The organism is Mycobacterium nebraskense (assembly GCF_002102255.1).
Lineage (GTDB): Bacteria > Actinomycetota > Actinomycetes > Mycobacteriales > Mycobacteriaceae > Mycobacterium > Mycobacterium nebraskense.
The window spans coordinates 1-88,378 of sequence record NZ_LQPH01000174.1 but is presented as its reverse complement, the minus strand read 5'-3'; the positions used below and the strand labels follow the sequence as shown (position 1 = coordinate 88,378).

92 protein-coding genes, 2 pseudogenes and 1 riboswitch are annotated in these 88,378 nt (G+C 68.4%); of the genes and pseudogenes, 61 read left to right on the top strand and 33 right to left on the bottom strand.

The features are described 5' to 3' along the window. Positions 1-158 precede the first annotated feature (158 nt). From dapB to AWC17_RS29060, 3 genes are read left to right on the top strand one after another with little or no spacing between them, the layout of a single operon-like run. The gene (gene dapB, locus AWC17_RS29070) at positions 159-896 is read left to right on the top strand and encodes a 4-hydroxy-tetrahydrodipicolinate reductase (protein WP_046186151.1); all 738 of its coding nucleotides are present in this window, start codon (positions 159-161) and stop codon (positions 894-896) included. Next, positions 893-1,348 (top strand): hypothetical protein, encoded by a 456-nt coding sequence (locus tag AWC17_RS29065; RefSeq protein WP_046186149.1) that lies wholly within the window; start codon positions 893-895, stop codon positions 1,346-1,348. Before dapB ends, AWC17_RS29065 begins: the two co-directional genes overlap by 4 nt. After that, positions 1,345-1,800 carry a flavodoxin family protein gene (locus AWC17_RS29060; protein ID WP_046186148.1) on the top strand — a complete coding sequence of 152 codons (456 nt, stop codon included), beginning with the start codon at positions 1,345-1,347 and terminating at the stop codon, positions 1,798-1,800. The genes AWC17_RS29065 and AWC17_RS29060 overlap by 4 nt, the downstream gene beginning before the upstream one ends. A 113-nt stretch (positions 1,801-1,913) precedes the next feature. Here AWC17_RS29060 and AWC17_RS29055 read toward each other — a convergent pair whose 3' ends face one another. After that, positions 1,914-2,747: a thioesterase family protein gene (locus tag AWC17_RS29055; protein WP_197083490.1), complete on the bottom strand. Its 834-nt coding sequence runs from the start codon at positions 2,745-2,747 to the stop codon at positions 1,914-1,916. A 38-nt stretch (positions 2,748-2,785) separates the two neighbouring features. Between AWC17_RS29055 and AWC17_RS29050 the strand changes: the two genes are divergently transcribed. Together AWC17_RS29050 and AWC17_RS29045 are read left to right on the top strand one after the other, a co-directional pair. Next, on the top strand, positions 2,786-4,321 hold the full coding sequence (locus AWC17_RS29050) for a class I adenylate-forming enzyme family protein (RefSeq protein WP_197083489.1): 1,536 nt from the start codon (positions 2,786-2,788) through the stop codon (positions 4,319-4,321). After that, positions 4,318-7,557, top strand: a complete 3,240-nt coding sequence (locus AWC17_RS29045) for an acetyl-CoA carboxylase family protein (RefSeq protein ID WP_085165598.1) — start codon at positions 4,318-4,320, stop codon at positions 7,555-7,557. Before AWC17_RS29050 ends, AWC17_RS29045 begins: the two co-directional genes overlap by 4 nt. A gap of 9 nt (positions 7,558-7,566) precedes the next feature. Here AWC17_RS29045 and AWC17_RS29040 read toward each other — a convergent pair whose 3' ends face one another. Further along, positions 7,567-7,914 (bottom strand): PE-PGRS family protein, encoded by a 348-nt coding sequence (locus AWC17_RS29040; RefSeq protein ID WP_085165596.1) that lies wholly within the window; start codon positions 7,912-7,914, stop codon positions 7,567-7,569. Between the two features lie 90 nt (positions 7,915-8,004). Between AWC17_RS29040 and AWC17_RS29035 the strand changes: the two genes are divergently transcribed. From AWC17_RS29035 to AWC17_RS29020, 4 genes are all read left to right on the top strand, one after another. Next, entirely contained in the window at positions 8,005-8,781 is a 777-nt protein-coding gene (locus AWC17_RS29035) for an SDR family oxidoreductase (RefSeq protein ID WP_046186843.1), read from the top strand. Positions 8,782-8,783: 2 nt separating this feature from the next. Beyond that, positions 8,784-9,977, top strand: a complete 1,194-nt coding sequence (locus tag AWC17_RS29030) for an acyl-CoA dehydrogenase family protein (RefSeq protein ID WP_046186842.1) — start codon at positions 8,784-8,786, stop codon at positions 9,975-9,977. Beyond that, positions 9,974-11,065 carry an acyl-CoA dehydrogenase family protein gene (locus AWC17_RS29025; RefSeq protein ID WP_046186841.1) on the top strand — a complete coding sequence of 364 codons (1,092 nt, stop codon included), beginning with the start codon at positions 9,974-9,976 and terminating at the stop codon, positions 11,063-11,065. The genes AWC17_RS29030 and AWC17_RS29025 overlap by 4 nt, the downstream gene beginning before the upstream one ends. 193 nt (positions 11,066-11,258) lie before the next feature. Further along, a complete protein-coding gene (locus AWC17_RS29020; RefSeq protein ID WP_085165594.1) occupies positions 11,259-12,473 on the top strand; it encodes a glycosyltransferase in 1,215 nt (404 codons plus the stop codon). Here the strand turns inward: AWC17_RS29020 and AWC17_RS29015 are convergent. Next, positions 12,462-13,202, bottom strand: coding sequence for a dienelactone hydrolase family protein (locus tag AWC17_RS29015; RefSeq protein ID WP_046183720.1), 741 nt, complete (start codon positions 13,200-13,202; stop codon positions 12,462-12,464). The two genes, AWC17_RS29020 and AWC17_RS29015, sit on opposite strands and share 12 nt — an antisense overlap. Before the next feature lie 160 nt (positions 13,203-13,362). On the opposite strand from AWC17_RS29015, the gene AWC17_RS29010 reads away from it, so the two are divergent. From AWC17_RS29010 to AWC17_RS28970, 9 genes are all read left to right on the top strand, one after another. Beyond that, positions 13,363-14,169 (top strand): thymidylate synthase, encoded by an 807-nt coding sequence (locus tag AWC17_RS29010; protein WP_197083399.1) that lies wholly within the window; start codon positions 13,363-13,365, stop codon positions 14,167-14,169. After that, positions 14,166-14,663 (top strand): dihydrofolate reductase, encoded by a 498-nt coding sequence (locus AWC17_RS29005; RefSeq protein WP_046183722.1) that lies wholly within the window; start codon positions 14,166-14,168, stop codon positions 14,661-14,663. Before AWC17_RS29010 ends, AWC17_RS29005 begins: the two co-directional genes overlap by 4 nt. A gap of 86 nt (positions 14,664-14,749) precedes the next feature. After that, the gene (locus AWC17_RS29000) at positions 14,750-15,451 is read left to right on the top strand and encodes a cell division protein DivIVA (protein WP_046183723.1); all 702 of its coding nucleotides are present in this window, start codon (positions 14,750-14,752) and stop codon (positions 15,449-15,451) included. A gap of 26 nt (positions 15,452-15,477) precedes the next feature. Next, positions 15,478-16,722 carry a winged helix-turn-helix domain-containing protein gene (locus AWC17_RS28995; protein WP_197083400.1) on the top strand — a complete coding sequence of 415 codons (1,245 nt, stop codon included), beginning with the start codon at positions 15,478-15,480 and terminating at the stop codon, positions 16,720-16,722. Beyond that, positions 16,722-18,095: a class I SAM-dependent DNA methyltransferase gene (locus AWC17_RS28990; RefSeq protein WP_046183724.1), complete on the top strand. Its 1,374-nt coding sequence runs from the start codon at positions 16,722-16,724 to the stop codon at positions 18,093-18,095. Before AWC17_RS28995 ends, AWC17_RS28990 begins: the two co-directional genes overlap by 1 nt. After that, on the top strand, positions 18,092-19,153 hold the full coding sequence (locus AWC17_RS28985; protein ID WP_046183725.1) for a restriction endonuclease subunit S: 1,062 nt from the start codon (positions 18,092-18,094) through the stop codon (positions 19,151-19,153). The genes AWC17_RS28990 and AWC17_RS28985 overlap by 4 nt, the downstream gene beginning before the upstream one ends. Before the next feature lie 10 nt (positions 19,154-19,163). Beyond that, the gene (gene thyX / locus AWC17_RS28980) at positions 19,164-19,916 is read left to right on the top strand and encodes an FAD-dependent thymidylate synthase (protein WP_046183736.1); all 753 of its coding nucleotides are present in this window, start codon (positions 19,164-19,166) and stop codon (positions 19,914-19,916) included. A gap of 273 nt (positions 19,917-20,189) precedes the next feature. Next, entirely contained in the window at positions 20,190-21,092 is a 903-nt protein-coding gene (gene dapA, locus AWC17_RS28975) for a 4-hydroxy-tetrahydrodipicolinate synthase (RefSeq protein WP_046183726.1), read from the top strand. A gap of 19 nt (positions 21,093-21,111) precedes the next feature. Beyond that, positions 21,112-22,788 carry a ribonuclease J gene (locus AWC17_RS28970; RefSeq protein WP_046183727.1) on the top strand — a complete coding sequence of 559 codons (1,677 nt, stop codon included), beginning with the start codon at positions 21,112-21,114 and terminating at the stop codon, positions 22,786-22,788. A gap of 7 nt (positions 22,789-22,795) precedes the next feature. Here the strand turns inward: AWC17_RS28970 and AWC17_RS28965 are convergent, their stop codons facing one another. The 3 genes from AWC17_RS28965 to AWC17_RS28955 are packed head-to-tail and all read right to left on the bottom strand — an operon-like array spanning position 22,796 to position 24,807. Continuing rightward, positions 22,796-23,668 (bottom strand): SAM-dependent methyltransferase, encoded by an 873-nt coding sequence (locus tag AWC17_RS28965; RefSeq protein ID WP_046183728.1) that lies wholly within the window; start codon positions 23,666-23,668, stop codon positions 22,796-22,798. Between the two features lie 6 nt (positions 23,669-23,674). Beyond that, complete coding sequence (locus tag AWC17_RS28960) at positions 23,675-24,496, bottom strand: mycofactocin-coupled SDR family oxidoreductase (RefSeq protein ID WP_141224849.1); 822 nt, start codon at positions 24,494-24,496, stop codon at positions 23,675-23,677. After that, entirely contained in the window at positions 24,493-24,807 is a 315-nt protein-coding gene (locus tag AWC17_RS28955; protein ID WP_046183729.1) for a putative quinol monooxygenase, read from the bottom strand. The genes AWC17_RS28960 and AWC17_RS28955 overlap by 4 nt, the downstream gene beginning before the upstream one ends. Between AWC17_RS28955 and AWC17_RS28950 the strand changes: the two are divergent. Continuing rightward, positions 24,806-27,485: pseudogene (locus AWC17_RS28950) on the top strand (FtsK/SpoIIIE family DNA translocase). The gene AWC17_RS28955 and the pseudogene AWC17_RS28950 overlap by 2 nt on opposite strands. Positions 27,486-27,491: 6 nt before the next feature. On the opposite strand, the gene AWC17_RS28945 reads toward AWC17_RS28950, so the two are convergent. Next, entirely contained in the window at positions 27,492-28,007 is a 516-nt protein-coding gene (locus AWC17_RS28945) for an amino-acid N-acetyltransferase (RefSeq protein WP_197089825.1), read from the bottom strand. An 83-nt stretch (positions 28,008-28,090) separates the two neighbouring features. Between AWC17_RS28945 and pgsA the strand changes: the two genes are divergently transcribed. The 4 genes from pgsA (at position 28,091) to pspM (ending at position 30,887) form a co-directional block, all read left to right on the top strand. Next, positions 28,091-28,654 (top strand): CDP-diacylglycerol--glycerol-3-phosphate 3-phosphatidyltransferase, encoded by a 564-nt coding sequence (pgsA, locus tag AWC17_RS28940; protein ID WP_046183731.1) that lies wholly within the window; start codon positions 28,091-28,093, stop codon positions 28,652-28,654. Between the two features lie 117 nt (positions 28,655-28,771). Then, positions 28,772-29,110: a transcriptional regulator ClgR gene (gene clgR, locus AWC17_RS28935; protein WP_085165590.1), complete on the top strand. Its 339-nt coding sequence runs from the start codon at positions 28,772-28,774 to the stop codon at positions 29,108-29,110. A gap of 127 nt (positions 29,111-29,237) precedes the next feature. After that, the gene (pspA, locus tag AWC17_RS28930) at positions 29,238-30,068 is read left to right on the top strand and encodes a phage shock protein PspA (protein WP_046183733.1); all 831 of its coding nucleotides are present in this window, start codon (positions 29,238-29,240) and stop codon (positions 30,066-30,068) included. 9 nt (positions 30,069-30,077) lie between these two features. Then, a complete protein-coding gene (gene pspM / locus AWC17_RS28925) occupies positions 30,078-30,887 on the top strand; it encodes a phage shock envelope stress response protein PspM (RefSeq protein ID WP_047323988.1) in 810 nt (269 codons plus the stop codon). 10 nt (positions 30,888-30,897) lie between these two features. Here the strand turns inward: pspM and AWC17_RS28920 are convergent, their stop codons facing one another. After that, positions 30,898-31,329 (bottom strand): limonene-1,2-epoxide hydrolase family protein, encoded by a 432-nt coding sequence (locus AWC17_RS28920; protein WP_085165588.1) that lies wholly within the window; start codon positions 31,327-31,329, stop codon positions 30,898-30,900. A gap of 53 nt (positions 31,330-31,382) precedes the next feature. On the opposite strand from AWC17_RS28920, the gene AWC17_RS28915 reads away from it, so the two are divergent. Genes AWC17_RS28915 through AWC17_RS28905 form a run of 3 tightly spaced genes read left to right on the top strand, consistent with a single transcriptional unit; the run spans position 31,383 to position 33,083 of the window. Then, positions 31,383-32,549: a glycosyltransferase gene (locus tag AWC17_RS28915; RefSeq protein WP_085165587.1), complete on the top strand. Its 1,167-nt coding sequence runs from the start codon at positions 31,383-31,385 to the stop codon at positions 32,547-32,549. 32 nt (positions 32,550-32,581) lie between these two features. After that, positions 32,582-32,845, top strand: coding sequence for a hypothetical protein (locus AWC17_RS28910; protein ID WP_085165585.1), 264 nt, complete (start codon positions 32,582-32,584; stop codon positions 32,843-32,845). A gap of 43 nt (positions 32,846-32,888) precedes the next feature. Then, positions 32,889-33,083: a DUF3046 domain-containing protein gene (locus tag AWC17_RS28905; protein WP_046187382.1), complete on the top strand. Its 195-nt coding sequence runs from the start codon at positions 32,889-32,891 to the stop codon at positions 33,081-33,083. 23 nt (positions 33,084-33,106) lie between these two features. On the opposite strand, the gene AWC17_RS28900 is transcribed toward AWC17_RS28905, so the two are convergent. After that, positions 33,107-33,775: a (2Fe-2S)-binding protein gene (locus AWC17_RS28900; protein ID WP_085165583.1), complete on the bottom strand. Its 669-nt coding sequence runs from the start codon at positions 33,773-33,775 to the stop codon at positions 33,107-33,109. A gap of 43 nt (positions 33,776-33,818) precedes the next feature. Beyond that, positions 33,819-33,950, bottom strand: a riboswitch (cobalamin riboswitch). A gap of 172 nt (positions 33,951-34,122) precedes the next feature. Here AWC17_RS28900 and recA point away from each other — a divergent pair. From recA to AWC17_RS28880, 4 genes are all read left to right on the top strand, one after another. Continuing rightward, entirely contained in the window at positions 34,123-35,175 is a 1,053-nt protein-coding gene (gene recA, locus AWC17_RS28895) for a recombinase RecA (RefSeq protein WP_085165581.1), read from the top strand. Beyond that, on the top strand, positions 35,141-35,653 hold the full coding sequence (gene recX, locus AWC17_RS28890; protein WP_085165579.1) for a recombination regulator RecX: 513 nt from the start codon (positions 35,141-35,143) through the stop codon (positions 35,651-35,653). Before recA ends, recX begins: the two co-directional genes overlap by 35 nt. Before the next feature lie 61 nt (positions 35,654-35,714). Next, positions 35,715-37,223 carry a tRNA (N6-isopentenyl adenosine(37)-C2)-methylthiotransferase MiaB gene (miaB, locus tag AWC17_RS28885; protein WP_197089790.1) on the top strand — a complete coding sequence of 503 codons (1,509 nt, stop codon included), beginning with the start codon at positions 35,715-35,717 and terminating at the stop codon, positions 37,221-37,223. Beyond that, positions 37,211-37,828 carry an Rv2732c family membrane protein gene (locus tag AWC17_RS28880; RefSeq protein WP_167385659.1) on the top strand — a complete coding sequence of 206 codons (618 nt, stop codon included), beginning with the start codon at positions 37,211-37,213 and terminating at the stop codon, positions 37,826-37,828. Before miaB ends, AWC17_RS28880 begins: the two co-directional genes overlap by 13 nt. On the opposite strand, the gene AWC17_RS28875 is transcribed toward AWC17_RS28880, so the two are convergent. After that, entirely contained in the window at positions 37,825-39,186 is a 1,362-nt protein-coding gene (locus AWC17_RS28875) for a DUF349 domain-containing protein (RefSeq protein ID WP_085165577.1), read from the bottom strand. The two genes, AWC17_RS28880 and AWC17_RS28875, sit on opposite strands and share 4 nt — an antisense overlap. A gap of 430 nt (positions 39,187-39,616) precedes the next feature. Here AWC17_RS28875 and AWC17_RS28870 point away from each other — a divergent pair, with 430 nt between their 5' ends. From AWC17_RS28870 to AWC17_RS28845, 6 genes are all read left to right on the top strand, one after another. Beyond that, positions 39,617-40,585 (top strand): DMT family transporter, encoded by a 969-nt coding sequence (locus tag AWC17_RS28870; RefSeq protein WP_046186957.1) that lies wholly within the window; start codon positions 39,617-39,619, stop codon positions 40,583-40,585. 36 nt (positions 40,586-40,621) lie between these two features. Beyond that, positions 40,622-41,311, top strand: a complete 690-nt coding sequence (locus tag AWC17_RS28865) for a class III extradiol ring-cleavage dioxygenase family protein (protein ID WP_085165575.1) — start codon at positions 40,622-40,624, stop codon at positions 41,309-41,311. Positions 41,312-41,318: 7 nt separating this feature from the next. Continuing rightward, positions 41,319-42,242, top strand: coding sequence for a tRNA (adenosine(37)-N6)-dimethylallyltransferase MiaA (gene miaA / locus AWC17_RS28860; protein ID WP_047323310.1), 924 nt, complete (start codon positions 41,319-41,321; stop codon positions 42,240-42,242). A 4-nt stretch (positions 42,243-42,246) separates the two neighbouring features. Further along, a complete protein-coding gene (gene dapF, locus AWC17_RS28855; protein ID WP_085165573.1) occupies positions 42,247-43,131 on the top strand; it encodes a diaminopimelate epimerase in 885 nt (294 codons plus the stop codon). A 46-nt stretch (positions 43,132-43,177) separates the two neighbouring features. Beyond that, positions 43,178-44,599 carry a GTPase HflX gene (gene hflX, locus AWC17_RS28850; RefSeq protein ID WP_085165572.1) on the top strand — a complete coding sequence of 474 codons (1,422 nt, stop codon included), beginning with the start codon at positions 43,178-43,180 and terminating at the stop codon, positions 44,597-44,599. A gap of 94 nt (positions 44,600-44,693) precedes the next feature. Next, positions 44,694-45,854: an acyl-CoA dehydrogenase family protein gene (locus AWC17_RS28845; RefSeq protein WP_046184816.1), complete on the top strand. Its 1,161-nt coding sequence runs from the start codon at positions 44,694-44,696 to the stop codon at positions 45,852-45,854. 41 nt (positions 45,855-45,895) lie between these two features. Here AWC17_RS28845 and AWC17_RS32360 read toward each other — a convergent pair whose 3' ends face one another. After that, on the bottom strand, positions 45,896-46,087 hold the full coding sequence (locus tag AWC17_RS32360) for a hypothetical protein (RefSeq protein WP_141224848.1): 192 nt from the start codon (positions 46,085-46,087) through the stop codon (positions 45,896-45,898). 362 nt (positions 46,088-46,449) lie between these two features. Here AWC17_RS32360 and AWC17_RS28835 point away from each other — a divergent pair, with 362 nt between their 5' ends. After that, positions 46,450-48,612: an LGFP repeat-containing protein gene (locus AWC17_RS28835; RefSeq protein WP_085165568.1), complete on the top strand. Its 2,163-nt coding sequence runs from the start codon at positions 46,450-46,452 to the stop codon at positions 48,610-48,612. A gap of 10 nt (positions 48,613-48,622) precedes the next feature. Here AWC17_RS28835 and lexA read toward each other — a convergent pair whose 3' ends face one another. Continuing rightward, on the bottom strand, positions 48,623-49,321 hold the full coding sequence (gene lexA / locus AWC17_RS28830; RefSeq protein WP_085165566.1) for a transcriptional repressor LexA: 699 nt from the start codon (positions 49,319-49,321) through the stop codon (positions 48,623-48,625). Positions 49,322-49,610: 289 nt separating this feature from the next. Here lexA and AWC17_RS28825 point away from each other — a divergent pair, with 289 nt between their 5' ends. The 3 genes from AWC17_RS28825 to AWC17_RS28815 all read left to right on the top strand — a co-directional run bounded on the left by AWC17_RS28825 (position 49,611) and on the right by AWC17_RS28815 (position 51,242). Further along, the gene (locus tag AWC17_RS28825; RefSeq protein ID WP_047323286.1) at positions 49,611-50,105 is read left to right on the top strand and encodes a LysM peptidoglycan-binding domain-containing protein; all 495 of its coding nucleotides are present in this window, start codon (positions 49,611-49,613) and stop codon (positions 50,103-50,105) included. A gap of 151 nt (positions 50,106-50,256) precedes the next feature. Then, positions 50,257-50,721 carry a transcriptional regulator NrdR gene (nrdR, locus tag AWC17_RS28820; RefSeq protein ID WP_046184812.1) on the top strand — a complete coding sequence of 155 codons (465 nt, stop codon included), beginning with the start codon at positions 50,257-50,259 and terminating at the stop codon, positions 50,719-50,721. Between the two features lie 38 nt (positions 50,722-50,759). Continuing rightward, the gene (locus tag AWC17_RS28815; protein WP_047323287.1) at positions 50,760-51,242 is read left to right on the top strand and encodes a peroxynitrite isomerase; all 483 of its coding nucleotides are present in this window, start codon (positions 50,760-50,762) and stop codon (positions 51,240-51,242) included. 27 nt (positions 51,243-51,269) lie between these two features. On the opposite strand, the gene AWC17_RS28810 is transcribed toward AWC17_RS28815, so the two are convergent. Genes AWC17_RS28810 through AWC17_RS28800 form a run of 3 tightly spaced genes read right to left on the bottom strand, consistent with a single transcriptional unit; the run spans position 51,270 to position 54,054 of the window. Continuing rightward, positions 51,270-51,956, bottom strand: coding sequence for a PhzF family phenazine biosynthesis protein (locus AWC17_RS28810; RefSeq protein WP_085165564.1), 687 nt, complete (start codon positions 51,954-51,956; stop codon positions 51,270-51,272). 46 nt (positions 51,957-52,002) lie between these two features. After that, positions 52,003-53,034 carry an alpha/beta fold hydrolase gene (locus AWC17_RS28805; RefSeq protein ID WP_046184809.1) on the bottom strand — a complete coding sequence of 344 codons (1,032 nt, stop codon included), beginning with the start codon at positions 53,032-53,034 and terminating at the stop codon, positions 52,003-52,005. A gap of 45 nt (positions 53,035-53,079) precedes the next feature. Then, entirely contained in the window at positions 53,080-54,054 is a 975-nt protein-coding gene (locus AWC17_RS28800; RefSeq protein WP_046184808.1) for a proteasome assembly chaperone family protein, read from the bottom strand. Between the two features lie 198 nt (positions 54,055-54,252). Between AWC17_RS28800 and AWC17_RS28795 the strand changes: the two genes are divergently transcribed. Then, positions 54,253-55,092, top strand: coding sequence for a trypsin-like serine peptidase (locus tag AWC17_RS28795; RefSeq protein WP_047323288.1), 840 nt, complete (start codon positions 54,253-54,255; stop codon positions 55,090-55,092). Here the strand turns inward: AWC17_RS28795 and sthA are convergent. Next, complete coding sequence (gene sthA, locus AWC17_RS28790) at positions 55,089-56,504, bottom strand: Si-specific NAD(P)(+) transhydrogenase (RefSeq protein WP_046185824.1); 1,416 nt, start codon at positions 56,502-56,504, stop codon at positions 55,089-55,091. The genes AWC17_RS28795 and sthA overlap by 4 nt on opposite strands. Before the next feature lie 111 nt (positions 56,505-56,615). Here sthA and AWC17_RS28785 point away from each other — a divergent pair, with 111 nt between their 5' ends. Beyond that, a complete protein-coding gene (locus tag AWC17_RS28785; RefSeq protein ID WP_085165600.1) occupies positions 56,616-57,674 on the top strand; it encodes a DUF4192 domain-containing protein in 1,059 nt (352 codons plus the stop codon). A 28-nt stretch (positions 57,675-57,702) separates the two neighbouring features. Here the strand turns inward: AWC17_RS28785 and AWC17_RS28780 are convergent, their stop codons facing one another. The 3 genes from AWC17_RS28780 to AWC17_RS28770 form a co-directional block, all read right to left on the bottom strand. Continuing rightward, a complete protein-coding gene (locus AWC17_RS28780) occupies positions 57,703-58,392 on the bottom strand; it encodes an iron-dependent transcriptional repressor DtxR (protein ID WP_046185826.1) in 690 nt (229 codons plus the stop codon). A 125-nt stretch (positions 58,393-58,517) separates the two neighbouring features. Continuing rightward, entirely contained in the window at positions 58,518-59,507 is a 990-nt protein-coding gene (gene sigB / locus AWC17_RS28775) for a sigma-70 family RNA polymerase sigma factor SigB (RefSeq protein WP_082123142.1), read from the bottom strand. Between the two features lie 114 nt (positions 59,508-59,621). Continuing rightward, on the bottom strand, positions 59,622-60,029 hold the full coding sequence (locus tag AWC17_RS28770; RefSeq protein WP_372517428.1) for a DUF3099 domain-containing protein: 408 nt from the start codon (positions 60,027-60,029) through the stop codon (positions 59,622-59,624). 44 nt (positions 60,030-60,073) lie between these two features. Here AWC17_RS28770 and AWC17_RS28765 point away from each other — a divergent pair, with 44 nt between their 5' ends. Next, complete coding sequence (locus AWC17_RS28765) at positions 60,074-60,313, top strand: DUF3039 domain-containing protein (protein WP_046185829.1); 240 nt, start codon at positions 60,074-60,076, stop codon at positions 60,311-60,313. A 22-nt stretch (positions 60,314-60,335) separates the two neighbouring features. On the opposite strand, the gene AWC17_RS28760 is transcribed toward AWC17_RS28765, so the two are convergent. Then, on the bottom strand, positions 60,336-61,304 hold the full coding sequence (locus AWC17_RS28760; protein WP_046185830.1) for a YihY/virulence factor BrkB family protein: 969 nt from the start codon (positions 61,302-61,304) through the stop codon (positions 60,336-60,338). A 65-nt stretch (positions 61,305-61,369) separates the two neighbouring features. Then, positions 61,370-61,555, bottom strand: a complete 186-nt coding sequence (locus AWC17_RS28755; RefSeq protein WP_046185832.1) for a DUF7455 domain-containing protein — start codon at positions 61,553-61,555, stop codon at positions 61,370-61,372. A 136-nt stretch (positions 61,556-61,691) separates the two neighbouring features. Here AWC17_RS28755 and AWC17_RS28750 point away from each other — a divergent pair, with 136 nt between their 5' ends. After that, the gene (locus AWC17_RS28750; RefSeq protein WP_046185831.1) at positions 61,692-62,057 is read left to right on the top strand and encodes a DUF952 domain-containing protein; all 366 of its coding nucleotides are present in this window, start codon (positions 61,692-61,694) and stop codon (positions 62,055-62,057) included. Here AWC17_RS28750 and AWC17_RS28745 read toward each other — a convergent pair. The 3 genes from AWC17_RS28745 to ppgK all read right to left on the bottom strand — a co-directional run bounded on the left by AWC17_RS28745 (position 62,006) and on the right by ppgK (position 65,017). Beyond that, the gene (locus AWC17_RS28745; protein WP_047323289.1) at positions 62,006-62,419 is read right to left on the bottom strand and encodes a RidA family protein; all 414 of its coding nucleotides are present in this window, start codon (positions 62,417-62,419) and stop codon (positions 62,006-62,008) included. The genes AWC17_RS28750 and AWC17_RS28745 overlap by 52 nt on opposite strands. A 104-nt stretch (positions 62,420-62,523) precedes the next feature. After that, positions 62,524-64,032 (bottom strand): RNA polymerase sigma factor, encoded by a 1,509-nt coding sequence (locus AWC17_RS28740; protein ID WP_141224846.1) that lies wholly within the window; start codon positions 64,030-64,032, stop codon positions 62,524-62,526. Between the two features lie 175 nt (positions 64,033-64,207). Next, complete coding sequence (gene ppgK, locus AWC17_RS28735; RefSeq protein ID WP_046186538.1) at positions 64,208-65,017, bottom strand: polyphosphate--glucose phosphotransferase; 810 nt, start codon at positions 65,015-65,017, stop codon at positions 64,208-64,210. Between the two features lie 103 nt (positions 65,018-65,120). On the opposite strand from ppgK, the gene AWC17_RS28730 reads away from it, so the two are divergent. Then, positions 65,121-65,999, top strand: coding sequence for an inositol monophosphatase family protein (locus AWC17_RS28730; RefSeq protein WP_046186537.1), 879 nt, complete (start codon positions 65,121-65,123; stop codon positions 65,997-65,999). Positions 66,000-66,006: 7 nt separating this feature from the next. On the opposite strand, the gene cei is transcribed toward AWC17_RS28730, so the two are convergent. After that, complete coding sequence (cei, locus tag AWC17_RS28725) at positions 66,007-66,657, bottom strand: envelope integrity protein Cei (protein WP_046186536.1); 651 nt, start codon at positions 66,655-66,657, stop codon at positions 66,007-66,009. A gap of 194 nt (positions 66,658-66,851) precedes the next feature. Between cei and AWC17_RS28720 the strand changes: the two genes are divergently transcribed. Beyond that, entirely contained in the window at positions 66,852-67,154 is a 303-nt protein-coding gene (locus AWC17_RS28720; protein ID WP_007171590.1) for a DUF4193 domain-containing protein, read from the top strand. 12 nt (positions 67,155-67,166) lie between these two features. On the opposite strand, the gene AWC17_RS28715 is transcribed toward AWC17_RS28720, so the two are convergent. Beyond that, positions 67,167-67,652: a DUF3093 domain-containing protein gene (locus AWC17_RS28715; protein ID WP_046186535.1), complete on the bottom strand. Its 486-nt coding sequence runs from the start codon at positions 67,650-67,652 to the stop codon at positions 67,167-67,169. Positions 67,653-67,677: 25 nt separating this feature from the next. Between AWC17_RS28715 and dut the strand changes: the two genes are divergently transcribed. Both dut and AWC17_RS28705 read left to right on the top strand, forming a co-directional pair. After that, entirely contained in the window at positions 67,678-68,142 is a 465-nt protein-coding gene (dut, locus tag AWC17_RS28710; protein ID WP_046186534.1) for a dUTP diphosphatase, read from the top strand. 2 nt (positions 68,143-68,144) lie between these two features. Then, positions 68,145-68,927 carry a DUF3710 domain-containing protein gene (locus tag AWC17_RS28705; RefSeq protein WP_372517429.1) on the top strand — a complete coding sequence of 261 codons (783 nt, stop codon included), beginning with the start codon at positions 68,145-68,147 and terminating at the stop codon, positions 68,925-68,927. A gap of 10 nt (positions 68,928-68,937) precedes the next feature. Here AWC17_RS28705 and AWC17_RS28700 read toward each other — a convergent pair whose 3' ends face one another. Then, the gene (locus tag AWC17_RS28700; protein WP_085165560.1) at positions 68,938-69,639 is read right to left on the bottom strand and encodes an alpha/beta fold hydrolase; all 702 of its coding nucleotides are present in this window, start codon (positions 69,637-69,639) and stop codon (positions 68,938-68,940) included. Positions 69,640-69,777: 138 nt separating this feature from the next. Between AWC17_RS28700 and AWC17_RS28695 the strand changes: the two genes are divergently transcribed. The 4 genes from AWC17_RS28695 to AWC17_RS28680 all read left to right on the top strand — a co-directional run bounded on the left by AWC17_RS28695 (position 69,778) and on the right by AWC17_RS28680 (position 71,806). Further along, positions 69,778-70,146: an OB-fold nucleic acid binding domain-containing protein gene (locus AWC17_RS28695; protein WP_085165559.1), complete on the top strand. Its 369-nt coding sequence runs from the start codon at positions 69,778-69,780 to the stop codon at positions 70,144-70,146. A 74-nt stretch (positions 70,147-70,220) separates the two neighbouring features. Further along, positions 70,221-70,862 (top strand): DUF3159 domain-containing protein, encoded by a 642-nt coding sequence (locus tag AWC17_RS28690; protein WP_244193540.1) that lies wholly within the window; start codon positions 70,221-70,223, stop codon positions 70,860-70,862. Positions 70,863-70,908: 46 nt separating this feature from the next. Then, complete coding sequence (locus AWC17_RS34255) at positions 70,909-71,304, top strand: IS5 family transposase (protein WP_046184983.1); 396 nt, start codon at positions 70,909-70,911, stop codon at positions 71,302-71,304. Then, positions 71,222-71,806, top strand: coding sequence for an IS5 family transposase (locus tag AWC17_RS28680; protein WP_276806229.1), 585 nt, complete (start codon positions 71,222-71,224; stop codon positions 71,804-71,806). Before AWC17_RS34255 ends, AWC17_RS28680 begins: the two co-directional genes overlap by 83 nt. Here the strand turns inward: AWC17_RS28680 and AWC17_RS28675 are convergent. Both AWC17_RS28675 and AWC17_RS28670 read right to left on the bottom strand, forming a co-directional pair. Beyond that, a complete protein-coding gene (locus AWC17_RS28675; RefSeq protein ID WP_085165553.1) occupies positions 71,803-72,480 on the bottom strand; it encodes a potassium channel family protein in 678 nt (225 codons plus the stop codon). The genes AWC17_RS28680 and AWC17_RS28675 overlap by 4 nt on opposite strands. 90 nt (positions 72,481-72,570) lie before the next feature. Then, positions 72,571-73,236, bottom strand: coding sequence for a potassium channel family protein (locus AWC17_RS28670; RefSeq protein WP_141224844.1), 666 nt, complete (start codon positions 73,234-73,236; stop codon positions 72,571-72,573). Positions 73,237-73,365: 129 nt separating this feature from the next. Between AWC17_RS28670 and AWC17_RS28665 the strand changes: the two genes are divergently transcribed. From AWC17_RS28665 to dxs, 4 genes are all read left to right on the top strand, one after another. Then, positions 73,366-75,360, top strand: coding sequence for an APC family permease (locus AWC17_RS28665; protein WP_085165551.1), 1,995 nt, complete (start codon positions 73,366-73,368; stop codon positions 75,358-75,360). A 29-nt stretch (positions 75,361-75,389) separates the two neighbouring features. Then, on the top strand, positions 75,390-76,580 hold the full coding sequence (locus AWC17_RS28660; RefSeq protein ID WP_047323293.1) for a class I SAM-dependent RNA methyltransferase: 1,191 nt from the start codon (positions 75,390-75,392) through the stop codon (positions 76,578-76,580). 308 nt (positions 76,581-76,888) lie between these two features. After that, positions 76,889-78,352 (top strand): cation:proton antiporter domain-containing protein, encoded by a 1,464-nt coding sequence (locus tag AWC17_RS28655; RefSeq protein WP_244193539.1) that lies wholly within the window; start codon positions 76,889-76,891, stop codon positions 78,350-78,352. A 58-nt stretch (positions 78,353-78,410) separates the two neighbouring features. After that, positions 78,411-80,336, top strand: coding sequence for a 1-deoxy-D-xylulose-5-phosphate synthase (gene dxs / locus AWC17_RS28650; protein ID WP_085165547.1), 1,926 nt, complete (start codon positions 78,411-78,413; stop codon positions 80,334-80,336). Here dxs and AWC17_RS28645 read toward each other — a convergent pair. From AWC17_RS28645 to AWC17_RS28635, 3 genes are all read right to left on the bottom strand, one after another. Continuing rightward, positions 80,333-81,649 carry an HRDC domain-containing protein gene (locus AWC17_RS28645; RefSeq protein ID WP_085165545.1) on the bottom strand — a complete coding sequence of 439 codons (1,317 nt, stop codon included), beginning with the start codon at positions 81,647-81,649 and terminating at the stop codon, positions 80,333-80,335. The two genes, dxs and AWC17_RS28645, sit on opposite strands and share 4 nt — an antisense overlap. Before the next feature lies 1 nt (position 81,650). Further along, entirely contained in the window at positions 81,651-82,268 is a 618-nt protein-coding gene (locus tag AWC17_RS28640) for a DUF3000 domain-containing protein (protein WP_082123233.1), read from the bottom strand. A 115-nt stretch (positions 82,269-82,383) separates the two neighbouring features. Then, positions 82,384-83,205: an enoyl-CoA hydratase/isomerase family protein gene (locus AWC17_RS28635; RefSeq protein ID WP_046186980.1), complete on the bottom strand. Its 822-nt coding sequence runs from the start codon at positions 83,203-83,205 to the stop codon at positions 82,384-82,386. A gap of 59 nt (positions 83,206-83,264) precedes the next feature. On the opposite strand from AWC17_RS28635, the gene hemE reads away from it, so the two are divergent. From hemE to AWC17_RS28615, 4 genes are read left to right on the top strand one after another with little or no spacing between them, the layout of a single operon-like run. Further along, positions 83,265-84,314 (top strand): uroporphyrinogen decarboxylase, encoded by a 1,050-nt coding sequence (hemE, locus tag AWC17_RS28630; protein WP_085165543.1) that lies wholly within the window; start codon positions 83,265-83,267, stop codon positions 84,312-84,314. Next, positions 84,311-85,687: a protoporphyrinogen oxidase gene (locus AWC17_RS28625; protein WP_085165541.1), complete on the top strand. Its 1,377-nt coding sequence runs from the start codon at positions 84,311-84,313 to the stop codon at positions 85,685-85,687. The genes hemE and AWC17_RS28625 overlap by 4 nt, the downstream gene beginning before the upstream one ends. Before the next feature lie 5 nt (positions 85,688-85,692). Continuing rightward, on the top strand, positions 85,693-86,388 hold the full coding sequence (gene hemQ, locus AWC17_RS28620; protein WP_046187011.1) for a hydrogen peroxide-dependent heme synthase: 696 nt from the start codon (positions 85,693-85,695) through the stop codon (positions 86,386-86,388). Beyond that, on the top strand, positions 86,385-87,134 hold the full coding sequence (locus AWC17_RS28615; protein WP_046187010.1) for a class I SAM-dependent methyltransferase: 750 nt from the start codon (positions 86,385-86,387) through the stop codon (positions 87,132-87,134). Before hemQ ends, AWC17_RS28615 begins: the two co-directional genes overlap by 4 nt. 104 nt (positions 87,135-87,238) lie before the next feature. Here the strand turns inward: AWC17_RS28615 and AWC17_RS28610 are convergent. Next, positions 87,239-87,694: pseudogene (locus AWC17_RS28610) on the bottom strand (IS30 family transposase); the annotation flags it as partial. A 199-nt stretch (positions 87,695-87,893) separates the two neighbouring features. Here AWC17_RS28610 and AWC17_RS28605 point away from each other — a divergent pair. Beyond that, a complete protein-coding gene (locus tag AWC17_RS28605; protein WP_046187431.1) occupies positions 87,894-88,331 on the top strand; it encodes an IS110 family transposase in 438 nt (145 codons plus the stop codon). The last annotated feature ends 47 nt before the right edge of the window (positions 88,332-88,378 follow it).

Genomic DNA, 88,378 nt, shown 5'->3' with positions numbered 1-88,378 from the left:
CACCAACAAACAAGCGCGCACGTTTACGTGAGGCAACGAATCCGCCTTCGCGCGCATCTTGAAATGAGGCAACAGGCCCGGCCCCAGCCATCGAGATAACGACGGTTGTGGATAAACACGCAACTGTGGATGAATCGGCCCGGTCTAGGGTGAAGCTCATGCGGGTAGGCGTCTTGGGAGCTAAGGGCAAAGTCGGTTCGGCGATGGTGGCGGGCGTGCAAGCCGCCGACGATTTGACACTGTCCGCGGAGGTGGACGCCGGCGATTCGCTCAGCCTGTTCACCGACTCCAACACCGAACTGGTCATCGATTTCACCCACCCCGACGTGGTGATGGGCAATCTAGAGTTCCTCATCGGCAACGGAATTCACGCCGTCGTCGGCACCACCGGCTTCACCGCCGAACGCCTGGAGCAGGTCGAGGCGTGGCTGGCGAAAAGCCCCGACACGTCGGTGCTGATCGCGCCCAACTTCGCGATCGGGGCGGTGCTGTCGATGCATTTCGCCAAGCAGGCGGCGCGCTTCTTCGATTCGGTCGAGGTGATCGAGCTGCACCACCCGCACAAGGCCGATGCCCCGTCGGGTACCGCCGCGCGCACCGCCAAGCTGATCGCCGAAGCGCGAAAAGGCCTGCCGCCCAACCCCGATGCCACCACCACCAGCCTGCCCGGTGCCCGTGGCGCGGACGTCGACGGCATCCCCGTGCACTCGGTGCGGCTGGCCGGGCTGGTCGCCCACCAGGAGATCCTGTTCGGCACCGAGGGGGAGACGCTCACCATCCGCCACGACAGCTTGGACCGCACCTCGTTCGTGCCGGGCGTGTTACTGGCGGTGCGGCGCGTCAAGGAACGCCCCGGCCTCACCGTGGGGCTCGAGCCCCTGCTCGACCTGCAATGAACGCCGCCCTGCGCACACAGTTGCTCATCGCGTTCCTGTGCGTGGCGATGCTGGTGTACTTCGTGCTGCTGGGGCGGATGGCCGTCGCGATGATCGCCTCGGGCCGGGCGGCCGCCCTGGGGCTGGGCCTGGCGGTGTTGATCATGCCCCTGATCGGGTTGTGGGCCATGGTGGCGACCCTGCGGTTCGGGTTCGCCCACCAGAAGCTGGCCAATCTGATCGCGGCAGACGGAATGGAGCTCGACACCAGCGCGCTGCCGCGACGGGCGTCGGGCCGCATCGAGCGCGACGCCGCCGACGCGCTGTTCGCCTCGGTGCGCACCGAAGTGGAAGACCATCCCGACGACTGGCGGCGCTGGTACCGGCTGGCCCGCGCCTACGACTACGCGGGGGACCGCCGGCGAGCGCGGGAAGCCATGAAGACGGCGCTCGAATTGCAGGGCCACCAATGAGCAAGACGCTGTTGATCGTCCACCACACGCCGTCGCCGCATTGCCAGGAGATGTTCGAGGCGGTCGTCGCCGGTGCCACCGACCCCGAGATCGAGGGCGTGGAGGTCATTCGACGCCCGGCGCTGACCGTGTCGCCGGCCGAGATGCTGGAAGCCGACGGCTACCTGTTGGGCAGCCCCGCCAACCTGGGCTACATGAGCGGGGCGCTCAAGCACGCGTTCGACTGCGCCTACTACCAGCTGCTCGACACCACAAAGGGCCGGCCGTTCGGCGTTTACCTCCATGGCAATGAAGGCACCGAGGGAGCCGAACGGGCCATCGACGGCATCACTGCCGGGCTGGGCTGGGTGAGGGCTGCGGAGACGGTCGTGGTGATGGGCAAGCCCACCAAGGCCGACGTCGAGATGTGTTGGAACCTCGGGGCCACGGTCGCCGCTCATTTGATGGACTGAATCGCGATGGTTGGACATTAGGGGACGCGGCCCGAATAGTGCATGGCCAGAAGACGCTCGGCCTGCTGGGAATTCGGCGCGACGGTTGCGGCCCAGTTGATGGAATGAGCCCCCTAGGTATAGGTCGGCTTGAACGCCTCGGCCGGTTGGGCCAGGGCGAGCGCCGAGCTCGTGCCGATCGGCCCGTGCCGGTCGAACAGCGTGGCGGCCCCGGTGGCCACTCCGGCCGTACTGTAATGGCTTTGCGCGGCCAGCCCCAGGTACTCGCCGTCGGGCAAGCGGCTCGCGGTGACGGTGTAGTCGGCGTTGATGTAGCGCAATCCGCCGGTGCCCCAATGGGTCAGCGAACTCGTGACGTCACCGACGAAGGCCAGCCGGGTGAACGGGGTCAGCGGGTGGCCCTGCACCATCGGGCGAAAGATCCTTGTCCAGGCGAACTTCTGGGAATGGGACTGTTCCCACTCGCCGGCCGCGATGCCCGGACTGCCCGCGGCGGTGGCACCGTATCCCCAGATCAGAAACGGCATGTCGGCCGGGAAGCCCTCGGAGTCAGCCGGAAGGGGCGGCATGGCCAGAGGGGCGGACCACACCGCCCCGTCGGGATGCTCCCCTCGGCGCAGGAACAGCGCGCTGGCCCGCGCGACGGTGTTTCCGTTCTGCACCAGCGCGCCGTCGACGAGCTTGATCCGCCGGCCTTCCCGCTGCACCGAGGTCCGAATCTGCACTGGTTCGAGCAACGCCGGACGCAGCAGGTCGACCGTGAGGCGGGCCGGCTGGAAGTCCGGCTCGACGCCGGATCGCTCTATGCCCCAACCCAACAGCCCGCCGACGATCTGGCCGCCCATCGCGGCGCCCCACGGCCCCCGGGTCATCGGGCCCGGCAGGTAGGAGTCGCCGTCGACAGTAAAGAACGCCTCGGGCATGATGGCGGAATCATCGATCGTCACCGCCATCACGATAGGACACCGGATAGTAAGGACCGGGCATGGCTCCAGTGATCGAAATCCCGCGCGAACACAACCCGTTCCCGACGACAGGCGTGACCCGCGACGCCGACGGCGTCCCACACTACGACGATCTGCCCGCCACGCTGCTGGACATGCTCGCCGAACAGGTCGAGCAGCGCCCGGACGGCGAGGCGCTGGTCGAACTCAGTGCCGGCCGATTGACCTACCGCGAGCTGTGGGACCGCGCGGCGCGCGTCGCCGGTGGGCTGCGCGCGGGCGGGCTGCGACCCGGTGACCGCGTCGCGGTGCGGTACCCCGCGGGCATCGACTGGGCGCTGGCGTTCTGGGGCACCGTGATGGCTGGTGGCGTTGCGGTGGCGGTCAATACGCGTTCGGCGCAGCCGGAAGTCGAGTTCGTCCTCTCCGACTCCGGTGCGACGCTGGACCTGGCGGCGGACACCCCGCTGCCCGACGGCCGGCCGTACGTGACCGAGCGACTCGGCCGCGCCGACGTGGCCGCGCTGTTCTACACGTCGGGCACCACCGGCCACCCCAAGGGGGTACCGACCACGCACGAGGCCTTCCTGACCAACACCGAGAACGCGATCCGCTGCCTAGACCAGCCGCGCGACCTGGGCGAAGGAATGCGCACGCTCATCTCGGTGCCGCTGTTCCACGTGACCGGTTGCAACACACAGCTTCTGGCCGCCGCTCGGCTGGGCGGGGCATCGGTGATCATGCCCGCCCTCAACCTGGACGGGTTGATCGCCGCGCTGACCGCCGAGCGCGTCTCCGTCATGGTCACCGTTCCGGCGATCTACGCATTGATGTTGCGGCGCAACGCCTTTGCCGACGCCGACGTTTCCGGCGTCCGCTGGGTGGGATACGGGGGCGCCCCGATCGCCCCGTCGTTGGTGCGGGCGGTGCAGAACGCCTTCCCCCAGGCGGCGGTGTTCAACGGCTATGGCATGACCGAGACGGCATCGCTGATGACCGTGCTGCCGAGCCGGGACGCCGTCGAGCACGCCGACTCGGTCGGGTACGCGGTCCCGTCCGTCGACCTCGGCCTGATTCCGTTCGGCGGCGACGAGCAAGGCGTCGGCGAACTGGTGGTGCGCGGCGCCAACGTGACCGCCGGGTACTGGAATCGGCCGGAAGCGACCGCGGCGACCGTCGTGGACGGCTGGCTGCACACCGGCGACGTGGTGCGGGTGGACGAGGCGGGCCGGGTGCACATCGTCGACCGGCTCAAGGACATCATCAACCGCGGCGGTGAGAACGTATCCAGCGTCGAGGTGGAAGCCGTGCTGCTGGCGGCGCCCCATGTCGCGGACGCGTGCGTGCTGGCGGTTCCCGACGAGGTCATGGGCGAGAAGGTGGGCGCGGTGTTGTTCGGCGGGGCCGACGAGATCAACGTCCCGGCGGTGCTCGACCACTGCCGCGCGCAACTCGCCGACTTCAAGGTGCCGCAGTACGTCAGCGTGGTCGACAGCGCGCTGCCGCGCAACGCCGGCGGCAAGCTGCTCAAGGGCAAACTTCGTGAACAGGTGCAGTGGGGGGAGCCGCTGCGATGAGCGCGACCGTGCTGGTCGCCAACCGCGGCGAGATCGCGCTCCGAATCATCCGCACGGCAGTCGAATTGGGCCTGCGAACGGTCGCGGTCTACGCCGAGGACGATGCCGAGAGCCCGCATGTGCACGCCGCCGACGAAGCGATCGGCCTGCCCGGCGCCGGGCCGCGAGCCTACCTGGACCAGTCCGCCATTTTGGCCGCGGCCAAAAGCTCGGGCGCGGAGCTGATTCACCCGGGTTACGGGTTTCTCAGCGAGAACGCCGATTTCGCCCGCGCCTGCGCCGGCGCCGGGTACACGTTCGTCGGACCGGACGCCGACGCGCTCGAGCTGGTGGGCAACAAGTCCGCCGCCCGCGGCGCCGCCATAGCCGCCGGGGTGCCGGTGTTGCCCGCGACCGAAGGGCCGAGCAGCCTCGGTGACATCGAGGCATTCTTCGAAGCCCGGGGCGGCGCCATCATGATCAAGGCGCTCGCCGGCGGCGGTGGCCGGGGAATGCGCGCGGTGCGCAGCGCCGATCAGATCGGCGACGCCTACCAACAGTGCGCCGCGGAGGCGCAACTGGGCTTCGGCGATCCGGCGCTATTCGCCGAAGCGCTGCTCGACGGCGCGCGGCACATCGAGGTCCAGGTCGTCGCCGCGCCGGCGGGGCACCAAACCCGCGCGCTCGCGCTCGGCGACCGTGATTGCAGCATCCAGCGGCGTTACCAGAAGCTCGTCGAAGTGGCCCCCGCCCAAGGGCTTTCCGACGGATTGCGGCACGACCTACACCGGGCCGCGGCCCGGTTGTGCGCGCGGGTCGGGCTGCGCGGGCTGGGCACGGTCGAATTCCTGGTCAGCGGTGAGGAATTCGTGTTCCTCGAAGTCAATCCGAGAATTCAGGTGGAGCACACGGTCACCGAGGAGACGACCGGGTTCGACCTGGTGGCCGTGCAGCTGGCCATCGCCAGGGGCGCCTCTTTCTATCAGCTCGGGCTGCCGGCCGGGATCGCCTCAGACGGCAACGAGGTCATCGGCGAGCCCGCCGCGCATCGCGGCATCGCCATCCAGGCGCGGGTCAACGCGGAGACTTTCGCACCCGACCTCTCCGTTGTGCCAGCGGCCGGCACGCTCACCGCGTTCTCGCCGCCGAGCGGGCCGGGGATCCGCGTCGACACCTACGGCCGGGCCGGGCTACTCGTCAACCCGCACTACGACTCACTGCTGGCGAAGGTCATCGCCCACGTGCACGGGTCGTCGCTGCAGGCGGCGCTGCGCAAGGCCCGCACCGCCCTCGCCGAGTTCGGCATCGAGGGCGTCCGCACCAACATCGACTTCCTGCGCGAGCTGCTGAGTGACCCTGCGGTGGAATCCGGTTGGGTAGGCACGGGTTTCGTCGACGAGAAGCTGCCCGAGCTGGCGGCAGCGGCGTCGACGCACCAGCACGAGGTCCGCGTCACGCCGGTCGAGCTCTGTCCCGGCGAGGACGTGCTGCGCGCGCAATTGGCCGGCACGGTCATCGAGGTGGTGCCCGAGGGCGCCGACTTCGGCGCGGGCAGCCAGCTCGTCGTCCTCGAAGCGATGAAGATGCAGCATGTGCTCGTCGCGCCCGACGCGCTGCGGACGGTGCGCACCCTGGTGACCCCCGGGCAGGTGGTCGGAACCGGCGACCCGTTGCTGATCTTCACCCGCACGGGCACCGGCGACACAGGTGACCCAGCCACGGCCACAATGGATCTCGACCGGCCGCGCGCCGATCTTGACGAGGTGCGCAGGCGGCATCTGTTCACCCTCGACGAGGGCCGCGAGGCCGCGGTGGCCAAGCGGCACAAGCATGGTCGTCGTACCGCGCGGGAGAACATCGCCGATCTGATCGACCCCGGCAGCTTCGTCGAATACGGCGCGCTGGCGATCGCGGCCCAGCGCAGCCGGCGCTCGGAAGAAGATCTGATCGCCAACACGCCGGCCGACGGCCTGGTGGCCGGCCTGGCCACGATCGGCGCGGACCGTTTCGGGCGGGCGGCGGCCGAGGCCGTCGTCGTGTCCTACGACTACACCGTGCTGGCCGGCACGCAAGGCATGCGCAACCATGCCAAGACCGACCGCGCGTTCGACCTGGCCGCCCGGAAACGGCTGCCGGTGGTGCTGTTCGCCGAGGGTGGCGGTGGGCGACCGGGGGACACCGACGTCGGCGGCGCCGCCGGGCTGGACGTACCGACCTTCCGGATGCTGGCCGCGCTGAGCGGCCGGGTCCCGCTGATAGCGATCGTCTCGGGCCGGTGCTTCGCCGGGAACGCGGCGCTGGCCGGGGTGTGCGACGTGATCATCGCGACCCCGGACGCCAACATCGGGATGGGCGGACCGGCCATGATCGAGGGCGGCGGGCTCGGGGTATACCCGCCGGAGGCGATCGGGCCGATCGGCGTGCAACGGCGCAACGGCGTGGTCAGCCTCGTCGCCCGCGACGAGGCGCACGCGGTCTCGCTGGCCAAGCAGTACCTGTCGTATTTCCAGGGCGCCCTGGACGACTGGGCGGCGCCGGATCCGCGGCTGGTCCGGCATGTGGTGCCGCAGAACCGGTTACGCGCCTACGACGTACACCGGGCGATCGAGGCGATCGTCGACATCGGCTCCGTGCTGGACCTGCGGCCCGACTACGGCGTCGGCATCGTCACCGCGCTGGTCCGCGTCGAAGGGGCGGCGTACGGGCTGATCGCCAACAGCACGCACCACGTCGGCGGTGCCATCGACGCCGAGGCCGCCGACAAGGCCGGCGACTTCCTCGCCCTGTGCGAATCGTTCCGGCTGCCGGTGATTTCGCTGTGCGACACCCCGGGTTTCATGGTCGGGCCCGACGCGGAGAAGGAGGCGGCGGTCCGGCGGTTCGGGCGGATGTTCGTTCTGGGCGCGCGCTTGACCGTGCCGGTCGGAATGATCATCCTGCGCAAGGGCTACGGCCTCGGCGCGATGGCGATGGCCGGCGGTTCTTTCCGCGCCCCGCAGTTCACCGTCGCCTGGCCGACCGGCGAGATCGGCGGTATGGGATTGGAGGGCGCCGTCCGGCTCGGGTTCAGCAAGGAGCTGGCCGCCGAGGGTGACCCCGGCAAGCGCCAGGAGTTGTTCGACAAGCTGGTGGCCGCGGCCTACGAGCACGGCAAGGCGTTGCGGGCCGCCACCACCTTCGAACTCGACGACGTCATCGACCCCGCCGACTCCCGGGCCTGGATTGCCAGGCTCCGGGAGCCACGGAGATCGAACTGATCGAACTGATCAGGCGTGGCCGGAACCGCAGCCGACGCCCGGAAGACATCCGGTGCCGCCCGGCACGCCGCCGGGACCGGCGAACTGTCCGCCGGAGCCGCAGCCCACGCCCGGGACGCAGCCCTGGCCGCCGGGACCGCCGCCGGGGCCGTTGAACTGGCCGCCCGAACCGCAGTTGCCGTTGGCGTCGCAGCCGCCGCCGCCCGGGTCGTCCTTGAACACCACGTGCGTGGGCGCCGCGGACGGCGCGGGCGCGGAAGCAAGAGAATCAGTTATGGCGATCGGCGCGACCGCGATTGCCGCGGCCGCGGCCCCGCCCACCACCAATCTTTTCGTGAGGGTTAATTTCGAGAACATGCAAATCGCATACCACGAACGCGCACGTGTAAAACATCCATGTAGCGAGCGGGAAACCGTTGGTTTTCGCGCGACGGAAGGCGCACCACGATGACCTCACTGGATCTGACCGGCCGAACGGCGATCATCACCGGCGCCTCGCGCGGAATCGGGCTCGCAATCGCCCAGCAGCTCGCGGCCGCCGGGGCCAATGTGGTGCTCACCGCCCGCAAGCAGGAGGCCGCCGACGAGGCCGCCGCACAGGTCGACGGCAACGCCCTGGGCGTCGGCGCCCACGCGGTCGACGAGGACGCCGCCCGCCGCTGCGTCGACCTCACGCTGGAGCGTTTCGGCAGCGTGGACATCCTGATCAACAACGCGGGCACCAACCCGGCGTACGGCCCGCTGATCGACCAGGACCACGCCCGCTTCACCAAGATCTTCGACGTCAACCTCTGGGCCCCGCTGCTGTGGACCTCGCTCGTCGTCAAATCATGGATGGGCGAGCACGGCGGCGCGATCGTCAACACCGCCTCCATCGGTGGCCTGCACCAATCGCCGGCCATGGGGATGTACAACGCCACCAAGGCCGCGCTGATCCACGTCACCAAGCAGCTGGCGCTGGAACTCTCGCCCCGCATCCGCGTCAACGCCATCGCCCCCGGGGTGGTGCGCACCCGGCTGGCCGAGGCGCTGTGGAAGGACCACGAGGATCCGCTCGCCTCTTCGATAGCGCTCGGACGCATCGGCGAGCCCGTCGATGTGGCCGGCGCCGTGGCCTTCCTGGTTTCCGACGCTGCGAGCTGGATCACCGGCGAGACGATGGTCATCGACGGCGGCCTGCTGCTCGGTGCCGCGCAGGGCTTTCAGACTCGGCCACAGGGCTAGCGATGGGTACCGAGGAGTGGTCGGCGGACCTGAAGGCCCGGGTGCAGGCGCTGCTGGACGAGCACAACCCGGCCACCACCGACCCGAGCGCATTCCTTGGCGCCCAGTACGACGCGGGCCTGGCCTGGGTGCACCTTCCGCACGGCTTCGGCGGGCTGGACCTGCCGCGAAAGGCCCAGGAACTCGTCGACGCCCAGCTGGCCGCCGCCGGGGCGCCGGTGGGCGGCACCGTAAAAAACTTCATCGGGATGGGGATGGCGGCGCCCACCATCGCGGCGTTCGGGACCGACGAACAGAAGCGAAAGTTCCTGCGCCCCTTGTTCACTGGCGAGCGAGTCTATTGCCAGTTGTTCAGTGAACCCGGCGCGGGTTCCGACCTGGCCGGGTTGGCCACCCGGGCGGTCCGCGACGGCGACGACTGGATTGTCAACGGGCAGAAGGTGTGGACGTCGATGGCGCAGCACGCGCAGATGGCCATCCTGGTCGCCCGCACCGACCCGACGGTGCCCAAACACTTTGGCCTGACGTACTTCTTGTGCGACATGACGCAGCCCGGCGTCGAGGTGCGCCCGCTGCGCCAGATCACCGGCGAGGCGGAGTTCAACGAGGTGTTCCTCACCGACGTGCGGGTGCCCGACGCGAACCGGCTCGGCCCGGTCGGCGGCGGCTGGCGGGTCGCGACCACGACGCTCAACAACGAGCGCGTCGCCATCGGTAGCCGCGCCGGTACGCCGCGCGAGGGCGGAATCATCGGGAAGGTCACCAGGGCGTGGCGGGACGAGCCCGGGTTGCGCAACCCCGCGATGCACGACGAGCTGATGAAGCTGTGGGTCGACGCCGAGGTCCTCCGGCTGTCCGGCGAGCGGCTGCGGCAGCAGGCCCAAGCCGGGCAGCCCGGACCGGAAGGCGCGGGCATGAAGATAGCCTTCGCCCGTCTCGCCCAAGCCATTTCGGGCTTCGACATCGAGCTGCACGCCGAGTCGGGGCTGCAGTACGACGACTGGACCATGCGCAGGACCGAAGTCGTCGATTTGGTCGGACGCGAGCCCGGGTACCGCTACCTACGCGCTCGCGGCAACTCGATCGAGGGCGGGACCTCGGAGATCCTGCGCAACACCATTTCCGAGCGCATCCTGGGTCTGCCGGGTGAGCACCGCGTCGACAAAGACGTCGCCTGGAAGGACCTCGACCGGTGAGCGACTTGCTGTACTCCGACACCGAGGAGGCCCTGCGGGACAGCGTCCGGCACCTGTTCGCCGACCGCTGCCCTTCCGAATCGGTGGCACGCGCCTACGACCCTGAGCCACAGGATTTTTCGGGTATTTGGCGGACCCTGGCCGCCGAGCTGGGAGTGGCCGGCCTGTTGGTCCCGGAGTCACTCGGCGGTGCGGGCGCCGGCGCGCGGGAGGCCGCGGTAGTCATGGAGGAGATCGGCCGGGCCGCCGCGCCGGTGCCGTTCTTGTCCAGCGCGTTGTTGGCCACGGTCGCGCTGCTGCGCGCCGGCGACACCGAAACCGTGTCCGCACTGGCGCAAGGTGAACTGACGGCGGCGCTGGCGGTGCCGCTGTCGACCGCGCCCGGCGATCCGGTCGGGACAGTGACCCGCGGCGCCGACGGACTGAGCGGATCGGTCACCAGCGTCGCCGGCGCCGCTGAGGCCGACGTGCTGGTGGTGCCGGTCGCCGGCCCGGACGGACTCGAGCTGCATACCGTCTCGCGCGCCGCGGCCGGTGTGGAGGTATCGCCACTACTGGCGTTGGACATGACGAGACCCCTTGCGAATGTGAGTTTTTCGGCGGCGGACTCGTCAAGCGTCGGGCCGGCGGATGGACCGGTCGCCGATGCGCTGCGCACCGGAGCGGCCCTGCTAGCGTCCGAGCAACTCGGCGTCGCCCAGTGGTGCTTCGAGACGACGCTCGAATATGCCAAGCAGCGCAAGCAGTTCGGCCGCGCGATCGGCTCGTACCAGGAGATCAAACACCGGCTGGCGGATCTGTGGTTCGAGGTCAGCGCCGCGACGGCGGCCGCCCGCTACGCCGCCGACACGTGCGCCCGCGGCGACGAAGACGCGGATGTCGCGGCGGCGGTCGCCCAGGCGTATTGCAGCGGCGTCGCCGTGAAGGCGGCCGAGGAGTGCGTCCAGCTGCACGGCGGCATCGGCATGACGTGGGAGTATCCCGCGCACCTGTACCTCAAGCGAGCCAAGAGCGACCAGCTGATCTTCGGCACCGCCTACCGTCACCGCGCCCGATTGGCCGAGTTGGTAGACCTGCCCCCGAACTAGTTGCGCTCGCACTGATTTTTAGCTCGGGGCCTGACGGGAACGGCAAACCCTTTACTGGGCCGCAACATTCGCGACGCGTGGAATCCCTTCCAGGGTAGGCGTTCCACGGTCCGGCGCGAACTGACATTTCATGAGAATGTGTCGGTCCGCGGCCGCCGCAACCCCCACACCGTCCGGAGGTGACAGCATCGGAATGCGTGTGTTGCTGTCCACCCACGATTCGCGCGGGGCGGTCGAACCGCTAGCGGCACTCGGGGTTCGGTTGCGGGAGCTCGGCGCGGAGGTTCGGGTGTGCGCGCCACCGGACCAGGAATTCGCGGAGCTGCTGGCCGGTATCGGCTTGCCGCTGGTGCCATTCGGCGATTCGTGGCGTGCTACGGCGGCCGGCCTCACGCCGTCGGAGGACGACCTTCGCCGGCACCTGGACGGGCTCGTCGCCGCGCAATTCGACACCGTGGCCGCCGCGGCCGACGGATGCGACCTGCTGGTGGCGACCGGCTTCCCGCCCGTCGCGGCGGGGGCGCGGTCGGTGGCCGAGCGCCTGGGCATTCCCTACGCGTACGTGAGCTACCAACCGACGATTCTGCCGTCACCGCACCACCTGCCCCCGACGTACGCCGGCCAGTTGCCGGCGGGCGTGATCGACAACCGGGTGCTGTGGCGGATGGACGGCCAGCACATCAACACGCTGTTCCGCGCGACGCTCAACGGTCACCGTGCGTCGCTTGGCCTGCCGCCGGTGGACGACGTCCGCGACTACGCCCTCACCGAGCGCCCGTGGCTGGCCGCGGACCCCACCCTGGGCCCGTGGCCGGAGCGCAGCGGGCTCGACGTGGTCCAGACCGGGGCGTGGATCCTGCCCGACGAGCGTCCCCTCCCGCCCGACGTGGCGAAGTTCCTCGACGCCGGCCCGGCACCGGTGTACGTGGGCTTCGGCAGCATGCCCATGCGCGCCGCGAACCACCTTTCCCGGGCGGTCGTCGAGGCCGTCCGCGCCCAGGGCCGACGGGCGATTCTCTACCGGGGCTGGTCCGGCCTCGCCCCGATAGACGACCGGGACGATTGCCTTGCCGTCGGTGAGCTCAACCATCAGGCGCTCTTCGCCCACGTCGCGGCCATCGTGCACCACGGCGGCGCGGGCACCACGACCACCGCCGCGCGGGCCGGTGCGCCTCAGGTGGTGGTGCCCCAGGGGGCCGACCAGCCGTATTGGGCCGGCCGGGTGGCGGACCTGGGCATCGGCAGCGCGCACGACGGTCCGGCGCCTACCGCCGAGTCCCTATCGGCCGCGCTCGAGACGGTGCTGACGCCGCGCGCCCGCCGGCGGGCGCGCGCCGTGGCCGCAAGGATCCGCACCGACGGTGCGGCGGTAGCCGCGACGCTGTTGCTGGACGGCTTATCGCGGTAACGCCGAACCGAAGACCTCGGTCATGGCCTGCCAGTGCCGTTCGGCCGCGGCGGGGTCGTATGGCGCGTTGTCCGGAACCGCGAAGCCGTGGGCCGCCGGATACCACTCGATGGTGTGCTGAACGCCGGCTGCGGTCAGCGCCTTGTCGAGCTGTTCGGCGTCCTCGCGGGTGAAGGACGCGTCGTCCTTGGCGCCTCCGACATACACCGTGGCGGTGATCCGGTCGGCCAGCAGGTGCGGGCTGTCGGCGGTGTCGGTCACCAGGCCGCCGCCGTGGAACGACGCCGCGGCGGCGACGCGCTCGGGCAACCGGCCGGCGACGATCAGAGAGGCCCGCCCACCCATGCAGTAGCCGCACACGCCGAAGCGCTCCCCGGACACCTCGGGGCGGGCGGCCAGGTAGTCGAAGAAGGCGCCGGCGTCACTGGCCATCTTGTCCGGAGTGACGCTGCCGATCATGCCGAACAGTCGCTTGCGTTCCCGCTCGTCGCCGAACACGGTGGCCATGTCGAACGGGGCCCAATCGCCGCTGCGGTAATACACGTCGGGAAGCAGCACCGCATAGCCGAATCCGGCCAGCTTGGCGGCCATCTGGTCGAAGGTGTCGCGCACCCCGCCGGCATCGCAGTACATGACTATCCCTGGCCACGGGCCGGGTCCGTCGGGGGTGAACAGGCCGACGGGACAGGTGCCATCGGCGGTCGTGACGCTGTCAGTAATTTTCGGCATGGCCTCCGTTCTACTCCGAGCCCCCGCGGCGGGATTTAGCGGCGTCGACCCGCCGCGCCCGGCTTCGCCGCGCTTGCGATCGCCCGCCTGATTTATCGCGTCGACCCGCCGCGCCCGGCTTCGCCGCGCTTGCGATCGCCGCTAAGCTGGCCGCGTGCCGATCCCCGCGCCGGTTCCCAAGCCCTACGAGGACCTGCTGCGCCTGGTGCTCGAGCGGGGCACGGCCAAATCCGACCGCACCGGCACGGGGACCCGCAGCCTGTTCGGCCAGCAGTTGCGCTACGACCTGTCGGCCGGCTTCCCGCTGCTCACCACCAAGAAGGTGCATCTCAAGTCGGTCGTCTACGAGTTGCTGTGGTTCTTGCGCGGCGACTCCAACGTCGCCTGGCTGCACGAGCACGGCGTCACCATCTGGGACGAATGGGCCAGTGAAACAGGCGATCTCGGACCGATATACGGCGTGCAGTGGCGGTCCTGGCCGACACCTTCGGGTGAGCACGTCGACCAGATCAGCGCGGCGCTGGACTTGCTGCGGACCGACCCGAACTCGCGGCGCATCATCGTGTCGGCGTGGAACGTCGGGGAGATCCCGCAAATGGCGCTGCCGCCGTGTCACGCGTTCTTCCAGTTCTACGTGGCCGACGGTCGGCTGAGCTGCCAGCTGTATCAGCGCAGCGCCGACCTGTTTCTCGGTGTGCCGTTCAACATCGCCAGCTACGCGCTGCTCACTCACATGATGGCCGCCCAGGCCGGTCTGGCGGTCGGTGAGTTCGTCTGGACGGGTGGCGACTGCCACATCTACGACAACCACGTCGAGCAGGTGCGGACCCAGCTCAGTCGTGACCCGCGGCCCTACCCCGAACTCGTACTGGCGCACAGGGATTCGATCTTCGACTACACCTACGACGACGTCGTCGTGAAGAATTACGACCCGCACCCCGCGATCAAAGCCCCCGTCGCCGTATGACGCGTGTGGGCCTGGTGTGGGCTCAGTCGACGTCGGGCATCATCGGCCGCGGTGGCGACATCCCGTGGCGAGTACCCGAGGACCTGGCCCGCTTCAAAGAGCTGACCATCGGGCACACGGTGGTCATGGGCCGGCGAACGTGGGAGTCGTTGCCGACCAAGGTCCGGCCGCTGCCGGGTCGCAAGAATGTCGTACTCTCGCGCCGGAGCGACTTCGTGGCCGACGGGGCGCAGGTCGTCGATTCGCTCGAGGCGGCCCTTGCGGGTTCCGCGAACGAGCCGGAGACGTGGGTGATCGGCGGTGAGCAGGTCTATCTGCTCGCGCTGCCGCATGCCACCCGGTGCGAGGTCACCGAGGTCGAAGTCGACCTGCGGCGCGACGACGACGACGCGCTGGCTCCGGTGCTCGACGACACCTGGCTGGGTGAGACGGGGGACTGGCAGGTTAGCCGCACGGGGCTGCGGTACCGGCTGCACAGCTACCGTCGGGCATGAGCGTTGGCCTTCGCGCCCGTGACATACTCGGACGCGGGGGTCGGTCTCACCACGTCACCACACGTTGCCAGAAGGGGGAATTGGCAGTGATACCCGAACCCGCGAAAACGTTCACTCGCATGTTCAGGGGCTACGACCCGTCAGCGGTCGATGCCCACATCGAGATGTTGACCACCAAGCAGCAGTTGTTGCTCGACGACGTCGAGAGCCTGAGGGGCCGGCTGAAGGAAGCCGGCGACGAAACGGCCGCGCTGCGCAAGGAGGTCGCCGTCCTCACCGACACCTCACCCTCACCCCACGCGATGCAGCGCCGGATGGCGAAGATGTTGCGACGCGCGGTCGACGAGGTTTCCGAGATGCAGGCCGAGGCGCGAAGCGAGGCGGACGCGCTGATCGCGGCGACGCAGGCCGAGGTGGAGGCCGCGCAGCGAAAGCACGAAGAGGAGTTGGCGGAGATGGCCGAGCAGCGAAAAGCCATGGAAACCGATTACGAGGAAACCAAGAAACAGCTCGAGGCCGAACTGGCCGACATGCGTGCCGAAACCGAAGCGGCGATCGACAAGGCGTGGCGCGACGCCCAACGGGAGGCCGATCACTACCGTGAGCAGGCCCGACGGACGGCGGACGAAGCGATCCAGCAACGGATCAACGTCCTCGAGCAGCTGATGGGCGTGTACCGCGACCTCGAAGCGGTTCCGGGCGCTCTCGAGTCGGCCTACCAAGAGCAGAAGAATGCACCGGAGCCGAGCGTCGTGGTGCCGTTGGACGGGAAAGTCAGCACGGGGTGAGCCCCCGGCCGCGTCGCCGCTGAGCGCTGTCGTACCCGAGCGGTATTCTCGGCGCCGTGTCGATCCGGACCCATAGGCTGTCGGCCGCGCAAGCCCGGCGGATCGCCGTTGCGGCCCAAGGCTTTAGCGAGCCGCGGCCCGCCGGTCCGATCACGCGTGCCCACCTGAAGCGGCTGATCTCGAGAATCCAAGTGCTGCAACTGGATTCGGTGTCGGTGGCCGTGCGCGCTCACTACGCACCGGTGTTCAGCCGGCTCGGTCCCTACGACCGCGACGTGCTGGACCGCGCGGCCTGGGGACCGCGCTCCGCGCGGCTGCTGGCCGAGTACTGGGCGCACGAAGCCGCGCTGATGGCCGTCGACGACTGGCCGCTGCTGCGCTGGCGGATGCGCCAGTATCGGCATGGCCGCTGGGGCAGCCACATCGTCAAGGCCAATCCCCAACTCGCCGACGACATCGTCGCCGCCCTCGCCGAACTCGGGCCCAGCACCGCCGGACAGATCGAAGCGCACCTGGCCGCCGAGCCGCGCAGGAAAAAGGGCACCTGGTGGACACGCAGCGACACCAAGTGGGTGGCCGAGGCGCTGTTCGCCTCAGGACGGCTCACCACCGCCACCCGGGTGGGTTTCGCTCGCCACTACGACCTGGTGGAACGGGTGCTCCCGGCGAGCGTGCTGGCCCGCGAGGTCGACGACGAGGAGGCCGTCCGGGAACTCACGCTGCGGGCCGCCACCGCGCTGGGCGTGGCTACCGAGGCGGACCTTCGCGACTACTTCCGGCTGTCGGCCCAGCAGGTCAAGCCCGCTGTCGCCGACCTGCTTGCCGCCGGGGAGATCGAGCGGATCGACGTCGAAGGCTGGCCCGCGCCGGCCTATCTGCGCACCGGCCGGGCGGTGCCGCGTTCCGACCGGGGTACCGCGCTGTTGTGTCCGTTCGATCCGCTGATCTTCTTTCGGCCCCGGGTTGAGCGACTGTTCGGGTTTCATTACCGCATCGAGATCTACACGCCGGCCGCCAAGCGCCAATACGGCTACTACGTGTGGCCGCTGCTGATGGACGGGCAGCTGGTCGCGCGGGTCGACCTCAAGGCCGACCGGGCCGGTGACACGCTGCGTGTCATGGGCGCGTTCGGCGAGCCCCACACTCCGCGACCGCGCATGGTGGAGGCGCTGGCCGGCGAACTGCGGTCCATGGCGTCGTGGCTGGGCCTGGGCGGGTTCCGCGTCGCCACCCGGGGCGACCTGGCCGCCGACCTGCGGGCGATCAGCTGATGCGGGCAACGGACAAAGAGCTCAAAGACACGCTCTGGAAGGCGGCCAACAAGCTGCGCGGCTCCCTTTCGGCCAGCCAGTACAAGGACGTCATCCTCGGGCTGATGTTTCTCAAGCATGCTTCCGATGCGCAGTGGAAGTTCTTGGCGCACAACGCGGAATCGCCCGACATCGGGCGGCTCGTCGACGAAGCGATGGAGGCCGCGTCGCTGCCGCGGCTGTACGAAAAGCTCGACCAGCGCCGCCTCGGTGAGCTGATGCGCCTGCTCGACGCCGCGCGATTCGGCGAACAGGGTCGCGCCCGCGACTTGATGGGCGAGGTGTACGAGTACTTCCTGGGCAATTTCGCGCGCGCGGAAGGGCGGCGGGGCGGCGAGTTCTTCACCCCGCCCAGCGTGGTCCGGGTGATCGTCGAGGTGCTGGAACCATCGAACGGACGGGTGTACGACCCATGCTGCGGCTCGGGCGGGATGTTCGTGCAGACCGAGCGGTTCATCGCCGAACGCGACGGCGACCCCGCGAAGGTCACGATCTGCGGACAGGAAAGCGTCGAGCAGACGTGGCGGATGGCGAAGATGAACCTCGCCGTGCACGGCATCGACAGCAGTGGCCTGGGCGCGCGGTGGGGCGATACGTTCGTCGACGATCAGCACGCCGGCGTGCAGATGGATTACGTGATGGCCAATCCGCCCTTCAACATCAAGGATTGGGCCCGCGACGAGCACGACCCGCGCTGGCGCTTCGGTGTCCCGCCCGCCGGCAACGCCAACTACGCATGGATCCAGCACATCCTGTCCAAACTGGCCCCCGGCGGGAGGGCCGGCGTGGTGATGGCCAACGGTTCCATGTCGTCGAATGCGGTCGGGGAGGGTGACATTCGCGCGCGAATCGTCGAGGCCGACCTGGTGTCGTGCATGGTCGCGCTGCCCGCGCAGCTGTTTCGCAGCACGTCGATTCCGGTGTGCCTGTGGTTCTTCGACATGGACAAGGGCGAACGGTCCGGGCAGGCGCTGTTCATCGACGCGCGTGGGCTCGGCCACCTGGTGGATCGCGCCGAGCGGGCGCTGACGCACGATGAGGTGGTCCGGATCGGCGACACCTATCACGCGTGGCGCGGATCGGAATCGGCCGCCGCGAAAGGCATTACCTACCAGGATGTTCCGGGATTCTGCGGGTCGGCGTCGCTCGGCGACATCGCCGCGGCCGGCTACACCCTTACGCCGGGACGCTATGTCGGTCCGCCCACCGCCGCGGACGACGGCGAGCCGGCCGACCAGAAGATCGCCCGGCTGACCGGCGACCTGCTGGCCGCGCTCGACGAATCCGCACGCCTGGAAGATGTTGTGCGCCAACAACTGGAGCGCTTGCGGTGAACACCACGCTGGGCGACCAGCTGGTCTTCAGCACCGGCAGCAGCGCGCCGCGGAGGTCGCCGGGTGGACGCTTCCGCGTCTACGGCGCCAACGGGGCCATCGGTTATGCCGCCGAACCCAACGCGGCCGGTCCACTGATCGTCCTCGGGCGCGTCGGGGCGCAGTGCGGCAGCCTGCGGTATTGCGACTCCGACGCCTGGGTCACCGAGAACGCGCTGATATGCCGCGCCAAGAACCCCGGGGAGACGCGGTATTGGTACTACGCGCTGCAAACCTGCCGGCTGGGCGATCACCGCTCCGGATCGGGACAGCCGCTGCTCAGCCAGAGGATCCTGCGTGACGTTGCGGTGCAGAGCGTGGCGGCGCCGCGGCGCGAGGCGATCGCCGAGCTGCTCGGCGCCCTCGACGACAAAATATCCGCCAACGAACGGGTGATCGAGACCGCCCAGCACGTGATGGCGGCCATCGCGGAGTCGGCCCCCGAACGTGCGCCGCTGTCCAGCCTGGCGAGCCGGTCGACGGCATTCCTCAATGTGGCCGAGTTCGACCATGTGGTCGCACACTTCAGCCTTCCGGCGTTCGACGACGGAGCGAAGCCCCGCGTCGTGAGCTCCAAGTCCATCAGAAGCGGCAAGTTCGTCTTGTCGGAGCCGTGCGTGTTGTTCGCGAAGCTGAACCCCCGAATCCCGCGCATCTGGAACGTGGTGCGGCTGCCGTCGGAAATGGCCTTGGCCAGCAGCGAATTCGTCGTCCTGAAGCCCACGGGCGTCGACGCCTCGGCGCTGTGGTCGGCCGTGCGGCAACCAGACGTCTCCCAACGGCTGCAGCGCCGGGTCGCCGGGACTTCGGCGAGCCATCAGCGGATCCACCCGCGCGATCTGCTGGACGTTCGCGTCCCGGATGTCCGGCGGCTGCCCACAGCGGCCTTACAAACGATCACCGGCCTGGGGGTGCTGTGCCACGCGCGTTGTACCGAAAGCGCACGGTTGTCCGCGTTCCGCGACGCGCTGTTGCCCCGGCTGATATCGGGTGAGGTCCTCCTACGGTCGCCACGTTAAGGTGAGCGCCGTGGCCGAGACCGCGCCGCTGCGCGTGCAACTGATCGCCAAGACCGAGTTCCTGGCGCCGACGGACGTGCCGTGGACCACTGACGCCGACGGTGGCCCGGCGCTGGTCGAGTTCGCCGGCCGGGCCTGCTACCAAAGCTGGTCGAAGCCCAATCCCAAGACCGCGACCAACGCCGGCTACATCAAGCACATCATCGATGTGGGGCACTTTTCCGTGCTCGAGCACGCGCACGTGTCGTTCTACATCACCGGCATTTCCCGATCGCTCACGCACGAGCTGATCCGGCACCGCCACTTCTCCTACTCGCAGCTGTCGCAGCGCTACGTGCCCGAGGGCGACTCGCGAGTCGTCGTGCCACCGGGCATGGAAGACGACCCCGAACTGCACCGGATCCTGACCGAGGCCGCCGACGCGAGCCGGGCCACCTACGCCGAGCTGCTGGCCAAGCTCGAGGCGAAATTCGCCGACCAGCCGAACGCCATCCTGCGGCGCAAGCAGGCCCGGCAGGCCGCTCGGGCCGTGCTGCCGAACGCGACCGAGACCCGCATCGTCGTGACCGGCAATTACCGGGCCTGGCGCCATTTCATCGCCATGCGCGCCAGCGAGCACGCCGACGTGGAGATCCGGCGGCTGGCCATCGAGTGCCTGCGCCAGCTCGCCGACGCCGCGCCCGCGGCGTTCGCCGACTTCGAGATCTCGACGCTGGCCGACGGGACCGAGGTAGCCACCAGCCCGCTGGCGACCGAAGCCTGAGATCCCCAGCTGTCACTGCAGTCACCGGCGCCCACACCCAGATCGGCGCCCGCATCCAAAACCGTCGCCCGCATCCAAAACCGTCGCCCGCATCCAAAACCGTCGCCCGCATCCAAAACCGCGGCGTTGTCGCTCAGAGGCGGGCACTTTGGCCATACCCGGACTTGCCGGGACGCGTGTGACTCCTGAGGCTGGCCGCGCCCCTTCCGGCCGCCGCAACGCAAGCCCGCGCCGTTGCTAAATACCTTGCCGCCGCCAGGTAACCTAAGGACCGTGAGCACCGTCGGATTCGACGCCCCGGCACGGTTGGGAACCGTGCTGACCGCGATGGTGACACCGTTTGCTCCCGACGGCTCGCTCGACACCACCGCCGCGGCACAACTGGCGAACCACCTGGTAGACGCCGGGTGTGACGGCCTGGTGGTCTCCGGAACCACGGGCGAGTCGCCGACTACCACCGACGACGAGAAGCGGGAGCTGCTACGCGTCGTGCTGGAGGCGGTGGGCGACCGTGCCCGGGTCGTCGCCGGCGCGGGTACCTATGACACCGCTCACAGCGTCCGACTGGCCAAGGCCTGCGCGGCCGAGGGCGCGCACGGGCTGTTGGTCGTGACGCCCTACTACTCGAAGCCGCCGCAGAGCGGGCTGATCGCGCATTTCACCACCATCGCCGACGCCACGGAGCTGCCCGTGCTGCTCTACGACATCCCGCCGCGCTCGGTGATACCGATCGAGACCAAGACCATCCGTGCGCTGGCCGCCCACCCGAACATCGTGGGAATCAAAGACGCCAAGGCCGACCTGCACAGTGGTGGCCAGATCATCGCCGAGACCGGACTGGCCTACTACTCCGGTGACGACGCGCTCAACCTGCCGTGGCTGGCCATGGGCGCCACCGGCTTCATCAGCGTGATCTCCCATCTGGCCGCGGGTCAGCTCCGAGAAATGTTGTCCGCCTTCGCTTCCGGCGACATCGCCACCGCGCGGAAGATCAACGTCACCGTCGCCCCGCTGTGCGACGCCATGAGCCGGCTGGGCGGCGTGACCATGTCCAAGGCGGGTCTGCGCCTGCAGGGCATCGAGGTTGGCGATCCCCGATTGCCGCAAATGCCGGCGACGCCCGAGCAAATCGATGCGCTGGCCGCCGACATGCGCGCGGCGTCGGTGCTCCGGTGAGCCAGAGGGTGGACCCTAAGTGGATGTAGATCTCGCCCCACCTGGTCCCTTGACCACTGGTGGGTTGCGAGTCACCGCGCTGGGCGGCATCAACGAAATCGGCCGCAACATGACGGTTTTCGAGCACCTGGGCCGGTTGTTGATCATCGACTGCGGGGTGCTTTTCCCCACCCATGACGAACCCGGTGTCGACTTGATCCTGCCGGATCTTCGTCACATCGAAGACCGGCTCGACGACATCGAGGCGCTGGTGCTGACCCATGCGCACGAGGACCACATCGGCGCCATTCCGTTCTTGCTCAAGCTGCGTCCGGACATCCCGGTAGTCGGGTCGAAGTTCACCCTGGCGCTGGTCGCCGCGAAATGCCGTGAGCACCGGCTCAAGCCGGTGTTCGTCGAGGTCACCGAGGGGCAGCGGAGCACCCACGGCGTCTTCGAGTGCGAATACTTCGCCGTCAACCACTCCATTCCGGATGCGCTGGCGATCGCCTTACACACCGGTGCGGGAACGGTCTTGCACACCGGCGACATCAAGCTGGACCAGCTTCCCCTCGACGGCCGGCCCACCGATCTGCCCGGCATGTCCCGGCTCGGTGACGCCGGGGTGGACCTGTTCTTGTGCGACTCGACGAACTCCGAGATCCCCGGGGTGGGGCCGTCGGAAAGCGAAGTGGGACCGACGCTGCACCGGCTGATCCGTGGCGCCGAGGGCCGCGTGATCGTGGCGTGCTTCGCCTCCAACGTCGACCGGGTGCAGCAGATCATCGACGCGGCGGTCGCATTGGGCCGGCGGGTGTCGTTCGTCGGGCGGTCGATGGTGCGCAACATGGGCATCGCGCGGGAACTCGGATTCCTGCGGGTGGCCGATTCCGACGTGATCGACATCGGCGCCGCCGAGATGATGCCACCCGAGCGGGTGGTGCTGATCACCACCGGCACCCAGGGCGAGCCCATGTCGGCGTTGTCGCGGATGTCGCGCGGCGAGCATCGCAGCATCACGCTGACCGCGGGCGACCTGATTGTGCTCGCGTCGTCGCTGATCCCCGGCAACGAGGAGGCGGTCTACGGCGTGATCGATGCGCTCGCCAAGATCGGGGCCCGCGTCGTCACCAATGCCCAAGCGCGCGTGCATGTTTCGGGACACGCGTACGCCGGTGAACTGTTGTTCCTCTACAACGGTGTACGGCCACGCAACGTCATGCCGGTGCACGGCACCTGGCGGATGCTGCGCGCCAACGCCAAGCTGGCGGCCAGCACCGGAGTGCCGGAGGAGTCAATCCTGTTGGCCGAGAACGGCGTCAGCGTCGACCTGGTCGCCGGCTCGGCGTCGATCGCGGGGGCGGTGCCGGTCGGCAAGATGTTCGTCGACGGGCTGATCAGCGGCGATGTCGGCGACATCACGCTGGGGGAACGGCTCATCCTGTCGTCGGGTTTCATCGCGGTGACGGTGATCGTCCAGCGTGGCACCGGGCGGCCGGTGGCCGCCCCGCATCTGCATTCACGCGGGTTCTCCGAAGATCCCAAGGCGCTGGAACCCGCCGGGCGCCGGGTCGAGACGGAGCTGGAATTGCTTGCCGCCGACAGCATTACCGATCCGGGGCGCATCGCCCAGGCCGTGCGCCGCACCGTCGGCAAGTGGGTGGGCGAGGTGTACCGCCGACAGCCGATGATCGTGCCGACGGTCATCGAGGTCTGAACCGTCGCTAGCTCTTCTCCGCGTAGGCCGACCATTCCAGTTGCGAGGCCTTGAGTTTGCGACCGGTGGGCTCGACGTAGCGCTGGAGGAGTTCCTCGGGGCCCGCCTGCTCCACCAGCCGCCAACCGTATTGGCCGATGAACGCGCCGACCTCGTCGGGCTGTAAGCCGAAGTGCCACAACTGCCGTCGCTGGCGGACGCTGCGATAGAGCGTGCGGGTGCCGTACCGATTCGTGCCGTCGATGAAATCCCGCCGGACGTAAGTGAATACCAAACGGCTGCCAGGCGCGGTGGCGCGAAGCCCCTCCAACGTCCGCCGGACGGTGGCTTCGGTCAGGTATTGGGTGACGCCCTCGCAGATGAAGAATGCCCGGTAATCGGTGCGATAGCCGTGCTCGGCCAGGGCGGTGAGCAGGTCGTCGCGCTCCAGGTCCAACGCCACCTGCCGCACCGACATCGGCGCCCCGCCCAGCACCCGGCGGACCGTCTTCACCTTCCTGGCAACGTTGACCGGCAGGTCGACCTCGAAGACGGGGATGCGGATTTGCCGCGTCAGTAGGTAAGCGCGCGTGTCCAATCCGGCACCGAGGATGACGACCGCATCGATGCCGTCGAGCGCCTCGGCCAGCTTGTCGCCGATGAATCGCTTGCGGCAGGCCATGTTCGCCCACAGTCCGCGGCCGGACCACTCCGATCCGCGGATCATCAAGCGGCGCACCGGCGCCGCACGCGTCGCCGCTACGAGCCAACGCAGTGGCGTCGGCAGAAACAGTTCCGCGAGGTCGTCGTCCACGAGGCGGCGCCCCGGTGGCTCGTTCTGTTCGACGGCTGCCAACAGCATCGGGCCGAAGGCGGTCTGCGCGGCGGGATTTCGTGCCATGCGCCGTTACTTGTTCAGGAAGCCGGCGTCGACTGGCAACGTCACGCCGGTGATATAGCGGGCCTGGTCGGACACCAGCCATGCCACCGCGTTGGCGATGTCTTCGACATCCAGCACCTCCACCGGCATGGCATTGCCCATGGCTCCCGGCGTGTCGGTCGCGGCGGCCATCTTGGCCAGCCATTCCCGGGTGAACTCGTTGTTGATCATCGGGGTTTCGACACCGGACGGATGTATCGAGTTGACGCGAATATACTGTTTAGCAAGCAAATTGGCGTATACCCGCATCAACCCCACAACGCCGTGCTTGGCGGCGGCATAGCCGACGGAACCGGCGTCCGGGCTGCCGACGCCAGCCAGTCCGGCGCTCGAACTGATCAGCACGATCGAGCCCCCGGTGCCCTGCTTGACCATGGTCGGGATGGCGGCCTTGATGGTGTTGTAGACGCCGGTGAGGTTGACGTCGATGACGTCGCGCCAGCCGTCGTCACCGGACTGCATCGGAGCGATACCGGCGTTGGCCACGACGATGTCGAGCCGGCCGAACTCGTCCAGGCCCGACTGCAGCGCGGCCGACAGCGATTCTCGGTCACGCACGTCGCCACGAGCGGCCACGATGCGGGCGCCGGTGTCCTCGACCAGCTTGACGGTTTGCGCCAGGTCGTCCTCGGTGGCCAGGGCATAGGGGACGCTGGCGATCTGCTCGCAAAGGTCGACCGCGATGATGCTCGCCCCGTCGGTGGCGAGCCGCACCGCGTGTGCGCGGCCCTGGCCGCGCGCCGCGCCGGTGATGAAGGCGACCTTGCCTTCGAGAGGCCGGTTCATCAGGACCGGAGCTGACCCTTGTCCGGGTCGCCCGCGGGAACGGGCTGCAGCATCTTGATGTCCGGTGCTCCGGCCAGGTGGTCGCCGGCCGCGGTGAACATCTTGGTGACGGCGGGCGCGGTGCTGTGGGCCTTGAGCGCTTCGGGGTCGGCCCACTGCTCGACGAAGACGAAGGTCTCGCCCGATTGGTGCAATGAGTACAACTGGCAGCCCGGTTCGTTGTGCACTTCCTCCACCGCCTGCGTGAGGATGTCACGGACTGTGTCGACCGATTCGGGTTTCACGGTCAAGGTGGCGACGACGACGACGGGCATGCTGGGGCCTCCTGGGGGCTACGGGGTGGGTGACGCGCATGACTTCTGTTATCTAAATCACCGCTTGCCTACCCTACTCACGCGACGCGGCGGCCAACCCGTCAGATGGCGCACAAGCCGGAACCGTTACCAGTGTGGCGGGTGGTGTAGATGATGTCGATGCGACTACCCTTGCCGACATGGCTAACAAGACCGCCGCCCGCTCCAAAGCTAGAACGAGCAGGTCAAAGGCCACTTCGCGAAGTGGGTCGGGTCGCGCGCGGCCGGCGGCACCCCGCAAGCGGCCGAGCAGGCCCGCCAAGCGGCGTAACCATTCGCTGCTGGTGGCCGCCGGGCTGACCGGCGGCCGCGCTCTGCGCGCCACCTGGCTGATGGCGGCGCGCAGCACCGGCGGCGCGGCCCGGTCGATCGGGCGGGCCCGCGACATCGACCCGGGACACCGCCGCGACGGGATCGCGCTGATGTTGCTCGGCCTTTCCGTCGTGGTCGCCGCGAGCTCGTGGTTCAACGCCGCCCGGCCGGTCGGCGCGTGGGTCGACACGTTGTTGCGCACCTTCATCGGGGCGGGCGTCCTGGCGCTCCCGGTGGTCACCGCCGCCGTGGCGGTGGCGCTGATGCGCACCCAGCCCAATCCTGATGCGCGACCCAGGCTGATCCTGGGCGCCACCCTGATCGCGCTTTCCGTGCTCGGCCTGCGCCACCTGTGGTCCGGTTCGCCGGAGGACCCGGAAGCGCGGCGCCGCGCGGCGGGATTCATCGGCTTCGCCATCGGCGGCCCATTGTCGGACGGGCTGACGGCATGGATCGCCGCGCCGTTGTTGTTCATCGGCTTCATGTTCGGCCTGCTGTTGCTGACCGGAACGACCATCCGGGAGGTGCCCGACGCGGTCCGCGCCATGTTCGGCGCCCGGCTGCTCGGCGATGACGACGGCTACGGCTACGGCGACTACGACTACGACTACGACGCGGATCCGGCTGCGGCCGAGGACTTTTCCGACGGCTACTACGACGAGAGTTCGCTCGATCCCGACGACGAGCCGCAGGCCTGGCCGACGGCGGACCCGGCCCCGGCTCTGCGCGACAACGAGGACGACATTCCCACGACGCCGGAGCCGGCCATCGGGAAAACCCGCCGTCGTGACAAGAAGCGGACCGAGGTGCTGGACCGGGTGGTCGAGGGTCCCTACACCCTGCCGTCGATGAGCCTGCTGGTGGCGGGGGATCCGCCGAAGAAGCGCAGCGCCGCCAACAACGTCATGGCCGAGGCCATCGGCGAGGTGCTCACCCAGTTCAAGGTCGACGCGGCCGTCACCGGCTGCACCCGCGGGCCGACCGTCACCCGCTACGAGGTCGAGCTGGGGCCGGGCGTGAAGGTGGAGAAGATCACCGCGCTGCAGAAGAACATCGCCTACGCGGTGGCCACCGAGAGCGTGCGCATGCTGGCTCCGATCCCCGGCAAGTCCGCCGTGGGCATCGAGGTGCCCAATACCGACCGGGAAATGGTGCGGCTGGCCGACGTGCTGACCGCGCCGTCGACCCGCCGTGACCATCACCCGCTGGTGATCGCGCTCGGCAAGGACATCGAGGGGGACTTCATCTCGGCCAACCTGGCCAAAATGCCGCACCTGCTGGTGGCCGGTTCCACCGGATCCGGTAAGTCCAGCTTCGTCAACTCCATGTTGGTGTCGCTGCTGACGCGGGCCACCCCCGAAGAGGTCAGGATGATCCTGATCGACCCGAAGATGGTGGAACTGACGCCCTATGAGGGCATCCCGCATCTGATTACCCCGATCATCACCCAGCCCAAAAAGGCCGCTGCCGCGCTGGCCTGGCTGGTCGAGGAGATGGAGCAGCGCTACCAGGACATGCAGGCGTCGCGGGTGCGCCACATCGACGACTTCAACGAAAAGGTCCGGTCGGGGGCCATCACCGCGCCGCTGGGCAGCCAGCGCGAATACCGGCCCTACCCGTACGTCGTTGCGATCGTCGACGAGCTGGCCGACCTGATGATGACCGCGCCACGCGACGTCGAGGACGCGATCGTGCGGATCACCCAGAAGGCCCGCGCCGCCGGCATTCACCTCGTGCTGGCCACCCAGCGCCCGTCGGTGGACGTGGTCACCGGGCTCATCAAGACCAACGTGCCGTCGCGGCTGGCGTTCGCCACGTCGTCGCTCACCGACAGCCGGGTGATCCTGGACCAGGCCGGCGCGGAAAAGCTGATCGGCATGGGCGACGCCCTGTTCCTGCCGATGGGCGCCAGCAAGACCGTCCGGCTGCAGGGCGCGTACATCACCGACGAGGAGATCCACGCCGTCGTCACCGCCTGCAAGGACCAGGCCGAACCCGAATACACCGAGGGCGTCACCGCCGCCAAGACCACCAGCGAACGCACCGACGTCGACCCGGACATCGGCGACGACATGGACGTGTTCCTGCAGGCCGTCGAGCTGGTGGTGTCCAGCCAGTTCGGCTCCACCTCGATGCTGCAGCGCAAGCTGCGCGTCGGCTTCGCCAAGGCCGGCCGGTTGATGGACCTGATGGAAACGCGCGGCATCGTCGGGCCCAGCGAGGGATCCAAGGCGCGCGAGGTGCTGGTCAAGCCCGACGAGCTGGCCGGAACGCTGGCGTTGATCCGCGGCGGCAGCGACGCCGTAGGCGGCGACGCCGACGAGTAGCGCCGGTTACAGCACCAGCAGCATCCGCGAGTTGCCCAGGATGTTGGGCTTGACGTAGCTCAGGTCCAGGAACTCGGCGACACCGATGTCGTAGGAGCGACACATCTCCTCGAACACCTCGGCGGTCACCGGCGTGCCCTCGATCTCGGTGAACCCGTGCTTGCCGAAGAACTCGGTCTCGAACGTCAGCACGAACAACCGCTTCAGCTGCAGGTCGCGCGCGACCTCGAGCAGCCGGTCGACGATCGCGTGGCCGATGCCGCGGCCTGTCATCGTCGGGTCGACCGCGACGGTGCGGATCTCGCCCAGGTCGGACCACATCACGTGCAGCGCGCCGCATCCGACCACGTCGCCACCGCATTCGGCCACCCAGAACTCCTGGACCGCCTCGTACAGCGTCACCAGGTTCTTCTCCAGCAGGATCTTCCCGGCGTAGGTGTCGACGAGTTGCTTGATGGCAGGGATGTCGGAGGTTCGCGCGCGTCGCACCACCGGTCGGCAGTCCTGCGAACTTTCGGTCACGGGTAACAGTATCGACATCCGGGACGGGTGCGCTGGTCAACCGCTATTCTGATTCAGTGTCCGGGCAGCCGAAAACGGGTCCGATGGTGGGCCGTGTCCGGATCGCCAACCTCGCCAACACCCTCACCCTGTTACGGCTGGTGCTGGTCCCGATCTTCCTGCTCGCGTTGTTCGCCGGGGATGGGCACCAAAGTGCCTTCCGCGTGCTGGCTTTCGTGATTTTCGCGGTCGCCGCCATCACAGACCGGTTAGACGGCCTGCTGGCCCGCAACTACGGCATGGCCACCGAGTTCGGCGCATTCGTCGATCCGATCGCGGACAAGACGCTGATCGGGTCGGCCCTGATCGGTCTGTCGATGCTCGGCAGCGTGCCGTGGTGGGTCACGGTGGTGATCATGACCCGCGAACTGGGGGTGACCTTGTTGCGGCTGGCCGTGATTCGTCGGGGCGTGATCCCGGCCAGCTGGGGCGGCAAAGTCAAGACCGTGGTCCAGTCGGTCGCGATCGGGTTATTCATCCTGCCGCTGTCCGGGCCGCTCCGGGTGACGGCCGCGGTGGTGATGGGTGCGGCCATCGTGCTGACGATCGTCACCGGCATCGACTATGTGGTGTCGACCGTGCGGGAAGTGCGCCGGACGACCGACTGATTCTCTTCCTCGCCGAATGGGAACCAAGACCCCGCCGCCCGCGTTTCACGTAATGAGCGCCTGCCGGACGCGGTCGATTTCGCGCCGAGCAGGCTGACTGGACGAAGGAGGGCAGGAATGCCGTCATTAGTGCGCGAGGTCATCGGCGACGTGCTGCGCGAGGCCCGGATGACACAGGGCCGGACGCTGCGCGAGGTGTCCGATTCGGCAAGGGTGAGCCTTGGGTATCTGTCCGAGGTGGAGCGCGGGCGCAAGGAGCCGTCCAGCGAGCTGCTCAACGCGATCTGCGAGGCGCTACAGGTCCCGCTCTCGTCGGTGCTCACCGACGCCGGCGAGCGGATGGCAAGTGTGGAACGGGCCGCCCGCTTCGCACCCGCCGACGGGGAGCGTGGTCCCAGCATCGACGCCGGCACCAAGGTCGTCATCCCGCCGGTGGCGTCCCTGGCGATCGCCTGAGCGCTGCCCGGCGCAAGTATCCAGCGCCAGGGGTAGGGCGATCGGCGCCGACCCACTAAATTGAGCGACAAGCGACGGCCCATCCAGGGGCCATCCGGCCCACAAGAAGCGAAGGCGGAGCTCACCCATGGCCAATCCGTTCGTCAAAGCCTGGAAGTACCTGATGGCGCTGTTCAACGCGAAGATCGACGAGCGCGCCGACCCCAAGGTGCAGATCCAGCAGGCCATCGAGGAAGCGCAGCGCACCCATCAGGCGCTGACCCAGCAGGCGGCCCAAGTCATCGGCAACCAGCGGCAACTGGAGATGCGCCTCAACCGCCAGCTCGCCGACATCGAGAAGCTGCAGGTCAACGTCCGTCAGGCGCTGACGCTGGCCGACCAGGCCACCGCCGCCGGTGACGCCGCCAAGGCCACCGAGTACAACAACGCCGCGGAGGCGTTCGCGGCCCAGCTGGTGACCGCCGAGCAGGGCGTCGAGGACCTCAAGACGCTGCACGATCAGGCGCTGAATGCGGCCGCCCAGGCCAAGAAGGCGGTCGAGCAGAACGCGATGGTGTTGCAACAGAAGATCGCCGAGCGCACCAAGCTGCTCAGCCAGCTCGAGCAGGCGAAGATGCAGGAACAGGTCAGCGCCTCGCTGCGGTCGATGAGCGAGATCGCCGCGCCGGGCAACGTGCCCAGCCTCGACGAGGTGCGCGACAAGATCGAACGTCGCTACGCCAACGCGATCGGTTCGGCCGAACTCGCGCAGGGTTCGGTGCAGGGCCGCATGCTCGAGGTCGAGCAGGCCGGGGTGCAGATGGCCGGTCACTCCCGGCTGGAACAGATCCGCGCGTCGATGCGCGGCGAGGCGTTGCCGACCGGTGGGACTCCCGCCGCTGGGGCCACGCCGGAGGCGACCCCCGCGCCCGCCGAGCCCACCGGCGGCGCCGTCACTGAGAAACCCTTTGGCCAGTAAGCCGGTGTCGTGGCGGTGAGCGAGACGCAGCGCGGGCTCTGGCGCACGCTGCTGGGGCGTGGGTTGGCCACCGCCGCCGACCTTTCCGACCTGGTGGCCCAGAAGATCAGCGCCGCCGCGGATCCGCGCGCGCGGCTGCTGCGGCGGCGTCGCCGCGCGCTGCGGTGGGGCCTGATATTCGCCGCCGGCTGCGTGTTCTGGGCGGTGGTGACGATGCTGCTGGCGGCCTGGGGATGGTTCGCGCTGCTGCTGGAGATCACCGGCGCCGTCGCGGTCGTCATGGCCGTCCCGGCGACGCTGTTGTTGCTGCGCTACCGGTGGCTGCGTTCCGAGCCGCTGCCCACACCCCGCCCGACGAGCGTGCGTCGGCTCCCGCCGCCGGGCTCGGCGGCGCGGCCCGCGATGTACGCGCTGGGCGCCTCCGAACGTGGATTCCTCTCGCTGCTGAACGTGATGGAGCGGGGCTCGATGTTGCCGGCCGGCGAAATCCGCGATCTGACCGCGGCGGCCAACAAGACCTCGGCGGCCATGGCGGCCACCGCCGCGGAGGTGGTGTCGATGGAGCGGGCGGCGCAGTCCAGCGAATCATCGCGGGCGTATCTGGTGCCCACCATCAACGCGTTCACCGCGCAGTTGAGTGCCGGAGTTCGTCAGTACAACGAAATGGTCACCGCCGCAGCTCAATTGGTGTCCTCGGCCAACGGCGACCAGCTGGCCGCCTCGCAGCGCTACCGCGCCGAGCTGGCCGGAGCCACCGACCGGCTGGTGGGTTGGGCGCAGGCGTTCGACGAACTCGGCGGTTTGCGCGGCGCCAGCTGATCGCTGGGGCCTAGAACGTCGCTTTCAGCGAGGGCAGCACCACGGCCGCCAGGCCACGAAGGGTGGCCTTGAACATGTCGAAGAAGTCAAAGTAGTCGCGCCACAACGTGATTCGCCCGTCGTGGACCTCGAACACGCCACACACCCAGAACTGAAGCCGCAGCGGGCCGAAGATCAGGGCGTCGCTGCGCTCGGTGAGCACCGCCCCGCCGTCGGCCGCGATGCGGTGGATCTTCACCTCGAAGGCGGCGCGGCCGTCCATCTGCCGAAACAGCTTCATGGCCCTGGCACGGCCGTGAATCGTCGGCAGCCCGACATTTTCGTAGACGAGGTTGTCGTCCAGTGCGGCGTCGGCGGCGTCGTAATCCGCGTCCTGCAGGGCGTTCAGAAAGCCCTCGACCGTTCGGGTGTTCGCAACGGTTGTCCCAGTCGGCTCGGTCATGATTGCCAGCGTAGGCGAGCGTTGCGGTCGCGCGCTGTGGCAGGGTAAGGCCGATGCGTGTCGCCGTGGTCGCCGGGCCGGATCCCGGGCACTCGTTTCCCGCGATTGCGCTGTGCCAACGCTTCGCCGAAGCCGGCGACGAGCCCACGTTGTTCACCGGCGCCGAGTGGATTGAAGTCGCCCGCCTCGCCGGCATTGACGCTGTCGAGCTGGACGGGCTCGCGGCCATAGACGACGACGTCGACGCCGGGGCCAGGATCCACCGGCGTGCCGCGCAGATGGCGGTGCTCAACGTGCCGGCGCTACGCGACCTGGCGCCCGACCTGGTGGTGTCCGACGTCATCACCGCATGCGGTGGCATGGCCGCCGAGCTGCTGGACATCCCTTGGATCGAACTCAACCCGCATCCGCTGTACCTGCCGTCGAAAGGACTGCCGCCGATAGGCAGCGGACTCGCACCGGGTACCGGCATCCGCGGCCGGCTCCGCGACGCCACGATGCGGGCGCTCACCGCCCGGTCCTGGCGCGCGGGCCTGCGGCAGCGCGCGACCGTGCGGGTGGAGATCGGCCTGCCGGCCCGCGACCCCGGACCGCTGCGGCGACTCATCGCCACGCTGCCCGCCCTCGAGTTGCCGCGGCCGGACTGGCCGGCGGAGGCCGTGCTGGTGGGCCCGCTGCACTTCGAACCGACCGATCGGGTGCTGGAAATCCCGGCGGGCTCCGGGCCGGTCGTGGTGGTCGCGCCGTCGACTGCGTTGACGGGGACCGAGGGGCTGGCCGAGGTCGCGCTGGCCAGCCTGCGGCCGGGGGAGACGCTGCCGGCCGGATCGCGGCTGGTGGTCTCGCGGCTGGCGGGAGCGGATCTGCAGGTGCCGCCGTGGGCGGTGGTCGGGCTGGGCAGCCAGGCCGAGTTGTTGGGGCACGCCGACCTGGTGATCTGCGGCGGCGGGCACGGCATGGTCGCAAAGACACTGCTGGCGGGGGTGCCGCTGGTGGCGGTGCCCGGCGGCGGGGATCAGTGGGAGATGGCCAACCGGGTGGTGCGGCAGGGCAGTGGGCGGCTGATCCGGCCCCTGACCGCGGAGGCGCTGGTGGCCGCGGTGAACGAGGTGCTGTCGTCGCCCCGTTATCGGGAGGCCGCCCAAACCGCTGCCGCTAGCATCGCCGGTGTGGCTGATCCGGTCCGCGTGTGCCACGAAGCGCTCGCTCTGACGGGATGACTGGCAAGGGCGCGAGAAGGAGGGCAACGGCAATGAGGACGATCGCCGCTGGCGGCCTGCTCTTTGCCCTGATCTTCTGCCCGGGCGTCGCCCGCGCCGGCAGCGACGACGAGCAGCAGGCATGCCAGTTGATGGACGACCCGGCGTCCGCTCAACAGGGATACGCGCCGGCCGAATACGCCTTCATGCAGTTGCGCGCCACAATGTCGGCCGAGCGTGCGCGGACCATCATGTCCGAGGCGGTGCAGGACTTCTGCCCCAATCACCTTGTCGACCTGCCGGCCAGCTGGCGGTGATGCGGCCGGTGTCCGACCGCGGCCCGGTGGGTATCTTGCTGGCGTGCGGCTAACGGAATTCAACGAGCGGGTGGTCCTGCGATTCGGTGCGGCGTACGGCTCTTCGGTGCTGGCGGACCATGTGCTGACCGGTTTCGACGGACGCACCGCCGCCCAGGCGATCGAGGACGGGGCGGAGCCCCGCGACGTGTGGCGGGCCCTGTGTGTCGACTTCGACGTGCCGCGCGACCAGTGGTGACGTGCGAGGCGCAGCCCTGACACCTAAGTCCGGTTCGACGGTGACGTCTCGAACACGCAATCGCCGCAGACGGACCGACCGGGCAGGCGATAGAAGAGGCAGCAACTGCGACGTTTGAAGCCCAGGCGTGGGCCGGTGACGACGCCCGATCCAGCCAGCAGGCCGGTGCCCAGCAGTGCATGGGTCATCTCGGCGATCCGCGGGCCGAGGTCGGGCCGCGCCGCGAGCAGGGCGCGGGCGGCTCCGGTCAGCGCGGACGCGACGTTGCCCGCGAGCAGGGCGGGCGCCAGCCCGACCCGCAGACCGGCGGCGAGCGGTTGCATGTGCTCTTGCACGACCACCCGGTACAGCACATCCGGTGAGTTGGCGGGGATCCCGACGGGCGCGGGCAACCGCAGTGGCGCCCCGTCGTCGGCGCGTTGCAGGTCATCAAGGTCGGGGACGACGCCGTGGCCCAGCGCGCATGCGAGCACGGGCGACCACAGCCGGGTGGCGTGGCCGAGATGAACCAGCGAGGCGGCGATCCGCAGGTCCGTCGTGCGATGGCGGCTGGCGGTGGCGTCGACCAAGTCGGTGAAGCCGTCGGCGTAGTACCGCCCGACCGGGCTCCACCCGGCCGCGTCACCACCCACGGTCAACGCGAAAAACCCTTTGTGGGAAGATATTTCGGCCAGCTCAGCAGAGATGTCCATGTTTGCGCAACCAAGCCTTTTGAGGGGAAATCCGCCCCAGTGTCGTGAGGAAGCGCCGACGGTGAGTGTCTGGCTCTCGGGTGGGGGCATCCCCATCCGGGTCACAGTGGCGGGACCGCACCGGATTCACACCGGTTTCCTCAGCCTTGATGGGCCCGTCAGCGCCTTTCGGCAGCAGATGTTGCCACACGCGGTTATCGGGGTTCGGCGTGTCCGCTTGAATCGAACAGGTGTTCGGCTACTGTGGGGAACGTTCGGTGAGTCAACTTGTCGGTGGCCTTCCCTAGTGTCACGGCCAACCGACCGACAACCGGTCACCGAACACACCGAACCATAGGAGAGGCACCATGACGCAAGCCCCCGACCGCGAGAAGGCTCTCGAACTGGCGATGGCCCAGATCGAAAAGAGCTACGGCAAAGGCTCGGTGATGCGTCTCGGCGACGAGATGCGTCAGCCGATCTCGGTCATCCCGACCGGATCCATCGCACTGGACGTGGCCCTGGGCATCGGCGGACTGCCCCGCGGCCGGGTCGTGGAGATCTACGGCCCGGAATCCTCGGGTAAGACCACCGTCGCCCTGCACGCGGTGGCCAACGCCCAGGCCGCCGGCGGCGTCGCGGCCTTCATCGACGCCGAGCACGCCCTGGACCCGGACTACGCCAATAAGCTGGGCGTCGACACCGATTCCCTGCTGGTCAGCCAGCCCGACACGGGGGAGCAGGCCCTCGAGATCGCCGACATGCTGATCCGCTCCGGCGCGCTGGACATCCTGGTCATCGACTCCGTGGCGGCGCTGGTGCCCCGCGCGGAGCTCGAGGGCGAGATGGGCGACAGCCACGTCGGACTGCAGGCCCGGCTGATGAGCCAGGCGCTGCGGAAAATGACCGGCGCGCTGAACAATTCGGGAACCACGGCGATCTTCATCAACCAGCTGCGCGAGAAAATCGGGGTTATGTTCGGCAGCCCGGAAACCACCACGGGTGGAAAGGCTTTGAAGTTCTACGCGTCGGTGCGCATGGACGTTCGCCGGATCGAGACGCTCAAGGATGGCACCAATGCGGTCGGTAACCGCACCCGGGTCAAGGTCGTCAAGAACAAGGTGGCGCCGCCCTTCAAGCAGGCGGAATTCGACATCCTCTACGGGAAGGGCATCAGTCGGGAGGGTTCGCTGATCGATATGGGTGTGGAGCAGGGCTTCATCCGCAAGTCCGGTTCCTGGTTCACCTACGAGGGCGAGCAGCTCGGTCAGGGCAAGGAGAATGCCCGCACCTTCCTGATGGAAAACGGCGAGGTGGCCAACGAGATCGAGAAGAAGATCAAGGAGAAGCTTGGCATTGGCGCGGTCGTGACCGATGACCCCTCAAATGACAGCGTCCTGCCCGCCCCCGTCGACTTCTGAGCCCTCCCGCGAGGAGCAGGCGCGGACGCTGTGCCTGCGCCTGCTCACCGCGAGAGCGCGCACCCGGGCCGAGCTGCGCGGCCAGCTGGCGAAACGCGGTTATCCCGAGGACATCAGCGCTTCCGTGCTCGACCGGCTCGCCGCCGTCGGCCTGGTCGATGACAGCGACTTCGCCGAACAATGGGTGCAGTCCCGCAGGGCAAAGAGCAGGCGGGCCCTGGCTGCTGAACTGCACACCAAAGGTATCGACAGGGACGTGATCGCCACGGCGCTGTCCGGAATCGACGCCGGTGCCGAACGGGACCGGGCCGAGCAGTTGGTGCGGGCCAAGCTGTGTCGGGAGACGCTGGACGGCGATGACGCGCGAGTGACCCGCCGGCTGGTCGGGATGTTGGCGCGTCGTGGCTACAGCCAGAACCTGGCGTGTCAGGTCGTCATCGCCGAGCTGGCCGCCGAGCGGGAGCGACGCCGGGTCTAGCCCGGTGACGTGCGGTTTCTCGCGCGCCGACCGCTCGCCGTACCATGGCCCCGTGACTTCGATGGTGGTGCGAGAGGCCGTGGCGGGTGATGCCGCGCCGGTGCGCACCTACCAGGTCCGCACGTACGGCTGCCAGATGAACGTCCACGATTCCGAGCGGTTGGCCGGTCTGCTGGAAGCGGCCGGCTACCAGCGCGCGGTCGAGGGCGCAGACGCCGACGTGGTCGTCTTCAACACCTGTGCCGTCCGCGAGAACGCCGACAACAAGCTGTACGGCAACCTCAGCCACCTGGCTCCGCGCAAGCGCGGCAACCCCGAGATGCAGATCGCGGTCGGGGGGTGCCTGGCCCAAAAGGACCGGGACGCGCTGCTGCGCAAGGCACCTTGGGTCGATGTCGTGTTCGGCACGCACAACATCGGATCGCTTCCCACGCTCCTCGAACGGGCCCGGCACAACCAGGCCGCTCAGGTGGAGATCGCCGAGTCGCTGCAGGAGTTTCCGTCGGCGCTGCCGAGCGCACGCGAATCGGCCTACGCCGCTTGGGTTTCCGTCTCGGTCGGATGCAACAACAGCTGCACCTTCTGCATCGTCCCCTCTTTGCGGGGCAAGGAGGTCGACCGCAGCCCGGCCGACATCCTGGCCGAGGTGAGAGCGCTGGTGGACGACGGCGTGCTCGAAGTCACGCTGCTGGGCCAGAACGTCAACGCCTACGGGGTGTCCTTCGCCGACCCGGCGCTGCCCCGCGATCGCGGTGCCTTCGCGCGGCTGCTGCGGGCCTGCGGGGACATCGACGGACTGGAACGGGTGCGGTTCACCTCCCCGCATCCGGCCGAATTCACCGACGACGTCATCGACGCCATGGCGCAGACGCCGAATGTCTGCCCCGCCCTGCACATGCCGCTGCAGTCGGGCTCCGACCGGGTGCTGCGCGCGATGCGGCGTTCGTACCGGGCCGAGCGCTACCTCGGCATCATCGATCGTGTTCGCGCGGCCATGCCGCACGCCGCCATCACCACCGATCTGATCGTCGGGTTTCCCGGCGAGAGCGAAGAGGACTTCGCGGCGACGCTGGATGTGGTGCGGCAGGCCCGGTTCGCGGCCGCGTTCACCTTCCAGTACTCCAAGCGGCCCGGCACGCCGGCCGCCGACCTTGACGGGCAGCTCCCGAAAGCCGTTGTCCAGGAACGTTATGAGCGGCTGGTCGAGCTGCAGGAGCAGATCTCGCTGGAGGGCAATCGCGCGCTGGTCGGCCAGACCGTGGAGTTGCTGGTCGCCGCCGGTGAGGGGCGCAAGGACACCCGCACGGCGCGGATGACCGGCCGCGCCCGCGACGGCCGCCTGGTGCACTTCAGCGCCGATGACCGGGTGCGACCCGGGGATTTCGTCACCGCGGTGGTCACCCAGGCCGCACCGCACCACCTCATTGCCGACGCCGGCGTCATCAGCCATCGCCGCACCCGCGCGGGCGACGCGCACGCCGCCGGGCAGCGCCCTGGCGGCATCGGTCTCGGCATGCCTGCCGTCGGACCGCCCACCGACCCAGTCGAACCCCTTGGATGTGCCCGATGAACGAAGAACACCCCGGCTTCCATGCCCTGCGCAACGAAATCGAGGCCGCCGAGCGTCGTGTGGCGCGCGGATTCGACCCGGGCCCACGCGGTTTCGTCGTGGCGATCCTGGTCTTCGTGCTGCTGGGATCGTTCATCCTGCCGCACACCGGCGCGGTGCGGGGCTGGGACGTGTTGTTCAGCAGCCACGGGGCCGGCGCGGCCGCGGTGGCGTTGCCGTCGCGGGTGTTCGCCTGGCTGACCCTGGTGTTCGGTGTCGGGTTCTCCATGCTCGCGTTGGTGACGCGGCGCTGGGCGCTGGCCTGGATCGCGCTGGCGGGTTCTGCGCTTGCCGGTGCGGCGGGGCTGTTGGCCATCTGGTCCCGCCAGACGGTGGCCGCGGGGCATCCGGGACCCGGGGTTGGGCTGATCGCGGGCTGGATCATCGTCCTCGCGCTGAGCTACCAATGGGCCAGGGTGGTGTGGTCGCGGACCATCGTGCAACTGGCGGCCGAGGAGCAGCGGCGCCGAGTCGCGGCACAGCAACAGTCGATGACACTGCTCGACAGCCTGGACAACGGGCCCGAGCAGCCGGGGGACCGGGCGCCCCAAGCTCCCGAATCCTAGGACTTACGCGTCAGCGCCTCGGCGGCCGCCTGCGCCCACTGCCGCCACTGTTCGGCGTTGGCCGTGGCCTCTTCGGCCTCTTTGGTACGGCCCGCCGCCGCGGCCTTCTCGGCCTGCTGCTCGTACTGCTCGGCGCGAATGCGGAACTGCTCGGCGCGGGCCTGCGCCTGGGGATCCGACCAATCGGCCTCGCCCGCGTCGCGCACCGTCTTCTCGACCGCGCGCAGCCGACGCTCCAATTCGGCGGACCGTTCCCGGGGCACCTTGCCGATCGCGTCCCATTTCTCGGCGATCGAGCGCAGCGCCGCCCTGGCCGCGTCCTGATTGCTGGTGTCGATCTTCTCCGCTTCGGCCAGCAGCGCCTCCTTGGCGGTGGCGTTGGCCCGCAGCTCCGCGTCCTTCTCGGCCGTCGCTGCGTTGCGAGCCGTGAAGAAGACGTCCTGGGCCGCCTTGAACCGCCTCCACAGGGCATCGTCGACATCCCGGGCCGCCCGGCCCGCCGCCTTCCATTCCATGAGCAGCTTGCGGAATTCAGCGCTGGTGGCCGTCCAGTCCGTCGAATCGGACAACTCCTCGGCCCGCTCGCAGAGTCGTTCCTTGGCCTGGCGAACGCCCAGTCTTTCCCGGTCCAGTTCGGCGAAATGGGATCCCCGCCGGCGGTTGAAGGTTTCCCGGGCCGCCGAATAGCGCTTCCACAGCGCGTCGTCGACCTTGCGGTCCAGGCCGTTGATGGTCTTCCACTCGTCGAGGATGGCCCGCAGCCGGTCGCCGGCGGCCTTCCACTGCGTCGAGTTGGTGCCCAACTCCTCGGCCTCGGCGGCCAGCGCCTCCTTGCGCGCGGTCTGGGTGGCGCGATGCTCGTCGCGGCGGGAGCGCTCCTCGGCGACGGTGGCCCCGACGTGGTCGATGAGGCTGGTCAACCGGCGTGCGAGCGCGTCGATGTCGCCCAGCACGGTCGCCGTCGGCAACGTGTCGGCCAGCTCGGACGCATGGGCTTTGATCTTGCGGGCGTCACCGGTTCCCGCCGCCAGCCGCTCCTCCATGAGCGTGACCTCGGTGGCCAGGTCGTCGAAGCGTCGGCCGAAGTGGGCGAAAGCGGCTTCCCGGTCACCGGCCTGCCAGGAGCCGACGATGCGCTCGCCGGCGGCGGTGATCAGCCAGACCGTGCCGTCGTCGTCGACGCGCCCGAACTGATGCGGATTGCTCCGCGGGGGCGCCGGCACCGGGTGGGCGGTGGGCCGCGGCCCCGGTCTCGTCGGCCGGGGACCGGGACGCGGTCCCGGGCGTGGCACCGGGCCTGAAACCGGTTGGGCCACCGGGCCACCCGGATCTCCGCCGTGGGATTCGTCAGCGGTCATGAGCTCGTCACCTACCCTTCGCGCGGTCGGTATACCGCGCACCTGCCGCGCGTAGCGGCACCATCTGCTGCACCTGTGGGCGGGCCATCGCGGCTCTCCCAACAGCTGCTTAACAGTATTCAAGCAGCTTGGCGGCCCATCCGCCGCCACCCTGATCTTCCCGCTCGGGATGCATCGGCGCGGCGGCCGCCCGGATCAGGAGTGGTGCCCTGGCCGCGGCCGGCGTAACCCCGGCGGGTGTAACCGGATCGCAGCGTTACCCACAGCCCTTACATAGGTTGATGAAGTATCAACAAGGGGTGATTCGCTCAGTGAGCAGCGGCGTGGGCAACCTCATACTGTTGTTGCTGAACTGATCGCAAATTTTGCGTGTATTTCCCCGAACCCGAGGGAAAGCTGGTCGGGGCAGTCGTGAGGTGAGGGGTCGCTCATGTCGAAGGTTGATGTCGCGGCGTTGATCGCGCTGTGCGCGGCGTTGGCATCCGCCGTGGGCGACGTGATCCGTCAACGCTCGGCGCAGGAGATAACCGACAAGGAGGTCGGCCATCTCGAGCTGTTCCGCATGTCGTTGCGGGACAAGCGGTGGTGGTTGGGCGGCCTGGCGGCGATCGTCAACTACAGCCTGCAAGCCGGGGCTCTGGCCTGGGGCTCGGTGGTGTTGGTTACCGCGCTGCAGGTGACCGCGTTGCTATTCGCCCTGCCGATCTATGCGCGGCTGACCAAGCGCCGGGTGACCCGGTGGGAGTGGGTGTGGGCGGTGGTACTGGCCGGAGCCCTCGCGGTGGTCATCATCGTCGGTGACCCAGCCTCCGGCGATCAGCGCGCATCGGTCGGGACGTGGGCCATCGTGGCCGCGGTGGTGGTGCCGCTGCTGGTGGCGTGTGTGGTGGCCGCGCGGATCTGGTCGGGCAGCCCGTTTGCTGCCGCGCTCCTTGCGGTGGTGGCGGGTTCGGCGTTGGCGTTGTTTGCTGTGCTCACAAAAGGCATCGTCGAGGTGGGTGAGGACGGCCCGTTGGCCGTGCTGACCGCCCCCGAGTTCGTACCCTGGCTCCTGCTGGCGCTGACCGGGATGATCTTCCAGCAGTCGGCGTTCCGGGCGGGTGCGCTGACGGCCTCGATGCCGACGATGACCGTGGCGAAGCCCGTGGTGGCCGGTTTGCTTGGCATCTTCGTGCTCGGCGAAACGCTGAACGCCGACGGGCCCAAGGCCTTCATCCTGATCGCGGCGGTGGCGGTGGTGATCGTGGCAACTGTCGCGCTGGCCCGCGGCGAGGCCGCCACCATGGTCGCGGAGACCGGACGAGACGACGGAAGCATCACCCCAGACACGTGGTCGTCCGAAGACGGCGAGGCGGGCCCTTTTAGCGACCCCTTCGTTGCGGCGACGGCCGAGGCCTAGAGCACACCCGCGCCGGCGAAACGCTAGTTTGGTGGCGTGCTCAGCGGCATTGCCATCATTCCGTCGGCGCCATTGCTGGTGCCCAAGCTCGCCGGGGCCGCCGCCGCGGAGGTGACCGACCTGGTGGCGGCGGTGCTGGCGGCGGCCGCCCTATTGCCCGCGCGCTGGACCGTCGTCGGGAGCGCGGAGCGCGACGCCGTGTTGAGCCCCGAAACGACCGGCACTTTCGCGGGTTTCGGCGCGGACCTACCGGTTCGGCTTTCCCCGCGCGCCGAGTCCGGGCCGCCCGCCGATCTGCCCGTGTGCGCCTTGCTGGCCGCCTGGGTCCGGGGCCAAGTCCGGCCCGACGCGACCGCGCAGGCCCACATCTACTCCGCCGACCATGACGCTGAGACCGCGCTGGCTCACGGCCGGCGCTTGCGCGCCGAGATCGACCGGTCACCGGAGCCGATCGGGGTGCTGGTCGTCGCCGACGGCGCGAACACCTTGACACCGGCCGCCCCCGGCGGGTACGACCCGGGCAACGCCGACGCGCAGCTGGCCCTCGACGACGCGCTGGCAACCGGTGACGTCACCGCCCTGACGCGGCTGCCGCGGCAGATCCTGGGCCGGGTCGCCTTTCAGGTGCTGGCCGGCCTGGCCGAACCCGGACCGCGATCGACCAAGGAGCTGTACCGGGGTGCGCCCTACGGCGTGGGCTACTTCGCCGGCGCCTGGCAGCTCTGAGGTGGCCGTGCGACCACTGGCGATCATCGGCCCCACCGGAACCGGCAAGTCGCAGCTGGCACTCGACGTCGCCGAACGGCTCGAGGCCGGCGCGGAAATCGTCAATGCCGACGCGATGCAGCTCTATCGCGGAATGGACATCGGCACCGCCAAGCTTCCCGTCGACCAGCGCCGCGGCGTCCCACATCACCAGCTCGACGTCCTGGACGTCACCGAGACCGCGACCGTCGCCCGGTATCAGCGCGCCGCCGCCGCGGACGTCGAGGCGATCGCCGCCCGCGGCGCCGTGCCCATCATCGTCGGCGGCTCCATGCTCTACATCCAATCCCTGCTCGACGACTGGGCGTTCCCCGCGACCGATCCCGCCGTGCGGGCGCGCTGGGAGCAGCGGTTGGCCGAGGTCGGGGTGGGCGGTCTGCACGCCGAGCTGGCCCGTCGCGACCCCGCTGCCGCGGCGGCCATCCTGCCCACCGACGCGCGGCGCACCGTGCGGGCGCTCGAAGTGGTCGAGCTGACCGGACAGCCGTTCGCCGCGTCGGCACCACGCATCGGCCCCCCGAGGTGGGACACCGCCATCGTCGGGCTGGATTGCGAGACAACGATTCTGGACGAACGGCTGGCCCGGCGCACCGACGCCATGTTCGACCAGGGCCTGGTCGACGAGGTGAGCGCGCTGCTCGGCCAGGGCCTGCGCGACGGGGTCACGGCGTCGCGCGCCCTGGGCTACGCCCAGGTGATCGAGGCGCTGGACGCCGGCGGCGGCGCCGATCGACTGCGCGACGCGCGGGAACAGACCTACATGGGCACCCGACGCTATGTGCGCCGGCAGCGGTCGTGGTTTCGCCGCGACCACCGGGTCCACTGGCTGGACGCGGGCGAGGGCGCCCGGCTCGTCGACGAAGCCCTGCGAGCCTGGGGCCACGTATCCTGAGCAGGTGATCTTCGCCAAGGGCCATGGCACCGAGAATGACTTCGTGGTGCTCCCGGACGCGCAGGCCACACTCGACCTCACCGCGGCCCGGGTGGCCGCCTTGTGCGACCGGCGGCGCGGACTGGGCGCCGACGGAGTGCTGCGGGTGACCACGGCCGGTGCGGCCCTGTCGGCCGGCGTGCTCGACCGGCTGCCCGACGGTGTGGCCTCCGCCGACTGGTACATGGACTACCGCAACGCCGACGGTTCCGTCGCCCAGATGTGCGGCAACGGCATCCGGGTGTTCGCGCATTACCTGCGGGCCAGCGGGATGGAAGCGCGCGACGAATTCGTGGTCGGGTCGCCGGCCGGCCCGCGGCCGATCACCGTGCACCACTCCGATGCCACCCGTGCCGACATCAGCGTCGACATGGGCAAGGCCAACGCGCTCGGCAGCGGAGGGCCGGCCTTTGAGGCGACAGTCGGCGGCCGCCGGTTTTCCGGCCTGGCGGTCGACGTGGGCAATCCCCACCTGGCGTGTGTGGATCCCGACCTGACCGCCGATGAGCTGGCACGACTGGACGTGGCGGCGCCGGTCAGCTTCGACCAAGCCCAGTTCCCCGAGGGGGTCAACATCGAAGTCCTCACCGCACCGGCCGACGGCGCTGTGCGGATGCGGGTGCACGAGCGGGGCGTGGGCGAGACCCGTTCGTGCGGCACCGGGACGGTCGCGGCCACGGTGGCCGCGCTGGCGGCCGCCGGTGCGGACACCGGCACCCTCACGGTGCGGGTACCGGGCGGCGACGTCGTCGTCACCATCACCGCCGCCACCAGCTACTTGAGGGGGCCGTCGGTACTGGTGGCCCATGGGGAGGTCAGCGGGGAATGGTGGGACGCGCAGGAGCGTTAATTCGAGTGCACGGCGCCGATTCGCCGTGCATCATCTTGTATTGCCTATGACACATCCCGAATTCTCTAATCACGCTGTGCCGGAACCTAGCGACGGCGAACTGGCCCTGGAAGAACGGTCGGCGCTGCGCCGCGTCGCCGGTCTGTCCACCGAACTCACCGACGTATCCGAAGTCGAGTACCGCCAGCTTCGGCTGGAACGCGTCGTACTGGTCGGCGTGTGGACCGACGGCTCCGCCGCCGACAGTGAGGCCAGCATGGCCGAGCTGGCCGCCCTGGCCGAGACCGCCGGCTCCCAGGTGCTCGAAGGGCTTATTCAACGCCGCGACAAGCCCGACCCGTCGACCTACATCGGCTCGGGCAAGGCCCAGGAGCTACGCGAAGTGGTGCTGGCGACCGGCGCCGACACCGTGATCTGCGACGGTGAACTGTCCCCTGCGCAACTGACCGCGCTGGAAAAGGCGGTGAAGGTCAAGGTCATCGACCGCACCGCGCTGATCCTGGACATCTTCGCCCAGCACGCCACCAGCCGGGAGGGTAAGGCCCAGGTATCGCTGGCCCAGATGGAGTACATGCTGCCGCGGCTGCGCGGCTGGGGTGAGTCGATGTCCCGGCAGGCCGGTGGCCGCGCCGGCGGCAGCGGGGGAGGCGTGGGCCTGCGCGGTCCCGGTGAAACCAAGATCGAGACCGACCGCCGCCGCATCCGGGAGCGAATGGCCAAGCTGCGCCGCGAGATCAAGGACATGAAACAGGTCCGCGACACCCAGCGCAGCCGCCGCCTGCAGAGCGACGTGCCGTCGGTCGCCATCGTCGGCTACACCAACGCCGGCAAGTCGAGCCTGCTCAACGCGCTGACCGGAGCGGGGGTGCTGGTGCAGGACGCCTTGTTCGCCACGCTGGAGCCCACCACCCGCCGCGCCGAGTTCCCCGACGGTCGCCCGCTGGTGCTCACCGACACCGTCGGGTTCGTCCGGCACCTTCCCACCCAACTGGTCGAGGCGTTCCGCTCGACGCTGGAGGAGGTCGTCGACGCCGACCTGCTGCTGCATGTGGTCGACGGCTCCGACGCCAATCCACTGGCCCAGATCAATGCGGTGCGCGAGGTGATCTCCGACGTTATCGCCGACCACCACGGTGACCCGCCGCCCGAACTGTTGGTGGTGAACAAGGTCGACGCCGCGAGCGGCCTGATGTTGGCCAAGCTCCGACACGCGCTGCCCGGCGCGGTGTTCGTCTCGGCAAGGACGGGCGAAGGGATCGACGCCCTGCGGCACCGGATGGGCGAGTTGGCCGTTCCCGCTGATACGGCCGTGGACGTGGTGATTCCGTACCACCGCGGTGACCTGGTGGCCCGGCTGCACGCCGACGGGCGCGTGCAGCAGGAGGAGCACAATCCCGACGGCACCCGGATCAAGGCCCGGGTTCCGGTGGCGCTGGCCGGTCGCCTGCAGGAGTTCTCGACCGACTGATCTCCTCGACGACCCGACCCCCGCCGGCTGCCGACCAACCGTCTGGTTGGTATATGTTGGGCGACAGAGATTCCAGTCGCCGGAGGTCATCCACATGGGCAGTGCCGTCAAGTACCAGCGCACTCTTTTCGAGCCGGAGCACGACCTGTTCCGTGAGTCCTATCGGGGCTTCCTCGATCGCCATGTCGCGCCCCATCACGACGAATGGGAGAAGGCGAAGATCGTCGACCGCGGCGTGTGGCTCGAGGCCGGCAAGCAGGGCTTCCTCGGCATGGCGGTGCCCGAGGAATACGGCGGCGGGGGCAACTCCGACTTCCGGTACAACACGATCATCACCGAGGAGACCACCGCCGGTCGCTACAGCGGGATCGGGTTCGGCCTGCACAACGACATCGTGGCGCCGTACCTGCTGGCCCTCGCGACCGAAGAGCAGAAGCAGCGCTGGCTGCCGAAGTTCTGCAGCGGCGAGCTGATCACGGCGATCGCGATGACAGAGCCGGGAACCGGCAGCGACTTGCAAGGCATCAAGACCCGCGCCGTCAAGCAGGGCGACCACTACGTGCTCAACGGTGCAAAGACGTTCATCACCAACGGAATCAACTCCGACTTGGTGATCGTGGTGGCGCAGACCGACCCGGACAAAGGGGCGCAGGGCTTTTCGCTGCTCGTCGTCGAACGCGGCATGGAGGGCTTCGAACGCGGCCGGCACTTGGACAAGATCGGGCTGGACGCGCAGGACACCGCCGAGTTGTCGTTCACCGACGTCAAGGTTCCCGCCGAAAACCTGCTGGGGCAGGAGGGCATGGGATTCATTTACCTGATGCAGAACCTGCCGCAGGAACGGATTTCGATCGCCATCATGGCGGCCGCGGCGATGGAGCAGGTGTTGGAGCACACGCTGCAATACACCAAGGAGCGCAAGGCATTTAACAAGCCGATCGGCAGCTTCCAGAACAGCCGCTTCGTGCTTGCGGAACTGGCGACCGAGGCGACCGTGGTGCGCATGATGGTCGACGAGTTCATCCGGCTGCACCTGGACAAGAAGCTGACGGCGGAACAGGCGGCAATGGCCAAGTGGTACTCCACCGAAAAGCAGGTGCACCTGATCGACCGTTGCCTGCAACTGCACGGCGGCTACGGCTACATGCGCGAATACCCCGTTGCCCGTGCTTATCTGGACGCGCGGGTGCAAACCATCTACGGCGGCACGACCGAGATCATGAAGGAGATCATCGGCCGCAGCCTCGGGGTCTAGCCCTAACACCGTTGGTCGACAACGCCACCGGGCCGGCCAATTCACGCGCTGATGGCAAACCGATCAAAGCCCGCCACGCAACCGTTTTTCGGGCGGATCGCTGAAGAGTTAATGGCTTCACGTACCGTCGGCGCATGTGTTGTGGGTACGTCGCCCGCGTAATGGCGCATTGCCAAGCCGAAAAGCGCGACGCCGCTGAGGAGCCGGGCAAGTTCGGCAACACCTGCGGGCACGGAATCGTTACGTGCGACGGCAGCCGTGGCCTATTGCGCAGGCGGGCGTCGGGTTCGGGTGTCGGCACGATTACCCATACATCGCGCGGCGAGCGATGGTGCGGTTGGTCGCGATTTGAGCGTGGCTATGCATCATTTCGACATCGGCGTGGTATCCGTTTTTGTAATATTCGTGATTTGACTTCGCATTTTTCGTTGGCTGGAGCAAAGTTGTGCGAGCCCGGCGATAATGCGGATCTAAACGGGGTTGTTTCCCCGCGGTCGGACTATGGCCCGCTCGCCGGCTGTGCAGGTGCGGGCATAGCCGCTGATTGGGGCATAGCCGTCGGCTGGGAGGCTGGGTGAACGGGCAGAGAGGTCACATGCGCAGGCTGGTCGCGAGCGCGCTGGTCAGCTTGACCGCCACAGCAATAGCCGTCGCCTTGCTGGCGCCTCCGGCAGCGGCGTCTCCTATCGGCGACGCCGAGGCGGCCATGATGGCGGCCTGGGAGAAGGCCGGCGGCGAAGGTTCACCGCTGGGTCCCCGGAAGGGCGATGTGTACCCCGCCGGCGACGGTTTCGCGCTGGACTTCGACGGCGGCAAGATGTTCTTCACCCCGGCGACCGGCGCCAAATTCGTCTATGGGCCGATCCTGGACAAATACGAGATGCTGGGCGGGCCCGCCGGCAGCGATTTGGGCTTCCCCGCCATCAACGAAGTGCCCGGCCTCGCCGGTCCCGACAGCCGCGTGTGCACCTTCTCGGCCAGCGACAAGCCGGTGATCTTCTGGACGCCCGACCACGGCGCGTTCGTCGTGCGCGGAGCGATCAACGCCGCCTGGGACAAGCTCGGCAGTTCCGGCGGCGTGCTCGGGGTCCCGGTCGGCGACGAAACGTACAACGGCGAGGTGTCCGCGCAGAAGTTCAGCGGTGGTCAGGTCTCCTGGAACAGGCAGACCAAACAGTTCAGCACCGAGCCACCGGCACTGGCCGACCAGTTGAAGGGTTTGCAGGTGGCGATCGATCCCACCGCGGCCATCAACATGGCCTGGCGTGCGGCCGGCGGTCCCAATGGGCCGTTGGGGGTCAAGAAGGGCGCGCAATATCCGATCGGCGGCGACGGGATCGTCCAGGACTTCGCCAACGGCAAGGTGTATTTCAGCCCGGCCATCGGCGCCAACGCCGTCGAGAGCAACATCCTGGCCAAGTACGAGTCACTGGGCGGACCGGCCGGCAGCGACCTGGGTTTCCCCACCGCCACCGAAGCCGACGGCGGCATCCCGTCCAGCCGCGTCGTCCCGTTCTCCGGTGCCGATAAGCCGGTGATCTTCTGGACGTCAGAGCGCGGCGCGTTCGTAGTACGCGGGGCCATGAAGGCGGCGTGGGACAAGCTCCGCGGACCGACCGGCAAGCTGGGCGCGCCCGTTGCCGACCAGGCCGTGGACGGTGACGTCGTCTCCCAACAGTTCGCCGGCGGCAAGATCTCGTGGAACCGGGCGAAGAACACGTTCAGCACGGATCCGGCCAACCTCGCGCCGTTGCTTTCCGGCCTGCAGGTGTCGGGCCAGAACCAGCCGAGCAACTCGGCGATGCCCGCGCACGCCAAGGGGTTCACGTGGCAGTGGTGGTGGCTGCTGGCCGCCATTCCGGTGCTGGTGCTGATCGTCTTGGCGGTGTTGGTGGCCTTCGGTTGGCGTCGGCGTCGCGCCGGACGCGAGGGCGCCGTCTACGAGCCCCACCGCGACCTCGATGTCGGTTACGACGCCGCAGGTGACCAGCACTGGGGGCACGACGACGTCCTCAGCGAGCATTTCGCGCGTCCGCCGGAGGCCCCCGATGCCCAGGCCGCCGGTCGGGTCAGCTGGCGGCGGGGCGGCGCGGACGAGGGTCCATTCGGGGTCGAAGAGGAGGACCCCGACGCGGTGGACACCGACTCCTTCTCCGTCGTCTCACCGGCGGCCCTGTCGGAGGCCGGCTACCCCGAAACCGAAGCCGAATACCCCGAAACCGATTACGCCGAATCCGACTACGCCGAAGCGGATTTCGTCGAAGCCGAGTACGTCGACGTTGAGCATGAGGCCGCCTACCCGGAGGCCGACCACGCGGACGATGACTACGTGGAGGCGGAGTACCTCGACGTCACCGTGCCGCATACGCCTCCGGACGCCGAGTTCGACGGCGGCGCCCCCGAGGCGGCCGCGCCCGAGGCCGAGTATCCGGATGTTGCGATACCGCACGTGTCAGCCGACGTTGCCGAGGAGGAGGCCGCCGCTCCGGAAGGCGTCGCATCCGAGCAGCGTGGCGGGCGGCACGCGGCCGTGGACGACGAGGACGGCGGCGCGGGGGCGGGCGAGCCCGGACGCCCGACCATCCACCTACCGCTCGACGACCCCTACCAGGTGCCCGACGGATACCCGATCAAGGCCAGCGCCCGCTCCGGGCTGTACTACACGCCGGGCAGCGAGCTCTATCACGACACGCTCGCCGAAATCTGGCTGTCCAGCGAAGAAGTGGCGCAGGCCAACGGTTTCGTGAAGGCGGACTGAGTCAGCCGGGCTAGACCTTGCGGATCACTGTGACGACCTTGCCGAGCACGGTCGCGTCATTGCCGGGAATAGGATCGAACGCCGGGTTGTGTGGCATCAGCCATACCTGACCGCCCGCGCGCTTGAACGTCTTCACGGTGGCTTCCCCGTCGAGCATGGCCGCGACGATGTCGCCGTTGTCGGCGACGCTTTGCTGTCGCACCACCACCCAGTCGCCGTCGCAGATCGCCGCCTCGACCATGGAGTCACCGACGACCTTAAGTAGGAAGAGCGTTCCCTCGCCGACCAGCTCGCGCGGCAGCGGAAAGACGTCCTCGACGGCTTCCTCGGCGAGGATGGGTCCGCCGGCGGCGATGCGACCGAGGACGGGAACGTACGTCGGCTCCGGCAGCGCGTCCGAGCCGGCGACTTCGGTGGCCGGTGCCGCCATCTCGTCATCGGCTCCCCGGACATCGACCGCCCGGGGGCGGTTCGGGTCGCGACGCAGGTATCCCTTGCGCTCCAGGGTGCGCAGCTGATGGGCCACCGACGATGTCGACGTCAGACCGACGGCGTCGCCGATCTCCCGGATGCTCGGCGGGTAACCGCGGCTGGTGACCGACACGCGAATGACGTTCAAAATGGTGCGCTGCCGTTCGGTCAGCGATGAACCCACGGCGTGCAGCCGGCCGTCCGTGCCGGCCGATGAGGTGCCCTTGCTGTCGCTCATGGCACTGAATGTAGCCCCACTGCGCCCAAGAATCAAACATGTGTTCGACTGGCGTGTCGCGGTGCCGAGGTGGTCGCAAACCACGCGCCGAAGTGGTTAATCACAAAGGTGTAACTCTTCGGCGGATGGGGTATTTCAGCCGCATGTCAGCTCTAGCGGCCCCGAGCTTGTCGGTGGCGTGGTCTAGCGTTCGACTCGTGCGACACGCTTCGCTCACATGTTCGGATTTCGAACACACGAGCGATACAGTCGAACAGCTGAGCGAATTTAGTTGACCGGAGGAACGCAGATGACAACCATTTACACGCTGGCGTCGCGTACCAGCAGCCCTCGGCGTCCGGTCAACGGACCGGTACAGGGCCTCCGTTACGGCCGGGACGGGCTGGCCCGTTCTCGCCGGCCCGTCCCGTCGCGGCCGGCGGGCGCGCCCACGCGCTACTACGGCACGGGCGTCGCGATGTCCGCCGCGCCTCATCGCAAGCGTCCCGTCACGGTGGCGACCACCGTCTGGCTGGCGCTGGCCGCCGGCGCGATCACCCTGTGGCTGGGCCTCGTCGGGAACGTCGGTCAGGTGCTCAACGGAGATTCTGGGAGTTCGGCTGCGCACGTACCCGACCGGTTGGCCGTCGTGCGCGTCGAGGCGGGGGAGTCGCTGCAAGACGTCGCTCACCGCGTGGCGCCCGACGCGCCGGCCCGCCAAGTCGCCGACCGCATCCGCGAACTCAACGACATGAACTCGCCGACCGTGATGGCGGGCCAGACCCTGATCGCCCCGATCGGCTGACGGCCGCCCTTGCGGGGACCGCTCCGCTCATGCCCTGGACCTCACAGCGGTGGGCTTCGACGCTTCGCGGCTGCACTACCCGCGCTGCTGAGCGCGCGGGTACGCTCGGGGTGCTGCGGTACCTGGTTGTCGGCACGGTGAAGGAGCGGTCATGCATTGCCCGTTCTGCCGTCATCCCGATTCCCGGGTGATCGACTCCAGGGAAACCGATGAAGGGCAGGCGATCCGGCGCCGCCGATCGTGCCCCGAGTGCGGACGGCGTTTCACCACTGTGGAGACCGCGGTGCTGGCCGTGGTCAAACGCAGCGGAGTCACCGAACCATTCAGCAGGGAGAAGGTCATCAGCGGTGTCCGCCGGGCCTGTCAGGGCCGCCAGGTGGACGACGATGCGCTGAACCTGCTCGCCCAACAGGTCGAGGACACCGTGCGCGCCGCGGGTTCCCCAGAGGTCGCGAGTCATGAGGTCGGCCTGGCCATCCTCGGCCCGCTGCGCGACCTCGATGAAGTGGCCTACCTGCGGTTCGCCTCGGTGTACCGCTCGTTTGAGTCCGCGGACGATTTCGAGCGCGAGATCCAGGCGCTGCGCGAACACCGCCAGGTGACAACACCGAGCTGACGGCCCGGCTCTAACCGTCCCGGCCTACGCTCGTTTGCATGCCCACTGACTTGCATCCCGATCTCGAGGCCCTGGCACCACTCTTGGGGACGTGGGCCGGCCAGGGCGCGGGCGAGTACCCGACGATCCAGCCCTTCGATTATCGCGAAGAAGTGGTCTTCTCCCATGTCGGCAAGCCGTTTCTGGCGTACGCGCAAAAGACCAGGGCGCCCGACGGCAAGCCGTTGCATGCCGAGACCGGATACCTCCGCGTGCCGCAACCCGGTCACGTCGAACTGGTCCTGGCCCACCCGAGCGGCATCACCGAAATCGAGGTGGGCACGTATTCGGCCACCGGCGGCCTGATCGAGATCGAGCTGTCCACAACGGAGATCGGGCTGACTCCGACCGCCAAAGAGGTGACCGCGCTTGGCCGTACCTTCCGCATCGACGGCGACGAGCTCTCGTATTCGGTGCGGATGGGCGCGGTCGGGCAACCTCTGCAGCATCACCTCGCCGCGGTGCTGCACCGGCAGCGCTGAGCGGGGAGCGGGGGAGCTGGCCCGCGGTCAGTTCAGGTGCGTCACACCGTCATTGACAACATGCCCGGCCACCGCAACCCAACCCTCGGCGTTCCACGTCGTCTCGATGATCGACCCCTTGCCCTGGGTGATGTGTAGGTCGCGGCTGAGGTAGTCGGTGATTCGCATCGCGGCCGAGCCGGTCGCTTCGTCCTCCGGCACGCCGAGGTTGGCGGCAAACATGCGGGCGCGCAGCGATCCGCCGGCCCGATCGGTCCAGGCCCAGAGGTAGTGCGCCGTGTCGTCGGGAAAATCTCCCGGGTCGGCGGCGAGAAGGTCGTCGGCTGAGTCGAATTCGTGGAGGGCAACCTCGGGCGCCCACTCCGAGCGTGCGCTGATGCCCGCGCGGCCCGCCCCATAGCTCACCTGCACGATGCCGGCCGTCACCTGCAGCGTGTTGATCGGCGTTCCGTTCTCATGCAGCCACCACGCCGCGCCGACGGTGGGGTGCCCGGCGAACGCAATCTGGATTAGTGGGGTGTAAATGGTGGCGTGCGCGGTTGTTGATCCGGCGGCCGGAAGATCGATGTAAACCGTTTCGCTGTAGCCCAATTGAGTTGCCAGCCGTTGCCGATCGGCGGGTTCGACCTGGGCGGCATCCACGACGCCGAGCGGATTGCCGAAATTCCCGTGCGAATCGGTGAACACCCGCAACACGGTGACGTCGATACCCATGGCCCGACTGTACGGCCCTGGATGCGGCCGCACCGATCAAGGTGGTTCAGGTAGCGCTGCGTTCGTCGGAACCCATGGCGTTCAGCACGGCGACGCGGGTGGGGGCGGGGCCGCTGACGGCCTTCTCACCGCCGCCGCTGCGGAGCAATCCGCGCAGGGCGGCCTGATCGTATTCGGCGGGCGCGGTGCTGTCGATGAAGCGTTCGACCACGTCGATGAAGCGGGCCGGGTCGTCGTGGAAGGGGAAGTGGCCGGAGCCTTGGAAGATTTCCAGGCGGGAGCCGGGCATGGCGGCATGCGCCATCCGTGCGTGACGGACGGGGACGACCACATCTTTGGTGCCCCAGACGATCTGCACCGGGATGGCCTCGGTCAAATAGCATCGGTCGAGCATGGTGACGATCTGCCCGCGCCAGTCCACCACCGCCCGCAGGGTCCGGCTGAAAGCCGCCGAGGCCGTCGGCTCCGGCAGGTCATCGAGGATCCGCAAGACGTTGGGCAGGTCGCGGCCCAGGCCGGTCGATCCGATCGCCAGGCCCGCTATCCGTCCCGCCAGCTGAACCGCCGGCAGCACGAGGGGAAGCCGCAGTAAGGCCAGGGCCTCGCTGCCCATCGGCAACGAGGCCAGCCGGAAGGCGACGTTGACATCCTTGGTGACGCCACCGGCCGCGACCAGGATCAGCCGGTCGACCAAATGCGGGAATTGGTAAGCGAATTGCATGGCCACGCCGCCGCCCAGCGAATGACCGACGATCGTGACCCGCTCGATGTCGAGCACGCTGAGCAGGTCGCGCATCCCGTTGGCGTAGGCGGCGACCGAGTAGTCGGCGCGTGGTTTGTCGGATCGCCCGTGGCCCAACAGGTCCGGGGCGATGACCGTGAACCGCTGGGCGAGCTTGGCCTGCACGGTATTCCAGGTGGTGGAGTTGTCACCGATGCCGTGGACCAGCAGGATCGCCGGCCCATCACCGGCGATCCGGTAGGCCCGCTGGTAGCCATGGATGGTGCGAAACTCAAGCCGGGGTGCGGCGACCTCGCGCACCGGGCGGAGAGTGCTCTTGCGCTTCCGCTCGGTCATGTCGCCAACCTTCGTGTCGGGCCGGGCAAAGGCCGGGTGGAAAGGTCAGACCTGGTCGTCGTCGTCCCGCTTCTTCTCCGCCTCCTGGGCGAGGAATCGCTCAAACTCTGCGCCAAGCTCGTCGCCGCTAGGCAGGTCCTCGTCCCGAGTTAGTAACGACCTGTTCTCCTGAGCGTCGATGAAGGCATCGTACTGGCGCTCGAGCGCGGTCACCACTTGAGCAACCTCCGCGCTCGCCTCGACCTGCTCGTCGATCTTGGAACGAATCACCGCCGCCGCTTCGGTCAACGGCGTCAGTGGCAGCTCGAGCGACGCGATCTTGGCTACCTGCTCGAGCAACGCCTCGGCGGCGGCCGGGTAGTCGGTCTGCGTCAGGTAGTGCGGCACATGCACGGTGTAGCCGACGACCTCGTGGCCGTGCTGGGCCATCCGGTATTCCAGCAGATTGGACGCGCTGCCCGGGACCTGGATCTCGGAAATCCAGGGCGTGAATTCGGCGATCAACTCGGGGTTGTTGGAGTGCGCCGTCATCGTGATGGGCCGCGTGTGCGGAACCGCCATCGGGACGGTGCCCAGGCCGATGGTCTGACGCACGTTGAGCCGCTCGGCCAGCAGGCGTACCGCGGTGATGAAGCGCTCCCACTTCAGATCCGGTTCCATGCCGGCGAGCAGCAGGAACGGGGTGCCGATGGTGTCGCGCAACGCGTACAAGCTCAGTTCCGGGTCGTCGTAGTTGGTGAAGTGATCGGTCTTGAAGGTCATCAGCGGCCGCCGCGACCGATAGTCCAGCAGTTCGTCGATGGCGAAGGACGCAACCAGCTCGGTGTCCAGAGCCGCCTTCAGGTGCGACGAGGCCAGCCGGATCGCGTGGCCGGCATCCGAGAAACCCTCCAACGCGTGCACCAGCACGGGGCCTCGGCCATCCGACGTCGACAACTGCGGCGCCGGCAGCTCGAGCTCGTACATGCCGGCCTGTCCCGGCTGGTAGTTCTGCTCCTGCGGTTCCTGGTCGTGAGCCATCGGGATCGCCTCCTCTCGGGGGTTTCTCCAGGGTGCCCTACCAGTGTCCCCCGAATCAGTGGGCACCAATATCAAACAGCGATGTGAAGTTCGCGTTTCATCACTGATGAGCACATCTCGGGGGTCGCCAGTGGGTCTTGCCGGCAAGTCGGGCGGCGCGCGACGCGTTGGAGTCTGCCCGCCGCGCAGGTGTCAGGCATGATGAATCCGATGCGCGTACCGACCGTGATGCTGTGCCTGGTGGTCGCCGTGGCGACGTCGGTGACGTCGTGCAAGCGGCCGCCCGGCGATCGTGCGTCGGCTCCGCCGGTGCCTCCGCCGCGGAGCAGCGCGCCGGTGCAGCGGCTCGGTCAGCCCCAGCAGAAGGCGGTGGCGGGGCCGGTGGACCCGGACAAGCGCGTCGGCGCCATCTTCATCGACAGCGGGCCGCTGCACGTCTGCACGGGTTCGGTGGTGCACTCGGCGGGCGGCAACCTGATGATGACCGCCGCGCACTGCCTGGCCGGGGCCACCAAGATCACTTTCGTGCCGGGTTTCGTCGGCGACGCGCCCCCCGCGCCGACTGACGTGTGGAAGGCCGACGCCGTCTACCTCGACCCCCGCTGGACCGCCAGCAAGGATCCCAACGCGGACTATGCGATCGCACGGCTGAGTAACGACGCCGGGGGTTCGGTCGAAGCGCGCGCGGGCCTTGCGTTGACGCTGGGCACGACGCCGCCGCCCGGCAGTCACGTCACCGTGATGGGCTATCCGGCCGGCGTGGGTGGCGCGCCCATCGGGTGTCAGGCCAGCACGTCATTGACCGAGGGCGGGTTCCCGTCGTTTCCGTGCGAGGGGCTGGTGGACGGCACCAGCGGTGCGCCCTGGGTCAGCGGTACCACGCTCACCGGGGTGATCGGTGGTTTTGAGCGCGGTGGGTGCGCGGCGAACGTGTCCTATTCCGCACCGTTCGACGCGCAGACCGCGCAGTTGCTGGCCCGCGCCGATGCCGGCGGCCCCGGCGACCTGATTCCGGGCGAACTCGACGACAGCTGTTAGCGGCGGAACTGGTTGAGCGCGCGCACTTTGTTCATCACGTCGAGCGCGGCCACCTTGTAGGCCTCCGAAAAAGTGGGGTAGTTGAACACGGCGTCCACCAGGTATTCGACGGTGCCGCCGCAGCCCATCACGGCCTGCCCGATGTGCACCATTTCGGTGGCGCTGGTGCCGAAGATGTGCACGCCCAGCAGCTTGAGATCGTCGGTGGACACCAGCAGCTTGAGCATGCCGTAGGAGTCGCCGGCGATCTGGCCGCGGGCCAGTTCCCGGTACCTGGCCACGCCGACCTCGTAGGGGATCGCGTTCTTCGTCAGCTCGACCTCGGTGGCCCCCACGTAGGAGACCTCGGGGATGGAGTAGATGCCGATCGGCTGCAGTTCGGTGATGCCGTCGGTCGGCTCGCCGAAGGCGTGGTAAGCGGCCAGTCGGCCCTGTTCCATTGAGGTCGCGGCTAGCGCGGGGAAGCCGATCACGTCGCCGACGGCGTAGATGTGCGGCACCTTGGTCTGGAAGAAGTCGTCGACGAAGATCCGGCCGCGGTTGTCGGCCTCCAGCTCGGCGTTCTGCAGGTCGAGGTGGTCGGTCTGGCCCTGCCGCCCGGCGGAATACATCACCGTCTCGGCCGGGATCTGCTTGCCGCTGGCCAAGGTGGTGACGGTGCCCGCCGCGCCGACGTCGACCGCGGTCACTTCCTCACCGAACCGGAACGTCACCGCCAGGTCGCGCAGGTGGAATTTCAGGGCCTCCACGACCTCGGGGTCGCAGAAGTCCAGCATGTCGTTCCGCTTCTCCACGACGGTGACCTTGGTGCCCAGCGCGGCGAACATCGAGGCGTATTCGATGCCGATCACACCCGCGCCGACCACCACCATGGAGGTGGGCAGCGATTTGAGGTCGAGGATCCCGTCGGAGTCGAGCACCCGATCCTCGTCGAACTCGACGCCGGACGGCCGCGCCGGCCGGGTGCCGGTGGCGATGACGATGTATTTGCCGCTGACGGTTAATTTTTCGCGGCGGGAGGGGTCTTCGACCTCGATGGTGTGCGGGTCGACGAACCGCCCGTGGCCCAGCAACAAGTCGATGCGGTTGCGCATCAACTGGTTGCGCACCACGTCGACTTCCTTGCCGATCACGTGCTGGGTGCGGGCCAGCAGGTCGGCCGGGGTGATCTTCTCCTTGACGCGGTAGCTCGCGCCGTACAGTTCGCGTTGGCTCATCCCGGTCAGGTAAAGGACGGCCTCGCGCAACGTCTTTGACGGGATGGTGCCGGTCTGGACGCACACGCCGCCGAGCATCTGGCCGCGTTCGACGATTGCGACCGACTTGCCGAGCTTGGCCGAGGCGATGGCGGCCTTTTGCCCGCCGGGCCCCGAACCGATGACCACCATGTCGTACTCTTGCGCCGAACTCATGGGGTAACAGTAGAGCAGCACAACTCACAGTGCTGGGTTCATTCACAGGCGCGGGATTCCACCCGTTCCCGCGAGCACCGGCTGACGGTGGGGGCCGTCAGCGTGGTGCCCATGACGACGCATCGACCTGACTTCAAACTGAACCGACCCGGCGCACTCATCGCCGCGCTGCCGGCCGTTCTCGGCTTCGTTCCCGAAAATTCATTGGTATTAGTGTCTTTGGACGACGGCGACCTCGGGGCGGTGATGCGGGTCGACCTTTCCGAAGAGCTGCCCGCCCGGGTCGGACACCTCGCGGAGGTCGCCGCCGCGGCCCGGCCCGACGCCGCGATCGCGGTGATCGTCGACGCGGCGGGCGCGCACTGTCCGTGCTGCAACGAGGAATACCGGCAGCTGTGCGATGAGCTGGCAAAGTCGTTGTCGGAGAACGATATTGAGCTGTTGGCCGCCCATGTGGTAGACCGGGTCGCGCTCGGTGGGCGCTGGCATTGTGTGGACGGCTGTGGTTCGAGCGGCCTCGTCGACGATCCGTCGGCGTCGCCGCTGGCCGCCGCGGCGGTGCTTGACGGCAGGCGGCTCTACGCACGGCGCGCCGACCTGCAGGCCGTCATCGCGGTCGAGGACATGGCGCGCAGCGCCGAATTGACCCGCGTGATCGACCGGCAGGCGGCCAGGCGCCAGGCGGCCCATCGCGCGAATCCGGCCCGCTGCGCCCGCGGCGACGTGAAACACGCCATGGTGGCCGCGTCCCGTGTCGCCTCCGGCCAAGCACTGTCCGAAGCTGAGCTGGCGAAACTGGGCTGCGCACTGAGCGACGCGCAGGTGCGCGACATCCTCTACGCGCTGGCGGTCGGCGAGAGCGCCGACGAGGCGGAGTCGTTGTGGGCGCTGCTGGCGCGCACGCTACCCCCACCCTGGCGGGTCGAGGCGCTGGTACTGCTCGCGTTCAGCGCCTACGCCCGCGGCGACGGGCCGCTGGCCGGGGTATCGCTGGAGGCCGCGCTGCGCTGCGAGCCCGAGCATCGGATGGCGGGCATGCTGGACACCGCGTTGCAGTCGGGGCTTCGGCCCGAGGACATCCGGGAACTGGCGCTCACCGGCTACCGACTGGCCAAAGAGCTCGGTGTGCGGTTACCGCCGCGACGGCCGTTCGGCCGCAGGGCGTGCTAGCCGTACGGCGACGCAGCCCGCTGAGCGGTCAGACTTTCTCGACCTTGACGGCGTGCGCCATCTCGTGCGGCAGGGTGACCTTCTCGTGGCCCGGGATGACGATGGTGACCCCGGCGGGGCCGGTCTCGACGGTCACCCGGGCGTTGGGGACGACGCCGGCGTCCTTCAGACGGGTGATCAGGTCGATGTCGCCTTGCACATGTTCGGTCAGTTGGCGGACGACCACGGCCACCGGCGAGCCGGGCGGCAACTCGGTCAGCCGCACGAGGTTGCCGTCGTCGGCACCGGACTCGGGGCCCACGCCCAGGTCCAGCAGGCCCGGGATCGGGTTACCGAAGGGGGAGGTGGTCGGGTGGTTGAGCACCTTGACCAGCCGCCGCTCGACGTCCTCGCTCATCACGTGCTCCCACCGGCATGCCTCGGCGTGCACTTCCTCCCAGGGCACCCCGATGACGTCGACGAGCAATCGTTCGGCGAGGCGGTGCTTGCGCATGACGGAAATGGCCAGCGCCCGTCCCTTGTCGGTGAGCTCGAGGTGGCGGTCGCCGGCGACGTGGAGCAGCCCGTCGCGCTCCATGCGGGATACGGTTTGGCTGACAGTCGGCCCGCTCTGGTCGAGGCGTTCCGCGATACGGGCACGCAGGGGCGTCACGCCCTCTTCTTCGAGGTCGTAGATGGTCCGCAGGTACATCTCGGTGGTGTCAACCAGGTCGTTCATTCAGCACCTTCCATCGCCGCCGAGTCTACTTGGCCAGCTGCACGAATGGGTGTAACGCATCCCCGACAAGCAGTATGCCCGCCGCGTCCGCGGCGGGCATACCGTCTTGTACTAGCTTCGGGGCCTTAGCTTGCGTACGACCGTAGCCGGTCGGCGCGCTCGCCGTGGCGGAGTTTGGACATTACGTCCCGCTCGATTTGCCGGACCCGCTCGCGCGAGAGGCCGAACAGCTTGCCGATCTGGTCGAGGGTGCGTGGCTGGCCGTCGTCGAGGCCGAAGCGCAGCCGGATCACCTGGTGCTCGCGCTCGTCGAGAGTGGCGAGCACGCTGCGGATGTCGGTGTGCAGCAGCTCGGCGATCACCGCGTTCTCGGCGGACATCGCCTCGGCGTCCTCGATGAAATCGCCCAGCGGGGCTTCCTCCTCGGAGCCGACCGGCATGTCCAGGCTTACCGGGTCGCGGCTGTGCTCGAGCAGGTCGTTGATCTTCTCGACCGGGATGCCGGACTCGGCGGCGAGTTCCTCGTCGGTGGCCTCACGTCCGAGGTTCTGGTGCATCTCCCGCTTGATCCGCGCCAGCTTGTTGACCTGCTCAACGAGGTGCACGGGCAGCCGGATGGTGCGGCTCTGGTCGGCCATGCCACGGGTGATGGCCTGGCGAATCCACCACGTGGCATAGGTGGAGAACTTGAAACCCTTTGTGTAGTCGAACTTTTCCATCGCGCGAATCAAGCCCAGGTTGCCCTCCTGGATCAGGTCCAGCAGCGGCATCCCGCGACCCGTGTAGCGCTTGGCCAGCGACACCACCAGACGCAGGTTCGCTTCCAGCAGGTGACGGCGCGCGGCCGCGCCATCGCGCACTACGGCCTGGAGGTCGCGTCGGCGGTTCTCGCCGATGCGCTTGCGAGTTTCGAGCAGATGCTCGGCATAGAGCCCAGCCTCGATGCGCTTGGCCAGTTCAACTTCGCCCGCCGCGTTCAGCAGCGCCGTCTTACCGATGCCATTGAGATATACGCGCACGAGGTCCGCGGCGGGGCTTTGAGCATCCAGATCGCCATCAAATCTGCTCGTGCTGGCGTTCGCCATAGCGACCTCCCGTTCAGCTTGTACTGTCATCAAGTTCAACGACAGATCAGCCCTGAGAGTTCCCAGCCGTTTGCCATCTCACACGTCTTGACGTGCAGGAATGTGCCCGTCGACCTGAGAATGTCCTGAGAAGTGCGACTATTCTTAACCCTGCGGTCCAGGAGGCCAGGTCGAGTGCGGTTGCCGCGGCGGCTCGAGCGCCGGCCGCTCGGCGCTCGGGAATAGCGGCGTGCGTCGCCGGGCATCCTCGAACCGCCGAGGTTCGTCGGGACGGCGCGGTGGCCGGTCGTTGGCGATCAGGACGGCCATCCACGGCAATGGGATCGAAACGGCCACGATCGCCAGTGAGATCAGACCGTTGTGCCAGGCGCCGTACGCGAGCGCGGCCAGGATCAGCGCCGGGATTCGGAACGCCATCAGCGTCAAGTATTTCCGGACCCGGGCGCGGTGCTGCTCCTCGTAGGAGGGTTCCGCGGCGGTGATGAGCACCGGCCGGCCATCATCGTCGAACCCCAGATCGGATTCGCGCTTCATTTCTCCACTCTCCCACACCCGGTTGATTCCGGCAGAAACGAGTTACGGGCACAATGTCAGGTATGCAGACCCAGACGATCGAGCGCACCGAGACCGACGAACGCGTCGACGACGGGACCGGCAGCGATACGCCGAAGTACTTCCACTACGTCAAGAAGGACAAGATCGCCGAGAGCGCGGTCATGGGTAACCACGTGGTGGCATTGTGCGGGGAGGTTTTTCCCGTCACCAAGGCGGCCAAGCCGGGCTCGCCCGTCTGTCCGGATTGCAAGCAGATCTACGAGCGGATGAAGAAGGGCTAGGCCCGCCGCGACAGCTCAGCCGTCACAGGGTTGCGTTGTCGGGCGCCGGCTCCGGCTGGGAACCCGGCGCCCGTTTCGGCACAGTGATGCGGGATTCCAGCCACTTGCGCAGCCGGTGGGCGTGCGTCTTCGGCGCCGGGAACTCCTCTTGGATCGCGGCGTTGAGTTCGGCGCCCAGCATGAGCGCGAAACCGCCGAAGAACGCGAACAGCAGGAACGCTATCGGTGTGGCCAGCGCACCGTAGGTGTAGCCGGTGCTGGTAATCCAGCGCAGGTAGACCCGGAGGCCCAGCGTGGCGACCAGGAAGACCGCCGTGGCGAGAACGGCGCCGAAGATCAGCCGGTGCGTCGGGAGGGGTTCGGGCAGCGCCACGCGGTACAGAATGACCACCCCGACCAGCAGGCCGAGGATCAGCGCCGGGTAGTAGCCGTAGCGCAGGACGTTGGCCAAGTCGTAGGGGATGTGTTCGCTCACCTTGCGCGGACCGACCACCAACACCGGCGCGGCCCCCACCACGAAGACCAGCATCACCATGTACAGGAAAAGGGCGAAGAGCCGCTGCCGTACGGGATGCCGCAGCGGAGTCTGGTCGTGCGCCTCCACCACGGCATCGACGTAGGCCGAGATGGCCGACGATCCCGCCCACATCGAGATCAGGAAGCCGACCGACACCACCTCGCCACGGGCGTTGGCGGTGACGTCGCGGATGGTCGGCTCGATGATCTCGTTGACGACGCTGGGCGAGAAGAAGCTGCGGATCGCGGAGATGATGCTCTTCTCGATCGCCGTCAACGTGTCCGGGCCGAACAGCGGTGCCACGTAGGCCAGGCTGCCCAGCATCCCCAGCAGCAGTGGCGGTAGCGACAGCGCCGACCAGAAACCGGCCTGAGCCGACTCGGAAAAGATGGAATCATCCCAGCTTTTCGAGAGAGTCCTCAGACTGAGTCGCCAGATGTGATGGCGCGACGGTTTTGCGACTTGATCGCTCATACCCGTCCAGCATTACCGAAGACCGCCCCGCTCGCCCACATTGCCGGCGGGTGAGTTCGGCGGAATTAGCTTCCGCTGAACTCCAGGACGGCGGAAAGCGCGGTCAGTTTCGCCTCGTGCTCGTTGGCGTGATGCTGGCAGAAGAGAAGCTCAGCTCCGGAAGGCAGCGTGGCACGGACACGAGCAGCGGCACCGCAGCGATCGCAGCGATCCGCACGGGTTAGCTCGGGACTGGTCAGAGTTGCATTCATGGCTTCTCCGTTCTTGCTTTCATTCACTCTCTCAGACGTATGGGGTTTTCGCCTTGTTCCCCGATCGTTATCGGGTGTGTCGTTTCTCACGGGCTGTAAACATTTCGTTTCGTCGCGTTCTCTAAAGTGATCACCCGTGACTTTCGCTCCTGACCTGCTGGTACATCTGTGCGGGCTCGACGAGTGGTCCCGCGCCCGCGCTTCCGGTGGGATTCGCCCCGACGCGTCCGGCGGCGGCCAGTTCATCCATCTGTCGGCGCCCGAGCAGGTCCATCTGCCCGCCAACCGGCTCTACCGGGGTCGCGACGACTTGCTGCTACTGCACATCGACCCGGCGCGGCTGCACTCTGAGGTGCGTTGGGAGCCCGGCGTAGCAACGGATCCGGAGTCGATGCTGTTCCCTCACCTGTACGGTCCGCTGCCCACAGATGCTGTGATCCGGGTCACCGCCTACCGCCCGGCGCCCGACGGAACGTTCCCGCCGGCAGGGGAGTCCACGTAGGCGTCGGCTTCGATCTCCACCAGCAGCGCGGGTGCGATCAGCGCGGACACTTCCACCATGGTCGCCGCGGGACGGATGGCGCCGAAGACCTGCGCATGCACCGCTGCGACCTCGCGCCAGCGGGAGATGTCGGTGACGTAGATGCGGGTGCGGACCACGTCGGTGAGCGCCGCGCCCGCCTGGCGGAGCGCAATCTCGATGCGGCGCAACGCGTCTCGCGCCTGGGCCGCGATATCCCCGGCCGGCCCGGCGCCGGTCGTTCCGGCCACCGACACGTGCGGGCCGACGCGGACCGCGCGCGAATAGCCGACGGCCGTCTCGAACTCGGAGTCGGATGAGACCACTGTGCGGTTGCCTGACATGGGAGTCACGGTACGACGGCGCGGCCACCGGCGCGACGGATTTTCCGTGGAGGTTGACCGTCCTTGCGCGGCAACGGGTCCGGCGAGGACGGTCGGTGGCTCCCTTAGTCGAGGTAGTCGCGCAGGACCTGGGAACGGCTGGGGTGGCGCAGCTTTGACATCGTCTTGGACTCGATCTGACGGATGCGCTCGCGGGTGACGCCGTAGACCTGGCCGATCTCGTCGAGGGTGCGGGGCTGGCCATCGGTGAGGCCGAAGCGCAGCCGTACTACGCCGGCCTCGCGCTCGGAGAGGGTCTCCAGCACCGACTGCAGCTGGTCTTGCAGCAGGGTGAAGGACACCGCATCGACGGCCACCACGGCCTCGCTGTCCTCGATGAAGTCACCCAGCTGGCTGTCGCCCTCGTCGCCGATGGTCTGGTCCAGCGAGATCGGCTCGCGGGCGTATTGCTGGATCTCCAGCACCTTTTCGGGCGTGATGTCCATTTCCTTGGCCAGCTCTTCAGGCGTGGGCTCGCGGCCCAGATCCTGCAGCAGCTCGCGCTGGATGCGGCCCAGCTTGTTGATCACCTCGACCATGTGCACCGGGATGCGGATGGTGCGGGCCTGGTCGGCCATAGCGCGGGTGATCGCCTGGCGGATCCACCACGTCGCATAGGTGGAGAACTTGTAGCCCTTGGTGTAGTCGAACTTCTCGACCGCGCGGATCAGACCCAGGTTCCCTTCCTGGATGAGGTCCAGGAACGCCATGCCGCGGCCGGTGTACCGCTTGGCCAGCGACACCACGAGACGCAGGTTGGCTTCCAGCAGATGGTTTTTCGCGCGATCGCCGTCGCGGCAGATCCACATCATGTCGCGGCGCTGAGCGGCCGGCAGTTTGTCGCCGCGCTCGGCCATCTCGGCCATCAGCTGTGTGGCGTACAGGCCGGCCTCGATCCGCTTCGCCAGCTCGACCTCTTCCTCGGCGTTGAGCAGCGCCACCTTGCCGATCTGTTTGAGGTAAGCGCGAACCGAGTCCGCGGAGGCGGTGAGTTCGGCGTCCTTACGAGCCTGACGCAGTGCCTCGGACTCGTCTTCGTCCCAGACGAAATCGCCGGAGGCCTTGTCCTTCTCGGAGGGCTCGGCGATTTCCTCCTCCTCGTCGGGGGAAGCCTCGCCGGTCGCGGCGGCCGGAGCCGCTCCCTCTTCCTCGCTGTCGTCGGAGTCGGCCGGGTCGGCCGGGTCGGCGTCGGCGTCGACAGCGACGACCTCCTCCAGGTCATCCAGGCTCAGGTCGGCGGCGTCGATCTCGAGGTCGTCGCCGGGCTCGGCGTCGAGTTCCGCATCGTCGAGATCTTCGACGGCCTCCAGCTCGACGTCGGAGTCCGCGGGAGCGCCCTTGGCCGCTTTGGTCCCGCGGCCCGACGGGGCCTTGGCGGCGCGCGTCTTTTTCGGCTCGGCAGCGGCCTCGACCTCGGACTTGGCGGTCCGTGCCGGCGCCTTGGCGGCGCGTTTGGCGGGGGCGGAGCCATGGGCGGCCTTGGCCGCCGATCGCTTAGCGGGGGAGGGCGGAGATTTCGTGGCGGTCCGTTTCACCGGCGCATCGGTTGCCGGGCTTGCCTTGGTCGCTGCCACTTACACCCCTTCGTTTGGGCTCACCTTCGGTGGGTATTGGGCATGGTCAACCGAAAGTGTCTGCTATGTCGATGTCGGCGTTGGATCAGCGTGGGTATTGCACGCTATCGTTCGGGCGGTCGCCGATGACCATTGTAACGACAGCGAGCGGGCGAACGGCTCTGCCGGGGAAAAATCAGTGGGTCACGTCGGAGGTGGAGGCCATGGCCGCGCCGACTATCCCGGCGGTGTTGAGCAGGGCCGCAGCCACCACCGGGGTGCGGTTTTCGAGCAGCGGTAGCCACTTGTCGGCCTTGCGGCTGATGCCGCCACCGGCGATGAACAGGTCCGGCCACACCGCGTTCTCGATGGCCACCAGCACCCGAGTGACCTGCTTGGCCCACTTTTCGTAGCTCCAATCGTTCTTCTCTTTGACCGACGACGCCGCCCGCTCTTCGGCTTCTTTGCCGCCGACCTCGAGATGCCCGAACTCGGTGTTGGGTATCAACGTGCCGTTGTGAATGACCGCGGAGCCGATTCCCGTGCCGAACGTCAGCAACACGACCAGGCCCGACCGGTTTTTGCCCGCTCCGTAGTGCTCCTCGGCCAGCCCGGCGGCGTCGGCATCGTTGAGCACCGTGACGTCCTGGCCGTCTAGTTCGGCGCTGATGATGTCGCGCGCGTTGGTGCCGATCCACGACTTGTCGACGTTGGCCGCCGTTTGAACGACGCCGTGGGTGACGACCCCGGGATAGGTCACCCCGAGCGGACCGGTCCAGCCGAACGCGTTGACAACCTCGGCGATGGTCTTGGCGACCGCCGGCGGCGTTGCGGGCTGCGGGGTCAACAGCTTGACCCGCTCGCCGATCAACTGCCCGGTGTCCATGTCGACGATGCCGCCCTTGATGCCGCTGCCGCCGACGTCGACACCGAATCCCCGACGCTGTGGTGTGCCGACGGCGGCGGCGGTGCCGGGCGTATCCGTGGTCGAGTCGGTGCTGGTCATCGAAGCTCCTGGGCGTGACTTGGGCTGTCCGCCCACCTTAGCCCGGCGCCGATGCGGCTACGGGGTATCTGCGGGGCCGTGGCGCCTGTGATGCGATAGACCGGTGACCCCACCTGATGACGAGCCCGCCCGGTTGCGCACGGTGGCCGAGACATTGGCCACGGAAGCCGCCGCGTTCGTGCGGCGTCGCCGCGTCGAGGTGTTCGGCGCGGCCGCGGCAGGCTCGAAATTTCCAGGGAACGGAGCGGTGCGGTCGAAGAGCACCCCCACCGATCCGGTAACCGTCGTCGACACCGAGACGGAGCGCCTGTTGCGGGATCGGCTGGCTCAATTACGGCCCGGTGACCCGATTCTCGGCGAAGAGGGCGGCGGTCCGGCCGATCCGGCGGCCACCCCCGCGGACGCGGTCACCTGGGTGCTCGATCCCATCGACGGCACGGTGAACTTCGTCTACGGCATTCCGGCATACGCGGTGTCCGTCGGTGTGCAAGTTGACGGCGTGTCGGTGGCGGGCGCGGTCGCCGACGTCGTCGGCGGCAGGGTGTACTCGGCCGCAATCGGTCTCGGCGCGCATGTCATCGACGAGCAAGGGGCAAGACCGTTGCGGTGCGCCGCGGTCGATGATTTGTCGATGGCGTTGCTGGGCACCGGTTTCGGTTACTCAAGGCAGCGTCGGGCGGCGCAGGCGGCGTTATTGGCGCGGCTGCTGCCGGTGGTCCGCGACGTTCGCCGCATCGGTTCGGCGGCGCTGGATTTGTGCATGGTCGCGGCGGGCCGGCTCGACGCGTTCTACGAGCACGGCCTGCAGCCGTGGGATTGCGCCGCGGGAGCGCTGATCGCGGCCGAGGCCGGGGCGCGAGTTTCCTTGCCCCCGAGCAACATTGATGGTGCCGGGCTGGTGCTGGCCGCCGCACCGGGTATCGCCGATGAGCTGCTGGCGGCGCTGGCCGAAATCGACGGCCTGGACCCGATTCTCGATTGACGCCCCGTCAGCAGCTGCTGGCGTGAATCTTCGTGAGTAGCGCGGGGTCTGAGGGCCCGGTGGCGCCGGGGCGCAGGGTGGCCAGTACGGCGTCGATGTCATCGTTGTGGGCCAGCGCGGTGAAGTCCGTGCCCAACGCCAGGTCGACGGAGTCGTCGGCGCGGCTGTCGCTGAACAACTCCATGCACGGCGCCACCAGCCAAACCGCGGCCGCGTTGGCCTGCCCGGCCGTACCGAACCGGATCTGGCCCTGGCAGGTGAGCCGGGTGCCGGCATAGAGGGGATCGTTAGCGGCGGTCGGCTGAGCGAACCCGATGTCCTTCAACGCGCCGGCGACGTCGCCGGCTTGTCCGCCGCGGCCGCTGGCGTTGAGCACGCGGACCTTGGTGTCGCCGAGTTTGGCGGGCGTGGCGTCCATCATCGCGCTCCGCGACACCTGCTCACCGAGCTGAGCCGGCGCCGATCCGGCCCCTTGCGGCGGCGGGTTGCACACCGCGACCTCGTGCACCTTCGCCGGCCGGGTCAGCGCAATGGTCCACACCACGGCGGTCACCACCACCAGGAAAACCACCACGACGATGGCGGGCCGGGGATTGCGTCGCCGGAAGGGCCGACCGTGCTTGTCGAAGGCGGTACCCTCGGTGATTTGTGCGACCACAGGTGCACTCTAACCGCACCCTAAACGCACTGTTCAAAGGCGAACGCAAGGGTCAATATGGGTGTGTGACGTAAATCACACATTAACGGACCGCTATACGGGCACGAATCATTTGGTGGATGCGTTCGACGCTGGTACAAAGCGATGCTTGAGCTAACGAGGGCATGCAGAGGCAATAGGGCAGGGGAAGAGATATGCCTACCGACTACGACGCTCCACGGCGCACCGAGACGGACGACGTCTCGGAAGACTCGCTGGAGGAGCTCAAAGCGCGACGCAACGAGGCGGCTTCGGCCGTGGTCGACGTCGACGAATCCGAAACCGCTGAATCTTTTGAGCTGCCTGGCGCCGACCTGTCCGGGGAAGAACTGTCGGTTCGCGTCATTCCGAAGCAGGCTGACGAGTTCACCTGCTCGAGCTGCTTCCTGGTGCAACACCGTAGCCGGCTGGCCAGCGAGAAGAACGGCCTGATGATCTGTACCGACTGCGCGGCCTGACCGATTTCGGGGTCAGCTGCGCAATGACGACAGCACCCGCTCCGGATGGCGGCAACTCACCAGCCAGTACGGCGTCGGGTCGTCCGGGTCATCGAGGACGACCAGGATCATCGGCCCGATCCACGCGCGATGCAGCACAAAAGCCGCCGGGTCGAGTTGGCGGCCCAGGGCAGCGGACTTGGCCGACGGGGCTACCGCGGCCGATCGGGCGATCACGTTGACCGGCAGGTGCGCCTCGCCGGCCCACAGTTCCACCCCGCCCGGGACGTTCGGATCAGCGGTAACCCGGATCTCGACGCGGCCCAACCACAGCAGCGTTCCGGCCGCCACGGCGAAAAGCGTTGCGTACGGCAGCCAGGAAGGTCCGGGGGCGACACCCATGTTGACTTCGAAAGCGATGAGGCCCGCCAGCCCGAAGGCCAGCGGCCACCACCACCATGGCACCCACAGTCGTTCGCGATATCGCACACTGTGCGGCGCGACGCGCGTACCGGACACGCAGTCAAGGGTAATCTGTGGCCCCGTGTCGACCAGTCTGGCCATCGTCCGCCTTGATCCCGAGCTTCCACTGCCCACGCGCGCCCACGCCGGCGACGCCGGGGTTGATCTCTACAGCGCGGAAGACCTCAAGCTGGAGCCAGGGCGACGTGCGCTGGTACGCACCGGCGTGGCCGTCGCGATTCCGTTCGGGATGGTCGGGTTGGTTCACCCGCGTTCGGGATTGGCGTCGCGTGTGGGGCTTTCGATCGTCAACAGTCCGGGCACCATCGACGCGGGCTATCGCGGCGAGATCAAGGTCGCGCTGATCAACCTCGATCCGGCCGAGCCCATCGTGGTGCATCGTGGCGACCGCATCGCCCAGCTGCTCGTGCAGCGGGTCGAGCTGGTCGAGCTGGTCGAGGTGTCGTCGTTCGACGAGGCCGGCCTGGCCGAAACATCCCGTGGCGATGGTGGCCACGGTTCCTCCGGCGGACATGCGAGTTTGTGATGGTGGCATTCGGTAAACGCTCACGCAATGAAGACAGCGAAGAAACCCCCGTCGCCCCCGCCGGCGAGGACACCCGATCGGCGGACGGCATCGTGAGCCCGGCCGACGACGAGGCTTCCGACGAAATCGAAGAACTCGAGGGCCCGTTCGACATCGACGATTTCGACGACCCGTCGGTCGCGGAGCTGGCGCGCCTGGACCTTGGCTCGGTGCTCATTCCGATGCCGGAGGCTGGCCAGCTGCAGGTCGAACTCACCGAGGCCGGGGTCCCGAGCGCCGTGTGGGTTGTCACACCCAACGGCCGCTTCACCATCGCCGCCTACGCGGCACCGAAGACCGGCAGCCTGTGGCGTGAAGTGGCCGGTGAGCTCGCCGATTCGCTGCGCAAGGACTCGGCCAAAGTCAGCATCAAGGACGGCCCGTGGGGTCGCGAGGTGGTCGGCTCCGCCTCCGGTGCGGTGCGCTTCATCGGGGTCGACGGCTACCGCTGGATGATCCGCTGCGTCATCAACGGCCCCCACGAGACGATGGAAGCGCTCGAGCAAGAGGCGCGAGCAGCGTTGGCGGACACCGTGGTTCGGCGCGGTGACACACCGCTTCCGGTGCGCACGCCGTTGACCGTGCAGCTACCCGAGCCGATGGCGCAGCAATTGCGGGAGGCCGCGGCCGCCCAGCAAGCCGAGGCGCAACAGGCCGCGGCGGAGCAGGGGCCCAACGAGCCGGCGGCGCGCCGCAGCGTCGAGGGCTCGGCCATGCAGCAGCTGCGGACCACCACCGGCGGCTGACCGGAGACTCTTACCCCAGCTCGGCGAGAGCCGACAGGCATGCCGCGCCCAGCGCGGCGGGGTCCGAGCCGATCTGGTCGAGCGTCACCGTCCGCAGCGCCGCCCGCGGCGCGGCGTCGACCCACTCCACGCCGACCTGCAGCGGATGAATGGGGTCGTCGACGGCGGCCGCCACGGCCAGCGGTGCGGTCAGCCGGGCCAGCTCGGCGTGGTTCGGGGCCGCATAGCCGGCGGCCTCGTCCATGGCGTCGGGCAATTGTGGCCATTGGGCGCGCCACGAACGGGCCAGCTCGTCGGCCAGCCACGAGGGGCTGGACGCCCGCATCTGGCTGGTCGTCGCCTCCAGTCCGTCAGCGCGCAGCTGCGATGCCGTATGCCGCGCCGCGAGGGCCGCGGGCGCCGCTTGCGGTGCCCCGGCCCAGGCCGGCAGCGCGGCGAGGACGGCGACCGTCTTGTCCGGGTGCGCCAGTGCCCAGGCGACCGCCACCGCCGCGCCGATCGAGACGCCGCCGACCGCGATCGGACCCGTGCGCGCGGCGGCATCCAAAGCGGACACGTAGCCGTCGATCAACCGATCCGGGTGGGGCCGAGGGGTCACCAGCACGGCACCGACCTCACGCAACGGACCCGAAAACGCCCGGTGAACGTAGTCGTCGTCGGACCCCGTACCAGGCAACAAGACGGTCGTGACACCCCGCAGATCGACAGCCACCCCTTGATAGTGCCCCGGCGTTCCTCAGCGCTCCAAAATCGGTGTTTGAGTCGGTTGGCGCGCGGGAACCAAGAGGTCTACGGTGTCCGTTGGCATAAGTGGAAGCGCCGAGGCTTATCAGCATTGTCAGGAGTGGCCATGGGGGCCCAAGGATATCTGCGCCGGCTCACCCGTCGCTTGACGGAGGCTCCGGAGCAACGCGACTCCGAGGAGTTGTCGGACGAGGTCGCAAGTACCGGCGCACAACGAGTTGTCGATTGCGAGCGTGGCCAGGAGGTCACGATGATCGGCACGCTGCGCAGCGTGGAATGTAACGGTAAGGCCTGCGCGGGCGGTGTCCGCGCCGAGCTGTTCGACGGCAGCGACACCGTCACCCTGGTCTGGTTGGGCCAGCGCCGGATACCCGGCATCGACTCGGGCCGCAAGCTGCGGGTGCGGGGTCGGCTGGGCGAGCTGGAGAACGGAACCAAGGCCATCTACAACCCGCACTACGAAATTCAGCGGTGACGCAACCCGCCGATTGGGGGTCAAGTTCGGGACCCCACGAGCCGGGCTCGCCCGCACGCTCGACCGCCAGCCGCATCACACCGGAACGTCTTCTCGGACAGGTCGGCGGGGTCAGCGGCGTCATCTATTCATCGCTACCCGTTGTGATCTTCGTCATTGCTTCGAGCGTGTCGGGATTGTTCGTGGCGATCGCGTCGGCGCTGGCCGTGGCCGCACTTGTCCTGCTGTGGCGGCTGATTCGGCGGGAATCTCCGCAGCCGGCGTTCTCCGGGTTCTTCGGCGTCGCCATCTGCGCGCTCGTCGCCTACGTCGTGGGGGAGTCCAAGGGCTACTTCCTTATCGGCATCTGGATGTCGTTGCTGTGGGCGGTGGTCGTCGCAGTGTCGATCGTCATCCGGCGGCCTCTGGTCGGCTACGTGTGGAGCTGGGCCAGCGGGCGGGGTCGCGACTGGCGCGCCGTATCCCGGGCCGTCTACGCGTTCGACATCGCCTCGATCTGCTGGGTGCTGGTCTTCGCCGCCCGGTTCGTGGTCCAGGGCCTGCTCTACGACGCCGACCAGACCGGTTGGCTGGCGGTGGCGCGAATCGCGATGGGGTGGCCGCTGACCGTGGCGGCGGCGCTGGCGACGTACGTGGCCATCAAATCGGCGCAGCGTGCCATGTCCGCGGCCGGTGACACCGGCCTCCAGGTCGAGGCCGGTCCCGTCCGCGACTAGGGCGTGTCTGACAAAAGTTTCGGGTTTTGTGCCTGAGGCTTACGGGATGTCGCGTTTCCAGTTGCTTTCTGATGCTCAGTGGTCGTTGATCGAGGATCTGCTGCCGGCACGGACCGGCAAGCGGGGCAGGCCGTTTCGGGATGCCCGGCAGATGGTGGAGGGCGTCATCTACCGGTACCGGTGCGGGATCGCCTGGCGGGATGTGCCTGCGGTGTTCGGGCCGTGGCAGACGATCTGGACCTGGCATCGGCGGATGAGTGCTGAGGGTATTTGGGATCAGGTGCTGGCACGATTGCTGGCCGCAGCCCAGGAGGCGGGGATCATCGATTGGTCGGTGGCGGTGGATTCCACGATCGCCCGTGCGCATCAGCACGCCACGAACGTCGCCCGTCACACAGGGGGCTGGGTCGAATTACAAGAATCCGGCCATCGAGCCGCCTGACCACGGGATTGGCCGTTCGCGCGGCGGATGGACCAGCAAGATCCACCACCTCGTCGACGGCGCGGGGCGCCCGCTGGTCATCCTGGTGTCCGCCGGGCAGGCCCACGATGGCCCCGTGTTGGAGCATTTGCTGGCGCACCTGAAGGTCACCCGCGGTACCGCAGCGGCACCCCGTACACGTCCCGACCGGGTTCGCGGCGACAAGGCCTATTCGAGCCGAGCGACCCGCGCGCAGCTGCGGCGCCGGCGCATCGTTGCCGTAATTCCCGAGCCCTCAGATCAAATCGCCCACCGCAAAAGACGGGGTGCACGCGGCGGCCGCCCACCGGCCTTCGACGCTGAAGACTACAAGCGCCGCAACGTCATTGAACGCAGCTTCAACATCGTCAAGCAATGGCGCGGCTTGGCCACCCGCTACGACAAACTCGCCATCGTCTATCGCGCCGCCGCCGTACTCAGGGCAGTCACCATCTGGCTACCCTATTTGTCAAACACGCCCTAGTCGCTCAGCGCCGGGCCGTCGGGCAGCAGGAGCTTGCGCAGATCCTCCTCGGCATCGGCGACCGCGACGAACAGCAGCTCGTCACCACCTTCCAGCGGCTCGTCCGCCTCGGGCACGATCACCCGCGGGCCGCGCAGGATCGTCACCAGCGAGGCGTCCCGGGGCAGCTGCAGTCGGCGCACCGGCTTGCCGCCCCAGGGCGTGTCGTCGGGCAGGGTGATCTCGACGAGGTTGGCCTGCCCTCTGCGGAATTCCATGAGGCGCACCAGATCACCGACGGCAACGGCCTCTTCGATCAGCGAGGCGAGCATGCGCGGCGTGGACACCGCCACGTCCACGCCCCAGGCGTCGGTGAACAACCATTCGTTGCGTGGGTCGTTGACCCGGGCCACCACCCGGGGCACCGCGAATTCGGTCTTGGCCAGCAGGCTGAGCACGACGTTGGCCTTGTCGTCCCCGGTGGCGGCCACCACCACGTCGAACTCCTGCAGGTGCACCGATTCCAGCAGGCTCAGCTCGCAGGCATCGCCGAGCCGCCAATGCGCGGCGGGGATGGCGTCGACGTCGACGTGATCGGGGTTGCGCTCGATGAGCGTCACGTCGTGGCCGTTGCCGATGAGTTCGCGACTGACGGAGCGGCCGACCGCGCCGGCCCCGGCGACAGCTACCTTCATTTTCGCCGCTCCCTAAACCCGGCTGCGCCGGCTTCTTCGTCGTCGGCGGCCTTCATTTTCGCCGCTCCTTAAACCCGTCGCTCAAGTTCATCAGAGATCTTCACTGGGTGGCAGGGCCGCGATGGCCACGGCCTCGGCGGCGCGGCCGGAGATCGCGGCGACGTAGACCTGATCGCCGGCCTGGATGACCGTTTTCGGGTCGGGCAGGACGCCGGCACCGAACCGGACCAGGAACGCGACGCGGGCGCCGGTGGCCTGCTCGAGATCGGTGACCCGGTGCCCGATCCACTCCTCGTGCAGGACGACCTCGGCGACGGCCACCGTGCCGGTCGGGTCCCGCCACTTCGCCGTTTCGGTGTCCCGCAGCAGCGCGTTGAGCAGGCGATCGGTGGTCCACGGCACGGTGGCGATCGTGGGGATGCCGAGGCGTTCGTAGACCTCGGCGCGCTTGGCGTCGTAGATGCGGGCGACGACGCGCTTGACACCAAAGGTCTCCCGGGCCAGCCGCGCCGAGATGATGTTCGAGTTATCCCCGGACGACACGGCGGCGAACGCGTCCGCCTCCTCGATGCCGGCCCTTAGCAATACGTCCCGGTCAAACCCCTGCCCTAAAACCCGCTCTCCGGCGTACTCGGGGCTGAGCCGGTTGAAGGCGGTGCTGTCGCGGTCGATGACCGCGACGTCGTGGCCGATCCGCGATAGCCCGTCGGCCACCGAGGAACCGACCCGGCCGCAGCCCATCACCACTACTCGCACTTTCCGATCCTCTCGGCTGCGTCCTGCGCTCCCAATCAGCAACCCACGTCGGCCAGCCGATTTCGGGTCGGCAAACATTCTCGCCTACGAAGCTACCGCCAAACCCATGTGGGCTTACTCTTGGCTCTCGTGTCCAAACTTTCAACCGCAGCGCGTCGGTTGCTGATCGGTCGGCCGCAACGCAGCGACCGGCTGAGTCACACCCTGCTGCCCAAGCGGATCGCCTTGCCGGTGTTCGCCTCCGACGCATTGTCCTCGGTGGCGTACGCACCCGAGGAGGTCTTCCTGATGCTCTCGGTGGCCGGCGTGACCGCGTACGCGTTGACGCCCTGGATCGGTCTCGCCGTGGCCGCGGTGATGCTGGTCGTGGTGGCCAGCTACCGGCAGAACGTGCACGCCTACCCGTCGGGCGGCGGCGACTACGAGGTCGTCACGACCAATCTCGGTGACACCGCCGGGCTGGTGGTCGCCAGCGCGCTGATGGTGGATTACGTTCTGACCGTGGCCGTTTCGACGGCATCGGCGATGTCGAACATCGGCTCCGCCATCCCGCTCGTGGCCCAGCACAAGGTGTGGTTCTGCGTGGCGGCCATCCTGCTGGTGATGTCGTTGAACCTGCGCGGAATCCGCGAGTCCGGGGTTGCCTTCGCGGTGCCGACCTACGCGTTCATCGTCGGCGTCTTCATCATGATCGGCTGGGGCCTGTTCCGGATCTTCGTGCTGGGTAACCCGCTGCGGGCGGAATCCGCCGGCTTCCAGATGCACGCGGAGCACGGCCAGGTCGTCGGCTTCGCGCTGGCATTCCTGGTGGCGCGATCGTTCTCGTCGGGCTGCGCGGCACTGACCGGTGTGGAGGCCATCAGCAACGGCGTTCCGGCTTTCGAGAAGCCCAAGTCGCGCAACGCGGCGACGACGCTACTGATGCTGGGTGGGATCGCGGTGGCCCTGCTGATGGGCATCATCGTGTTGGCCCAGCAGATCCGGGTGCAGCTGGTCGAGGATCCCGCCAGGCAACTGACCGGCGCGCCGCCGGGCTACTACCAGAAGACCCTGGTCACCCAGTTGGCGGAAACGGTGTTCGGCAGCTTCCACATCGGCTTCCTGCTGATCGCCACGGTGACCGCGCTCATCCTGGTGCTGGCGGCCAACACCGCGTTCAACGGGTTCCCGGTGCTCGGCTCGGTTCTGGCGCAACACAGTTACCTGCCGCGTCAGCTGCACACCCGCGGGGACCGGCTGGCGTTCTCCAACGGAATCCTGTTCCTGTCCGGGGCGGCGCTGTTGGCGATCATCGCGTTCCGCGCCGAGGTCACCGCCCTGATCCAGCTGTACATCGTCGGCGTGTTCATTTCGTTCACACTGAGCCAGATCGGCATGGTGCGGCACTGGACGCGATTGCTGCGCACCGAGACCGATCCGCGTGCGCGGCGCAAGATGATGCGCTCCCGGGTCGTCAACACGGTCGGGTTGCTCTCCACCGGCGCGGTCTTGTTGGTCGTCCTGGTGACCAAGTTCGTCGCCGGCGCGTGGATCGCGCTTTTCGCCATGGCTTTGCTGTTCGGAATGATGAAGATGATCCACCGGCACTATGGCACCGTCACCCAGGAGCTGGAGGAGCAGGCCGCCGCCCAGCACGACGTGGTGTTGCCGAGCCGCAATCACGCCCTGGTGCTGGTGTCCAAGCTGCATCTGCCGACGCTGCGCGCGCTGGCCTACGCCCGCGCGACCCGTCCCGATGCGCTCGAGGCGGTCACCGTCAGCGTCGACGACGGGGAAACCCGCGAGTTGGTGCACCAGTGGGAGGAAAGCGACATCAGTGTGCCGCTGAAGGTCATCGCCTCGCCCTACCGCGAAATCACCCGTCCCATACTGGATTACGTCAAGCGGGTCAGCAAAGAGTCGCCGCGCACCGTCGTCACCGTGTTCATTCCCGAGTATGTGGTGGGCCATTGGTGGGAGCAGGTGCTGCACAACCAAAGCGCGCTGCGGCTCAAGGGCCGGCTGTTGTTTATGCCCAACGTGATGGTGACTTCTGTTCCGTGGCAACTGAGTTCGTCGGAACGGCTTCGGACGCTGCAGCACCATGTGGCCCCGGGTGACACCCGTCGGGGAATCTTCGATTGACCCGCGAGTCACCTCGCACACCCAACGCGGTGCTGCCCCCGTACGAGGAGTTGACGTTGGTCACCGGCGCCCCGGCCAACGGCGGCAGCTGCGTGGCGCACCACGAAGGACGCGTGGTGTTCGTGCGCTACGCGTTGCCGGGTGAGCGAGTGCGGGTCCGGGTCACCGCCGACCGTGGATCTTATTGGCACGCCGAGGTTGTCGAGGTGTTGGAGCCGGCGCCCGACCGCATCGAGTCGCTGTGCCCCATCGCCGGCGTGGACGGTGCTGGGTGCTGCGACTTGGCGTTCGCCGCCCCGGATGCGGCCCGCGCGCTCAAGGCGCAAGTGGTGGCCAATCAGCTGGAGCGGCTGGGCGGACACCGCTGGAATGGCGAGGCCGAACCGCTGTCGGACTCCGGGCCGACGGGTTGGCGCACCCGGGTCCGGCTCGATGTGGGCGCGGACCACCACGCCGGCTTTCACCGGTATCACAGCGACGAGCTGGTGACCGACCTGCGTTGCGCGCAGTTGGCGGCCGGCATGCTCGACGGGATCGCCGAATCCGACTGGCCGCCGACCGCGCAGCTGCACGTTGTCGTGGACGACGACGGTGCGCGGCACGTGGTGCGCACGCTGCGGCAGGGGAGACGGACCGCGACCAAGGTGGTGGAGGGCAGCTACGAGGCGGTGCAGCGGGTGGACGGGCGCAGTTGGCAGATCCCGGTGACGGCTTTCTGGCAGGCGCACCGCGGCGCGGCCACGGTGTACAGCCGTCTGGTCGCCGACTGGGCGCAGCCCGGCACCGGCATGACCGCCTGGGATCTCTACGGCGGTGCGGGCGTTTTCGCCGCGGCGCTCGGCGCCGCGGTCGGGGAGTCCGGGCGGGTGCTGACCGTCGACACCTCGCGCGCGGCCACGCGGGCCGCCCGGGCCGCGCTGGATGACCTGCCGCAGGTGCAGGTCGTCACCGACTCGGTGCGGCGGGTGCTCAACGCGCCACGATCGGGCGCCGATGTGGCGGTGCTGGATCCGCCGAGAGCGGGCGCCGGACGCGAAGTCATCGATCTCCTGGCCGCCGCCGAGGTCCCGCGGGTGGTGCACATCGGTTGCGAGGCCGCGTCTTTCGCCCGTGACATCGGGCTCTACCTCGGCCATGGCTATGCCGTCGAGAAGATCAAGGTGTTCGACGCATTCCCGCTCACCCATCACACCGAATGCGTCGCGCTGCTGACCCGCTAGGAAGCAGGAAGGACGTCGACGAGTCCGTTACGAGGTGATCGTGGTTCGCGGGTTGCCCTAAACCTCTGCCATGTGTTTGTGCGGCGCGCCCAGAGCGAACGAGAAACGCGCAACCGCAATGCCTCTGCGGGCGATGGCTCCGGGAAGCGGCTAGACTCCGTCGCGGTGTGCCGGGAAGTCTGGTCGGCGATGTCGTTGTCGACCGACCGAAAGGCTTAGGTGCCTACCACGAAGGAGCGGTCTCTGACCGTCGAGCCGTGTCGGTTGACGGCGCGCTACGTATGCACCCTTTTCCGAGTGTGGCCATCGTGAACGAGACTTTTCGTTACGCGTTGATCATCTTGTTCTGCAGTGCAGTCGGTTTGATCGCCGTGTTGGCGAACCGTCTCACCGAGCGGGTGAAGGTGCCCGTGCCCCTGCTCGTGCTGGTCGGAGCCGCCGTGGCGGTGCACGCGGTGCCGGCGGTGCAGTCACCGTCCGAGCCGACCGTGGAGCGGGTCATCACCATCGCGCTGGTGTTGGTGTTGTTCGAGGGCGGCATGCACATCGGGCCGTCGCGGTTCCGCGCGGCGGCTGTCCCGATCCTGTCGGTGGGCGTGGTGGGAACCGCCCTCACCGCCGCTGGGGCGGCACTGATGCTGCACTACGGATGCGGAATCAGCTGGTTTCCGGCGGTGCTCGTGGCCACGGCCGTGGCTCCCACGGATCCGGCCGTGGTTTTCTCTGTCCTGGGTAAACGCGAGATCCGGGGTCGCAGCAGCACCATCCTGGAGGGCGAGTCCGGTGCCAACGATCCGGTCGGCATCTCCTTGATGTCCAGCCTGATCGCCGCCGGCGGTCTCAGCGCAGCCGGATTCGCCAGTGTGGGAACCCAATTCGCTCTGCAGATGGCGATCGGCCTGGCCGTGGGAGTGGTCGGTGGCCGTGCCCTGCTCATCTTCATGCGCCGCGTGGCGTTACCGAGCGAAGGCCTCTACTCACTCCGAACGCTGGCATCCTGTCTGATGTTGTACGGCATTGCCACGCTTGCGCACGGCTCGGGGTTTCTGGCGGTGTTCGTTGCTGGCATCGTGATCGGCGACGCTCGCACGCCCTACAAGCCGGAGATCAAGCGATTCCACGCTGCCCTGGCCGGTCTGGCTGAGATCGTCGCGTTTGCCGTTCTGGGTTTGACCGTCGACCTGAACGTGCTTGCCCATCCCGGTGTATGGATTCCCGGGCTCGCCCTCGGTGTGGCCCTGACATTGGTGATCCGCCCGTTGGCGGTGGGCTCCTGCCTGGTTCCAGTCCGGTTAGAGCGAAACGAACGCATCTTCGTTCTCGTCGCCGGGCTCAAGGGTGCGGTGCCGATTCTGCTAGGCGAATTCCTCCGGGCCGCCCACGTCGCCGACGCCGAACGCCTGTACGGCATCGTGGTCGTCGTCGTCATTTTCTCAGTGCTGGTGCAGGGCGGCTCGGTGCCTGGCGTCGCAAGACTGTTGCAGCTGCCCATGCGCACCGTGGAGACCCGGCCGTGGGAGATAGGTGTCCGGCTCGCGGACGAACCGCAGGGGGCCCATCGCTTCAGCGTTGCCTCTGGGTCCGCCGCCGAGGGGTGCACTGTCGAGGGTCTCGGTGACCGCGTCGGCGACATCTGGGTGAGCATCGTGGTCCGCACCACCGGCCTGGTGCCGGTTCGGGGCGACACCGAACTTCAGGCCGGCGACGAGGTCGTCGTCCTGGCAGATCCCGAACTACATGACACCTTGGCTGGACTTTTTGGCCCCCCGTAGGCCGGCTACCTTCGGCCGCGTCCCTGCTCTTCCGGCGGTCGCTGCGTAGACTATCGGGATGCTGGAACAGATCCGCGGGCCCGCTGATCTGCAGTACCTGTCCCAACAGCAGCTGCGCGAACTTGCCACCGAGATTCGCGAATTCCTGATCCACAAGGTCGCTGCCACCGGGGGACACCTGGGGCCCAACCTCGGCGTCGTCGAACTGACGCTGGCGCTGCACCGGGTGTTCGACTCCCCGCACGATCCGATCATCTTCGACACCGGACACCAGGCCTACGTCCACAAGATGCTGACCGGGCGCTCGCAGGACTTCGAGAGCCTGCGCAAAAAGGGCGGGCTGTCGGGATATCCGTCGCGCGCGGAGAGCGAACACGACTGGGTGGAGTCCAGCCACGCCAGCGCGGCGCTCTCGTACGCCGACGGTCTGGCCAAGGCATTCGAGCTGACCGGTCACCGCAACCGGCATGTGGTCGCCGTGGTCGGCGACGGCGCGCTCACGGGCGGCATGTGCTGGGAGGCGCTGAACAACATCGCCGCATCGGATCGGCCGGTGATCATCGTGGTGAACGACAATGGCCGCAGCTACGCACCGACGATCGGCGGCGTCGCCGACCATCTGGCCACGCTGCGGCTGCAGCCGGCCTACGAGCAGATGCTCGAGAGAGGTCGCGACGTCGTGCGCTCGATGCCGCTGTTCGGCAAGATCGCCTACCGGTTCATGCACAGCGTCAAGGCCGGCATCAAGGACTCCCTGTCCCCGCAGCTGTTGTTCACCGATCTAGGGCTGAAGTACGTGGGCCCGGTCGACGGCCACGACGAACGCGCGGTGGAGATGGCGCTGCGGCACGCGCGCGGCTTCGGCCGGCCGGTGATCGTGCACGTCGTCACCCGCAAGGGCATGGGTTTCGGCCCGGCGGAGGACGACGAAGCCGAGCAGATGCATTCGTGCGGCGTCATCGACCCGGTCACCGGGCAGGCCACCAAGGTCGCCGGCCCCGGCTGGACGGCCACGTTCTCCGACGCGCTCATCGGCTACGCCCGCAAGCGCCGCGACATCGTGGCCATCACCGCGGCGATGCCCGGCCCGACCGGGCTGAGCGCGTTCGGAAAACAGTTCCCGGATCGCCTCTTCGACGTCGGCATCGCCGAGCAGCACGCGCTGACGTCGGCGGCCGGCCTGGCGATGGGCGGCATGCACCCGGTGGTGGCCATCTATTCGACGTTCCTCAACCGGGCCTTCGACCAGATCATGATGGACGTGGCGCTGCACGAACTGCCCGTCACCATAGTGCTCGACCGGGCCGGGATCACCGGTTCGGACGGTGCCAGCCACAACGGCATGTGGGACATGTCGATGCTGGGCATCGTGCCCGGCATGCGGGTGGCCGCACCCAGGGACGCCACCCGCTTGCGCGAGGAACTCGGTGAGGCGCTTGACGTCAACGACGGTCCGACGGCGCTCCGGTTCCCCAAAGGTGACGTGGGCGAAGACATTCCGGCCCTCGAGCGCCGCGGCACGGGCGTCTCGGCCATCGACGTGCTCGCCGTGCCTGCCGCGGGGCTGAACCATGACGTGCTGCTGGTGGGCGTCGGCGCGTTCGTCCCGATGGCCTTGGAGGTGGCCAAGCGGCTACACAACCAGGGGATCGGCGTGACGGTGATCGACCCGCGTTGGGTGCTGCCGGTGTCCGAGGGAGTCCTCGAGCTTGCCACGCAGCACAAGCTGGTCGTGACGTGTGAGGACAACGGGGTCAACGGGGGCGTGGGGTCGGCGGTGTCGGCGGCCCTGCGACGCGCGGAGATCGACGTGCCGTGCCGCGACGTCGGCCTGCCACAGCGGTTCTACGAGCACGCCTCACGGGGTGAGCTGCTGGCCGACCTGGGGCTGACCGATCAGGACGTGGCCCGCCGCATCACCGGCTGGGTCGCCGCGCTGGGCAGCTCCGTCACCGAAGCGGAGATCCGCGAGCACCTGGACTAGTCGTCGCGTTCGCCAGGGGGCGCCTCGGGCGGCTGCAGCGCGCGGGCCAGGACGGGATCCACCAGCTCGCGCTGCCACGGCCGGGCCTGCCCGGTGCGCAGAAACGTCTCGACGGCTTCGAAAGGGTCGGGCGCGGCCTCCCAGTCCCAGCAGAGCCGCCGCACCAGGTCGGGTGAGACCAGGTTCTCGGTGGGGACGTTGACCCGCTCGGACACCTCTGACAGCGCCGCCCGCGCCGCCTCCAGCCGTGCGGCGGCCTCTGGTTTGCGCCTGCTCCACCTCGCCGGCGGTGGCGGGCCGTTCGGCGGTTCGGCGTCGACGGGCGGATTTTTCGTTTGGCGGGCCACCTCGAGCGCCGCCAACCACGTGGCGGCGCTGCGACGTTGATTGCGCCCACCGAACACCGGCAACGCGGTGAGGTCCTCGACCGTCTTGGGGTCGGCGATGGCGGCGTCGATGATGGCCGAGTCCGGCAGGATGCGTCGCGGCGCGATGTCGCGGCGCTGGGCGATGCGGTCGCGCGTCAACCACAGCTCACGGACCGCGGCCAGGCCGCGTTGGTCGCGCACCCGATGGATGCCCGACGTCCGTCGCCATCGGTCCCGTCGGGTCGCCGCGCCGGGCTCCCTGGAACCCACCGCCCGCAAATAGTCAAATTCCTCTGCGGCCCAACCAGTTTTGCCCTGCTCGGCGAGGATGTCGGCGATCGCGGCGCGCAGCTCGATGAGCAGTTCCACGTCCAGCGCCGCGTAATTGAGCCATTCCGCGGGCAGGGGGCGTTTGGACCAGTCGGCCGCCCCATGGCCCTTGGAAAGCCCGGAACCCAGCAGCCGCTCCACCATGGTCGCCAGGTTTACCCGCTCGAACCCGGCCAGCCGCCCGGCGAGCTCGGTGTCGTACAGCGCCGGTGGCTGCAAGCCCACCTCCGCCAGGCAGGGCAGGTCCTGGTCGGCGGAGTGCAGGATCCATTCGTCTTCGCTCAGCACCTCGGCGACGGGCCGCAGCGCCGTCAGCGGGTCGGTGCCGTGGCTGACCGGGTCGATGAGCACGGTGCCGGCGCCGGCCCGGCGGATCTGAATCAGGTAGGCCCGGTTGGAGTACCGGAAACCCGACGCCCGCTCGGCGTCCACCGCAAACGGTCCGCGCCCACGGTCCAGGAGCTTCGCGGCCGCCTCGATCTCGCGGACCGTCACCGAGAGGTCCGGAACCCCTTCGGCCGGGTGCAGCAGCGGTGTGGGCTGGGTTTCGGTGCTGTCGGGCGCGGTGCTGTCGGGCGCGGTGCTGCCGGGCCCGTGGGCCTCCGGTTCGCACATGTCAGGCGCGTGACCGGGAGCTCAGATCGGTGACGCCCGTCGGCGGGAGGCCCGCCGCGTGTTCCAGTACTTCGCAGAAGGCCTCGACGTGGACGCCGACTTGCGGCGTGGTGGCCGTCCATGACGCCCGCAGCTCCAACTGGTGGGCGCGCGGCGGCCCGGAGATGTCGCCGTAGCGCACCGACGTGGTGGCGGTGACCGTGCCGCCCAGGGCAGTGACCTGCTCCATCCGGGATTCCAGTGCGTCGACCAGCCAACTCCACGCCACCTCCGGCAGCAGGGGGTCGACGGCCTCGCTGGGATCCAGATCGGCCTGGATGTAGGCGACCAGGCGGATGGTGCCGTCCCAGGCGTCGGCGCCTTCCGGGTCGTACAGCAGGATCAGCCGGCCGAAGGCGTCGCCGTCGGATCGCTCGGGGACAATTTCACGGTCGGGATGCTTGACCTCGGCCCCCAGCGCGTAGCTGTAGGGCGCCAGGCGCTGGGGCGGGCGGATGGGGCCCAGCTCGATCTCCGGCCGCACCGTCACGGTGTTCATCGCCGCTACCGCCTCGCGGAATTGCTCCGGTTCAGCTGAGGTCACTTGGCGCCGCTCCTGTTCATCCGGGCCGCTCTCCATCGTCGCGACACGGGTCACAGGGTCCGACGGTAGACCCATCGGCCGACACGCGGAATCAGGCGCGCCGACCGCGACCAAGCCGTTACCGGACCCCATAGAAGTGTATCGGGCCTGCTCAGGAGGCGGATCCGCCGGTGAACCGGGCGGGTCGTTTCTCGCGATGCGCAGCGAGGCCTTCCTGCACGTCGGGGCCGCTGAAGCTGAGAAATTCCAGGCCCAGCGAGGTGTCGAACGTGGGCGCGAACATGCGGTACCAGTAGTTGAGACTGTGCTTCGTCCAACGGATGGCGTTCTGCGCGCCCCGCGCCAGATCATCGGCGATCCGCGTCGCCGTGGACAAAACGTCATCGTCGTCGACGCAGGTGGACACCAGGCCGATGCGCTCCGCTTCTTCGCCCAGCAGCGTCTCGCAGGTGAGCAGGTAGTACTTGGCCTTGGCCATGCCGACCAGCAGTGGCCAGCAGATCGCGGCGTGGTCGCCCGCGGCCACGCCCAGCTTGGTGTGCCCGTCGATGAGTTTCGCGGTGCGGCCCGCCACCGAGACGTCGGCGAGTAGGGCCACCACCAGGCCCGCCCCGACGGCCGGGCCCCGGATCGCCGAGACGACGGGCTTGTCGAAGTTGACCATGTTGAGCACCAGGTCGCGGGCTTCCCGCATGATGCGGATCCGGCCCTCGTAGTCGCCGATGGTTTCGGCGATCAGGTCGAAGCTGCCACCGGAGGAGAAGGCCTTGCCTTCGCCGCGGACCAGCACGACGCGCACGTCGGGGTCGCGGGCGATCGCCGGCCAGACGTCTGCGAGGTCGCGGTGCATCTGCGGCCCGACCGAATTGAGGCCGGGGGCGTCGAGAACCAGCGTCAGGATGCCGTTGTCGCCCACTTCGCAGCGCAGGCTGGGGAACTCGTCGTAATTCACAGGGGGGTGGCTGACGGGCACGGTCGTTGATAGTACGCAGCGCGAAGGAAGGGTCTGCCGTCGTGGCAGCATTGACGACAATGAGTACTCGCCGCGACCTCCCCGAGTCGCCGTATCTGGCCGCCGTCACCGGTCGTAAACCCGGCCGCATCCCGGTGTGGTTCATGCGGCAGGCAGGTCGTTCGCTGCCCGAATACCGGGCGCTGCGGGCCCAGACCGACATGTTGCCGGCCTGCTTCGACGCCGAGCTGGTCTGCGAGATCACCCTGCAGCCGGTGCGCCGGCACGGCGTCGACGCGGCGATATTGTTCTCCGACATCGTGGTGCCGCTGCTCGGCGCGGGCGTCGACCTGGACATCGTCGCGGGCGTCGGGCCGGTGATCGCGTCGCCGGTGCGCACCGCGGCCGACATCGACGCGATGAAACCCCTTGACGAGCAACGGATTCAGCCGGTATCCGACGCGGTCACGCTGCTGGTGGCCGCGCTCGGTGACATCCCGCTGATCGGGTTCGCGGGTGCGCCGTTCACCCTGGCGTCGTATTTGATCGAGGGTGGCCCGAGCCGCCACCACGCCCGCACCAAGGCGATGATGCTGGCCGAACCGGACAGCTGGCATACGCTGATGGAAAAGTTGACCGACATCACCGTCGGCTTCCTGCGGGCGCAGCTGGAGGCGGGGGTGGACGCCATTCAGGTGTTCGACTCATGGGCGGGCGCCCTGTCGCTCGCCGACTACCGCACCTACGTGCAACCGCACAGCGCCCGGGTTTTCGGCGCGCTGGCCGAGCACGGCGTGCCGATGACGCACTTCGGGGTCGGCACCGCCGAACTGCTGGGTGCCATGTCGAGCGTTGGCGCGACGGTGGTGGGCGTGGACTGGCGAACCTCCCTCTCCGATGCGGCCGCCCGGGTCGCGCCCGGCACGGCGCTGCAGGGCAACCTCGATCCGGTGGTGCTGATGGCGGGCTGGCCGGCCGTGGAGCGCGCCGCCCGGGCCGTCGTCGAGGACGGGCGCCGCGCCGTCGACGCGGGCGCGACCGGACATGTCTTCAACCTTGGCCACGGCGTGCTGCCGGACACGGAGCCCGGTGTGCTGACCGATCTGGTGTCACTGGTCCACTCCCTATGACTTCTCCGTCGTATTGCGTTGTCGGGGGAGGGATTTCGGGTCTGACTGCGGCGTACCGGCTCCGCGCGGCGGTGGGCGACGACGCGGCGATCACGCTGTTCGATCCCGGCGATCGGGTGGGCGGAATCCTGCGCACCGAGACGGTCGGCGGGCAGACCATGGACGTGGGCGCCGAGGCGTTCATCCTGCGCCGGCCCGAGATGCCGGCGCTGCTGGCCGAGCTGGGCCTCTCAGGGCGTCAACTGGTGTCCACCGGCGCCCGGCCGTTGATCTACAGCCAGGAGAAGTTGCATCCGCTGCCCACTGGGACGGTGGTCGGGATTCCGTCGTCGGCCGCCTCGGTGGCGGGATTGGTCGACGAGGCGACGGTCGCGCGCATCGAAGCCGAACCCGGCCGCCCGCTGGACTGGCGGCCCGGTGCCGATCCCGCGACGGCTGATCTGGTGGGCGAGCGGTTCGGCGAGCAGGTCGTGGCCCGGTCGGTGGATCCGCTGCTGAGCGGTGTGTACGCGGGTTCGGCGGCCACGATCGGTCTGCGGGCGGCGGCCCCGGGCGTCGCGGCGGCCTTGGACGGCGGCGCCACCAGCCTGACGAACGCGGTCCGGCAGGCGCTGCCGCCGGCGACGGGCGCGCCGGTGTTCGGCGCGCTGGATGGCGGCTACCAGGTCCTGCTGGACGCGCTCGTCGAGCGCGCCCGGCCGCACCGGGTCCGCGCCGCGGTGCAACGGCTGGAGCCCGCCGGAGCGGGGTGGTCGCTGCTGGATGACACCGGTACCCGCTGGCAGGCCGATGCGGTGGTTCTGGCCGTCCCGGCCCCTCGGGTGGCACTTTTGTTGGCCGACGTCGCCCCGGGCACCGCCGCCGCGGCCACCCGGATCACCAGCGCGTCGTCGGTGGTGGTCGCGCTCGCGGTGCCGGGCGACACCCCGTTCCCGGAGTGTTCCGGTGTGCTGGTGGCCACCGGAGAGCGCTTGCGGGCCAAGGCAATTACGCTCTCGTCGCGCAAGTGGGGCGCCCGCGGGGACACGCAGCTGCTGCGGCTGTCGTTCGGTCGGTGCGGCGACGATGTGGCCACCAGCATCTCGGATGACGAGCTGCTGGGATGGGCGTTGAGCGACCTGGTCGACGTGTTCGGGCTGGCGGTCGACCCGGTCGACGCCCGCGTGCAGCGCTGGATCGAGGCTATGCCGCAGTACGGCCCCGGCCACGCGGAGCTGGTCGCCGAGATACGCGCGGGCCTGCCGCCGACGCTCGCCGTGGCCGGCAGCTACCTCGACGGCATCGGGGTGCCGGCGTGCGTCGGGGCGGCCGGCCGGGCCGCCGAGCGTGTGATCAGGGCCATCGGGGACTTAGACGCGCAAGTGGCACGATAGGTTCCATGGCCAAGCTCGACTTCGACACCCTCAACGCGACGATCCGCTACCTGATGTTCTCGGTCTTCTCCGTGCGGCCGGGCGCGCTCGGAGAACAGCGCGACAGCGTTATCGATGACGCGTCGCGATTTTTCAAGCAGCAGGAGGAGCGCGGCGTCGTGGTGCGCGGCCTCTACGACGTGGCGGGCCTGCGGGCCGACGCCGACTTCATGATCTGGACCCACGCCGAGACCATCGAAGCGCTGCAGGCCACCTACGCCGACTTCCGGCGCACCACCGCGCTGGGGCGAGCCTGCTCCCCGGTGTGGAGCAGCGTGGCGCTGCATCGGCCGGCCGAGTTCAACAAGAGCCACATCCCGGCGTTCTTGGCCGGCGAGGAGCCCGGCAACTACATCTGTGTGTATCCGTTCGTGCGGTCCTACGAGTGGTACCTACTGCCCGACGAGGAACGGCGCCGCATGCTCGCCGAACACGGCATGGCCGCCCGCGAATACAAGGACGTGCGCGCCAACACGGTGCCGGCGTTCGCGCTCGGCGACTACGAATGGATCCTGGCCTTCGAGGCCCCCGAACTGCACCGCATCGTCGACCTGATGCGCGAGCTGCGCGCCACCGACGCCCGTCGGCACACCCGCGAGGAGACACCGTTCTTCACCGGACCGCGCGTGCCGGTCGAGCAGTTGGTGAACTCGCTGCCATGACCCACCCCGACGTCACCGACCCGGCCCGCTTCGAGGAGATGTACCGCGACGACCGGACGTCACACGGATTGCCCGCCGCCACGCCGTGGGACATCGGCGGCCCGCAGCCGGTGGTCCAGCGGCTGGTCGCGCTGGGCGCGATCAAGGGCGAGGTGCTCGACCCGGGCACCGGACCGGGCCACCACGCGATCTACTACGCCGCCAAGGGTTACTCGGCGACCGGCATCGACGGGTCGGCGGGCGCCCTGGAGCGGGCCCGCGAAAACGCGCGCAAGGCCGGGGTTTCGGTCAATTTCGAGCTGGCCGATGCCACCAAGCTGGACGGCCTGGAAGGCCGATTCGACACCGTCGTCGACTGCGCCTTCTACCACACCTTCAGCACCGATCCCGAGTTGCAGAGGTCCTACGTGCAGGCGCTGCACCGGGCCACCAAGCCGGGGGCGCGGCTGTACATGTTCGAGTTCGGGGAACACGACGTCAACGGGTTCAAGATGATGCGGTCGTTGTCCGAGAACGACTTTCGTGACGTGCTGCCGCATGGCGGCTGGGAGATCACGTATCTCGGGCCGACGACCTACCTGGTCAACATGAGCGTCGAGCAGATCGAGATGATGGCGGCGCGAAATCCCGACATGGCCGATCAGGCGCAGGGGTTGCTGGAACGATTCCGGGCGATGGAGCCGTGGCTTCAGGGTGGCCGGGTGCACGCCCCGTTCTGGGAAGTGCACGCCACCCGGGTGGACTGAGTTCGCCTCCCTCGCACCCCGCTCCTTCCGCGCCGCGTGTCCGCGAAACTTAAACCGCGGCGCCGCTCTGCGGGGCAATGTCAATCGGTCAGTGCAACATCCGGTCAGGCGGCTTGTTCGAGGAGTTGGGCGAGTCGTTGGGCGGGAGTGTCGAGGTTGAGTGTGGGTCGGGGCCGGCGGTTGAGGGTGTCTTGGACGCGTTTGAGGTCGGCCTTGGTGTAGCCGGACAAGTCGGTGCCCTTTTCGAACCAGAATCGCAAGAGCCGGTTGGTGTTTTCGTTGCTGCCGCGTTGCCAGGGTGAGTGGGGGTTGCAGAAGTAAACCGGGGCATTGAGTTGCAGCGAGATCTCGCGCCAGTTAGCCATTTCGCTGCCACGATCCCAAGTGATGGAACGCCGCAGGTGGTCGGGCAGCTCGCTCATCGCCTCGATCATCGCCGTGGCGACGGCCTGGGCGCTGTGGTCGGCGGGTAGGTGCAACAGGATCGTGAAACGGGTGCTGCGTTCCACCAAGGTGCCGATCGCGCTGGCACCGCCGACACCCAAGATCAGATCACCTTCCGTAAGACTGTTAATGGCCCAAGAGAGCCGGGTGTGGCTGAGATCGCCTTGCGCTGTGGTCGCTAACTGGGAATGTCCGCTCGGCTCTCCGGGGTGCCCTGGCTGCTAATTGAGATCTGCGCTCGGTCGCTGGTTACGGATGCGTCGGCGGGGTGTTCCACGGGCCATGTCAGCAACCTGGACCGACGGACGGAGAAGCGTGGCCGCACAACAAGACAAAGCCTGGGTCGGCATCGATGTCGGCAAAACTCATCATTGGGTCTGCGTAGTGGATGCCGAAGGAAAGACTTTGTTGTCGGTCAAGGTCGCCAACGACGAGGCCGAGATCATGGCATTGCTGACCACCGCGGGCTCGCTGGCGGTGCAGCTGATCTGGACCGTCGACATCATCGGTGCGCCCTCGGCGTTGCTGCTGGCGTTGCTGGCTCGGGCCGGCCACTCGGTGCGCTACGCGTCGGGACGGGTGGTCGCGGCGATGAGCGCTGCCTATGCCGGGGAGGGCAAGACCGACGCCAAGGACGCCTACGTCATTGCCGAGACCGCCCGGCTGCGCCGGGATCTGGCCGTTATCGATACCGGCGCCGACCTCGTTCGCAACCTCGCGGTGCTAACCCGGATTTTTCGTGGATTATTGTGAGTGTCGGGGTGTAGATACGCGAAAGTGCCTGTCCTGCAAGGGATAAT

Coding starts and splice junctions, on each gene's coding strand:
- dapB (WP_046186151.1), top strand. CDS start 159: ATGCGGGTAGGCGTCTTGGGAGCTAAGGGCAAAGTCGGTTCGGCGATG.
- AWC17_RS29065 (WP_046186149.1), top strand. CDS start 893: ATGAACGCCGCCCTGCGCACACAGTTGCTCATCGCGTTCCTGTGCGTG.
- AWC17_RS29060 (WP_046186148.1), top strand. CDS start 1,345: ATGAGCAAGACGCTGTTGATCGTCCACCACACGCCGTCGCCGCATTGC.
- AWC17_RS29050 (WP_197083489.1), top strand. CDS start 2,786: ATGGCTCCAGTGATCGAAATCCCGCGCGAACACAACCCGTTCCCGACG.
- AWC17_RS29045 (WP_085165598.1), top strand. CDS start 4,318: ATGAGCGCGACCGTGCTGGTCGCCAACCGCGGCGAGATCGCGCTCCGA.
- AWC17_RS29040 (WP_085165596.1), bottom strand. CDS start 7,914: ATGTTCTCGAAATTAACCCTCACGAAAAGATTGGTGGTGGGCGGGGCC.
- AWC17_RS29035 (WP_046186843.1), top strand. CDS start 8,005: ATGACCTCACTGGATCTGACCGGCCGAACGGCGATCATCACCGGCGCC.
- AWC17_RS29030 (WP_046186842.1), top strand. CDS start 8,784: ATGGGTACCGAGGAGTGGTCGGCGGACCTGAAGGCCCGGGTGCAGGCG.
- AWC17_RS29020 (WP_085165594.1), top strand. CDS start 11,259: ATGCGTGTGTTGCTGTCCACCCACGATTCGCGCGGGGCGGTCGAACCG.
- AWC17_RS29015 (WP_046183720.1), bottom strand. CDS start 13,202: ATGCCGAAAATTACTGACAGCGTCACGACCGCCGATGGCACCTGTCCC.
- AWC17_RS29005 (WP_046183722.1), top strand. CDS start 14,166: ATGACGCGTGTGGGCCTGGTGTGGGCTCAGTCGACGTCGGGCATCATC.
- AWC17_RS28990 (WP_046183724.1), top strand. CDS start 16,722: ATGCGGGCAACGGACAAAGAGCTCAAAGACACGCTCTGGAAGGCGGCC.
- AWC17_RS28965 (WP_046183728.1), bottom strand. CDS start 23,668: ATGGCACGAAATCCCGCCGCGCAGACCGCCTTCGGCCCGATGCTGTTG.
- AWC17_RS28955 (WP_046183729.1), bottom strand. CDS start 24,807: ATGCCCGTCGTCGTCGTCGCCACCTTGACCGTGAAACCCGAATCGGTC.
- pgsA (WP_046183731.1), top strand. CDS start 28,091: ATGGTGGGCCGTGTCCGGATCGCCAACCTCGCCAACACCCTCACCCTG.
- clgR (WP_085165590.1), top strand. CDS start 28,772: ATGCCGTCATTAGTGCGCGAGGTCATCGGCGACGTGCTGCGCGAGGCC.
- pspA (WP_046183733.1), top strand. CDS start 29,238: ATGGCCAATCCGTTCGTCAAAGCCTGGAAGTACCTGATGGCGCTGTTC.
- AWC17_RS28920 (WP_085165588.1), bottom strand. CDS start 31,329: ATGACCGAGCCGACTGGGACAACCGTTGCGAACACCCGAACGGTCGAG.
- AWC17_RS28915 (WP_085165587.1), top strand. CDS start 31,383: ATGCGTGTCGCCGTGGTCGCCGGGCCGGATCCCGGGCACTCGTTTCCC.
- AWC17_RS28910 (WP_085165585.1), top strand. CDS start 32,582: ATGAGGACGATCGCCGCTGGCGGCCTGCTCTTTGCCCTGATCTTCTGC.
- AWC17_RS28900 (WP_085165583.1), bottom strand. CDS start 33,775: ATGGACATCTCTGCTGAGCTGGCCGAAATATCTTCCCACAAAGGGTTT.
- recA (WP_085165581.1), top strand. CDS start 34,123: ATGACGCAAGCCCCCGACCGCGAGAAGGCTCTCGAACTGGCGATGGCC.
- recX (WP_085165579.1), top strand. CDS start 35,141: ATGACAGCGTCCTGCCCGCCCCCGTCGACTTCTGAGCCCTCCCGCGAG.
- miaB (WP_197089790.1), top strand. CDS start 35,715: ATGGTGGTGCGAGAGGCCGTGGCGGGTGATGCCGCGCCGGTGCGCACC.
- AWC17_RS28880 (WP_167385659.1), top strand. CDS start 37,211: ATGTGCCCGATGAACGAAGAACACCCCGGCTTCCATGCCCTGCGCAAC.
- AWC17_RS28875 (WP_085165577.1), bottom strand. CDS start 39,186: ATGACCGCTGACGAATCCCACGGCGGAGATCCGGGTGGCCCGGTGGCC.
- AWC17_RS28870 (WP_046186957.1), top strand. CDS start 39,617: ATGTCGAAGGTTGATGTCGCGGCGTTGATCGCGCTGTGCGCGGCGTTG.
- hflX (WP_085165572.1), top strand. CDS start 43,178: ATGACACATCCCGAATTCTCTAATCACGCTGTGCCGGAACCTAGCGAC.
- AWC17_RS28845 (WP_046184816.1), top strand. CDS start 44,694: ATGGGCAGTGCCGTCAAGTACCAGCGCACTCTTTTCGAGCCGGAGCAC.
- AWC17_RS28835 (WP_085165568.1), top strand. CDS start 46,450: ATGCGCAGGCTGGTCGCGAGCGCGCTGGTCAGCTTGACCGCCACAGCA.
- lexA (WP_085165566.1), bottom strand. CDS start 49,321: ATGAGCGACAGCAAGGGCACCTCATCGGCCGGCACGGACGGCCGGCTG.
- AWC17_RS28825 (WP_047323286.1), top strand. CDS start 49,611: ATGACAACCATTTACACGCTGGCGTCGCGTACCAGCAGCCCTCGGCGT.
- nrdR (WP_046184812.1), top strand. CDS start 50,257: ATGCATTGCCCGTTCTGCCGTCATCCCGATTCCCGGGTGATCGACTCC.
- AWC17_RS28815 (WP_047323287.1), top strand. CDS start 50,760: ATGCCCACTGACTTGCATCCCGATCTCGAGGCCCTGGCACCACTCTTG.
- AWC17_RS28810 (WP_085165564.1), bottom strand. CDS start 51,956: ATGGGTATCGACGTCACCGTGTTGCGGGTGTTCACCGATTCGCACGGG.
- AWC17_RS28805 (WP_046184809.1), bottom strand. CDS start 53,034: ATGACCGAGCGGAAGCGCAAGAGCACTCTCCGCCCGGTGCGCGAGGTC.
- AWC17_RS28800 (WP_046184808.1), bottom strand. CDS start 54,054: ATGGCTCACGACCAGGAACCGCAGGAGCAGAACTACCAGCCGGGACAG.
- AWC17_RS28795 (WP_047323288.1), top strand. CDS start 54,253: ATGATGAATCCGATGCGCGTACCGACCGTGATGCTGTGCCTGGTGGTC.
- sthA (WP_046185824.1), bottom strand. CDS start 56,504: ATGAGTTCGGCGCAAGAGTACGACATGGTGGTCATCGGTTCGGGGCCC.
- AWC17_RS28785 (WP_085165600.1), top strand. CDS start 56,616: ATGACGACGCATCGACCTGACTTCAAACTGAACCGACCCGGCGCACTC.
- AWC17_RS28780 (WP_046185826.1), bottom strand. CDS start 58,392: ATGAACGACCTGGTTGACACCACCGAGATGTACCTGCGGACCATCTAC.
- sigB (WP_082123142.1), bottom strand. CDS start 59,507: ATGACAGTACAAGCTGAACGGGAGGTCGCTATGGCGAACGCCAGCACG.
- AWC17_RS28765 (WP_046185829.1), top strand. CDS start 60,074: ATGCAGACCCAGACGATCGAGCGCACCGAGACCGACGAACGCGTCGAC.
- AWC17_RS28760 (WP_046185830.1), bottom strand. CDS start 61,304: ATGAGCGATCAAGTCGCAAAACCGTCGCGCCATCACATCTGGCGACTC.
- AWC17_RS28755 (WP_046185832.1), bottom strand. CDS start 61,555: ATGAATGCAACTCTGACCAGTCCCGAGCTAACCCGTGCGGATCGCTGC.
- AWC17_RS28745 (WP_047323289.1), bottom strand. CDS start 62,419: ATGTCAGGCAACCGCACAGTGGTCTCATCCGACTCCGAGTTCGAGACG.
- ppgK (WP_046186538.1), bottom strand. CDS start 65,017: ATGACCAGCACCGACTCGACCACGGATACGCCCGGCACCGCCGCCGCC.
- AWC17_RS28720 (WP_007171590.1), top strand. CDS start 66,852: ATGCCTACCGACTACGACGCTCCACGGCGCACCGAGACGGACGACGTC.
- AWC17_RS28695 (WP_085165559.1), top strand. CDS start 69,778: ATGGGGGCCCAAGGATATCTGCGCCGGCTCACCCGTCGCTTGACGGAG.
- AWC17_RS34255 (WP_046184983.1), top strand. CDS start 70,909: ATGTCGCGTTTCCAGTTGCTTTCTGATGCTCAGTGGTCGTTGATCGAG.
- AWC17_RS28675 (WP_085165553.1), bottom strand. CDS start 72,480: ATGAAGGTAGCTGTCGCCGGGGCCGGCGCGGTCGGCCGCTCCGTCAGT.
- dxs (WP_085165547.1), top strand. CDS start 78,411: ATGCTGGAACAGATCCGCGGGCCCGCTGATCTGCAGTACCTGTCCCAA.
- AWC17_RS28645 (WP_085165545.1), bottom strand. CDS start 81,649: ATGTGCGAACCGGAGGCCCACGGGCCCGGCAGCACCGCGCCCGACAGC.
- AWC17_RS28640 (WP_082123233.1), bottom strand. CDS start 82,268: ATGGAGAGCGGCCCGGATGAACAGGAGCGGCGCCAAGTGACCTCAGCT.
- hemE (WP_085165543.1), top strand. CDS start 83,265: ATGAGTACTCGCCGCGACCTCCCCGAGTCGCCGTATCTGGCCGCCGTC.
- AWC17_RS28625 (WP_085165541.1), top strand. CDS start 84,311: ATGACTTCTCCGTCGTATTGCGTTGTCGGGGGAGGGATTTCGGGTCTG.
- hemQ (WP_046187011.1), top strand. CDS start 85,693: ATGGCCAAGCTCGACTTCGACACCCTCAACGCGACGATCCGCTACCTG.
- AWC17_RS28615 (WP_046187010.1), top strand. CDS start 86,385: ATGACCCACCCCGACGTCACCGACCCGGCCCGCTTCGAGGAGATGTAC.